The organism is Kocuria sp. CPCC 205297, assembly GCF_040981035.1.
GTDB classification, from domain to species: domain Bacteria; phylum Actinomycetota; class Actinomycetes; order Actinomycetales; family Micrococcaceae; genus Kocuria; species Kocuria marina.
Window position 1 is genome coordinate 1 of record NZ_JAVKPY010000001.1, and the last position, 114,283, is coordinate 114,283.

Consider the following 114,283-nt stretch of genomic DNA (forward strand, 5'->3'; position numbering starts at 1 on the left):
CACGGTGGCCGCGCTCTCGTCGGCAACGACGAGCAAGACCACCGCGCTACACCACTATCGGGGGCTCAACTTCGGGGCATTGCTCATCAGCTTGCGCATCTCTTCGATGCCGCTATCAAGCGCGGCTGGGGCAAGGTTGCGAAGGAGTTTGTTGCGCGAGAAGGTCGGCGCATCCTTTTCGACAGGCGCGATGACCTTGCCCAGCACGGTGAAGGTTCCGTCGAGGAGCCGGTCGGGATCATCCACGATGAAGTGCGCCAAGTCGCAAATGGTTATCAGGGTCAGCGCCGGGGTGGCAGTGACGCGTCCGTAGTACTCGCGCGTGGTTTCCTGGCGTGTGTCGGCTTTAACGGCGTTTGCGATCGCTCGGGCAAGCTCACCTTTCATGTCCGCCGCGATGCCCATTCGCTGCGCGTGCTCTTCCCGCGCCTCATGCCCTCCCTCCGCGGGGAAGCGTTCAAGGTAGTCCTGCTTCACAGTGAAGCGCGTAACGGCCTCAACGAGTTCTGGCGAGATAACATCGAGGGCGAGCGTGAGCTCGACCGGGTCGAAGGCGGTGGTGTACTCCACGAACGCCCCCGGCCGCACTGCCTCAGCGTGCTTTACAGATGCCACGCGCGTCAGAAGATTCTCCTGGTCGAGGAACTGCCGCACGAGGTGCAGGTTGTACGCCTGGGAGTAGACGAACTGCTGACGTGACGCTGTTCCGGTGCTCTCGGTCCAGCTCGACGACAGGCTTGCTCGAGCTTCCAATCCGACCTCGCCACCCCCAGCGAACGGCACCGCAATCTTTCCAGTGCCCTTGCCGGAGACAGCCCCGTCCGCCCCGCTCTTGTTGTCCCCTCCTGAGGTGAACTCGCGCGATTCCTCTGTCAAGAGCGGGTGACGCGCGATCTGCTGGAGTACTCCAGCGATCTGATCGGAGTTCTGGTAGATCGTCGCAATTGGCGCGGTGCGAGCATCGTCTCGCGGTGCGGTATCGGTCATGCCTTTATCCTCTCGCAGTCACCCTGAGAGCTGAGCTCCCTCGAAGTGTCCTAAGCGCGCATCTTCTTTCGCCGGGAAACGTAGAGTTCACCCTCTCGCAGAAATGACCGTTTATGCACTTGCCATCTGCCTGCTTCATACCAGAGAGCTGTAAGTGCGGCCACACCAGGCGGCTATGGTCGGGGGCACACCGGTAGTCACGAAGTCTTGAACAAGGAGCACCCCCGTGGTCGATTGGACCGTCCTCCCTGCCTTCCTCGGAGTCATCTTGGTGTTCCTCATCCCTCCCGGCCCGGACATGGCATACATGCTCGCTGTCGGTCTCCAAGGAGGTAGACGAGCAGCGGTGAAAGCCATCCTTGGCATCGCCACCGGGATGAGCGTCTACGCTGCGGCCGTCGTCATCGGCCTCGGTAAGATCGCCGACACCCACCCCCGCCTCTTGACCGCATCGTGGCTTCTTGGTGCGGCCTACCTCGTGTGGCTGGCCATCACGACGGTGCGCCACGCGCGGGAGACATCCGCTGTAGCCAGCGTGAGGTCAGGTCGTTGGTACCTTCGCGGCCTGCTGGTCAGTCTCACGAACCCCAAACTCATCTTGTTCTTCCTCGCCGTACTACCCCGTTTCACGGGCAACGCTTCAAACATCACGATGCAGATGGCGCTCTTGGGGGCAGTTAACGTGACCACCGAACTCATGCTCTACGGAACCATCGGCGTACTCGCCGGGGCCTTCCACGCGCGCTTCACCAACAGTCGGCGGGCAGGTGTCATCTTGAACTACGTCGCTGCCACGGTCTACGCGTTCCTTGCCAGTTTCATCGTCGTGGAAGCGATTCTGTAAGCGCTGCACCCACGAGGGATCGCCGGAAGATGGTCATCCGACACGGTATTAGTGTGGCCGTTTAGTGTGCTACACTTTAGGCATGGGCATGGAATTCATGGACAGCGCAGACCGGCACGGCATCCCCCGCCAAGACACCATGTACGTGATCCTCCACCCGGTCGCCACCCAGGAAATCGCCGGGCACCCCGGAGCGACCACGATGGTCTATGTCGGTCACCCCCACGCCCAGACGGAACGCTACGTGGAGGTCATCGCCGCGATCCGCCCGCCGCGTGATCTGGTGATCTTCCACGCGATGCCCTTGACTGACCTGTACCGCCACCTGCTCCACGAAAGGAAGTAGCGAGATGGACCACGATTACGACGCCCTGGCCGACGCGGCCGAGCGGGGGGAGCTGACCCCGATCCCCGGAACCGAGCTGCACGGGGAAGCAGCCGCGGCCGAGGTCCGCCGGATGCTGCTGGAGACCACCGGCACCACCGACCTGGACGAGCTGACCCGTATGGCGATGGGCCGCCCCGCTGTGGGCACCTCCTCTGGTGCCTCGCCCGTGGTGCGTGCACGCGTGCCCCAAGCGCTGAAGGACCGCGTGAATGCTCTCGCCCGGCGCGAGCACCGCAAGGAATCCGACATCGTGCGCGAGGCCCTGGCCGCCTACGTGCAGCTCCAGGAGGCCTGACCCGCCGGAGGGTATGAGCAAGCCCCGGACGCGCAAAATGCCCGGGGCTTGCTCCCGGGGTCACAGCGCCCCAGGTGGTGGCGTCGATCCCCGCCACCGCACCACCCACCCTAGCCAGTACGGAGCCCCTATGAAGATCGGCTATGCCCGCGTGAGCACCCGCGAACAGGCCGCGTCGCTGGCTACCCAGCGCGAGGCCCTGACGGCCGCCGGGTGCGAGCGAGTCTTCGCGGACACGATCAGCGGCGCGCGCTCCACCCGCCCCGGCCTGGACGCCGCCCGCAGCTACCTGCGTACCGGGGATGCCCTGGTAGTCACCCGCCTGGGCCGGCTGGGCCGCTCCATGCGAGACACCGTGACGACCGCCGCCGAGCTCACAGACAACGGTGTGCGTCTGGTGCTGCTGGACATAGGCCTAGACACCAGCACCAGCGAAGGCCGGCTGATGGTCGGCATCCTCTCCGCCCTGGCGCAGCAAGAGCTCGAGACCATCCAGGAGCGCACCCGCGTGGGACTGGAGCACGCCCGGGCACAAGGCCGGGTAGGTGGCCGGCCTCCGAAGTTGAGCCCCGCCCAGCGTGCGGCCGCGCTGGCCGCGCTGCGTGGCGGGCTGTCCGTGGCCGAGATCGCCACCCTGCACGGGGTGAGCCGCTGGACCATCACACGGTTGCGCGATGCAACTTCCCGGGAGGAATGACACCTGCACCCCGGCCCCGATCTGGTTGACGTGGGCACATCCCCAGACTGCTCGTCATTTGGCGTGCGTTGAGCGCACCGCCTGTGTAGGACGCGGGCGGGTGCTACCGGGTCATGCGTACATAGGAGTCGAAGAGCAGTTCCTGTCGTTCCAGGCGGTGCGGCATCGGCGGGGCGCGCCGATGATCTTGTCCATGATGGTGTCGAGCTGGTCATGGGCGCGCACCAGCTCCGGTGCCATACCCAGCGCGGCGTAGTTTCATCCAATGGCCGGTCAGGATGTTGCGCCCGAGCATCGAGAATCTTGGCCCCAGCGGAGGCCAACGCCGTGCGTTGTCCGTCGGTCAGCGCAGGCATGGGGAAGTTGTTCCAGGTGATCGTGCTGGAAAACGACGGATCAGACTTCATCCGACCGCCCACCATCTTCATCCAGGCCCAGAACATGGATGACGAGGCTACGGCGAAGATGATGCCGTGCGGGTCCACGGCCCCGTAGACCTTGTTCGAGATGATGACTTCGGGTTCGAAATGGGACACGGGCAAGTAGTGGCGGTTCTCGCTGCTGACCTCGGGGATGCCCACGAAGGGGACGTCGGAAACCAACCCGAGCTGGCGGAACAGGTGCGGGAACCGAGCCCAGTTCTGTGTGGTGGGTGCCTTAGAAGCTTGACGTGAAGCCGCATCCGCTTCGAGGCGGCGTTTGAGCTCCGGAGAGCGGGCGGGGTCACCGGGGTTCATCTCGCGCAGCCACAGGCACCAGCGTTTTTGGCTGCTCAGCAGCTCTTTGGACCCGACGTAGGGCCGCACGTACGGGGCCATCACGGGGTCGGCCATCACGGCGTCATATTCCATCGGGGTGATGACGAAGTTGCCATCGTCGGTAGCCATGGAACGGGACTGCTGCACGGATAGGTGACACCGAACCTGGCTGGCCGACGCGGGTCGGCCTGGAAGGATGATCACCGTGCCCAAGCCCTACCCTCAAGAGTTCCGTGACGACGTCGTGCGTGTCGCGCGCGCCCGTGAAGACTCCACGGAGCTGCGCGAGCTCCGCCGCCGGAACCGACTGTTGGAGCAGGAGAACGAGGTCCTGCGCCGCGCGGCCGCCTACCTGTCTCAGGCGAACCTGCCGGGAAAAGGTTCTTCCCCCGCAAGCGGGAGGTGCCCCCACCGCTCGTGAGCGAGCTCGCCGCTGACGGCATTCCCGTCGCGGTGTCCCTGCGGGTCCTCAAAGCTCTCCCGCCAGCCCTACTACCGCTGGCTCAAACACCAGCTCACCCAGGCCGAGCTGATCGAGGCCTATCGCGCCAACGCGCTACTGGATGCCCACCGCGATGACCCCGAGTTCGGCTACCGGTTCCTCGTCGGCGAAGCCGGCGAGGCCGGTGAAGAGATTGGCGAGCGGACCGCGTGGAGGATCTGCCGGGACAACCAGTGGTTCTCCGTGTTCGGGAAGAAGCGCGGCAAGAACGGGAAACGCCCGGGGCCGCCGATCCATGACGACCTCCTCAAGCGGGACTTCACCGCCGATGACGTCAACGAGCTGTGGCTGACCGACATCACGGAGCACAGGACCACTTGAGTTCCAGCCATCGTCGCAACACTGGTTCAACTCGCATTCAGTAAAGCATGGAGTCGTTCGGCTGGAGTGTCCCAGTCGAGCGTCTTGCGTGGACGTTCGTTGAGGTCCTCTGCGACGCGTCGCAATTCTGCGGGCGTGTGGCGGGAGAGATCGGTGCCCTTCGGGAAGTACTGGCGTAGGAGACCGTTCGTGTTCTCGTTGCTGCCGCGCTGCCAGGGGCTGCCCGGATCACAGAAGTACACCGCCATATCGGTGGCGGTCTGGAACCCCACATGCCCCGACATCTCGGTGCCCTGGTCCCAGGTCAGCGAGCGGCGTAGCGCTGCTGGCAAATCAGCGACGGTGGTGATGAGGCCATCGCGCACGGTCTCGGCCGTGTGGTCATGTTCAAGGTGCACGAGGGTAACGAAGCGGCTTGATCGCTCGACGAGTGTTCCGATTGCTGATCGTCCCATCGTGCCGACGATGAGGTCCCCTTCCCAATGCCCAGGGATTGCACGATCCTCAGCTTCCGCGGGTCGCTCAGCGATGGAGACCATAGGGTCCACGAAGCGACTGGTTCTCTTCGCTGGATCGCGCCGTGGTTTTCGTGTTGTCCGCCCGCGTCTCATCGACGCGGCGATCTCGCGTTTCAGAGCGCCGCGTCCTTGGACGTAAATCGCCTGGTAGATCGTTTCGGTGCTCACCCGCATCCCTTGATCGTCCGGGAAGTCTTTCACGAGCCGGTGACTGATCTGCTCTGGTGACCATCGTTTACGCAACTTCGCTGCCACATAGGCGCGCAAATCGCCAGCAGATTCGAGTTTGCATGCACGTCGCCTCGGCCGGCGCGCCGCCGCGATCCGGTGCGCCGCGTAAGGAAGATAGCCGACTGTCGTGGCCGTGTTGCGGGCGATCTCCCGGCTGATCGTCGACGCGCTCCGCCCCAGCGCCCGCCCGATCGACCTTATCGAGTCCCCGCGGCTGCGTAGATCGTGAATACGCTCTCGTTCGATCAAACTCAGGTAGCGAGAATCGATAACAGTCTCAAGACGCGCCAGATCAACCGGGGCGCCTCTCGTATAGGCATCACGCGGGCTCTTCACATTCGCCAGTATCGCCGCCTGACGGTAGCGAACTACACGACCGTCGGGGTGAACGCGTCCGCCCGTTATCTGCTTGATGCCCTTGTCCCAATCTTGCGCAGAGCGCTTGTCCACGCCGACCCGTCTCGCAGCATCCGCCCGACTGACACCGTCGGCACGCAACCGCTCAAACCGTGCTCGTTGAGCGCGGGTGTCCTTCCCCGTGAAGATCCCCGCCTGATGCACCCACTTGTAGCAAGTGACCCGCACGAACCCGAGCTCTTTCGCGACCTTCGACACGTTCCCCGTCGACGCCAGCAGGCGGAAGAACTCGGCCTTGTCCTCAGCCGTATAGACCCGGCTCTTCGCACGGGAAGTCGATACGCCAGCCTCATTTCGCCACCGGTAACACGACTCAACGCTCAGCCCCAGCTCAGCCGCGACAGCACGGATCGTGCCGCCACGATCAAGCCGACGGAAGAACTCGTCCCGCTCCTTCGCCTTGTACTGCACATTCTCTCTACCCCTCGGCCGAATAACCATCGCACGCACCTCTCGATCAGAGTGTTGCGACGATGGCTGGAACTCAAGCCACCGAGGGCAAGCTGTATCTCTGCGCGATCAAGGACGTGTTCTCCGGCCGGATCGTGGGCTACTCGATCAGCGACCGAATGAAGGCGCGTCTCGCAGTGAAAGCGCTGGACAGCGCAGTATCTCGACGCGGCGACGCGGCCGGCTGCATAGTGCATTCGGACAGAGGATCTCAGGGCGGATTCAACTGGTCGTCGCAATACCTCGTGAGAGGGGTGTGTGATGGGTCGTCGTCAGCAGGCCGCGGACCGGGCTGTTCGTTCGAAGTTGCGGTCGCCGGGGCATCCAAAGTTCCAGCGGCCGGTCGAGGCGGCCTTCTGGACAGCGATCGCGCAGGGACTGCTGCCCGAGGAGGCCTCAGCGGTTGCGGGCGTGGGGCAGGCGGTCGGAGCACGGTGGTTCCACAACGCTGGGGGCATGCCACCGTTCGACCTGGGCTTCACCCCGTCGAGCCGCTACCTCAGCTTCGCCGAGCGGGAGGAGATCGCGATCCTGAACGCCCAAGGCAACGGGGTTCGCGACATCGCCCGGGCGCTCGGCCGGGACCCGGGCACGATCAGCCGCAACGCCGCGCCTCGGGGCGGGACGCGGGAGTACCGGGCATCGGTGGCGCAATGGAAGGCCAACATGGCCGCCAAGCGTCCCACACAGGCGAAGCTCGTCACCAACCCGCGGCTGCGTGAGTATGTCAAGCAGCGCCTGTCGGGCAAGGCCTCTCGCCCGGACGGCACCGTGGTCGCTGGACCGCAGCCGCCGCGGTTCACGGGCCGCAACAAGCCCCATCGCAAGGACAGGGACTGGGTGCTGGGCTGGAGCCCGCAGCAGATCAGCAACCGGTTGAGGCTCGACTTCCCCGATGATGAATCCATGCGCATCAGTCACGAGGCGATCTACCAGTCACTGTTCATCGAAGCCAGAGGCGCTTTGAAAAAGGAACTCCTCTGGTGTCTGCGCACGGGCCGGGCGCTGCGGGTCCCTCGAGAACGATCCCGTCGCAAGACCCGGGCCCACCTCACCGAGGCAACGTTGATCAGCGACCGCCCCGCCGAAGCCGACGACCGCGCCGCCCCGGGACATTGGGAGGGCGAGCTGCTCATCGGGCTCGAGCGCTCTGCCATCGGGACCGTGGTGGAACGCACGACCCGGTTCACGATGCTGGTCCACCTGCCCCGCGAGGAGGGCTACCAGTTCAGGGCATCGATCAAGAACGGCCCGGCACTAGCAGGCCACGGCGCGATCACCATGAAGAACGCACCCGCGGACACGATGTCGACGCTGCCGAAACAGTTGGCACGCTCGGTGACCTGGGACCGCGGCAAGGAGATGTCGGCCCACGCCCTGTTCACGGTCGAGGCAGGGATCCCGGTCTACTTCGCCGATCCCGTCTCACCCTGGCAACGCGGCACGAACGAGAACACCAACGCACTACTGCGCCAGTACTTCCCCAAGGGCACCGACCTGTCCCGCTGGACGGCAGAAGACATCAACGCCGTCGCCCACGCCCTCAACAGCAGGCCCCGCAAGACCCTCGGCTGGAGAACCCCTGCTGAAGCCTTCAACGAGTACCTACAATCAACCCCACAAGCCGGTATTGCAACCACCGGTTGAACCCGGTGTCTACACCTCGAAGGCCTACGCCGCGCTGTGCCAGCAGTTCGGGGTCAGGCAGTCGATGGGCGCGATCGGCTCCAGTGCGGACAACGCCCTGGCCGAGTCGTTCAACGCCGCGCTCAAGCGCGAAGCGCTCGAAGGCCGGGCGGCGTTGCCTGACCAGGCCACGGCTTACCGGGTCGTGTTCCGGTGGGCGAACCGCTACAACAGGTGCCGACGGCATTGTGCGATCGGGAACATCACCCCGAACGTCTACGAAACCGCCGCCTGCGCTACGCTCACGGAAGCGGCATAACCGAAATGACACCGTGTCCACGATCCGGGGTCAAGGTCCGTGCTACGGGGTCGCGGTGGGCGGCTGATTGGCTGCAGCGTTGGTCACTGACGGATCGCTGTGCTCGGAGCTCCAACTGGCGAGGATGCGCGGCTTTTCCAGGTCGGTGTCGGTCCTGCCGGCGTAGACGAACAGGACTTGGTCGGGATCTCCGGGCAGAGTGAGGGCTTCGTAGGTGATGTCCAGGCGCCCGGCAAGGGGGTGATCGAACCGGGTCAGCAACCCGTCCAGCAAGGCATTGGAGGCCAACACCTCATCGCGGCGGCCCAACACGAAGGAGGGCTGGTCGTGCGGTCCCTCAAGCGGGCGCAACAACTCAGGACGTACCTGCTGACGGGGAGTGGGCGTGACGGAGCGTCGTCGCTGCGGGCGCAGCAGGTCGCGCAGATACTGGGTCTCCGCCGGGCTCAGCTGCAGTGCTTCAGCGATGGAGAGGATGACGCCCTCGGAAGCGCTGGTGAGCCGACCCTGCTCTAGGTACCTGCCCGCACCCCGCCGTGCACGCGGCGCGCACCCCAGGCCGTGAGGCCGATGCAGAACAGCGCGCCCATCCCGAGTGCCGCGGCGCGGACCCGCTGGCCGGTGACCATCGAGTCCGTCACCCCGCTGTCCCCGTAGGAGCCGGGCTCGCCCGTCTCCACGACCGTCAGGTGACCGTTCTGCTCCGCGAGCAGGGCGTCCACCTCCCGCGGGAAGTCGGAGTCCTGGACACCCGTCTGGGTGCCGCGGAACGTGATCTGGTTCCCCTCGGTCTTCTTGACGGGATCGTCGAGCCGGTTGTCGAACGGGTAGCGTTCGGTCAGCTCGTTCTTGGGCATGATGCCCGCGTAGATCCCGTTGTAGTCCTGGGTCACGAGGTCCTTGGTGAGCGTCTGGTACGTCCCGGAGACGACCATCGACTCCCCCGCCCACTCCTCCAGCCGGGAGGCCTTGTCGAAGGACAACGCCGAGGCCAACCCCAGCGCCAGGGTCACGACTGCCCCCAGCAGCACGATGAGGACGATCCACCATCCTCGGGCACCACCGGGTCGTGTCTCCTGGTCGTGCTCGTCGAAATCGATGAGTTCCTGGGTGTCGTGGCTCACGGTATGACTTCTCCTGGCTGGTGGGGGGTGATCAGCTTCGGATCTCAGCGCCGTGCTCCCTGTGGGCCGCATCCACCGCGTTCTCACGGGCCTGGGAGGCCTCGTCCGCGGTGAGGGTACGGTCCGCGGCCCGGAACCGCAGGGCGATCGCCACGGACTTCTTGCCCTCGGGGATGCCCTTGCCCGCATACACGTCGAAGACCTCGGCGGCTTCGAGCAACTCGCCCGCTCCCCGACGCACCGTGGTCAGCAGGTCCGCCGCGGGGACGCTCGCGTCCACCACGAGTGCGACATCCTGGGTGGCCGCGGGGTAGCCCGAGATCACCTGGGCGGTGACCGCCGAGGCCTCACGATCGAGCAGCGCGGACAGGTCGAGTTCCACGGCGCACGTGCGCTCGGGCAACCCCTGGGCCGCGACGAGCTTGGGGTGCAGCTCTCCCGCCATACCGATCACGGCGCCGTCCTGAGTGTTCAGCTGCGCGGTGCGCCCGGGGTGGAACGCGTGATGCGAGCCCTGGGTGACCCTCAGCTCCACGCCCACGCTGCGTGCGGCGAGCACGGCGACGTCGAGCGCGTCCTGCCAGTCCAGGGTGCGCGGCGCAACCCACGGGCCTGCAGCGGCGTCGTGCCCCGTGAGCACCGCGGCGAGCCTGCGCGGCTGGTCGGGGACGGCGGCGTCGAGCCGTTCGAGCTCCGGAGCGGCCGGGCGCACGCCGAGCGGCGGGATGGGCTGGGTGTCCGGGGTGTAGCCGTCCGCGAGGAACACGTGGCCCATCTCGTAGAGGGCCAGGTCCCGCAGTCCGCGCGAGTGGTTGCGCTTGAGCACCCCGAGCAGCCCGGGCAGGATGCTCACCCGCAGCAGGGACTGGGCCTCGCTGATGGGGTTCGCGAGCTTGATCGACGCCACGTGCTCACCGTCCGCGCTGCCCCACAGGTCGTTGTCCGTCTGGGACACGAACGGGTAGCTGAGCACCTCGGTGAGCCCGGCGGCCGCGAGCGTGTTGGCCACGCGGCGTCGTGCGGCCTGCGAGCGCGTGAAGCCGCGCCCGGGAGGCGCCACGGGGAGGCGATCGGGGATCTTGTCGTAGCCGTCCAGACGCGCGACCTCCTCGACGAGGTCCTCCTTCTCGAGCAGATCCGGGCGCCACGACGGCGGGACCACGGTCCAGCCGTCCGCGGTCTCCGTGACCTCGGCGCCGATGGCCACGAGGCTGCGCTCGACGACCTCTGGAGAGTAGTCCACTCCAACGCGCGCCGCAGGGTAGCCCGCGGGCAGCTCGATCGCGGCGGGGCGGTCCGTGTGGTCCACGTCCGTGACCCGCCCGGAGTCCGTGCCGCCGGCCAGCTCCACGAGGAGTTCGACGACGCGCTGCGCAGCAACCGGCGCGAGCTGCGGGTCCACGCCGCGCTCGTATCGCTTGGACGCCTCCGAGGGAAGCTTGTGTCGGCGGGCGGTGCGGGCGATCGAGACCTCGTCGAAGCGAGCGGCCTCCACGAGCACGCGCGTGGTGTTCTCCCCGACCTCGGTCGCGGCACCGCCCATGACGCCGGCGAGGCCCACGGGACCGGACTCGTCCGCGATCACGAGGTCCTCGGTGTTCAACTCACGGGACTTGTCGTCCAGCGTGGTCAGCTTCTCGCCGGCCAGCGCACGGCGCACGGTAATCCCGCCCTGCAGGGTGTCCGCGTCGTAGTTATGGATCGGCTGGCCGTACTCGAGCATCACGTAGTTGGAGATGTCCACGGGCAGGCTCAGGGAGCGGATCCCGGCCAGGCGCAACCGCGACACGAGCCACTGCGGGGACGGGATGGATGGATCCACGTTCTCCACGATGCGCACCGCGAAGCGGTTGCACCCGGCGCGGCCGTGGATCGGGGCGTCGTCGGACACGGTCACGGGGAACCCGTCCTCGGTGGACGCGGGCACCCGCGGCGCGAGCTCCGCCACGGGATCCGTGAACGGTGCGCGCACCGCGTGGCAGTACTCGCGGGCGATCCCGCGGATCGAGAACGCGTACCCGCGGTCCGGGGTCACGTTGACCTCCGCCGCCGAGTCGTAGAGACCCAGCAGCTCCAGGGCGTCGGAGCCGATCGCGGGGTCCAGCCCGATCCGAGACAGCACCAGGATGCCGTCGTGGTCGTCGCCAATGCCGAGCTCGCGCACGGAGGCGATCATGCCTGCCGAGATGTGGCCGTAGGTCTTGCGCGCGGAGATCCGGAAGTCACCCGGCAGCACCGCACCCGGAAGGGCGACGACCACCTTGTCACCCACCGAGAAGTTGTGGGCACCGCAAATGATTCCCTGGACGCCCGAGGGGTCGATGCCCTTGCCCGTCAGCGTCTGCTCATGGCCCTCCGGCACCACGCGCACGGAGCACCAGTTCACGGTCTTGCCGTTGGAGTGGGTCTCGGGCTCCATGGAGAGCACCTGGCCCACCACGATCGGACCGGAGAGGGAGTCGGAGGGGCGGTGGACGTCCTCCTCCTCAAGACCCACCTTCACGAGGGTGGCCAGGACGTCCTCCGCAGTGGCGTCCTCGGGAACGGGCGCGTACTCGCGCAGCCATGACAAAGGAACTCGCATTGCTCTAGATCTCCATCCCGAAGTGTTCGCTGAAACGGACGTCGCCCTCGACCATGTCGTGCATGTCCGGGACGTTGTTGCGGAACATCAGGGTCCGCTCGATGCCCATGCCGAACGCGAACCCCGAGTAGCGCTCGGGGTCGATCCCCGCGGCCCGCAGCACGTTGGGGTGCATCATGCCGCAGCCACCCCACTCAATCCACCGCGGTCCGCCCTTGGCGGTGGGGTGCCACACGTCCAGCTCCGCGGAGGGTTCGGTAAAGGGGAAGTAGTTGGGCCGCAACCGGATAGCGGCCTCCGGGCCGAACATGGTGCGCGCGAAGTGGGTGAGGGTGCCCTTGAGGTCCGCCATGGACAGCCCTTCGTCCACGGCGATGCCCTCCACCTGGTGGAACACGGGGGTGTGGGTCGCGTCCAGTTCATCCGTGCGGTAGGTCTTGCCCGGGCACACCACATACACCGGCAGCTCGCGCTCCAGCAGCGAGCGCATCTGCACCGGCGAGGTGTGGGTGCGCAGCACCAGGTGTGACGACGGCGGGTCCACGAAGAACGTGTCCTGCATCTGCCGCGCCGGATGGTCCGGCTTGAAATTCAGCGAGTCGAAGTTGAACCACTCGTGCTCGAGCTCCGGTCCCTCCGCGACCTCCCAGCCCATGCCCACGAAGATGTCCCCGATGTGGTCCATCAGGTTGGTCAGGGGGTGCCGTCCGCCCAGCCGACGACGCCGCGTGGCCGCCGTGACGTCCACCGCTTCCTCCACGAGGATGCGGGCATCCCTCTCCTCCTCGAGCACGGTGGCGCGTGCCGCGAGCGCCTTGTTCACGCGTCCGCGGGCCTGCCCCACCAGCTTGCCCGCGGTGGCCTTGGCGGCCTTGTCCAGCCCACCGATCGCACGGTTGGCCAGCGCCAGCGGGGATTTCTCCCCCGTGTGGGCCAGGCGAACGGTCTTCAGCTCGGAGAGGTCGGCGGCGGCCTCGATCTCACGCAGTGCGTGCTCGAGGGCGGCCGTCACCCCGGCCTCGTCGGTGGGGTCCACCGCGGCGGACGGTGTGGTCTCGGACATGGTTTCTCGCGTTCCTACTGGCGGACGGTGTTCTCACGAGCTCGCTCCCCCGGTGGGTGAGCCGCTTTTCGTGCAAATGCCCGCAGCGTGGCCGGTGCGGGCAGGGTCAGTCTAGTGGAGGACCCATGGCGTCCGCTGACCCGGCGGGGTCATGGGGCGAGCTGTCCCAGCAATGCCCGCACGATCGGAAGGTCCGCCGGGATCCACGGCAAGGCCAGTACGGCGTCGGGGTCGCTCGACGGAACCCACCGCACGGCCAGGTGATCGGTGCCCACCACGGGTGTATCCACAGTGGTTCCGGTCCACACGCGCATCGCGGCCATCTCGGACAGTGGCCATCCCTGAGCATGAGGGCCTGAGATTTCAGCCAGAAGCTCCACCCGCACCGACAGCTCCTCCGCGCATTCGCGCACGAGTGCGTCCTCGGCGCTCTCCCCCGGTTCCTGCTTGCCGCCCGGGAACTCCCACAGCCCGCGCAACGTCTCAGGGTAGGCGCGCTGGGCGGCCAGGAACGCGGTGGGGTGATGTGCGTCGTCGAGCAGGGCCACCCCGACCACCTGGGTCCGGAAGCGCGCGGGGAGATCGGAAGTCATGGTGTTCAGTGTGTCATCGACAATTCGGACAGCGCGGAGAGAGAAGCGTCAGCGATCGAAAATCCGGCGCTGGGCTTGCGCCGATGCATACAGACACACGGTCGCAGCGGTGGCCACGTTGAGCGATTCGGCGGCCCCGTACAGCGGCACCGCCACAGACAGATCCGCGGCCGCGACCTCCGCTTCCGACAGTCCCTGCGCCTCATTACCGAACAGCCACGCGGTGGGCTGCTCGAGGGAATACGCCACGTCCCCCGAAGAAATGCCCGCGGCGCGCAGCACCGCGGCGTCGGCCAGCTCGGAGACCGTCATGGAGGCATAACCATCCGCGGCGAGCACGCCCATGCCGTGCTCACGAGCCGCCGCGACGACCTCGGCGAGTTCCATGCCCGTGAACACCGGGACGTGGAACAGCGACCCCGCAGAGGAACGCACGGATTTCGGGTTGAACGGGTCCACGGTGCCGGGAGTGCACAGCACGGCATCTGCGCCGGCGGCGTCCGCGGTACGGATCACGGTGCCGGCGTTACCCGGGTCCTGCACCCGGACCAGCATGCCCACCAGGCGTGCGGCACCGAGGGCGCGAGCGGCGTCGTCAGAGGAGCCCGACGCCTCAGACGCGTCCAAAGCAGAGGAAGGGAAGCGGCACACCGCCAGCATCCCCTGCGGCGTGACCGCATCGGTCATGGCCGCGAGTACCTCCGGGGTAACCGCCCGGACGAACGCGTCACCGCGGTCGGCGACCGCCGTGAGGTCCGAGGCGATCCCCGGATGCCGGTCGAGCTCCTGCAGGGTCACGTACACGGCATCGAGCCGCGGCAGCCCGGGAGCGGGAGAATCCGCGAGCGCGAGACGGACCGCCTCGCGCACGTTCTGCGGGCCCTCGGCGCGGAACAATCCGTGCTTGGAACGCATCGAGCGCCTGGTCAACGCGGCCACGTCCTTGACCCGATCGGCTCGGGGGTTGGACAGCAACCGGTCCTCCAGGCGCTCGACGAACGTCACAGCGGCACTCAGGCGGCGGTGCGGGGCGCGGAGGTGTCCTCCGGCAGGGCGTCCTTGGCCACGCGGACCAGGGTCGCGAACGCGTTCTCGTCGCTCACGGCCAGCTCGGCCAGCATGCGACGGTCCACCTCGACCTCAGCGGCCTTCAGGCCCTGGATGAAGCGGTTGTAGGTCAGACCGTTCGCGCGGGCGGCGGCGTTGATGCGCTGGATCCACAGCCGACGGAAGTCGCCCTTCTTCTTGCGACGGTCGTTGTAGGAGTAGGTGTACGAGTGGAGCATCTGCTCCTTGGCCTTGCGGTACAACCGGGACCGCTGACCGCGGTAGCCCGAGGCCTTCTCCAGAACTTCACGACGCTTCTTGTGGGCATTGACCGCCCGCTTCACACGTGCCACGTGCGTACTCCTAACGATTCGGTTCCGACCCCTGCCGGAACATGACTACCCGCCGCGCAAACGCGGCGCTGACGAAATGGAAGAGGAAGGGCCTACTTGGCCAGCATCCGCTTGATGGCCTTGGCCTCACCCGGGGTGGAGACGATCTGGTCGCCCGCGAGACGGCGGGTCAGACGCGAGGACTTGTGTTCCAGGTAGTGGCGGCGGTTGGCCTGCTGGCGCTTGACCTTGCCCGAACCGGTGAGCTTGAAACGCTTCTTGGCACCGCTGTGGGTCTTCATCTTCGGCATGGTGGCCGTCTCCTTTTACATCGACCGGTGGGGCACACCGGTGGGTCGCGACACACGGCCGCGACCACGCTGGTGTCGGGCGATCACACGCCCAACGCTGTCAATTCCTGTGCCGCGGTTACTTCTTGGCGGGCCCGGGCTTGAACGCCCCGGGTTTCGGTGCCGCGGGCTTGGCCGCCGCGCTCGGCTTCGCGGGTGCGGGCTTCGCACCCGGCTTCGCGCTTGCAGCGGGCTTGGGGCTCGCTGCGGGCTTGGGAGACGACGCCGATGCGGTACCCGCCTGCGCCGCCGCCGGCTTGGCCGCTGCGACCTTGGCGTCCGCGGTGGCCTGCTGTGCAGAAGCCTCGGGCTGCGCCGGAGCCTGAGTGGCTTCGGTACCGGACGCCGGCGCCACGGTCTCCTGGACCTTGTCCTCCGCCGCGATGGGAGCGCTCTGCGAGCTCTCCGCCTGCACGGTGGCCGCCTGACGCAGTTCCGCCGGGAACGCATCCCCGATGGACTGGGTCACGGACTCGGCATTAGAGGTGTCCACCCGCTGCTTGCGCTGGTTCTCGGACTGCGACGTCTCCCGCTGCTTCTGCTTGCGGGCCTCAGCGCGAGCCTCCGCCTTGTTCTTGAGCGGACCGATGACCATGACCATGTTGCGACCGTCCACGCGGGGCGCGGTCTCCACGACACCGACCTCGGCGACGTCTTCCGCGAGCCGCTCGAGCAGGCGCACACCCATCGCGGGGCGCTGCTGCTCACGACCGCGGAACTGGATCATGGCCTTGACCTTGTCCCCCGCGGAGAGGAAACGCTTGGCGTGACCCACCTTGGTCTCGTAGTCGTGCGTGTCGATCTTCAACCGGAAACGCACTTCCTTGAGCACCGTGTTGGCCTGGTTCTTGCGCGCCTCACGAGCCTTGACCGCAGCTTCGTACTTGTACTTGCCGAAGTCCATGAGCTTGGCCACGGGGGGCTTGGCGTTGGGTGCGACCTCGACCAGATCGAGATCCGATTCTCGGGCCAGCCGCAGCGCGTCCTGCACGCGAACGATGCCGACCTGCTCGCCGCCAGGTCCGACCAAGCGGACTTCCGGGACACGGATTCTGTCATTGATACGTGGATCGCTAATGCCAAGCTCCTGAGTTCGTGGGTTTCCCCGTGGTTGGGTCCTGGACCACAACGAAAAACCTCCGCTGCGGCACGCGCGAGCGGAGGTGAGAACCACACAGAGACCAAGACGACACGACCGTCATGAAAACGGCGTGGTCGTTCGGTCACGAACCCGGGCACCTGGTGCCGAGTGATCGCGTCACTCGGCGGGCGGCGGCGGGTGGGAGTCATCTCCGCTTGCACACTGTCCACCAATATAACGCATGCGGGGGCGTCGGGGCCAGTCGAGGGACGGCCCCACGCCGGGCGAGGTCGCTGTTCTACAGTGGTCCCATGTCCGAGCAGCCGCGCTCCGAGCGCTTCGAATTCACCGACACCGCATCGTCCCAGGGTCCCGCTCACGCTCACGACGCCGCCCACGACCACGGCGCCTCCGATCCCGGTGCACTGCCCGACGAGACCCTCGCCGAGGTGAACAACCAGATGCGTGACATCGCCGAGGTCCCCGCGGTCGAGGTCATCACGACCGCCGCGGTCCATCTCATGAGCGCCGCCGCCGTGAAGTGCGGCCTGGCCGCGGAGGAGAACGCCGAGGAACTCAAGGACCTGGACGAGGCGCGCAAGCTCATCATCGCTCTCGCGGGTCTGATCACCGCTGCCGCCCCCGAAATCGGCTCCCAGCACGCCGGCCCGTTGCGCGACGGCCTCAAGTCCCTCCAGCTCGCGTTCCGCGAGGCCTCCCCGTTCCCCGACGCCCCCGGCGCGGGACCCGGCGAGAAGTTCACGGGCCCGGTCTACGGCTGAGCGTCAGTCCCGTTGAAGCCCTTTTAAGGAACGCGACGCGCAACCGGTGGTCGTGCGCCGCGTTCCTCTTGGTGACGTCAGACGGCGACGTCACGCTGTGATCTCATGCAGTGACCTCACGCAGTGAGCCGGACCTCGATCGAATCCACCGCCTCCGCCATGACGGGCTGGGCCGCGAGCTGCTGTTGGTAATGCCCCACTACTGCCTGTACCTCGTCGGCGGACAGCCCCACCCGCAGCTGCAGGGTGACCGTGAGCTCCGGGCCCTCGCCCCCACCGCGTAACGCGGCGCCGTCGGACCGCGCGGCATTCACACCGCGACCCGGGCCGGCGAGCGCCGCCACGATCTCCGAGCGCCCGAGTGCCGCGCGCGTGACGGCGTCGTCCACCGCGACGTCCCGGTACGACGGCGTCCACTCATGTCCCTGCGCCACGGCCCACAGGGCGGGGCGCCGGACCACGAAGGCCGGATCCGCCCCCGGATCCACGACAAGCAGCGCGGAGCCGTCTTGCACCGCGGACAGCGCGGCGCGGCGGATGTCCGCGGCGACCGGTCGGGCCCGGGCGTTCCATGCGGTCAGTGCACTGGTGGACGTGAACACCGGCAGGGCCTTGCGGCCGTCGGCGGCCTGCAAGCTCACGAGGGCCATGTCCGCTTCCTTGTCGGAGACCAGGCCGTCCTCGGTGATGTGAGACTGGGACACCTGCGCCACGATGGGCACGAACACCCGGATCCCGGCGAGCGCGGCCACGACCTCCTCCTCGCCCACTGTCCCCGCGCGCCATGCGTCAAGTGCGCAGGCGACATTCGGATCCGCGGTGCCGGGGTCGTCGGGAAACTGGTGGGTGTGGCTCGTACCCTCCCCCAAATTGCGACCCTCCCACGACTGACCGCCGGTGTCTGTGGGGCCACCGGCCGAGCGCAGCTGGGCGGCGATGTGCGCGGGAAGGGCGCGAGCGCCGTCGGCCCCGGAAACGCGTGCGCTGGGTCCGGAAACGTCGTGGTCACCGCGCCCGGAGGGCGGGTGCGCTTCGCGTCCGGGCCCGCGATCCGCGCGGTGCTCAGGCACTCGGGCGACCGGCGACGTCCAGGGCCTGCGCAAGCGTGAACTTGCCGGCGTAGAGCGCCTTGCCCACGATCGCGCCCTCGATGCCGGCGGGGACGAGCTCGCGCAGCGCGGCGAGGTCCTCGAGAGACGAAATTCCGCCCGAGGCCACCACGGGCTTGTCCGTGCGGCGGGCGACCTCGGCCAGCAGCTCGGTGTTGGGCCCGCGCAGCGTGCCGTCCTTGGTCACGTCGGTGACCACGTACCGCGCGCAGCCGTCGGCCTCGAGGCGCTCCAGCACCTCCCACAGGTCGCCGCCGTCCTTGGTCCAGCCGCGCGCGGCGAGCGTGGTGCCGCGCACGTCCAGACCCACGGCGATCCTGTCCCCGTGCTCGGCGATCACGCGATGCGTCCACTCGGGGTTCTCGAGCGCCGCTGTGCCCAGGTTAATGCGCGCGGGGTCCAGGGTCAGGACGCGCTCGAGGGATTCGTCGTCCCGGATCCCGCCGGACATCTCGATCCTGAGGTCGAGGTTCGCGGCCACGCGGCGCAGGACCTCGATGTTGTCACCGCGACCGAAAGCGGCGTCGAGGTCCACGAGGTGCAACCATTCGGCGCCCGCTTCCTGCCACGCGAGGGCGGCCTCGAGCGGATCGCCGTAGCCGGTCTCGGAGCCGGCCTCCCCCTGGACCAGGCGCACGGCCTGTCCGCCTTGCACGTCCACCGCGGGCAGCAGTTCCAAACGGCGTTCGGTGGTCTCGGTCATGTCTCTCCTCACGTGGCGCCTGCGGGCGCCGTGGTGGTCCGGTGGTTGATTGGATTGTCGCGGTGTGGCGCGCGCCCCGTACCCGTTGACGACGGCACTACGCCCGGTTCACACGCTCGTGAACCACGAGTAGCCCCCGTAGCCGATCAACACGAGGGCCACAAACGCGAGCAACACCACGCTCCACAGCGGCTTGCGCTGCTGATGGAAGGAGATCGCCCCGCCCACGAAGAACGCCCCCGCCACGAGCAGCAGCACCGATGCGGTCATGCCGGGACCCCCGAACCCGGTGCGGGGATGCGCCCGGCCATGCGTCCGGTGCGCGGCAGCGTGGACAGCCAGTTGCGCAGCAGGGCGATCCCCGCCGCGGAGGACTTCTCGGGGTGGAACTGCGTGGCGCTCAACGGACCGTTCTCCACGGCGGCAACGAAGGGCGCCCCGTGCTCGGACCAGGTGACGCCCGGGGGCACCATGTGCTCGATGCTCTGGTCGAATTCCCACTCCCGCACCCCGTAGGAGTGCACAAAGTAGAACCGCTCGTCCTCAATGCCGCGGAACAGTACCGAGCCCTCCGGCGGGCGCACTTCATTCCAGCCCATGTGCGGGACCACCGGAGCGTCGAGGCGTTCCACGGTCCCGGGCCACTGTGCCAGTCCCTCGGACTCGTGACCGTGTTCCACGCCGCGGTCGAACATGACCTGTAGGCCCACGCAGATCCCCAGCACCGGACGGCCACCGCTCAACCGGCGATCGATGAGCCGCGGGGCGTCCACCGCGCGCAATCCCTCCATGACGGCCGCGAAGGCTCCCACGCCCGGGACCACGAGACCGTCCGCGTCCATGACGTCGCGCGGATCGGCGCTCAGCACCACCCGCGCGCCGGCCTCCTCGAGGGCGCGCACGGCAGATCGCACATTGCCCGCGCCGTAGTCCAGGACGACAACGCTCGGCGCCTCCGTCATGTTCTGCTCCGCCCCGCTCACAGGGCGCCCTTGGTGGACGGGACCACGCCGGCCATGCGGGCGTCGGGCTCCACGGCTTCGCGCAACGCCCGCGCAAGCGCCTTGAACTGGGCCTCGGCAATGTGGTGCGGATCGCGGCCGCGGATCACCTCCACGTGCAGGCACAACTGGGCGTGGTAGGCCAGGGACTCGAAGACGTGGCGGGTCATCGACCCGGTGAAGTGACCACCGATCAAGTGGTATTGCTGGCCCTCCGGTTCACCCGTGTGCACCACGTAGGGCCGCCCGGACACGTCCACCACGGCGGACGCGAGTGCCTCGTCGAGCGGCACGGTGGCCTGCCCGAAACGGCGGATCCCCCGCTTGTCCCCGAGTCCTTGGCGCAGCGCATCACCCAGGACGATCGCTGTGTCCTCGACCGTGTGGTGGACGTCGATGTCCGTGTCCCCGTGGGCCTGGATGTCCAGGTCGATCAGGGAGTGCTTGGACAGTGCCGTGAGCATGTGGTTGTAGAACGGCACCGTGGTCTCGATCGAGGACGTACCCGTCCCGTCCAGGTCCAGGCTCACGCGCACGGTGGATTCACTGGTCACGCGTTCCACCGTGGCGGTGCGGTGGTTCTCGACTGCGCTCATGAAAGACGACATCTCCTCGGGGACGGCGCCCGGCGACGGCTCGGCGGGCGGGTCCAGTCTAGATGGCTGGGGTGGGACCATGGGGCCGCGGCTAGACCGGTCCCACGGTTCGAGACGAGCCGGGCCGGCTCAGAATCTTGGCCCGGACGGTCCGGCTCAGGACCGGGCGAGGTAGGACTCCACGGCCTCGAGGAACGCGGTGGTCTCCGCTTCCGTCCCGGCGGTGACCCGTAGGTGGCCGGGGATCCCCACGTCCCGCACGAGGACGCCCTGGTCGAGCAGACCCTGCCACATGGCGTGGGCGTCCCCGCCGCACTCGAAGAACACGAAGTTGGAATCGGATTCGGCGGGGGTCAGGCCCAGTCGCTTGAGCTCGTCCACGATCCGGTCGCGCTGCAGTTTGATGTCCTCGACCGTGCCGAGCAGTGTCTCGTGGTGTTCGAGTGCGGCCAGTGCGGTCGCCTGGGTCACCGAGGACAGGTGGTACGGCAAGCGCACGAGGCGGATAGCGTCCGCGACGGAGCGGTCCGCGGCGAAGTACCCGAGCCGTGCACCCGCTAACGCGAACGCCTTGCTCATGGTGCGCGTGACGATGAGCCGGGGACGGCCGGGAAGCAGGGTTAGCGCCGAGGGGGTTCCGAAGCGCGCGAACTCGGCGTAGGCCTCGTCCACGACGACGATGGTGTTGCGGTCCTCCCCCGCCTCGTACACGGCCTCGACGACATCCAGTTCGAGCGCGGTCCCGGTGGGGTTGTTGGGCGAGCACAGGAACACGATGTTCGGGGCGTGCTCGCCCACCTGGCGTGCCGCCGACTCCGCGGACAGGGAGAAGTCCGCAGCGCGCTCCCCCGCGATGAACCGCGTTCCGGTCCCGAGGGCGAGCAACGGGTACATCGAGTACGTGGGGACGAAGCTCAACACGGAGCGCTCCGGCCCACCGAAGGCCTGCAGGATCTGCTGCAGGATCTCGTTGGACCCGTTGGCGGCCCACAGATTGTCCTCGGTCAGCTCGTGACCCAGATAGGACGCTAGGGCGGTCCGCAGATTGGTGAAGTCCCGGTCCGGGTAGCGGTTCAGGGACGCCGCGGCATCGGTGGCGCGCCGCGTGATGGCCCGAACCACGGGCTCGGGAACCGGATGGGTGTTCTCGTTGGTGTTCAGTGCGACACGGACTTCCAGCTGGGGAGCACCGTAGGGAGACAAGCCCCGCAGGTCGTCGCGCAGCGGAAGGGCTTCGAGGGAATCATCACGAGAATTCACCAGACCAGTCTATGGACTCGGCGCATATCCGGTCACACGACGTCTCACGGTGTGTCGATTCCCGGACCAGTCGTGACACCGCCCGGAGCTTGTCGGCGCACCAGGAGTCGCTCACTTGGCACCGACGGATCACGTCACCGACGGGTCACCGTCAGCGGGACGGGACCTCCAGGACCTGACCCGTGTGCAGGGTGGAGGACGTCAGACCGTTGAGCTCGGCGATGTCGTTCATGACCTCGCGGGTGTCCCGCTGCGGGTCCGCCACGGCGGCGATCTCCCACAGGGTCTGGTCCGCCTGCACCGTGACTCCGTGGGTCACGGGCGCCCCCGCCGGTTCCGTGGATGCCTTGACCGTGGGCGGCAGCAGGAAGACGGCGGCGACCACCAACAGGGCCGCCGCTCCCGTGACGAAGGGCAGTCCGATCAGGAAGAACCGGCCGCGGCGGGTGAGCTGCAGCGGCGAGCGAGCGGCGCGCGGGGCGGCCTGGACGGACGCGGCGCGGGCCGACGTACGAGCGCGCACGGCGGCGGAGGACGCAGCCGTGGCGGAACGAACGGATCGCGACAAGGTGAGAGCGGTCATGGCTACCTCCTGGTGATCTGACCGGATCCACCCGAAGGTGGCGGTGTTCGAACGCGGAGCGTATTTAGAACACATTTTCGAATCTCTACCAACAGTTCTAGCACGGGTGTACGAATGCTGTCGAGGACCTTTTCGAACACATATTTGAACCCGGGGACGCGCGCGGGTTAAGCTCGAGGTCACACAGGAGTTAGTTGACCCCGCGTCTCCGACACGCATAAGCGGCCTCCGCGGCCCACCGCAGGGTGTGCACAGCGTGGACGGTGAAAGGACCCCGCACGTGAGCACTTCTTCCCCGAATCAGCAGGCGTCCGACCGACGCTCGCGCACGCTCACCCCTCGACAAGCACGGATCCTCGGTGCCGTGCAGCGCTGCATCACCACGCGCGGCTACCCGCCGTCCATGCGTGAGATCGGTGACACCGTGGGTCTGGCGTCCCTGTCCAGCGTGACCCATCAGCTCGGCCAGCTCGAGAAGTGGGGCTACCTGCGCCGGGATCCGCGCCGACCCCGCGCCATGGAGGTCCTGCGCCCGTTGAGCGCGGAGGAACTCGACCGCCACCTGGGGCCGGCCGACGAGCCCGCGGGTTCCGTGGAGTCCTTGGCGACCCGCGCATCGGGCGCCGGGTCCCCCGCGGTGCACACCATGGGCGACCTGCCCGCCGCGGACGACGACGACGCCATGGTCCCCGTACCGCTCGTGGGGCGCATCGCCGCCGGTGGCCCCATCACCGCCGAACAATCGGTCGAGGAGGTCTACTCCCTGCCACGGCAGTTCGTGGGTCACGGCCAGTTGTTCATGCTCAAGGTCTCCGGGGACTCCATGATCGACGCTGCCATCTGCGACGGCGACTGGGTCGTGGTGCGCCAACAGAACTCCGCGCAGAACGGGGACGTCGTGGCTGCCCTGCTGGACGACGAAGCGACCGTCAAGACCTTCCGCCAGCGCGACGGCCACACGTGGCTGCTGCCCCAGAACACCCGCTACGAACCCATCCTGGGTGATCACGCGACCGTGATGGGAAAGGTCGTCTCGGTCTTCCGCTCCCTGTAGCTCGCCCTCCGAACGGTTCCGGGAACCGCGCGTCGCGTCACGCGGGACGGCACCACGGACGTGAGCACAGCGAGGTCGAACGCTCAGGAGCGCGCCAATCGCTCTAACGCCCCGAGAACGGTCGAGCGGTCCGTGGTGGGCCACAGCGGCGGGAGGGACTGGGCCAGGAAGGGCCCGTAGCGCGCCGTGGCGAGCCGCGAGTCCAGCACGGCGACGACGCCCTTGTCCCCGCTCGCACGGATCAGTCGGCCGGCGCCCTGCGCCAGGCGCACCGCGGCGTGGGTGGCCGAGACCGACATGAACCCGTTGCCGCCTGCCCGTTCGGCCGCGCGTGTGCGCGCGGTGCCCAGGGGATCGTCCGGGCGCGGGAACGGGATCCGGTCGATCACGACCAGTCGGCACGATTGCCCCGGCACGTCCACTCCCTGCCACAGGCTCATGGTTCCGAACAGGCTCGCTGAGGGATCGTCGGTGAACTCTTTGACCAGGGACGGCAGGGAGGCGTCCCCCTGGCACAGGATGGGCAGCTCTGTACGATCGCGCAGCGCCTCCGCCGCGTCCTCCGCGGCCCGGCGGGACGAGAACAGACCGAGCGCGCCGCCGCCCGAGGCCTCGAGCAGCCCGAGCAGTTCCTCGAGTTGCTCCTCCGAGACGCCACGGCCGGGTTTCGCGAGGTGCTTGGCCACGTAGAGGATGCCCTGGCGGCGGTAGTCGAAGGGGCTGCCCACGTCCACGCCCCGCCACGCGGGGGACCCCGGGCCCTGCAGGCCGAGAGCCCCGGCCGTGGACGAGAACGATGACCCCACGGCCAGGGTCGCCGAGGTCAGCACGACCGTGCGCCCGTCGAACAACCCCTCCCGCAGGGGCCCCGCGACGCTGAGCGGCGCGATGTTCAGGGTCGCCGGTTCGCCTTCGGACGCTCCCACGTATCCCTCGGTGGGCGACCAGCGACCCACGCGGGAGATCCACAGGACGTCATGGGCGGTGTCCGCCGACAGCATGCGCTCGGCGGTGTCCAGCAGCTCGGACAATCGTGAGCGGGCCGCGTGACGTGCCGCGTCCTCGCCCTTGGAATCGCCCTTGGTGTCACTGAGCCCCGTGCGCGCGGCGTCCTGAACGCCACCGACCGCGTAGACCTGCTCCTCGGTGAAGCCTCGTGGCAACAGTCCGGACGGGTCGGGGTCGAAGGCGAGATCGAAGGCCTGCGCGGCCTTCTCGAGTGCATCGCTCGACGCCGCGGTGTGCTTGCGCACGGCCGTGGCCGCCGCTCGTACCGCGGCGGCGGACAGCGACGCGGTCACGGCACCCGTGACCCGGTCCCGCAGCTCATGGGCCTCGTCAACGATCACGACGTCGTGCTCGGGCAGGACCGCAAGCCCCTCGAACGCGTTGATCGCGAGCAGCGCGTGGTTGGTGATCACCACGTCCGCCTCGCCGGCCTCGGCCCGGGCGCGCTCGGCGAAGCACTCCTCCACGAGGGGGCACTTGCGCCCCAGGCACTCCTTGGCGGTCACGGAGACCTGCCGCCACGCGGCGTCCGTGACACCCGGCTGGACGTCGTCCCGGGCCCCGGTCTCGGTGGTCTCGACCCATTCCCGCAACCGCAGCACCTGCTGGGCCAAGCCACCGAGGGGGCGATCCGCGCCCCCTGCGGCGGGTCCCGAACCGGGGACGTCGAACAGGGCGCCGTCGTCGTCCGGGTAGCCGCCCTCGACCTTGTGCAGGCACGCGTAGTTGGAGCGGCCCTTGAGCAGCGCGACGACGGGGCGGTCGTCCAGTTCGTCCTCGAGCGCGTCGAGCAAGCGGGGGACGTCCCGGCCCGTGATCTGGGACTGCAGGGCCAGCGTGGCCGTGGCCACGACCACGGGCTTGTCCGCGGTGCGGGCGTGGCGCAGGGCCGGGACGAGGTACGCGAGTGACTTACCCGTTCCTGTCCCGGCCTGAACCAACAGATGCCGGCCGGTCTCGAGGGCCTCGGCGACCTTGGCCGCCATGAACCGCTGTCCCTCCCGGCGCTGCCCGCCCAACGCGGTCACGGCGGAGTCGAGGAGCTCGAGCGTGTCCACCGCGCCGGGCAGCGTTTCGGGGCGGACGTCCGAAAGGTCGTGCCCCGCTTCGTCGACGAACGATGCGCTCATGCTCCGGCGGGATCCCCCGCGGTGGGCGCGGCAGCCGGGCTCCCAGGCTCCGCCACGCGGTAGGGCTCGAGTTCACCCACGAGTTCCTCGCGAACGCGCACACGCAACCGCGTACCCTCGGGAGTGTGTTCCGTGCGCAGGATCTCGGCGTCCTGGGCGTGCAGCCGGGAGACCACCTCGCCGTGAATGTAGGGCACGAGCAGTTCCATGTCGTGGTCTGGGCGCGGAATGGCGGAGGAGATCAACCGCTGCAATTCCTCGATGCCCTCTCCGGTGCGCGCCGACACGGCCACCGACGGGTGCTCGTGATTGCGCAAACGACCCAGCACCACGGGATCCGCGATGTCGGCCTTGTTCAGGGCCACGATCTCCGGGATGTCATTGGCGCCCACGTCCGTGAGGACGTCCCGCACGGCCTTGAGCTGACCCTCCGGATCCGGGTGGGAGGCATCCACCACGTGCACGATGACGTCTGCGTCCGCGACCTCTTCCAGGGTGGAGCGGAACGCCTCGACCAACTGGGTGGGCAGCGAGCGCACGAAGCCCACGGTGTCCGCGAGCGTGTAGCCGATCCCGTCCGGGGTCTCGGCCTTGCGCACCGTGGGATCCAGCGTGGCGAACAGCGCGTTCTCCACGAGGACCCCGGCATCCGTCAACCGGTTGAGCAGGGACGACTTACCCGCGTTGGTGTACCCCGCGATCGCTACCGAGGGCACGGAATGACGCTTGCGGTTGAGTCGCTTGGTCTCACGCGCCGGCTTCATGGCCGCGATCTCCCGACGCAACTTGGCCATGCGCTGGCGGATCCGGCGCCGGTCCAGTTCGATCTTGGTCTCACCGGGACCACGGCTACCGATACCCTCACCGGAGGCCGCACGGCCACCGGCCTGCCGGGACAGCGACTCACCCCAACCACGCAGACGCGGGAGCATGTACTCGAGCTGCGCCAGCTCCACCTGCGCCTTGCCCTCCTTGGACTTGGCGTGCTGGGCGAAGATGTCCAGGATGAGGCCCGTGCGGTCGATGACCTTGACCTTCACGACGTCCTCGAGAGCACGACGCTGCGACGGCGCGAGCTCGGCATCCACGATGACGGTGTCCGCACCGGTCGCGGCCACCACGTCCTTGAGTTCCAGGGCCTTGCCCGAGCCGAGGTACGTGCCGGGGTCCGGGGTCGCGCGCCGCTGCAGCAGACCGTCCATGACCTCGGAACCGGCGGTCTCAGCGAGCGCCGCGAGCTCACGCAGCGAGTTCTCCGCATCGGCCAGGGTCCCGCTCGAGAACAGACCCGCCAGGACGACGCGCTCGAGCCGCAGCTGCCGGTACTCGACCTCGGTGACGTCCTCGAGCTCGGTGGACAGTCCGGCGACACGGCGCAGCGCGTGACGTTCGGCGAGGTCCTGCTGATCGCCGTCGGATTCGACGTGGACGTGGTCCTCGTCCGCGAGCTCACGGGCGCGGCCCAGGTGATCGTGTCCGCCGCCCGCTGCGTACGAGGCGGCGTGGTCGCGGGCGCCGTGGACGCCCCGTTCATCGTCGAAGACGTCCTGACCGGCGTCGTGTACGTGGGTGGGTTCGGAGCGTGCGCGCGCACGGGCCAGGACACGCGAGACGACGTCCTCCAGTTCCGGTCCGGTCAGTTCCGCGGAGTGTCCGGGCTGCTTCGGAGCGGGATTCTGGTGCTGGTGAGATTGCGTCATATTTCCTTGATCTATGGCTGGAGACGGTTGACCAAGTCTAGCGCCGGGCACTGACATGACGGGCGGGGGCACTAGCATGTGGAGCCATGGCCCCCGAGAATCCCGCGCAGCATTACTTCGTGTCCGACCCGTCCGTCGCGGAGAAACCGCGGCGGATCACCGTGGAGCTGCGGGGCCGCACCGTGGACGTGGGGACGGCCGCGGGGGTCTTCTCCCCCTCGGACCTGGACAAGGGAACCGCCGCGCTGCTGCGCAACGTGCCCGATCCGCACGGGCGGAACCTGCTCGACATCGGGTGCGGGTGGGGGCCGATCACCCTGGCCCTCGCGCTCGCTGCACCGAGTGCCACGGTCACCGCGGTGGACGTCAACGAACGCAGCCTGCGGCTGACTGCGGCGAACGCGCGGGAGCTGGGTCTCACGGGCGTGGAGACCCATCTACCCGAGGACGTACCCTCGGATCGTACGTTCGACACCATGTGGTCCAACCCGCCGATCCGCGTGGGGAAGCAGGAACTGCACGACATCCTCATGATGTGGCTCCCCCGCCTCGCGCCCGGTGGTACGGCGTGGCTCGTGGTACAGAAGAACCTGGGTGGGGACTCACTGCAGCGCTGGCTCGCGGCCACCCTGGGTGAGGGGTATTGCGTGGACCGGGCCGCAACCGACAAGGGCTTCCGCGTCATCACCGTCCAGCGCGCCTGAGGCGCGCGGAGGCACGCATGCCGGGGCGGGAACCGGGGTCGCGTGTACGGCGTTGGAACCTATACCCCCGGGCGTTGGGTCGGAAACAGGAGCCAGGGGTGCCGCTCCGGGAGCCGGCGCGCAGCGTCGTCGTCGGACGATGCATGCAACAGGGCCGCGCGGCGAGGCCCTCCCGACTCAGCCCACCGCGGCACGAACGCGACCGACTCAGACGAGCTCGGCGGTGGCCACCACGCGCACCGGACCCGCGAGGACGACATGCTCGGTGCCGTCCGGGGCGGGCACGAACGTCACGGACAGCACGCCCCCGGGGACACGCACGAACCAGCGGTCCGGGGAGTCGGGACCGCCCCAGAAACGGGTGGCCGCCGCGGCCGCGCACGCGCCCGTGCCGCACGAGTACGTCTCGCCGACACCCCGTTCATGCACGCGCATCTCGAGGCGACCGAACTCGGAATCGCCATCGTCCGAGGGCACCACGAACTCCACGTTGGTCCCCTCGGGAGGGGTGGGTTCCACGACGGGCGCGGTGTGTAGGTCCAGCCCGTCCAACTTCTCGCCCTCGGACAGGGCCACGACCGTGTGGGGATTGCCCATGCTGATGGACACCCCCGGGCGCGGGACCGTGAGGCCCTCCGCATTCACGAGGCAATCCGAACCGCGCTCGCGCGCGGCGTCCCCATCCTCGAAGCTCCACGGACCCATGTCCACGGCGTAGCCGTCGGACGTACGCGCCACGGTGCGCATCCCCGCGCGCGTGCCGATGCGCAGTTGGGAACCGCGCGGAAGGCTCACGAGCCCCTCGCGCACGAGGTGGTCCACGAACACCCGCACCCCGTTACCGCACATCTGCGCCACGGAACCGTCCCCGTTGCGGTAGTCCATGAACCACTCGACGTCCGGGTGCGCTTCGGCGAGCTCGCCGGCATCGGCCACGTGCTCGGTGCGCACGGCGCGGATCAGGCCGTCACCGCCCAGCCCGAGGTGTCGGTCGCACACCGCCGCGACCGTGTCCGGTGAGACGTCCAGGGTGCCGTCCCGGTCCGTGAAGACCACGAAGTCGTTTCCCGTGCCGTGCGCCTTGGTCACGCGCACGCCCGCCAGTTCCTGCCAGTTCACGCTGCCTACCGTCCCCTCGGTCGTGTCAGTCATCGCCGCCATCATACTGAGCCCGGACGACGTCCATTGCCCGTTCCGGCAGCGCGGACGGTCCCGCGGGATCGTCCGCCCGCAACCAGTGCACGCGAGGATCCGCCCGGAACCACGTGCGCTGGCGCTTCACGAACCTGCGGGTGGCGGTCACGGTCTCGTCCCGGGCGCGCTCGAGCGTACTCGTGCCGTCGAGCACCGCGAGCAACTGGGGGTACCCCAGGGCCTTCCCGGCGGTGGGGCTCTCGCGCAGCCCCCGGGCCGCGAGCGCTCGTACTTCGTCCAGCCACCCCCGCTCGAGCATGGTGTCCACGCGGCGGGCCACCCGCTCGTTGAGCACGTCCCGCTCCATGGCGAGACCGATCTGCACCGTGGGCCGCACGTACCGGCGCTCGGGCATGAACGATGTGAAGGGCCGTCCGGTCAGCCGATGCACCTCGATCGCCCGGACCAGTCTGCGGTCGTCCTTGACCGTGGCCGCCGATTCGGGATCCACGTCCGCGAGCCGCTGCAGCATGTGGGGATGCCCGTGCTCGTGCAGCTCGGCTTCGACCCGCGCTCGCAGCTGCGGATCGGTTCCGGGGAATTCGATGTGGTCGAGCACCGCGCGCACGTACAGTCCCGAGCCGCCCACGAGGACGGGCACGTTGCCGCGTTCCTCGATCTCGGCGATGACGGTGCGAGCGCGAGTCTGGAACGCGGCGACCGACGCTTCCTCGTGCAGGTCCAAGATGTCGAGCAGGTGGTGCGGCACTCCCCCGCGTTCCTCCGGGGGCAGCTTGGCGGTCCCGATGTCCATGCCCCGGTAGAACTGCAGGGCGTCCGCGTTGACGATCTCCCCGCCCACGCGCTGGGCGATCGCGATCCCGAGGTCCGACTTCCCGGTCCCCGTGGGCCCCACGACCGCCACGACCGGGCGTTGCGTCCCCCGGGTCATACCGCGCTCAGGGCTTCCGCAGCGACGGCATGCCCAGCCCCACGGCGGCGGGTTTGCCCGAGGACGACGGCGCACCACACGATTCCGCCTGAGCGGCCTCCCACGCGTCCCCGCCGCGGGAGCGCCGCACGCTGTACTCGTTCGCGTCCCGCGGGTCCGCGAGCAGGTGGTACGTGGCGGCCCCGGTCACCGGAACCGTGACGAAATCACCCGGGCGCGGTTGTGCGGCTCCGTCCGGGACACTGAAGTGCACGAGCCGCTGATCCGGGCCCCGCCCGCTCAGTCGGTGCGTGGCTTCGGACTTCCGCCCCGATTGGGCGCTCACGAGCACCTCCGTGCGCGTGCCCACGAGCTCGCGGTTCAACTCCGCGCTGATCCGGTCCTGCAGGGCGGTCAACCGTTCGAAGCGTTCCTGCACCACGGGGGCGGGGACCTGGTTCGCCATCTCCCCGGCGGGAGTGCCCGGGCGCACCGAATACTGGAAGGTGAACGCGGAGGAGAACCGGGAGGCCTCCACGACGTCCAGGGTGTCCTGGAAGTCCTGCTCGGTCTCCCCTGGGAAGCCCACGATGATGTCGGTGGTGATCGCGGCGTGCGGGATCCGCTCACGCACCCGGTCCAGGATGCCCAGGAACTTCTTGGAACGGTACGAGCGCCGCATGTCCTTGAGGATCCGGTCCGAACCGGACTGCAGCGGCATGTGCAACTGAGGCATCACGTTGGGGGTTTCCGCCATGGCATCGATCACGTCGTCCGTGAAGGCCGCGGGGTGCGGACTCGTGAAGCGCACCCGCTCCAACCCCTGGATGTCCCCGCAGGCGCGCAGCAGTTTGGCGAACGCACCGCGGTCACCGAACTCCACGCCGTACGAGTTCACGTTCTGCCCCAGCAGGGTCACTTCCACCGCACCGGAGTCCACGAGCGCCTGGACCTCGGCGAGGATGTCCCCGGGACGGCGGTCCTTCTCCTTGCCGCGCAGCTGGGGGACGATGCAGAACGTGCACGTGTTGTTGCACCCCACCGAGATGGACACCCACCCCGCATATGCCTGTTCCCGCTTGGTCGGCAGTGCCGACGGGAACGTCTCGAGGGCTTCCAGGATTTCCACCTGGGCCTGCTCGTTGTGCCGGGCGCGTTCCAGCAGGACCGGCAGGGACCCGATGTTGTGGGTCCCGAAGACCACGTCCACCCACGGGGCCTTATCGACGATGGTGGCGCGGTCCTTCTGGGCGAGGCAGCCGCCCACCGCGATCTGCAACCGTTCGTTGCGCCGCTTGACGGGGGCCAGCTGACCCAGCTGGCCGTACAGCTTGTTGTCCGCGTTCTCCCGGACGGCACACGTGTTGAACACGACCAGGTCCGGATCACGGTTCACCGCGGGAACGTATCCGGCGCTCTCGAGCAGTCCCGTGATGCGCTCGGAGTCGTGGGCGTTCATCTGGCATCCGAGAGTGCGCACCTCGTAGGCGGGTGCATCGGTGGCGATCACGGGTTCCTGCACGGCATGGGGCATCTGAGTCACCTCACCATTTTAGGGACGGGGTCAAATCGCCGGATCTCGGCCGTCCACGGCCAAAGGGGCACCGATCAGGGCGTGTCCCACACGTGGGCGCCGTCCGGATCCGGCCGATCGCGCCCGCCCATTGTGGACCCGCCCGCGGCGTACTCATCTCCCGAGAACCCGTCTCCCGGGAACCCGTCTGCGGAGAACTCGTCACCGGCGAACTCGTCACCCGCGGACTCCTCCGATTCGAACTCCTCCGCCGAGGCCTCCAGCGCGCCCAGCTCCTCCTTGACCACGGCGAACGCGAGTCCCGGCGGGTACCCCTTGCGTCCGAGCATGCTCACGAGCCTGCGGGTCAGCCGGTCGCGTTCCTTGCGGTCCGACGGGTCCACGGAGGCGGGCAACTTCTTGCGCACGAGGACGTGGGCGTCCCGCAGTTCGTCGTGGTCGGAGCGCTGTTCGAGGGCCTCGTCCGCGATCTCACCCGTGATCCCGCGCTGCGCGAGTTCTCGGCGCAGAGCCGAGCGGGACAACCGGCGGGTCTCGGCGCGCGACCTGACGAACATCCCCGCGTAGGCCCGGTCGTCCACGAGGTTCACTTCCTCGAACCGGTCGAGCACCTCCCGAGCGACGTCCTCGGGGACGTTGCGGTCCGCGAGTTTGTCCTCGAGCTGGTGCCGCGACTTGGCCGATGCGCTCAGCTGTCGCAGGACGATGGCGCGGGCGACGTCGCGGGGATCGGCTTCCGCTTCACCCGATGACTCCGCGGACGCGGGCGGCGCCGCCGGGCTCCAATGGGAATCGGAGGCCCGGCGGCGCCGGGAACCATAGCGCTTAGATTCAGTCATGAAGGGACGGCGTCAGCTCAGAATGCCGGAAGTTCGGTCTCGTCCTTGGCCGGTGCGAACGGGGCATCCGGGTCCAGGTCCTGGGGATCGTCGCCGAACCCCTCCGTGTCCTGGGAGGCCTGGTCCGGGTCCTCGCTGATCCCGAGCTTGACCAGGATCTTGCGTTCGATCTCCTGGGCGAGTTCCGGGTTGTCCTTGAGGAAGCGGCGCGAGTTCTCCTTGCCCTGGCCGAGCTGGTCCCCCTCGTAGGTGAACCACGCACCGGACTTCTTCACGATGCCGTGTTCCACGCCCATGTCGATCAGGCCGCCCTCGATGGAGATGCCCTGACCGTAGAGGATGTCGAACTCGGCCTGCTTGAAGGGCGGGGCCATCTTGTTCTTGACGATCTTGGCGCGGGTGCGGTTACCCACGGGGTTCGCACCGTCCTTGAGGGTCTCGATCCGGCGGACGTCCACGCGGACGGAGGCGTAGAACTTCAGCGCCTTACCACCCGTGGTGGTCTCCGGGGAGCCGAAGAACACGCCGATCTTCTCGCGCAGCTGGTTGATGAAGATCGCGGTGGTGTTGGTGTGGGACAACCGACCCGTGATCTTACGCAGGGCCTGGGACATCAACCGGGCTTGCAGACCCACGTGGCTGTCGCCCATTTCGCCCTCGATCTCCGCCTTGGGCACGAGGGCCGCCACGGAGTCGATCACGATGATGTCGATGGAGCCCGAACCCACGAGCATGTCCATGATCTCGAGCGCCTGCTCACCGGTGTCCGGCTGGGACACCAGCAAGTTATCCGTGTCCACACCGAGCTTCTCGGCGTAGACCGGGTCCAGCGCGTGCTCGGCGTCGATGAAGGCGGCGATCCCGCCGGCCTTCTGGACGCTGGCCACGGCGTGCAGGGCCACGGTGGTCTTACCCGAAGATTCCGGGCCGTAGATCTCCACGACACGGCCGCGGGGGAACCCGCCGATACCCAGTGCGACGTCCAGCGCGATGGAACCGGTGGGGATGGTCTCGATCTTGTTGGCGGGGCGATCCCCCAGCCGCATGACCGATCCCTTGCCGTAGTTCTTGTCGATCTGGGACAGGACGGTGTCCAGCGCCTTCTGACGATCGGATCCGGCCACCTGAGAGGGTGCCGGTGCGCCCTTGGACTTGGCTGCCATGTTTCACCTCGGTTCTCGGGGGCCGGGGCGGCCCTGTCGATGTCTTCGCGTTCCACGGTACAAAGGGGGTCCGACAGCCATAAGAGACCGGACGGGTTGTGGAGCGCGCGTGAGCTGATTCGAATATACCTTCGAAGACGGCGTGGCGCACGCCGTCCACGGCGAACTCAGCGCCGGGGCGGTTGATCCGGACCCCACCACCGGGACTCGGGGATATCCTGGGCGCGGCACACCGCGAACCACACCGTCTTGGGGTCCGTCCCGGACTCGAGGGCCTCCGCGGCCGTGCGCTCACCCAACTCGGTCAAAACCAGATCCCGAGCGAGAACCCGGCTGTACACCGCCCCGAATTCGTGGGACATCAGGTCCCAGAACGCACTGACTCGCATGAACGACTTCTCCTCGGTATCGACGCTGCATAGATCCGCTAATTCTCCACGCTGTGCGGACCCCACGGTGATGCGATGAGCAACGGACCCGCCCACAGGGCGGGTCCGTTCGTTGGTCTGGTGCACCGCGGCCGGTTCGGCCGCAGCGAGCGGGGTCTGACTCAGTGCGCGCCGGCGGCGGTGCCACCGCGCAGCTGACGCATCTCCCGCGTGAACTCCTCCGTGAGCTCGGACGGCACGGTGTCAGGGATGAACGTGCCCTCGGCGTAGGCGAGACGGTCCGCGACCTCGCGCAGCATCTGGGACATCGGGATGTCCAGTGCCGCACAGATGGACGCGAGCAATTCGGAGGAGGCTTCCTTCTGTCCTCGCTCCACCTCGCTCAGGTACCCCAGCGAGACGCGGGCACTGTGCGAGACCTCGCGCAGGGTCCGGCCCTGACGCTGGCGGACGTTGCGCAGCACCTCGCCTATCTCCTGACGCAGGACACCGACCTTGACATCATTGGTTTTCCCGTGAGCTTCATCGGACACACCCACGTCCTTCCAACGGACAACACCATTGACAGACACGGGTTGCTTCGTCATGTGAATTGCTTCTCCTCGTACGAATTGACGGGGCCTTCTGCATCGCTGACGACGCAGTGGTCGAGGCCTCTTGAGCCCATCGGGCTCAACCTCTGATATCCATAACGGGCTTACGTGTTCGATTGTTCCCGCTCGGCGGCCTAAAAACACTAGGCGTTGGCTGAGAATGAGATTTGAGTCGTCAATGCGTCAAGCGCGCGGCCCACGGTGGCTTGCCGGATTTCGGCCCGGTCACCGCTGAGATCCAAACGCTCCACCCGCTCCACACCCGGACCCGCGATCCCCACGAAGACGGTTCCCACGGGGTGTCCGTCGTGCGGTTCCGGCCCGGCGACCCCGGTGGTGGACACGGCCCAGTCCACGCCCAGGCGCTCGCGCGCGCCGCGGGCCATGGCCACCGCGACCTGCGGGTTCACCGCCCCGCGTTCCTCGAGCAGCTCCTGGGACACACCCAGCACGCGTTCCTTGACGGCGTGCGAGTAGCTCACGACCGCTCCCTCGAAACACGCCGAGGCACCCGCCACGGTCACGATCGCGGATGCGAGCGCGCCCCCGGTGAGGGATTCGGCCGTGCCCACCGTGACCCCGCGGGCGATGGCGCGGCGCACGAGCTCCGCGGCGTCGTACCCCGGCCGGTTCTCTGTCACGCCGCATCCCCGCGCACGGCCCGGTTGCGCAACTGCACGGCCTTGATCACGTAGTCGATGCCCGTGATCACGGTGGCGAGCAACGCGAGCGCGGTGAGCACCCACGCGAACCACAGCCACCACTGCCCCACGAAGGGGGTGAGCGGCAACAGCAGAGCGATCAGCGCCGCGGTCTGCAGGACGGTCTTGGTCTTGCCGCCCTTCGACGCGGCCATCACGCCGTAGCGGATCACCACGAATCGCATGAGCGTGATGCCCCACTCGCGCACCAGGATCACGATCGTGACCCACCACCACAGTTCCCCGAGCATGGACAGCACCACGAACGCGGCACCCGTGAGCAGTTTGTCCGCGATGGGATCGGCGATCTTGCCGAAACTCGTGATGAGGTTGCGCGCCCGGGCGATGTCCCCGTCGAGCTTGTCCGTGAGCATCGCGAGCCCGAACGTGACCACGGCGGCCCAGCGCATGCCCATGGAGTCCTGGCCGTGGGTCCCCCCGGCCCACAGGAACCAGACGAAGAACGGGACCATGACGATCCGCAGGGCCGTCAGGGCGTTGGGCAGGTTCCAGTTGGAGCTGTTGGGTGCCGGCTCCGCAGGCGGGGTGTTCTCGTGTGCGCTCATCGTCCTGTCAGCTCCCATGCGTCCTCGGCTGTCTCGGATCCGTCGTGGTAGTCGTGGGCGACGTCGGCCAGCGACGCCTCCACCGGGTCCTCGCCGTAGTCCACGGACCCCGTGGCGGGTGCGGCGGGAGCCGGGGGCTCCTCGCCGCGGATCAGGGCGAGGGTCGCGGCGAGGTCGTCCGGCTTGACGAGGACGTCACGTGCCTTGGACCCCTCGGACGCCCCGACTACGCCGCGTGACTCGAGCAGGTCCATGAGCCGCCCAGCCTTCGCGAAACCCACGCGCAGCTTGCGCTGGAGCATGGACGTGGACCCGAACTGCGTGGTGATGATCAGCTCGGCGGCCTGCAGCAGGACGTCGAGGTCGTCCCCGATGTCCTCGTCGATCGTCTTCTTGGGCGCTTCCTGCACGACGTCGTCGCGGTAGTGCGTGCTCATCTGCGACTTCACGTGCTCCACGACCTTGTGGATCTCCGACTCGGAGACCCACGCGCCCTGCACACGCATGGGCTTGGACGCGCCCATGGGCAGGAACAGGGCGTCACCCTGGCCGATCAGCTTCTCCGCACCGGGCTGGTCCAGCACCACGCGGGAGTCGGTGACCGAGGACGTCGCGAACGCCATCCGGGACGGGACGTTGGCCTTGATCAGACCGGTCACGACGTCCACCGAGGGCCGCTGCGTGGCGAGCACGAGGTGGATGCCTGCGGCACGCGCGAGCTGGGTGATCCGCACGATCGCGTCCTCGACGTCCCGCGGGGCCACCATCATGAGGTCCGCGAGCTCGTCCACGATCACGAGCAGGTACGGGTAGGGGCGGATGGTGCGCTTGGACCCGGGTTCGGGTTGCACCTTCCCGTTGCGCACGGCCTTGTTGAAGTCGTCGATGTGCTTGTACCCGAAGTGGGAGAGGTCGTCGTAGCGCGCGTCCATCTCCCGCACGACCCACTGCAGGGCCTCGGCGGCCTTCTTGGGGTTGGTGATGATCGGGGTGATCAGGTGCGGCACGCCCTCGTACGCGGTGAGTTCCACACGCTTGGGGTCCACCATGACCAGGCGCACCTCGTCCGGGGTGGAGCGCATGAGGATCGAGACGATCATGGAGTTCACGAACGAGGACTTACCCGCACCGGTAGCACCGGCCACGAGCATGTGCGGCATCTTGGCGAGGTTCGCGAGCACGAAGCCGCCCTCCACGTCCTTGCCCACGCCCATGATCATGGGGTGTTCGGACGCCCGGGCCTTCTGCGAGCGCAGCACGTCCCCCAGCGCCACGGTCTCACGATCCGTGTTGGGGATCTCGATGCCGATCGCGGACTTGCCCGGGATGGGCGAGAGGATCCGCACGTCCGCGGACGCCACCGCGTACGCGATGTTCTTGGACAGCGCCGTGACGCGCTCCACCTTGGTCCCGGAGCCCAGTTCGATCTCGTAGCGCGTGACCGTGGGCCCGCGCGAGAAGCCGGTGACCTCGGCGTCCACCTTGAACTGTTCGAGTACGCTCGTGAGCGCCCGGACCACCTGGTCGTTGGCCTCGGAGCGTTCCTTGGCGGGCGGGCCCTGCACGAGGTCCGCCACGGGCGGGAGGCTGTAGGCTACGTCGCCCTGCAGCTTGAGCTGCTCGGAGCGGGCCGGGATGGGGGTCGCGGGCGTGTGGGTGCGGGGCTGGGCGTCATCGTCCACCTTGAGGGCGGGCGCGTCCGACGCCGCCGCGGTGTCCGCCGCGGGCGCGATCCCCTGCTCCTCGCGTAATTTCTGGGCGGCGCGCTGGGACTTGGTGGGGCGCTTCTCGCCGGGGCGCAAGGCGGCCCCCGGGTTCGGGATCGCGTCGGTGTCCTGGACCTCGGACGCCGCGGTGGCGCCCGCCGCCTGCGCGGCGTCGCGCACGGAGGAGGACCCACCGGCAGAACCCCCGCGCGCGGAGCGCTCCGCGTGCGAGCCGACGTCGAACACGCTCGTCGATCCCGCATCCCGTGCCTCGCGGCGGTTGGCCTCGCCCACGACAGCGCGCTCGAACGCCTCGTCACCGTCGTAGCGTTCCAGCTCGTGGCGCTGCTTGCGTCGCTCGGAGCGCCGTGAGCGCTTCTCGCGTGTGGGCCGGGTGGGATCGAGGTAGGAGCGGTCGTGCGCGGGATCGGTGACGTCGATCGCGCGGGGCTCGTACTGGCCCGTGAGACGGCGGTAGAGCTCGCGCAAGCGCGGCCCGATCTCCCCCACGGGCGTGGCGGTCATGACGAGCACGGCCAACGCCGCGAGCAGCACGAACACCGCGAGCGCGCCCCACCGGGTGATCAGGGACGCCAACGGGTCCGCGGCCAGGAAGCCCACGAAACCACCCGCGCGCCACACGGCGTCGAACCCGTCACCCAGACCGGGCGCGCCGCCCAGCAGGTGCGCGGTGCCCGCGCCGGCGACGGACAGCGCGAGCAGACCGATCGCGATGCGGTTGTTGGCCTGCGTGGCCTCGGGGTGACGGAAGACGCGGATCGCGAAGAAGAAGCAGAAGATGGGCAGCACGAGGGCCATGAACCCGAAGGTCCCGCCCACGACCGCGTGCACCCAGGACGCGGGGATCGCCACGAGCGCGAGGTCCACGCCGCGCAGGTTCCACCACTCGACCGCGGCGATCACGACGGCGAGCACGAGCCACACGAGCGCACCGCCGTCGCGGCGCTGTTCGGGAGCCATGTCCGTGCGCACGGTCCCCACGCGGCGCACCGCGGCCCCCACCACGTGTCCGGCGCCGGACCACGCGTTGACCACCCCGTGCAAGGCGGTGGAACCGGCCGAGGGCCCCGTGGATCCGGAGCGTGCGGACGTGGACCGTGCGGGGGCCTTCTTGCCGTTCTTAGGGGAACGCGCGGAACTCGAGGACCTGCCGGAGGCCTTCGAGGAGCGCGCGGGGGAAGTTCGAGACGCCATGCCCCCAGGGTACCCGCACTGCGCAGCGGCCCGCCCGGAGTCGGATCCGGGCGGGCCGCTGCGCAGTGCGGTGGTTCGGGGCGTCAGGCCTCGACGACCACGGGCACGATCATGGGCTTGCGCCGCAGCTTGCGGGAGACCCACGAGCCCACGGTGCGCCGCACGATCTGCTGCAACTGGTGGGTCGTGTGGTTCTTGCCGCTCTCGCCGAGCGCGTCCTCGAGGGCCGCGGAGATCCGGGGGCGGATCTCGTTGAACACGGTGTCCTCCTCGGCCACGCCGCGCGCGTGGATGTCCGGGCCGGAGACGATCTTGCCGGTGTCCCGGTTGACCACGGTGACTACGGAGATGAAGCCCTCCTCGCCGAGGGTCATGCGGTCCTTGAGGTCCGCGTCCGTGATCTCACCCACGGAGGAGCCGTCCACGTAGATGAACCCGCACTCCACCTGCCCGGTGATCTTGGCCGCGCCGGAATGCATGTCCACCACGGTGCCGTTCTCCGCGAGCAGCACGTGGTCCGCGGGGACGCCGGTTTCCTGGGCCAGGTTGCCGTTGGCGATCAGGTGCCGGATCTCGCCGTGGACCGGCATGACGTACTCGGGTTCCACGATGTTGTAGCAGTACAGCAACTCGCCCGCCCCGGCGTGACCCGAGACGTGGACCTTGGCGTTGCCCTTGTGCACCACGTCCGCGCCCAGGCGCATGAGCCCGTTGATCACGCGGAACACGGAGTTCTCGTTGCCCGGGATCAGGGAGGACGCCAGGATCACGGTGTCCCCTGCGTTGACCTGGACCTTGTGGTCCCCGTTGGCCATGCGGGACAGCGCGGCCATGGGCTCACCCTGGGAACCGGTGCACATGATGACGATCTGGTCGTCCCGGTAGTCGCCCACCTTCTTCTGGTCCACGAGCACGTTGGGCGGCACGTCCAGGTAGCCGAGCTTCTCGGCGATCGCCATGTTGCGGATCATGGATCGGCCCATCAGGGCGACCTTGCGACCACTGGCCACAGCGGCGTCGAGCACCTGCTGCACGCGGTGGACGTGGGAGGAGAACGACGCCACGATCACGCGCTGCTTGGCGCGGGCGACCACGTCTGCGAGCACGGGGCCGATGGCCTTCTCGGACGCGATGAACCCGGGAACCTCGGCGTTGGTGGAGTCCGTGAGGAACAGGTCCACACCCTCCTCGCCCAGGCGGGCGAAGTGACGCAGGTCCGTGATCCGCCCGTCCAGGGGCAGCTGGTCCATCTTGAAGTCACCGGTGTGCAGCACGGTCCCGGCCTTGGTGCGCAGGAACACTGCCAGGGCGTCCGGGATGGAGTGGTTCACGGCCACGAATTCGCACTCGAACTCACCGAGGCGCTCCACCTGGCCCTCGCGCACGGCCATGGTGAAGGGCTTGATCCGGTGCTCCTGCAGCTTGGCCTCGATCAATGCGAGCGTGAGCTGCGAGCCCAGGATGGGGATGTCCGGGCGGCGCTTGAGCAGGTACGGGACCGCGCCGATGTGGTCCTCGTGCCCGTGGGTGAGCACGATCGCGACGATGTCGTCGAGGCGCTCACGGATGTGGTTGATGTCCGGCAGGATCAGGTCCACGCCGGGCTGGGTTTCCTCGGGGAACAGGACACCGCAGTCGACCACGAGCAGCTGCCCGTTGATCTCGAACACGGTCATGTTCCGACCGACCTCGCCCAGACCGCCCAGGGGGATGACTCGCAGGGTGTCCTTCGCGAGTGCCGACGGTTCGGAGAGGTCGGTGGTGTTCCAATGGGTCATGAGACCCCTTTCATCTCAGGTGGTCAGCGTGTCGGCGATGACCGACGTGCTCAGGTCCGAGCGGATCTGCTCCAGCTCGGCCTGTGTGGGTGTCACGTGCGGCAAGCGCACCGTGTTGTTCGGCAGGCGGCCCTGCCAATGAAGAATGGTCTTCGCGGCCACGGCCCCGGGGATCCGGGTCATGGTGGCACGCACGAGCGGCAACAACTCCTCGTTGAGCCGCTGCGCGGTCTCGAGGTCCCCCGCCAGGGAGGCGTCCACGAGTTGGCGGTAGCGCGGGGTGTCGATGTGGGTGGTCACACCCACGAGACCGGACGCGCCGAGCGCGATCCACGGGAGGGTGAGACCGTCGTCGCCGGAGTAGAAGAGCAGGTCCGTCTCGGCCATGACCCGGGCGGCGGCCATGAAGTCCGCCTTGGCGTCCTTGACGGCCACGATGTTCGGGTGGGAGGCCAGGGAGATCATGCTCTCGGGCTCGATCGGGATCCCCGAGCGCCCGGGGATGTCGTACACCATGACGGGCGTGTCCACGGAGTCCGCGAGCGAACGGAAGTGCGCCTCGACCCCCGCCTGGGTGGGTTTGTTGTAGTACGGGGTGACGATCAGCAGGCCGTCCATCCCGATCTTCTGCGCCTCGAGGCACAGGAAGCGAGAGTGCTCGGTGTCGTTCGAACCGGTCCCCGCGAGCAGCGGCACGCGCCCGCCCACGGCGTCCTTGACGGCGCGGAAGACCGAAAGGTTCTCCTGGTCGGTCATGGTGGAGTACTCACCGGTGGTGCCGCACACCACCAGACCGTCACAACCGTCGTCCACGAGTTGCTCGGCGAGGTGACCCGTGGCCTCGAGGTCCACCGAGCCGTCGTCGTGGAAGACCGTGACCATGGCAGTGAGCAGGGACCCGAACATGGGCGCGGACCGCTGCGTCCGCGCAGGTGCGCTGTCGTGTGTCATATCCACAGGTTACCGCCCAGAGCGGGCGAGCACCGTTTCCGGATCCGTCCCCCGATGTAGGGCTATGGCGGTGCGCATGGACCTGCGTGCCCGCCGGCCGTCGCCGCTCGCGGAGTACGCGAGGCTCAGTCGGTACCACCCGCCCCAGTCTGCGGGGAACGCCTCGACCTCGCGGCGCACGACGTCGAAGTGCTCGTCCGCGGCAGCCCGCACGTACCGTCCGGACGGGGTCCTCGGCAGATCGTCCGCGGGAAGCTCACCGCGCGCGGCGAGTTCCCGGCCGAGGCGTTCGGTGCGGGCGCCGAAGACGATCTCGCGCACCATGGCCCACGTGCCCACCGCGGGGATCACGAGCATGGCCACGCCCAGCAAGGTGGGCAGCCAGCCCCCCGTGCCGAGCAACAGGACCGCCCGGTGGAAGGCCAAGGCGAGGTACAGGGCCAGCAGCCCGATCATGAGCTCGGCCAGGATACGACCCTTCGCACCCACCTCGAGCACGGTGAACACCGCGGCGAACGCGAGCATGGCGACGAGCCAGATCTTGGAGCCCACGGAGATCGGCAGGATAAGCACCGTGATCACGAGCAGCACGATCACGGCCGTGGCCCACCAGCGCAGACCGGAGAAGGAACGGGCGCGGCTCACAGCCCCAGGTCCATGTAGCCGTCCAAGCCGTGGGTCAGCCCCGGGTGCTTCGCGACCGAGCGCACGCCCAACAGCACACCCGTCATGAAGGACACGCGGTCGAAGGAATCGTGGCGCACGGTCAGCTGCTCCCCCGTGTTGCCCAGCAGGGTCTCCTGGTGGGCCACGAGCCCGCGCAACCGCACCGAGTGCACGTGCACACCGTCCAGGTCCGCACCGCGTGCGCCGTGCGGATCGGATTCCGTGGCATCCGGCGACGGCGCCACACCGGCCCGTTCGCGCGCGGCGGCCACGAGCGCAGCGGTTCGCGCCGCGGTACCGGACGGGGCGTCGAGCTTCTGGGGGTGGTGCAGCTCCACGATCTCCACGGACTCGAAGAACGCCGCGGCCATCTCGGAGAACTTCATGGCGAGCACCGCACCCACCGCGAAATTGGGGGCGATCAGCACACCCGTGTCCGGGGAATCGGCGAGCCACGACTCGAGCTCGGCCAGAGTGGCGTCGTCCCAGCCCGTGGTCCCCACGACCGCGTGGATACCGTGTTCCACGGCGAAGCGCACGTTCTCCCGCGTGGCGCTCGGGACCGTTAGGTCCACGACCACCTGGGCGCCGGAGCTCACGATCTCCTGCAGGTCGTCACCGCGACCGAGGGCCGCGACGAGTTCCATGTCCGAGGCGTCCGTGATGGCCTTCACTGCCTCGGAGCCCATGCGTCCGTTGCGGCCCAGTACGGCCACCTTGATCTGCTCGTTCATGTGATCCCGCCTCATTCCTGGTTCTGCTCGACGTGCGGCCCCACCACGGTGCGCACCGTGGCATCCGCGGACAATTGCGCGGCCAGTGTCTGCACGTCCTCGGACGTCACGGCGCGGATGCGCCGCAGGGACTCGTCCACGTCCATGAAGATGCCCGTCTTCAGTTCCGCGGACCCCAGCCGGGACATCCGTGACCCTGTGTCCTCGAGGGCGAGGACCGTGGCACCGCTGAGTTGGCCCTCGACCTTCGCGAGTTCTGCCGCATCCATCCCGTCCTGGGCGAGCCGGTCCAGCTCGGCGCGCATGAGCTCGCTGACCTGGTCCACGCGCTCGCCCGTGCACCCCGCGTACATCCCGAAGAACCCGGCGTCCGAGTAGGAGCCCGAGAAGGAGAACGTGGAGTACGCGAGCCCCTTCTGCTCCCGGATGGTGTGGAACAACCGCGAGGACATCCCGCCACCCAGGGCGGCGTTGAGCACGGTCATGGCGAAGCGACGCTCGTCCCCCGACTGCAGTCCGGCGCCGCCCAGCACCACGTGGGCCTGCTCGACCGGGCGCTCGAACGTGTGGGTCCCCACCAGGGGCGTCAGCTGCGCCGGCGAGGAGTCCCGCCGGGCACCGGCGTGACCGGTCGCGTCCGGGTCCCAGCCCGCGCGGGCCAAGGACTCGCGCACGAGTTCGACGACGCGGTCGTGGTCGAGACCCCCGGCCACCGTGACCACGAGGTTCTCGGGGCGGTAGGAGCCGCGGTAGTGCTGCCACACCGCGTCACGGGTCACGGAGCGGATCTCCTCGGGGGTGCCCGCGATGGGCCGCGCGAGCGCGGATCCGTGGAGCACCTCGGCGTTGAACTGTTCGAACGCGAAGTCCGTGGGATCGTCCCGGTCCATGGCGATCTCCTCGAGGATCACGCCGCGTTCGCGGTCGAACTCCTCGGGGTCCAGGACGGCACCGGTGAACATGTCCGCGAGCACGTCCACCGCCATGGGCAACTGCTCGGAGAGCACCCGTGCGTGGTAGCACGTGTGTTCGTGGGCCGTGAACGCGTTGGACTCCCCGCCCACGCGGTCGAAGGCCTCCGCGATCTCGAGCGAACTGCGCCGGGACGTGCCCTTGAACAGCAGGTGCTCCAGGAAGTGCGTGGAACCGAGCATGCCCGGGGCCTCGTCACGCGAGCCCAGGCTCACCCAGAACCCCACGGACACCGAACGCTGCCCGGGCATCTTCTCGGTGAGCACCCTGGTCCCGCACGGCAGGACGGTGCGCATGATCACGGCGCCCTCGGCGTCGTCGTGCACCACGTGGGTGAAGCCCGGCGCATGCGCCGTGGCCGAATAGGCCCGAAGGCGGGCGGCCCCGCCGGAGACGTGCTCCGCGGGATCGCCCGCCCTCAGGGGAAGGTGAACAACTGTCATCTAGTAACGAACACCCTCTGCTCAGTTCTCGTCGTCGGAGGACTCGGCCGGGGCCTCGGACTCGGCCACGACGGGCGCGAGGGACAGCTTGCCGCGGTCGTCCACCTTGGTGATCTCCACCTGGACCTTCTGGCCCACGGACACGACGTCGTCGACCTCGTTGACGCGCTTGTTGTCGTTGAGCTTGCGCATCTCGGAGATGTGGAGCAGACCATCCTTGCCCGGGGTCAGGGACACGAACGCACCGAACGTGGTGGTCTTGACCACGGTGCCCAGGTAGCGCTCGCCCACCTCGGGGACCTGCGGGTTGGCGATCGCGTTGATCGCCGAGCGCGCGGCCTCCGCGGAGGGGCCGTCCGTGGCGCCGATGTACACGGTGCCGTCGTCCTCGATGGAGATGTCGGTGCCGGTGTCCTCCTGGATCTGGTTGATCATCTTGCCCTTGGGGCCGATCACCTCACCAATCTTGGACACGGGCACGTTCACCGAGATCACGCGCGGCGCGAACTCGCTCATCTCGTCCGGGGCGTCGATCGCGGAGGTCAGCACGTCCAGGATGTAGAGCCGGGCCTCGCGGGCCTGGGTCAGGGCCGAGGCCAGGACCGAGGCGGGGATACCGTCCAGCTTGGTGTCCAGCTGGATCGCGGTCACGAACTCGGACGTGCCGGCGACCTTGAAGTCCATATCACCCAGCGCGTCCTCCGCACCGAGGATGTCGGTCAGGGCCGCGTACTGGACCTCGCCGTTGACGGTGTCGGAGACCAGGCCCATGGCGATACCGGCCACGGGAGCGCGCAGCGGCACACCGGCGTTGTACAGCGACAGCGTGGACGCGCACACGGAACCCATGGACGTGGAGCCGTTGGAGCCCAGCGCCTCGGAGACCTGACGGATCGCGTACGGAAACTCCTCCCGGGAGGGCAGCACGGGCGTGATCGCACGCTCGGCGAGCGCGCCGTGACCGATCTCGCGGCGCTTGGGCGAACCCACGCGGCCGGTCTCACCCGTGGAGTACGGAGGGAAGTTGTAGTGGTGGATGTAACGCTTGTGCTTGACCGGGGACAGCGAGTCGATCTGCTGCTCCAGCTTGAGCATGTTCAGCGTGGTGACACCCATGATCTGGGTCTCGCCGCGCTCGAACAGCGCGGAACCGTGCACGCGCGGGAGCACGTCCACCTCGGCGCTGAGCTGACGAATGTCCGTGAGACCGCGGCCGTCGATGCGCACCTTGTCCTTGAGGATGCGCTGGCGCACGGTCTGCTTGGTCAGGGCCTGGTAGGCACCGTTGACCTCGTCCGCGCGGCCCTCGAAGGCCTTGCCCTCGCCCGTGAGCTCGGCCAGCGTGGACTGGTGCAGTTCGTCGGTCGCGGCCTCGCGCTCCTGCTTGCCGGCGATCGAGTAGACCTCCGCCATGCGCTCGCCCACGAAGTCCTTGACGGCCTCGGCGGCGTCGTCCTCGTACCCGCCGAAGCGAGGCAGGTCCAGCTCGGGCTTGGCGGTGCGGGAGGCGAGATCCGCCTGGGCGTCGCACAGGGCCTTGATGAACGGCTTGGAGGCCTCGAGGCCCTCGGCCACGAGCTCCTCGGTCGGTGCGACCGCGCCCTGGCCCTTGATGAGCTCCCAGGCGTTGTCGGTGGCCTCGGCCTCGACCATCATGATCGCGACGTCCGAGCCGCCGTCCTTGGTGCTCACCACGCGGCCGGCCACGGCCATGTCGAACACGGCGTTCTCCAGCTGCGAGTGCTTGGGGAACGCGATCCACTGATGGGAACCGTTCTCCTGGGCCATGAGCGCCATGCGCACGCCGCCCACGGGGCCCTGGAAGGGCAGCCCGGACAGGGTCGTGGACATGGACGCGGCGTTGATCGCCACGGTGTTGTAGATCTCGTCCGGGGCGATGGACGTGACGGTCACGACCACCTGCACCTCGTTGCGCAGGCCCTTGCCGAACGCGGGGCGCAGCGGGCGGTCGATCAGACGGCACGTGAGGATCGCGTCCGTGGACGGGCGACCCTCACGGCGGAAGAACGAACCGGGGATGCGACCCGCGGCGTACATCCGCTCCTCGACGTCCACCGTGAGCGGGAAGAAGTCGAAGCCCTCCCGCGGGTGCTTGCCCACGGCCGTGGCCGAGAGCATGGAGGTCTCTTCGTCGATGTAGACCATGGCCGAACCCGCGGCCTGGCGGGCGAGTCGGCCGGTTTCGAAGCGCACGACGCGCTTGCCGTACGAACCGTTGTCGATAACGGCTTCTGCACTCTGGATTTCGGGACCCTCCAAGGGTCACCTCCGTTTCTTCGTGGTGCGCGATCCGCGCGACACACCGGTCTTCGATCGAGGCGCTCGCAGCGCGTGAGCGTTGCGAAGGCCACTGTCGAGGACCGCGACATGCAGCGCGGTCACGCTATGACGTGATTTCTCGTTGGATTGTCCGGACACGCGGTCCGGGTGGCGGTGTTCGTCACGAACAGCGCCGGTTGCGGCGGTTCCCCGCGCTCCGACAGGGGCACGGGGAACCGGTCACATCACTTGCGCAGGCCGAGGCGCTCGATGAGCGCACGGTAGCGGGCGATGTCGGTGCGACGCAGGTAGTCCAGCATGCGACGACGCCGTCCCACCAGGGCCATGAGGCCACGGCGGGTGTGGTGGTCGTGCTTGTGCATCTTCAGGTGCTCGGTCAGATCGGAGATCCGACGGGACAGCACCGCGATCTGCACCTCGGGCGAACCGGTATCACCCTCGTGCGTCGCGTACTCGGTGATGATCTGGTTCTTGATCGTGGCATCCAGGGCCATGTGTAACTCCTCGAGTCAGTACCGTGACCGCCCGGTGCGTGAGATTCTCGCCCGGGGTCCGGGAGCGAGCTCCCGGGGTCGAACCGCCACGGACCGCAGTCAGACCAGCGTCCATCCTAACCGATCCTCCGCCGGGGCACCGTAAGGACCGTCACCACTCGGCGGACGACGGCGCGGCGCACCGCTGCAGGGCCCCGCACCCACACGGTGCGGCAGCGCCGTCGCAATCCCGCGGGAGGGCCAGCGCCGTCCAACGGGAGCGACGTCGCCGCCCCGCGGGAGCGCCCCGGACGTGCGAAGCGGGACCGACCTGGAACAATGGGGGCATGCAGAAGATGAACGTCGAATCATTCAACCTGGACCACCGCAGCGTGGCCGCCCCCTACGTGCGGATCGCGGATCGGAAGGAACTGCCGGGTGGTGACACCCTCGTGAAGTACGACGTCCGCTTCACCCAGCCCAACCAGGCGCACCTGGAGATGCCGGCGGTACACTCGATCGAGCACCTCACCGCGGAGCACATGCGCAATCACACGGACGCCCTGATCGACTTCTCCCCCATGGGCTGCCAGACCGGTTTCTACGCGCTCATGCTGGGAGTGGAGACCGAGGAGTTCGAGCGCCTGCTCGAGCGCACCTTCCGGGACATCCTCGAGGCGGACGAAGTCCCGGCCGCGAACGAGGTGCAGTGCGGCTGGGGCGCCAACCACAGTCTCGAGGCCGCCCAGGACGCGGTGCGCGGATTCCTGGCCGAGCGCGAGCACTGGGACGAGGTCACGCGGTGACGGACGACGCCGCACGGTTCGCCGCGTGCGTGGGCGCACCGGCCGTCGTGGTCGCCATGGCGGAGGAGGCCGAACCGTTCCTCGCGGACGCCGACTCCCGCTGCGAGAACCCCCACGTGATCGGCGGTGCCGAGCTGTACGCCGTCGAGGCCGCGGGGCGCCCCGTGCTCGTGGTGCGTACCGGGATCGGATTGGTCAATGCCGCGTCGACCCTGAGCGCGATGCTGGAGCGGTTCGAACCGAGCGCCGTGATCTCCGCCGGTTCCGCCGGGGGCCTGCGCGCGGACGTCAACGTGGGTGACCTGGTGATCGGCACCGAGTTCCGCTACGCGGACGCGGACGCGACCGCCTTCGGGTACGAACCGGGACAGGTGCCCGGGATGCCCCCGGCCTTCGCGGCGTCGTCGGAGCTCGTGACGGCCGCGAGCAGCCTCGCGGCCGCAGAGGGCTACGCCGCGTGGCGCGGAACGATGCTCTCGGGCGGCGCGTTCGTCACGGCGCGCAACGTGGGGGCGACCCGCGAGGTGTTCCCCGAGGCCCTGAGCACGGACATGGAGACCACGGCGCTCGCGCACGTGTGCCACGACCGTGGCGTGCCCTTCCTGGCCGTGCGCGCGATCTCGGACCTGTGCGGTCCCGCCGCGGACCAGCAGTTCCACATGGAACTGGACATCGTGGCCCGGATCAGTGCCCAGGCCGTGACCGAACTGCTCGGCGGGCTCCCGCCCGTCCAGCCACCCACACGTCGAGGAGAACGAGGAACGCATGAGTGACGACAAGACCAAGGACCTGAAGGACGCCGCCCCGGACGTCGCCAAGCACGTGCTGCGCGACGGTCACGAGATCCCCCAGCTGGGGTTCGGCACGTACCCCATGGACGACGCCGAGGCCGAGGCCCTGATCCCCGAGGCCGTGTGGCGCGGCTACCGGCTCATCGACACCGCGGTGAACTACGGCAACGAACGCGGCGTGGGCCTCGGTGTGCGCTATTGCGACATCCCCCGCTCGGACCTGTTCCTCACGTCCAAGCTCCCGGGCCGGGATCACGGTACGGACAGCGTGCGGCGGTCGCTCGAGGGCACGCTCGAACGGCTCGGCACGGACTACCTGGACCTCTACCTGATCCATTGGCCCAACCCCAGCGTGGACCGGTACGTGGACACGTGGCGCGCCATGATGGCCGCGCGCGACGAGGGCCTCATCCGCTCGATCGGTGTCTCCAACTTCCTGCCCGAACACCTCCTGCGCCTGGAGCGGGAGACCGGGGAGATGCCCGTGGTCAACCAAGTGGAGCTGCACCCGCAGTACCAGCAAGAGACCCTGCGGGCGTTCCACGAGGAGCACAAGATCCTCACCGAGGCGTGGTCCCCGCTGGGGCGCAAGACGGACCTCCTGCGGGACCCGTGGCTCCTGGAGATCGCACGCAAGGTGGGACGCACCCCGGCCCAGGTGGCGCTGCGCTGGCACGTGCAGTCGAGCATCGTGGCGATCCCCAAGTCCTCGAACACCGAGCGCATGGCGGAGAACATCGACGTGTTCGAGTGGGAACTCACAGACGAGCAGATGGAACGGGTGCGCATGCTGCACACCGGCATCAGCGGTTCGGGGTTCGACCCCTCCGTGCACGAGGAGATGTGATCAGCCCCACCGGGTGAGCTCAGTCGGTCCCGCGCGCCTGTTCCCGCAGGATGTCGCGGGACCGATTCACGTCGTCGCGCATCTGGGACACGAGCGCGTCGATCCCCCGGTAGGCCACCATCCCGCGCAGGCGTTCCACGAATTCGACCACCACGGTCTGCCCGTAGAGGTCGAAGTCCTCCACGGCCTCGTCCGGGCGGTCGATCACGTGGGCCTCGACCTGGCGGTTCACACCGTCGAACGTGGGATTCGACCCCACGGAGATCGCCGTGGGCCAGCGGGTGCCGTCCTGGTCCACGAGCCAGCCCGCGTAGACCCCGTCCGCCGGGATGAACCCCGTGGCCTCGGGTGCCAGGTTGGCCGTGGGGAAGCCCAGTTCACGCCCGCGTGCGGCCCCATGCACCACTTCCCCGCGCATGCGGTGGTGCCGGCCGAGCAGTTTGGCAGCACCGCGGATGTCCCCCGCCTCGAGGCACGAGCGCACCCACGTGGACGAGCAGCGACGGTCGTCGCTCCAGCCCACCAGACCGTTGAGTGCATCCGTGTCCTCGGGGACCAGACCCGCGACGTCGTCCACGACCTCGACCTCGAAGCCGTGTTCACGGCCGAGCTCCCTGATCACCGGCAGGTCCCCCGTGTTGTCACGCCCGAGCCGGACGTCCGACCCGATCACGAGACACACCGCGCCCAGCGGTTTCACGAGGTAGTCGACCACGAACTCCTCGGGGCTCAGCTCGGAGAACTCGAGGCTGTACGGCAGCACGAGGACGGCGTCCACGCCTGTGGCCTCAAGGGCGTCGAGCTTGTCCTCGAGACCCATGATGAGTCCGGGGTGAGATTCGGGCCGGTGCACGAGAGCCGGGTGCGGATCGAAGGTCACGACCACGGAGCGGGCCTCGAGACGCCGGGAGGTCTCGAGCAGCCGCGCGAACACGTGTTGATGACCGCGGTGGACACCGTCGAAGTTGCCGATGCTCACCACGGAGGGACCGAATCCCGGGGTGACCTCGTCCAGGCTTCTCCAGCGAATCACTGTTCTCCTCGATGTCTTCTGCGTGGTCAGGGTGTGTGCGGGCGACGTCTAGAGCCTACCGCTCCGCCGGGAGGGCCGTGTCAGCCACAACCACACGAGCCCCACGATCGGGAGCACGAGCGGCACGTAGCCGTAGCCGGCACCGAAGTGGGACCACACGCTCGCCTTGGGGAACAACTGCGGTTCCAGGACACTGAGCAGGCCCACGCCCAGCACACCCGCGAGCTCCACGACCACGGCCACCGTGGCGACCCTGTGCCAGCTCGGACCGGACTTGGCCAAGGCGATCGTCGCCAGGACGTAGATCGCGGCGGAGATCGTGGACAGGATGATCGCGAGCGGGGCCGCGGAGAACTCGGTGGCGAGCTGGTAGAGCGAGCGCACCCCCGCGGAGAGCGAGAAGACGGCGTACACCACGATCAGCAGCCGCCCGAACCCCGAGTTCTTCCGGTCGGATCCCGCGCGGGGCCCTGACCGCCCGAAACGGTTCTGCAGCGTGGTGCGTGAGGGCTCAGCCATGCTCGTCCTTCCCCCGGCGGCCCGTCCCGGCCGCTGCGGCGTCACTGGTAGTAGTAGATGAAGTTCATGCGGTAGACCATCACGGCCACCACGGGACCGGCGGCGGCCAGGATAAGGGTGGACCACCGCGAGCGTTCCACGAGGGACCACACGAACGTCCCCGCGGGGATCAGCAGCGCCGTGAGCAAGTAGCCCCAGTACTCGAGCAGGCTCCCGGAGGGATCCGGACCCAGCACGGGCAGGAACACCGAGCCCACCGCGTAGACCAGCAGGAACGCCTCGAGCACGAGCACGGAACCCTGGGAGAAGTCGTCCGGCGCACGGCCGCGCGCGGCCTGCACGAGGCAGATCACGCACGAGAGCACACCCAGGACCACCGATGCCCAGAACCACCCGTCATAACCCCACAGCATCAGTCGTGCGTCCGTTCCGTTCGCTTGGTTCCGTCCTGTCCCGCTCCGGGGTCACCCGCCCCGGGTTTTTCCACGCCTGTATCATCCGGCGCCGCGGCAGCCGTGAACGTCACCCCCGCCGCGATCCCGAGCACCGACGTCGTGTATCGGCGGTAGGCGGGGCCGCGGTCCTCGGCGAGGGCCACGAGTGTCCCGTCCGGTGCGAAGCATGCGACGGGCAGCCCCGCCCGGAATCCCCCGGCCGGCTCGGATCCCGACGCCGCGGCGTCGCCGGCGGATGCATTGTCGCCGGCGCCTGCCCCGGAACGAGACGCGGCGCCGTCGACCTGCGACGCGCCGCCAGGATGAACCTGCTTCGCGGCGATCCTGCGCCCGTGCGACAGGTCCGTGGCCTCCCGGGCGGTGAGCTCGCGCACGGGAAACAGTCCGCGGGCGGCGTCGTCGATCGGCAGCGTCGAGACCGTGCCGCCGGCGTGCACCTGCTCCGTGAGCTCGTCGAGCGTGTGCGACTGCTCGAGCGTGAACGACCCCACGCGCGTGCGCCGCAGCGCCGTGAGGTGCCCGCCCACGCCCAGGGCCTCCCCGAGGTCGCGCGCGAGGGCGCGGATGTACGTCCCGGAGGAGCACGTCACGGTCGCATCGACATCCACCGCGGCGGGCTCAGCGTCGGTCGGCTCGCGGGAGATCCCGTGCACCGTGAACTCGTGGACGGTGACCGGTCGCGCGGGCAGCTCCACGTCCTCGCCCTTGCGCACGCGGGCGTACGAGCGCCGCCCGTCCACCTTGATCGCGCTGACCGCGGACGGGACCTGCTGGATCTCACCGGTCAGCTCGGCGACCGCGGCCAGGACGGCGTCGTCGGTGAGCGCGGCGAGCCGCTCGGGCGCGGCCGTGCTCGTGACGTCCCCCTCGGCGTCGTCGGTCACGGTCGCGGCACCCAGGCGGATGCTCGCCCGGTACGTCTTGTCCGTGCCCGTGACGTAGGTCAGCAGCTTGGTGGCCTTCTCGACCCCCACGACCAGCACGCCCGACGCCGCGGGGTCCAGCGTGCCCGCGTGACCCACCTTGCGGGTCCCCGCGAGGCGGCGCATGCGTGAGACGACGTCGTGCGAGGTCCAGCCGAGCGGTTTGTCCACGACGACGAGCCCGGCCACCCTCGGGAGCGAGGGTGCCGGGCTCGGGATCTGCTGGCGATCGGTCACCGGGTCAGTCCCGCGACCGGCTCTCGGGGGCTTCGTCATCCGCGTCGGACGTGCGGTAGGCGTCCTCCCCCGCGGCGTACTGAGCGCTCTGGGCCTGTTCAGCCACCTGGGCGTCCTTCTCACGCGCGGTGCGCAGCAGCGACTCGAGACGTGCGGCGTCCGCGGGGATCTCGTCCGCGACGAAGGTGAGCGTGGGGGTCAGGCGCGCGGTGATGTTCCTACCCACCTCGGAGCGCAGGATGCCCTTGGCGGACTCCAGGGCCCGCGCGGTCTCCTGACGCTGCGTCTCGTCCCCGTAGACGGTGTAGTACACGGTCGCATGCTGCAGGTCGTTGGTGACCCGCGCGTCCGTGACGGTCACGAAACCCACCCGGGGGTCCTTGATCCTGCGTTCGAGCGCCTGGGCCACGATCACCTTGATGCGATCGGCCAGTCGAGCGGCGCGGGCGGCGTCGGCCATGGTGGTACTCCTCGTGTCCGGGCAACGCCGGGGCGTTGCACTGTGCGGGGGTGGTGCGCCGTGGCGCGCCACCCGGTGCGATCCGCCCATCACGGAACGGATCGCGGTGCGGGCGGAGTGCCCGCGTGATCTCGTGGGAATCACACGGACACCCGGACCCGCTGTCACGTGGTCGCGGCCGGTGCGCTCGCGTGAGTGCACCGGCCGCGGGGACCCGTCAGTCGCGCGGCTTCTCGCGCATCTCCCAGGTCTCGATGAGGTCACCCTCGCGGATGTCGTTGAAGGAACCGAGTCCGATACCGCACTCGTAACCCTCGCGCACCTCGGTGGCGTCGTCCTTGAACCGGCGCAGCGAATCGATGGTGAGGTTGTCCTGTACCACGTTGCCGTCGCGCACCAGGCGGGCCTTGCCGTTGCGGCGCACCACACCCTTGGTGATGTACGCACCGGCGATGTTGCCCCACTTGGACGAGCGGAAGACCTCGCGGATCTCGGCGGTACCGAGCTCCACCTCCTCGTACTCCGGCTTGAGCATGCCCTTGAGCGCGCTCTCGACGTCGTCGATCGCGTTGTAGATCACGGAGTAGAACTTCATCTCCACGCCCTCGCGCTCGGCCAGGTCCGTCACGCGCTCGGCGGGACGAACGTTGAAGCCGATGATCACGGCGTTGTCCACCGTGGCCAGGTTGACGTCGTTCTGGGTGATCGCGCCCACGCCGCGGTGGATGACCCGCAGCTGGACCTCTTCGCCCACGTCGATCTTGAGCAGCGAGTCCTCGAGCGCCTCCACGGCACCGGACACGTCACCCTTGATGATGAGGTTGAGGGTATCGATCTTGCCCTCGGCCACGGCCTCGTCGAAGGACTCGAGCGTGATCCGCTTGCGGCGCTTGGCGAGTTGGGCATTGCGGTCCGCGGCCTCACGCTTCTCAGCGATCTGACGCGCGGTGCGCTCCTCCTGGGTGGCCAGGAACGTGTCACCCGCGCGCGGCACGGAGGACAGACCCAGCACCTGCACAGGGCGGGACGGCAGCGCCGCCTCCACGGTGCGGCCCATCTCGTCGAACATGGCACGCACGCGACCGTACGCGGCACCGGCCACGATCGAATCGCCCACGGTGAGGGTGCCGGACTGGACCAGCACGGTGCACACCGCGCCGCGGCCCTTGTCCAGGTTGGCTTCGATGGCGACGCCGCGGGCGTTCTTGTCCGGGTTCGCCTGCAGTTCCAGAGCGCCGTCCGCCGTGAGCACGATGGCGTCCAGCAAGTCGTCGATGTGCAGGTTCTCGCGGGCGGAGACGTCCACGAACATGGTGTCGCCGCCGTACTCCTCGGGCACCAGGCCGTACTCGGTGAGCTGACCGCGGATCTTCTCCGGGTTGGCGTCCGGCTTGTCGACCTTGTTCACGGCCACCACGATCGGCACGTTCGCCGCCTGGGCGTGGTTGAGTGCCTCGACGGTCTGCGGCATCACGCCGTCGTCCGCGGCGACCACGAGCACGGCGATGTCCGTGACCTGCGCACCACGGGCACGCATCGCGGTGAACGCCTCGTGACCCGGGGTGTCGATGAACGTGATGGGCCGTTCCTGACCGTCCACCTCGGTGGAGATCTGGTACGCACCGATGTGCTGGGTGATGCCGCCGGCCTCACCCTCGATCACCTTGGTGTTACGGATCGCGTCCAGCAGGCGGGTCTTACCGTGGTCCACGTGACCCATGACAGTGACCACCGGCGGGCGCGGTGCCAGGACGTCCTCGCCCTCAGCCTCCAGTTCCGCCTCGAGGTCGATGTCGAAGGACTCGAGCAGCTCGCGCTCCTCGTCCTCCGGGGAGACCACCTGGATCTGGTAGCCGAGCTCGGCACCCAGCAGCTGGAAGGTGTCCTCGTCCAGGGACTGGGTCTGCGTGGCCATCTCACCCAGGTGGATGAGCACGGTCACGAGCGACGCCGGGTTCGCGTTGATCTTCTCCGCGAAGTCCATGAGCGAGGCACCGCGGCGCAGCCGCACCACAGTGCTGCCGTCGCCGTGGGGAACCGACACGCCGCCGACGGCGGGTGCGCTCATCTGCTCGAGCTCCTGGCGCTTCGCCCGCTTCGACTTGCGGTGCTTGCCGCGGGCACCACCGCGACCGAAGGCACCTTGCGTGCCACCGCGGCCACCGCGGCCGCGGAAACCGCCGCCGCCACCGGTACCACCACCGCCGGCGCCACCACCGCGGCGGGGTCCCCCGCCGGGTGCCGGGCGGCTACCGATCGGGGCCACACCCGTGGTGTGACCGGGCATCATGTTCGGCGAGGGGCGGGGCCCACCGGGACGGGGGCCGCCCTGACCCGTTCGCGGTGCACCCGTACGGGGCGCACCGGGACGCGGGCCACCCTGGCCCGCCTGAGCGGGACGAGGGCCACCCGGACGGGGACCGCCGGGACGGGGTCCGCCCTGACCGGCATTGCTCGAACGCATCCCCTGCTGGGACGCGAACGGGTTGTTCCCCGGACGCGGTGCTCCGGGCTTGGCCGAGCGCTGCTGGCCGGGGCGCGGCGCACGCTGACCACCGTCGGAACCGCGGCCCATGCCCTGCTGGGACGCGAACGGGTTGTTCCCCGGACGCGGTGCGGACTGACCCGGCTTGACACTACCGGGCTTGGGGGCGTTGGCACGGGGGCCCGGGGTCGCCGCACTGCGCGGCGTGGCCGAGTCGGAGGCGGCGGGCTTGAAGGCAGCGGGCTTCGCGACCGGGGTCTCGGAGGCTTGGTGCTCGGACACCGGCTTCGCGGGGGCCTTGGGGGCACCCGGGGTCGGCGCGGCGGATCCGGCAGCGGGCTTGGCCGCGGCGTCGGAACCGGCGGGCTTGGACTGGACCCTGCCCCCGGGCTTGGGCACGGAGGACTTCTCCGCGGGCTTCCTGGCGCCCTGCTGCGCGGGCTTGCCGGAGTTGCCCCCGGCGGAATTCTTGGACTGGGCGGCGGAATCGCCGCCGGCGGGGTACGCCGAACGCAGTTTCTTGGCCACGGGCGGTTCCACCGTGGAGGACGCTCCGCGAACGAATTCGCCGAGTTCCTGAAGTTTGGAAATAGCTTCCTTGGACGTGATTCCGAGCTCTTTGGCGAGCTCGTGGACACGGGGCTTGGCCACTGTTCTCCTGTCTCGGTCCGCACCGAAACAGGTACGAACCGCTTATTTTCCGTTGACGTGGCCACCGGACGCACACGTGCGTCCCACGTGGCCGCGGGTTGAGTACTCGAAGGCACTCATCGGCCGGCACTCATTGGTTTTCCATGGGCTTCTGACTCGCTTTCCTGGTGTTCGTCCTCCTGCACCGGCAGGAGGACGCGCAGCTGTTGCTCGAGATCGTCCGTGGTCACGACGATACGGAACGAGCGATGGAACGCCCGTTTGCGCACCGCGGTGGCAACGCACTGCCGGGTGGCGTGCACCCAAGCTCCTCGGCCTCCCGCTCGGCGGTGAAGATCCGCCACGACCCGGGGGCCCTGTGGCGTGTCCTCCATCGTCACGCGGACGAGTTGATCAGGGGGGCTCACCTCTCGGCACCCCACACAGGTACGAAGACTGTTGACGCTCATCCCCGCTCCTCATGACCCGTCGTCCGGTTTTCAGGCGGCACGGAACCGCGCGGAAGGACGATGGTCGACCTGATCAGAGCAAAGTCTAGCGCGCCGCGCGGGATTCCCCCGAATCCTGGGGTTGTTCAGCGATCCGTCGCGCGGGATTCGGGGACGATGTCGATGCGCCACCCCGTAAGCCGCGCGGCCAGGCGGGCGTTCTGCCCCTCCTTGCCGATCGCGAGGGACAGCTGGGCGTCCGGGACGACGGCGCGCGCGGAGCGGGCACCCTCGTCCAGCACGTTCACCCGGGACACCCGCGCCGGGGACAGGGCGTTGCCAATGAACCGGGCGGGATCGTCCGAGTAGTCGATGATGTCGATCTTCTCGTCACCGAGCTCGTTCATCACCGCGCGCACGCGCGAACCCATGTCACCGATGCACGCGCCCTTGGCGTTGGCCCCGGGGCGCTTGGCGGCCACGGCCATCTTGGTGCGGTGCCCGGCCTCGCGCGCCAGGGTCACGATCTCCACGGAACCGTCCGCGATCTCGGGGACCTCCATCTCGAACAGTCGGCGCACCAGATCCGGGTGGGAGCGGGACAGCGTGATGGACGGGCCCTTGAACCCGCGCTTGGCCTCCACGACGAACGCGCGGATCCGCTGACCGTGCTCGTAGCGCTCCCCGGGGACCTGCTCGTGCGGCGGCAGCAGTCCCTCCACGGTGCCCAGGTTCACCTGGACCATCTTGGGGTTGTTGCCCTGCTGGATCTGACCGGAGACGAGTTCCCCCTCGCGGCCCTTGAAGTGACCCAGGACGTTGTCGTCCTCGACGTCGCGCAGCTTCTGCAGGATGACCTGGCGCGCGGTCGCGGCGGCGATACGACCGAAACCGGACGGGGTGTCGTCGAACTCGCCCACCCGCTCGTCGTTCTCGTCCAGCTCGGGAGCCCAGATGGTCACGTGTCCACTGCGACGATCGACCTCGGCCCGGGCGCCGTTGATGGCCCCGGGCGAGCGCATGTACGCGAGCAGCAGGGCCTGTTCGATCGTGGGGATCAGCACGTCCACGGGGATGTCGCGCTCGCGTTCCAGCAAGCGCAGGGTGCTCATGTCGATGTCCATGTGTCCGGCCTTCCTTCGCACCACGCGGGGGTTCCGCACCGTATTCGGGGCCGGGAACCAAACAGCGCGCCGCACGCGGGGTGCGGAGCGCTGCTGCATGGGTCTGTCTCGTGTTCTTGCGGCTATCGTACATCCCCGCGGGGACGTCAGATCTCCACCTCCACCTTGGCACCGCGCACGTCCGCGTAGGCCACGCGCTCGGGGTCCAGGTACTTCACCGGCATTCCCTTCTTGGGTTGGTGCCAGCGCTGGACCACGGCGTGGTCCTCGTGCGCCTCGAGCAGCCGCGCCGAGTAGCGCTCCCCCTCCGCGGGCCGGATCCGCACGAGGTGGCCCACGCTGCGCCGCCAGTGCCGCGGCGTCTCCAGGTCGCGCGTGGCCCCCGGCGAGGAGACCTCGAGTTCGTAGGGCGGGCCGGGCACGGGGTCGTCACGGTCCAGGGCGTCGGAGACCTGCCGCGCCACCTCCGCCACGCGGTCCAGGCTCAGAGAGTCTGTACCGTCCGGCAGGTCCACGAGCACGCGTAGCGTCCGGTTCCCGCCCTGGCCCGTGAACTCGCACTGTTCCAGGAAGAGCCCGGCGGCCTCGACCACCGGTTCCACGCTCGCGCGGATGCGCGCCTCGTCCACTGTCGTCATGTCCGTCCTCCTCGTGCGGCTCGCGGCGTCACCGCGCCGCGTTCGTCCTGCGTGCTGCTCCCTATCATGGAACAGACCCGTCCCCCGGAGGAATTCGTGAGTTCTCGCCCGCCCGCACCCCCCACCAGCGCCTGGCGCGTCCTGGCCGTGGCGCTCACCCTGGTCCTGGTGCTCGTGCTCGCCGCGGGTTTGTGGGCTCGTTGGCGTTCGTTGTCCGACGACGACGACGCACGCCTCGGCGCGCGCGCGACCGTCGCCTCCGTGCGCACAGACCTGCACCCCGATCCCTCGGTCCTTCCCGACGCCGTCCTGGCGGATCAGGAGGCCGCGTTCGGTCCGGCGGCAACTCCCTCCCAGGCCCGCCACCTCGAGGCACGCGGTACCGGGGTCCCGCCGAGTTCACTGGCCGACGCCGCAGCCCGGCTCGAGGACGTCGCCAGGACCTCGCCGAACGGGGAGCTGGCGGCCACCGCCGCGAGCGTCGCCGCGTCGTGGTGGGCGGCGGAGCCACTGCCGGCTGGCGCGGACCCCACCGCACGCCGAACAGAAGAGAGCGAGGCGGGTTCGGGGCCGGGTTCCCCCGCAACGTCGGACGGATCCGCAGGGGAACGGGACGGTGACGGCCCTGTCAGCGGAGCGGCATCGAAAGTACCCACCGAGGAAGGGGACGGCGGGGACACCGACGACGACGCGGCGTCGTCGTGCGAACCTGCGCAGCTCGCCGCGGTCACGGCCCTGGACCGTGCGCGGTTCACCGCCGAGGCGGCCGCTGCGCGGATCCCGGCCGACGCCGCACAGAGGGGCACCATGGACGCGGTCACGGACACGCTCGATGCCACGCTGCGTGAGCCGGCGGTGACTCCGATGTTGTCGTGCGATCCCGCACCCGTCGCGGGCGGTCACGTCCTGCCCGCCGGCTTCGCGGAGGACCCCACCCGAGCGGTGGGCGGGACACTGCGCGAGGCGAGCGCCGCGCTCGTGTCCGCCGTGGGGGCGTCGTCGCCCGAGGACCGGGAGTGGCTGCTCACGGGGCTGCTGGAGACGGCCGTCGCAGCGCAGCACCTGGACCCCGAACACCCGGTGCCCGCCCTGCCGGGGAGGGACTGACGCGCGGCGCACGCGCCGGTCAGCGACCTGTGAGGACGTCCCACCCGAGCTTGGCGATCAACACCGTGACCACCGTGAAGAAGACCACGCGGATGAACGCGCTGCCCCGGGCCACCGCGGTGCGCGCGCCGATGTAAGCCCCGGCCACGTTGCTGAGCCCGAGCACGAGACCCAGCCCCCACAGGACGGAACCGTGCGCGGCGAAGACCGCGATGGCGCCGATGTTCGTGGCCAGGTTGACGATCTTGGCCTTCGCGCTCGCCGCGAGGAAGCTGTAGCCCAGTAACGATACGAGCCCGATGATCAGGAACGACCCCGTTCCCGGGCCCATGACGCCGTCGTAGAAACCGATCAGGGCGCCCAGCGCGACAGCCAGTCCGTAGTGCCGCGCGCCGGTGTGTCGCAGCGCGGTCAGCTGACCCATGGACGGCTTGGCCACCGTGATCACGAGCACGGCGATCAGCGCGAGCACGATGATCGGCTTGAACACCGCGGCCGGGAGTGCGGCGGCCACGGCCGCACCCGCCCCCGACGCGACGAGGGCCACGACGGCCATGGGCAGCGCGGTGCGCAGGTCCGGGTGGACGCGACGGTAGAACGTCACCGCGGACGTGGTCGTGCCGAAGACCGAGCCCATCTTGTTCGTCGCGAGCGCCTGGACCGGGGTGATGCCCGGGATCAGCAGCATCACGGGCAGTTGGAGCAACCCTCCACCGCCCACCACGGCGTCGATGAACCCCGCGGCGAAACCGGTGAGCACCAGCAGCATGACGAAGCCGGAGGCGGCGGAGTCCAGACCGGAGCCCGCGAGGGAGGACAGGTCCATGACGGAACACCCGGGCCAGGACTACAGGGTGTCGTCCGCGGGGGTGTCCGATCCGCGCAGTTCGGCGGTGAGTTCGGCAACCACGTCCTCGCGCGCGATGTCCCGGGACTGCCCGCTGCGGCGGTCCTTGAGCTCGAGCATCCCGTCCTTGAGCCCGCGGCCCACCACGAGCACGGTGGGTACGCCCAGCAGCTCGGCGTCGCCGAACTTCACACCCGGGGAGACCTTGGGACGGTCGTCGAACAGGACGCTGATCCCGGCGTCCTCGAGGTGCGCGACGATCTCCTCCGCGGCCTCGAGCACTTCCGTGCCCTTGCCCGTGGCGACCACGTGGACGTCCGCGGGGCTGAGGTCGCGCGGCCACAACAGGCCCTTGTCGTCGTGGTAGAACTCCGCCACGGCCGCGAGCGCGCGGGTCACGCCCACACCGTAGGAGCCCATGGTCACGGTCACGAGCTTGCCGTTGCTGTCCAGCACCCTGAGCCCGAGGGCATCGGCGTACTTGCGCCCGAGCTGGAAGACGTGGCCCATCTCCATGCCACGCGCGATCTCGAGGGGCCCGGAACCGTCCGGTGCGGGGTCCCCGTCACGCACCGTGCAGGCCTCGATGGTGCCGTCCCACGAGAAGTCGCGCTCGGCGACCAGGTGGTAGACGTGGGTCTCGGCCACGTTCGCGCCGGTGATCCACGAGGTGCCCGGCACCACGCGGGGGTCCACGAAGTACGGGATGCCCGTGCGGGACTCGGAACCGAGCAGGGCGTCGTCGCGGCTCAGACCCGGACCGATGTAGCCCTTGACGAGTTCGGGCACGGCACGCAGCTCGTCCTCGGTCGCGGCGGCGACCTCGAGTTCACCGCCCTGTCCGAGGGCCTCACCGATCCCGGCTTCCACGCGCTTGAGGTCCACGTCGCGGTCCCCGGGAACGCCCACGGCCACGAGCTGACGCTTACCACCGGGCAACGAGACGGACAGCACGACGTTCTTGAGCGTGTCCGCGGCGGTCCACGGCTCGCCTTCGCGGGGGTGCAACTCGTTGGAGCGCTCCACAAGCGTCTCGATCGTGGGGCTCGCGGGGGTACGGTGCACTTGGGCCGCGGGAGCGTCCGCGTAGTCGATTGGCTCCGGGACCACCGTCGTCACGGCCTCCACGTTCGCGGCGTAGCCTCCAGCCGAGCGCACGAAGGTGTCCTCACCCACGGACGAGGGGTGCATGAACTCCTCGGACCGGGATCCGCCCATGGCCCCCGAGGTCGCGGACACGGCTACGACCGGCAGGCCGAGGCGTTCGAAGATCCGCACGTACGCCGCGCGGTGCTTGGCGTAGGACTCGTCCAACCCCGCGTCGTCGATGTCGAACGAGTAGGAGTCCTTCATGATGAACTCCCGCCCGCGCAGCAGACCCGCGCGGGGGCGGGCTTCGTCCCGGTACTTGGTCTGGATCTGGTACAGCGAGACCGGGAGGTCCTTGTAGGACGAGTAGAGATCCTTCACGAGCAGCGTGAACATCTCCTCGTGCGTGGGCGCGAGCAGGTAGTCCGCGCCCTTGCGGTCCTGCAGCCGGAAGAGGTTCTCACCGTACTCGGTCCAGCGGTTGGTGGCCTCGTAGGGTTCGCGCGGCAACAGCGCCGGGAAGTGCACCTCCTGGGCGCCGATCGCGTTCATCTCCTCGCGCACGATCCGCTCGACCTTCCCCAGGACGTTCAGCCCCAGGGGCAACCACGTGTAGATCCCGGGCGCCGCGCGGCGGATGTACCCGGCGCGCACCAGGAGCTTGTGGCTGTCCACGTCTGCGTCCACGGGGTCTTCGCGCAGCGTGCGCAGGAACAAGGAACTCAGGCGAAGGGGCATGAAGGGATCCTATCCACCCGTGAAGGGATCGATCGAAGCGGCGGGTATCCCCGCGAGTCTATCGCTGCGCGGCACCGGCGCACGCCGGGCCCGGGGGCTCACAGGAGGACCGTGGCGAAATCCCCGTGCCGCCGGAAACCCACTCGGCGGTATGTGGCCAGGGCGGGTGCGTTGAACGAGTTCACGTAGAGGCTCACGGTCGGGACATACTGCCGGGCGAGCGCCACGGTCGCGGCCATACACGGCACGGCCAGTCCCCTCCCCCGGTGCTCGGGGTCCACCCACACACCCTGGATCTGACACACGGACCCGTGCAGCGACCCGATGTCCGCCTTGAAGATCACGGTGCCGTGCTCGTCGGTGAGCACCGCGGTCCTGCGATCGCGCACGAGGGAGCGCACTCGCTGGCGGTAACCCTCCGCCCCGGTGGTGAAGGGGGAGTACCCCACTTCCTCGGTGAACATGGCCGCGGCCGCGGGCAGCACGCGAGGGAAGTCCTCGTCCTGCGCCCATCGCACATCGCGGGCGGGCCCCGTGAACAACCCGGGTGCGGGATCACGGTCCATCACGAGCAGCGGTTGCACGGGACGGACGTCGAAGGGTTCGGGCCACGTGTCCCGCAATCTTTCCCACAGTCCGAGCACGGGATCGGCGGGACCGAAGAACGAGGCGAAGCGGGGGCCGCCGCGGGCCAGGACGTCCGCGACGAGGTCCGTCCCGGTCTCGTCGAGCACCACGGGTACCACGTTGGTTCCCGCCCAGCACGCGCCCACGAGCTCGCCGGAGGAGTCCACCACACCGATCACGGGCGGCTGCCGCCGACCGCGGGCGGCCCGGATCCGGGCCACGTGCGCCGCGACGAACACCCCGGACACCGCGTGCCGCGCCAGCAGGCGGTCCAGTGCCGACTGGTTCACGGCGGCGGGTGAGAGCACCCGCGGGGCGCGGCGCAGGATCACCCGGCGGTCACAACCGGCGCACCCTCGACCGGCTGGCCGTTCTCGTCCAATTCCATGCTCTCGGCCATCTCATTGGCCTGGGCGAGCAGGGTCTCCACGATCTGGTCCTCGGGAACGGTCTTGATGACCTCACCGCGCACGAAGATCTGGCCCTTACCGTTGCCCGAGGCCACGCCCAGGTCCGCTTCGCGGGCTTCCCCCGGGCCGTTGACGACGCAGCCCATCACGGCCACGCGCAGCGGCACGGTCAGGTGGGCCAGGCCCTCGTTGACCTCCTCGGCGAGCTTGTAGACGTCCACCTGCGCGCGCCCGCACGAGGGGCACGAGACGATCTCGAGCTTGCGCGGGCGCAGCCCAAGCGACTGCAGGATCTGATTGCCCACCTTGACCTCTTCGACCGGAGGCGCGGACAGGGACACGCGGATGGTGTCCCCGATGCCCTGACCGAGCAGGATGCCGAAGGCGGTCGCGGACTTGACGGTGCCCTGCAGTGCCGGGCCGGCCTCCGTGACACCCAGGTGCAGCGGCCAGTCCCCGCGCTCGGCGAGCAACTGGTAGGCGCGCACCATGGTCACGGGGTCGTTGTGCTTGACGGAGATCTTGAAGTCGTGGAAGTCGTGCTCCTCGAACAGCGAGGCTTCCCACACGGCGGACTCCACGAGCGCCTCCGGGGTGGCCTTGCCGTACTTCTGCAGCAGGCGCTTGTCCAGGGAGCCCGCGTTCACGCCGATCCGGATGGACACGCCCGCGGCCTCCGCCGCACGGGAGATGCCCTCGATCTGGTCGTCGAACTTGCGGATGTTGCCCGGGTTCACGCGCACACCGGCGCACCCGGCGTCGATCGCGGCGTAGACGTACTTGGGCTGGAAGTGGATGTCCGCGATCACCGGGATCGGGGACTTCATGGCGATGATGGGCAGGGCGTCGGCGTCGTCCTGGGACGGGCACGCCACGCGCACGATGTCGCAACCGGCGGCGTTGAGCTCGGCGATCTGCTGCAGCGTGGCGTTGATGTCCGTGGTGGGGGTCGTGGTCATCGACTGGACGCTGATCGGGTGCTCCGACCCCACACCCACCGAACCCACCTGGATCTGGCGGGTCTTGCGCCGGGGCGAGAGCACCGGCTGGGGCGCGGCGGGCATACCGAGATTGACCGAGGTCACGAATTGCCTCCCAAGGAAGTGGCGTCCGGGGCCCGTGACGCGCGCCCCGCGATGTTGCACTGTCCATTGTGCCCCACTCCTCCCACGTGCTACAGCCGCACGTGATGCGCCGAACACGACGCCGCCCCCGGAATGTTCCGGGGGCGGCGTCGCCATGGTATGGGGCGCGTGAGCGTCAGCGGCGCATGATCCTGCGCGCGAGCCAGTTGCCGAAGAACTGCACGAGCTGGACCAGGATGATGATCACGATCACTGCGGCCCACGTGACCTGGTCGTTGAAGCGTTGGTAGCCCAGGCGCAACGCGAAGTCACCCAGACCGCCGGCACCGATCGCACCGGCCATCGCGGACATGTCCGTGATGCCGATGACCAGGAACGTGTACCCCAGCACGAGCGGGCCGAGCGCCTCCGGCAGGATCACCGTGGTGATGATCTTCCAGCGCGAGACCCCCATGGACCGCGCGGCCTCGATCACCCCGGGATCCACCGTCATGAGGTTCTGCTCCACGATGCGGGCCACCGCGAACGTAGCGCCGATGGTCATGGTGAAGATCGCGGCGTTGGGGCCCAGGCGCGTGCCCACGACCGATTCCGTGACCTGACCCAGGGCGGCCAGCAGGATGATGAACGGGATGGGACGCACGAAGTTCACCAGGAGGTTCAGCGCGGTGAACAGTGGACCGTTCTCCAGGATGCTGCCCCGCCGGGTCACGTAGAGCCCCATGCCCACGGCCAGGCCGATGAGCCCGGCCAGCACGAGGGTCACGGAGACCATATACAGCGTCTGCCCGGTTGCGTCCAGCAACTGCGGGCCCAGAGCAGACCACTCCATCACTCACTCACCTCCCGCACCGTGGTGACGGCGCGCAGACTCTCGACGGCGCGGTCCACGGACTCGTCCGAACCGGTCAGGGACAGCGTGAGCGTTCCGAAGGACTGTGACTGCAGGATGGAGATCCCCCCGAAGGCGATGTTGAAGCTGACACCGTCACGGGCGGCGTCCGAGAGCACGTCCCCGATCTGGTTCTGGTCGGTGACGTCCACCAGCACGAGCCGCCCGGGGTGTTCCCGGCGCAGCTTCTCGATCTCGTCCGCGCGCGGCACGGTGCGCGTGACCGAGGAGACGAACTTGCGCGTGGTCTGCGCCCGCGGGTGGGCGAAGACCTCCGCGGTGGTCCCGGTCTCCACCACACGACCGCTGTCCATCACGGCCACGCGGTCCGCGGTGGCCCGCACCACGTCCATCTCGTGGGTGATCAACACGATGGTGATCCCCAGCTCACGGTTGACGCGCTTGAGCAGACCCAGTACCTCCTGGGTGGTCTCCGGGTCCAACGCCGAGGTGGACTCGTCCGCGAGCAGCAGTTCGGGATTGCTCGCGAGCGCGCGGGCGATCCCCACGCGCTGCTTCTGACCACCCGAGAGCTGCTCGGGGTAGTTCCCGGCGCGCTCGGTCAAGCCCACGAACTCCAACAGTTCCGCGACCCGCGCCTTGCGTTCCTCGGGCTTCCACCCGGCACGCTTGAGCGGGTACTCGATGTTGCCCGCCACGGTGCGTGACGTGAACAGGTTGAACTGCTGGAAGATCATCCCGATCTTGCGGCGGATGGGCGCCAGCTGGGACTCGCTGCGCCCGTCCACACGGCTACCGGCGACCTCGAGCGTCCCGGACGAGATCGGTTCCAGGCCGTTGATCAGCCGCACGAGGGTGGACTTGCCCGCCCCCGAGTAGCCGATCACCGCGAAGATCTCACCGCGGCGGATGTCCAGGTCCACGGAGTCCACCGCGGTCACGGTGTGCGGGCGGCGTTTGGACCCCGTGACGAAGACCTTGCTCACGTCCCGGAAACTGACCAGGGTGTCCGCCGTGGCGGACGGGCTCACTTGGTCTGCTCCTTGAGGTCCTGCGAGTAGCGGGCCAGCAAGTCCTTGAGCTCCTGCTGATCCACCTTGGTGGGCACTGCGGTGCCCTTGGTCTCGGTCTTCTCCGCGTCCTGGACCTTGTCGTCGTAGTAGAAGCTCGCGACCTTCTTCAGGGTCTCGTTGTCCGCGTTCGCCTCGGTCGCGGCGAAGAGGTTGTCGTACACCTTGGCACTGTCCGCGGTGGGATCGTCCTGAGCCAGCGCGGACTTGGGATCGATGTTCGCGCGGTCCAGGAAGTCGTTGTTGACCACGGAGGCGGCCACGGAGTCCATGGACAGCACGGTCTGCTCGGCGGAGACCGGGCGGACCGTGACCTTGGACTTGGCGGTGTCGATGTCCTGCTCGGTGGGGGCGATCGTGTCCTTGGTGAACTCCACGAGACCCTGCTGGTGCAAGAGGTTCAAGGCGCGGGACAGGTTGATCGAGTCGTTCGGCACGGCGATCTCGTCACCCTGCTTGAAGTCGCCCACGGATTTCACGCTCTTGGAGTACAGCCCCAGCGGGAAGATGGACGTGGAGCCCACGGGAGTGATGGTGTCCCCGGAGTTGTTGTTGTAATCGGCGAGGTACGCGATGTGCTGGAACCAGTTCATGTCGATGTCACCGCTCTTCAGAGCGGGGTTCGGCTGGCTGTAGTCACTGAAGTCCACGTACTCGACCGTGATGTCGTTGTCCGCGGCGACCTGCTTCAACGCGTCTTGCACGGGGGTCGAGCCCACGATCCCGACGGTGATCTTGCCGTCCGCGGCCGGGTCCGAGTTGTCGGAGCCGCCGCCGCACGCGGTGAGGGTGAGGCCCAGGGTGGTGGCCAACACGACGGGAATCAAACGCTTGGTTCGCATGATCATGCCTTTCCAGGGTTCTGTGACGGGGACTCGCGGGGCGAACAGTCCCCCCTGGATGAGGGCTCACGGGACGGGCACGTGCTGATTTCCGGGGAACCGCACTTGCCGTGATCTGTTGCAACCGCGACCGGATGGTCATCTGGGGCACCCCGCTACGGGAGAGGGTTGCCGTCCGGCCAGCCAGAGCTACGCGCCGGATCTCGTCATCCACCCGGAATTCTAGCACGGCCCTGCCATGGGCCGACGACCGCAGGAAGGGCCCTATGCCATCCCGGCGATACGTTCGTCCGCGCGGGCCCGGGCCCACTCCTCCGCCCCCAGGACGTCCTCGAGGGTGGGCCGCGTGACGCCGTCGTGATCCTCCAGCACACGCTCGACCATGTCCACGATCTGCGTGAAGCCGAGCGCCCCGCGGTGGAACGCGTGCACGGCCTGCTCGTTGGCGGCGTTGAACACCGCGGGCCACGTCCCGCCGCGCGAACCCGCGTGCTTCATGAGCTCCACGGCGGGGAACGCCTGCGAATCGAGCGGTTCGAACGTCCACTGTGCGGCCCGGGTCCAGTCGCACCCCGCGGCGGCGCCGGTCACGCGGTGGGGCCAGCCGATTCCGAGCGCGATGGGCAGGCGCATGTCCGGCGGGGACGCCTGCGCCAGGGTGGATCCGTCCACGAACTCCACCATGGAGTGCACGACCGATTGCGGATGCACGGTGACGTCGATCCGGTCCAGGGGGACGTCGAACAGTAGGCTCGCCTCGAGCACCTCCAGTGCCTTGTTGACCATGGTCGCGGAGTTCGTGGTGACCATGACCCCCATGTCCCACGTGGGGTGCTGCAGGGCCTGTTCGGGTGTCACCCGCGTGAGCTGCTCGCGCGTCATGCCGCGGAACGGTCCGCCGGACGCCGTGAGCACGAGCCGGCGCACCTCGGAGGCCGTCCCGGAGCGCAGGGCCTGGGCGATCGCCGAGTGTTCGGAGTCCACGGGGATCAGCGCGTCCTGGAGGCCCGTGTCCACCGCGGCGCGCAACACGAGCGGACCGCCCGCGATCAGGGACTCCTTGTTCGCGAGCGCCACCCGCCGACCCGCTCCCAGCGCCGCCAGGGTGGGTGCGAGCCCGATGCTCCCGGTGATCCCGTTCAGCACGAGGTCCGAATCCTCCCACTGCGCGATCCGGGTTGCAGCGTCCGGCCCATACAGGACCTCGGGTGCCGCCGATGACGCCGCGCGTGACCGGTCCGCGATCAGCTCACGCAACCGGGCGGCGTCGTCCGCCGTACCGCTCGTGCCCACCGCACGGACACCGAACGTCACGGCCTGCTGAGCGAGCAGCTCGAGGTGACCCGCGCCCGCGGCGAGCGCCACGACCTCGAAGGGCTCGTGGGTGGCATCCCAGACGGGCCGGCGCAGCCCCGCGGCCTCGGACACGACGTCGAGCGCCTGCGTCCCGATGGATCCCGTGGACCCCAGGATCACGAGGCGCCGGGGGGCCTGCCGGGTGGCGGAGTCGAGATCGGGGGTCATGCCGGTGGAGGAAGTCATGACCCCAGTATCGCGTGAGCGCCGCACCCCGCACGCACGACACCGAGCACACGACTCCGGACGCACGACACGGGAGATACGACAAGGGCGCCACCCGGAGGTGACGCCCTTGTGTGGAAGGCCCGTTCAGGACCCGCAGATGATTCAGCGACGGCGGCCGACGACGGCGCCGTAGATGAGCAGCACGATGATCGCGCCGATCACGGACGTGATGATCGTGCCGATGCTGAAGCTGTTGATCCCGTCGCTCAGGCCGGGGATGAAGCTACCCAGCCAGCCGCCCAGGAAGGCCCCCACGATGCCGAGGATGATGGTGACGATGATCCCGCCACCCTGCTTGCCCGGAAGGATCAGCTTGGCGAGCGCGCCGGCGATCAGACCGAGGATGATCCAGCTAATGATGCCCATTTCTCCACCTCTGGTTCTCGTTGTGCGCGTTTGCGGTGTTCCGCAACCGCATGTGGTCAGCGAACTGGTTCACAGTGTAGTACCAGACACCAACGCTACACGGGCCGCCGCGTCCGGATGAAACCGGACACGGCGGCCGTGTCAAGGGGCGGTGAACCAGGTCAGTGCGAGACGGCCTTCTCCGCTCCCACTCCCGTGAGGGAACGCACTTCCATCTCGGACTGCTTGCGCGGGTCCTCCGGCCGGCGCTCGCTGAGCGAGCCCAGGAAACCGAGCAGGAAGGACGCCGGGATCGAGATGATGCCGGGGTTGGACAGCGGGTAGAACGCGAAGTCCGCGCCGGGGATCATGGAGGTCTCCGATCCGGACATCACCGGGGAGAAGATAATGAGCACCACGGAGATGATCAGCCCGCCGTACATGGACAATACCGCGCCGCGCGTGGTGAAGCGCTTCCAGTAGAGTGAGTAGAGGATGGTGGGCAGATTGGCGGAGGCCGCCACCGCGAAGGCGAGGGCCACGAGGAACGCCACGTTTTGACCCTGCGCGCCAATGCCGCCGGCGACCGAGATCAGGCCGATGACCACCACGGTGGTCTTGGCCACCCGCAGTTCCTGACGCGGGTCCGAGGTGCCCTTCTTGATCACGGACGTGTAGATGTCGTGTGCGAAGGACGCGGAGGCCGTAATGGCCAGACCGGCGACCACGGCGAGGATCGTGGCGAACGCGACCGCCGCAATCAGACCCATGAGGATGGACCCGCCGAGTTCGTACGCGAGCAACGGAGCCGCCGAGTTCACACCACCAGGCGCGCCCTTGATCCGGTCCGCACCGATCAGCGCGGCCGCACCGAACCCGAGCACCAGGGTGAAGAGGTAGAACAAGCCGATCAGAGTGATCGCCCAAACCACGGACTTGCGGGCCTCCTTGGCGGTGGGCACCGTATAGAAGCGCATGAGCACGTGCGGCAGGCCGGCGGCGCCCAGGACGAGGGCCAGACCCAGCGAGATGAAGTCCAGCTTGGAGATCTCGCTCACGCCGTACTTCAGTCCGGGATCAAGCATCGCGGGGTTGTTGTTCGTCTCCACGGCCGCGCCGAGCATGGTCGAGAAATTGAACCCGAACAAGACCAGGATCCACACGGTCATCACGGCGACGCCGGATACGAGCAGGCACGCCTTGATGATTTGCACCCATGTGGTGCCCTTCATGCCGCCCACGAGCACGTAGACGATCATGATGACGCCCACGATCACGATCACCAGGGACTGCCCGGCCCGGGAGCCGATCCCCAGCAGCAGGGACACCAGGGCCCCCGCCCCGGCCATTTGCGCCAGGAGGTAGAAGAACGTCACGGCCAGGGTGGAGATGGACGCCGCGACCCGCACGGGCCTCTGCCGCAATCGGAACGAGAGCACGTCCGCCATGGTGAACTTGCCGGTGTTGCGCAGCGGCTCGGCGATCAGTAGCAGGGCCACGAGCCACGCGACGAAGAAGCCGATCGAGTACAGGAACCCGTCGTAGCCCTGCAGGGCGATCGCGCCCACGATGCCCAGGAACGACGCCGCGGAGAGGTAGTCACCCGCGATGGCCAGACCGTTCTGGGTCCCGGAGAACGAGCGCCCACCCGCGTAGTAGTCCGCGGCCGTGGCGGTGGACTTGGACGCCCGGATCACGACCACGAGCGTCACGAGCACGAACGCCAGGAAGATCGAGATATTGATCGCGGGGTTGCCCACGGTGGACGTGGCGGTCTCCGCCAGGTGCACCGCGGGTGTCGAGAGGGCGGGGACGGCGATCATGGCCGGGCCTCCTGGTGGTCGTCGGCCCGGTGGCCGGAAGTGGATTCGAGGTCCTCACGCAACGCGGTGGCCTGCGGATCGAGCTTGCGGTTGGCGAAACTCACGTACGCGGCGGTGATCCCGAATGTGGTGACGAACTGCAGCAGACCCAGGATCAGACCCAGGTTGACGTTGCCCACGACCCGCGTGGACATGAAGCCCGGCGCATAGATGGCGAGGACCACGTAGAGCAGGTACCAGACCAGGAACGCGATGGCCAGGGGGAAGACGAAGGATCGGTGGGTCGAGCGCAGCCGTTGGAACTCGTGCGAACGTTGGACCGCGGGGAAGTCGATGCCCTGGGTTGCCGTGGAACCGTTGGGGTCGACAGGGGGCGTGGACGCCATGTGTGCCTCCTTGTGTGATGCTCACCACAGTACGCACTGTGTATCCAATGACACAAGACATATCCGTCACAACGTCGAAAAACCCCTGAAATCCGCGGTTTGGTTAGCCCACTTTACAATTTTGATCGATCTGTGTATACATTCAGCGTCATGGCGCGCCGCTACGGCCGCATGGCCAGAACGAACTCCACGGCCCGGTCCAGGAACGCGTCCACCTGTTGTTCCTCGTAGCTGCGCTGACCCTGGGCGGATCGAAAGACCGCCGTCCTCACGAGCCGCGGGTCCACCTCGGGTTCACCGCGCAACGCGTCCATGAGCCGGTCGCACAGCACGTCCACGTCCGCCGCCGCGTAGCCCAGCGTGCGGTGCGAACTCGGCCGGCGGAAGCGTTCACCGTGCGGGCGGTTGAGCCGCCCCAGCAACAGCCCGGCCAACAGCTCCAGGTGCTCCTCCCAGTGCCGGGCGCCGTGCTCGGCCACGAACGCGGCCTTCTCGCGCGCGAACAGCTCGTCCTCCACGGCGTCCAGGTGGGCGTCCACCGCTCCGGGGTCGTAACCGCCCTCGACGCGGTCGAACACGCGCTCGCGCACCTGCCGGCTGCCCAGCCGACGACGCCGCTGCGCCGCCTCCACGCTCTCGGGTTCACGGTCCGCGTCGGTCGCCCCGGCGGTGTCCGCGGATGCAGCAGAGTCCTCGGCGGTGACGGGGTCCGTGACATCGGCCGGGTCAACGACCGGCTCAGCGACCGTCCCGGGGCCCGCGACCGGGTCCGCGTGGCCACCGGGGGCGGGCGGCGTCGTCGTATGCATGACCGCGGCGAGGCGGTCCAGGAAGTCGTCCACCTGGGCGGGGTCGTAACCCCAGGCCCGCTCGCCGAGGCGATCGAAACGTTGCTGAGTACTCATACCCGCCCTTCCACGGCCGGGACGCGACCCGCGAGGGGCGGCGTCCGTGCGTCCCGGGCGCGCGGGCGGTCGGCCCGCGACCGCGTCACCCCAGGACGGTGAACAGTTCGAAGATCACGTAGCCGGTGATCACGGCGAAGACGATGGAGTCGATGCGATCCATCACTCCGCCGTGACCAGGCAGCAGCGTCCCCATGTCCTTGATCCCGATCTCCCGCTTGATCATGGACTCGGAGAAGTCGCCCACGGTGGCCACGACGACGATCGCGACCGCCAGGACCGCGCCCTGCCACCACGGCATCTTCACGAGGAAGAGCGCGCATAGCACGCCCACGACCACGGCACCGCCCACGGATCCGGCGAAACCCTCCCACGACTTCTTGGGAGAGATCTTGGGGGCCATGGGGTGTTTGCCCCATACGACCCCCACCGCGTAGCCAAAGGTATCGGAGCTGACGGCCAGCAGGATGATCGTGAGGACCTTGTGGGGTCCGTCCGGGGAATGGTAGAGCAGCACCGCCGTACTCAGCAGGAACGAGGCCCACACGAGCGCGAACACCGAGCCCATGATGGACAGCATCATCCCCTGCTTGGGCCCGAAGGCCCGCCACACCACCACGAGCGTCACGGCGAGCACGAGCGCCATGGACAGCGCCTCCGCCCCCCCGAAGAACGCCGCGAGCGGCATGAGCACCGCCGCGATCACCGCGGGGACCTGCGGGATCTGCACGCCCTTGTAGGTCAGTGACCGCGCGATCTCCCACACCCCGATACCCGCCGCGGTCCCGGCCAGCAGGGCCAGTACGAGCGGGACGAAGAACAGTCCCGTGACGAGCGCGCCGATGAGCACGACGGCCACGGCCACGGCGGCCGGGAGGTTACGGCCCGCCCGCGAGGGGGCCTTGTGCTCGGTGCTGCGCTGTAAGGGGCGGGTGAGGACCTGCCGCAGCGAGCCCGTGGTGACCAGGGGGTCGTGCGCCCGCCCCTGCTCCCCCGCCGGGGCGGGAGACGGCGGGCGGGTGTCGCGGTGCGGGGAGCCGGGGGAATCAGCCGATGCCATCAGGCGCCGAGCAGTTCGGCTTCCTTGTTCTTCAGCAGATCGTCGATCTGGTCGATGTGCTTCTTGGTCGCAGCGTCCAGGTCCTTCTCGCCGCGCTTGCCGTCGTCCTCGCCGACCTCGCCGTCCTTGACGAGCTTCTCGATGGCCTCCTTAGCGTGGCGGCGCACGTTGCGCACGGACACCCGGCCCTCTTCCGCCTTGTTCGAGACGATCTTCACGTACTCCTTGCGGCGCTCCTCGGTGAGCTCGGGCATGACCACGCGAATCACGTTGCCGTCGTTGGCGGGGTTCGCGCCGATGTCCGAGTCCCGCAGGGCCTTCTCGATGTCGTTGAGAGCGCTGCGGTCGTAGGGGGTGATCAGCAGGGTGCGGGCCTCGGGGGTCTGGAACGACGCGAGCTGCTGCAGCGGGGTGGGCGTGCCGTAGTATTCCACGAGCAGGCTCGAGAACAGCGCCGGGTTGGCCCGGCCGGTACGAACCGTGGAGAAGTCCGTCTTGGCGGCGTCCACCGCCTTACCCATCTTGGTCGTGGCATCCGAGAGGACATCTGAAATCACGGGTGTTTCTCCTTATGAGCTGGCCGGCCGGCGGTACTGACGCCGGTGGCGACGGTTCGTTCTCCCCACTCTAACGGGCAGGGGGCGGCTGGTCGCGCGATGCGACGGCCCGCGAGACCTTACGGGGTGACCAGGGTCCCGATCTCCTCGCCCAGCACCGCGCGGGTCACGTTGCCCGCTCCCTCCATGCCGAACACGCGCATGGTCACGTTGTTGTCGCGGCACAGCGCGAACGCGGTCTGGTCCATCACGCGGATGTCGCGCGCGATTGCCTGGTCGTATGTGAGGCTCGCGAGACGCTGCGCGTCCGGGTCCTTACGCGGGTCCGCGGTGTAGACCCCGTCCACACCGTTCTTGGCCATGAGGACCTCGCTCGCGTGCACCTCCAGGGCGCGCTGCGCGGCCACGGTGTCCGTGGAAAAGTAGGGCAGGCCCGCACCCGCACCGAAGATCACCACGCGGTCCTTCTCCATGTGGCGGATCGCGCGGCGGGGGATGTAGGTCTCCGCGACCTGCTCCATCTTAATGGCGGACTGCACGCGCGTGTCCACGCCGCACTGCTCCAGGAAGTCCTGCAGCGCCAGGCAATTCATCACCGTGCCCAGCATGCCCATGTAATCGGCGCGCGAACGGTCCATCCCGGCCTGGGAGAGCTCCGCGCCGCGGAAGAAGTTGCCGCCGCCGACCACCACGGAGGTCTCCACGCGGCCCACGGTCGCGGCGATCTGCTCGGCGATCTCACGCACCACCGAGGTGTCCACGCCCACGCTGCCGCCACCGAAGACCTCGCCCGAGAGCTTGAGCAGAACCCTGCGACGCGCCGGTTCGGTGCGCCGCAGCTGCCGGTCCCCGCCGAGGGCCTCGTCCTGGGGTTCCGATTCGATGATGCTGGGCATGGATCCTCCCGGGGGCCGATTCGTGGTCATGAGGCGGCCCGCCCGTGGCAGACCGCCCTCCAGCATACAGAAGCGGCGGGGCACCCCCGGTCCCCCAGTGGTGCCCCGCCGCTTCAGTGCGGGACGCGCGACGGTCTCCCGTCGAGACGTCGCTGTGGGCCTCACGTGCTCGGCGCACGCGGGACCCCGCGAACGGGTGCTCAGGCCCCCACGCGGAACCGCGCGAACGCGGTGGCGGTGGCGCCGGCCTCGGACAGCACCTGGCCCACGGACTTCTTGGCGTCCTTGGCGAAGTCCTGGTCCACGAGCACGACGTCCTTGTAGTAGCCCTTCAGGCGACCCTGGACGATGTTCGGGATGATCTTCTCTGGCTTGCCCTCGTTGCGAGCAGTTTCCTCCGCGACGCGCTTCTCGTTCTCCACGGTCTCCGCGGGGACGTCCTCCTCGGAGAGGAAGGACGGGGACATCGCGGCGATGTGCACGGCAACGTCGTGCGCGGCGGTCTCGGCGTCAGCACCGGACACGGCCAGCAGGACACCCACCTGGGCGGGCAGGTCCTTGGAGGTCTTGTGCAGGTACACGGCCAAGTGGTCACCGGCGACACGGGCCACACGACGCACGACGACCTTCTCGCCCAACAGCGCACCGGTCTCGGTCACGAGATCGGAGATGGTCTTGCCGTCCACCTGGGCGGCCAGCAGGGACTCGAGGTCCGCGGCGTCGGAGGCCACGGCGGCGTCGAGCACCCTGTTGCCGAACTCCACGAACGGGGCGGACTTGGCCACGAAGTCGGTCTCGGAGTTGACCTCGACCATGTAGCCCACGTTGTTCTCGGTGCGGGCCACAATGATGCCCTCGGCGGTCGAGCGACCCTCGCGCTTGGTCACACCCTTGAGGCCCTTGACGCGGATGATCTCCTGGGCCTTCTGGGCGTCACCGTCGGCCTCGTCCAGGGCCTTCTTGACGTCCAGCATCCCGGCACCCGTGCGCTCGCGCAGGGCCTTGATGTCGGCAGCGGTGTAGTTCGCCATGTGAACTCCTCTGTTGTCGGTTCGTCCGTGCCGGACGCCTCAGGACGCCCGGCACGGTTCCGGTCACCACGATGGGTCACCGGGAAGAATGGAAGGTGAACTCGCTCACCGGCCTTACTCGGCGGCGGGAGCGTCCTTCTGCTCGGTCTCGGCGGGCTGCTCGGCGGCGGGCGCGGCCTGCTCGGCCGGGGCCGCCTGCTCGGCGGTCTGCTCCTTGTGCTGTTCCAGCAGCTCGCGCTCCCACTCGGCCATGGGCTCCTCGGCGGCGTTGGACTTGCCGTTGTTGCGCTCCATGAGGCCCTCGGCCACGGCGTCGGCGATCACGCGGGTGAGCAGTGAGACGGAGCGGATGGAGTCGTCGTTACCCGGGATCGGGAACGCGACCTCGTCCGGATCGCAGTTGGTGTCGAGGATCGCGACGATCGGCACGCCGAGCTTCTGCGCCTCGTCCACCGCGAGGTGTTCCTTCTTGGTGTCCACGATCCAGACCAGGGACGGGGTCTTGGTGAGGTTGCGGATGCCGCCGAGCGTGCGCTCCAGCTTCTCCTTCTCGCGGCGCAGCAGCAGCAATTCCTTCTTGGTGTACTGCGAGCCGGCGACGTCGTCGAAGTCGACCTCTTCCAGTTCCTTCATGCGGTCGATCCGCTTGGAGACCGTCTGGAAGTTGGTAAGCATGCCACCGAGCCAACGGTGGTTCACGTAGGGCATGCCCACGCGGGTCGCCTGCTCGGCGATCGCTTCCTGCGCCTGCTTCTTGGTGCCGACGAAGAGGATGGTGCCGCCGTGGGCCACGGTCGACTTGACGGCCTCGTAGGCCTTGTCGATGAAGCCCAGCGACTGCTGCAGGTCGATGATGTAGATGCCGTTGCGCTCGGTGAAGATGAAGCGCTTCATCTTCGGGTTCCAGCGACGGGTCTGGTGGCCGAAGTGGACGCCGTTGTCGAGCATCTGGCGCATGGTAACGACAGGCATGTCGTCTCCTCATGAATAATGGACGGCCCGCGGGCCGTCTCGGTGTTTACGGTTGTCGACCGGCCGTGCCGGTCCCTGGCGCGATTCGTGAGTCCTACTCGTGGAGCAGGCTCCCGTGGTTCCATACCGCGACCACCCGGTAACCGGGGCCTCGGACCGAGGACCACGCACCCGGGCGGACCATGTCCGCCGTGGGTTCCCTCGCGCGCGAAGTCAGCCATCCCGCATCGGCGCGCACCCGCGAGCGGGCACGGTGGACCAATGGCAGAGTGACTGCACCCTGTAGGATACAGCATCGCGCGGCGTCCTCGCTCCACATCGGAGCGCCTCCCCGCCCCTTCGGACCGGGCTGCCGCACGCTGTCGTCATGTGTTCCTCCGGTCACGACGACGCCGCCCCGCCCATTCCTCCTCGCCCACCCGTTCCAACGGTCCCACCCATTCCCGCGCACCCGCCGATTCCCGCACGCCCACCCGGACGGTCCCCGCACCACGCCGTGTACTGCGCTGTGATGGCCGCGGTCCTCGCGCTTAGCTCGCTGCTGGCCCACCCCGCGGCGTGGGCCTCTCCCGACTGGGCCTGGCCCGTGTCCCCGCGCCCGTCGGTGAGCCGACATTTCGAGGCTCCCGCACAGAAGTGGCTGCCCGGCCACCGGGGTGTGGATCTACACGCTCCCCCGGGCACACCCATACGTGCACCGCAGGACGGGGTCGTGAGTTTCGTGGGTGTCGTCGTGGACCGGGAGGTCCTCACGGTGGACCATGGCGAGGGGCACAAGTCCTCATTCGAGCCGGTGTCCTCGTCCGTGCGAGTGGGTGACCGGGTGACCCGGGGGCGGGTGATCGCCAACGTGGCCACTCCCGGCCACGGACCGGGCGGGGATGCGGTGCACTGGGGTGTGCGGGAGAACGGGGAGTACGTGAACCCGTTGCAATTCGTGGCGGACCTGCGGCCGTCGGTGTTGTTGCCGGTCCCCGGTGAGTGAGACCACAGTGAGCCGGCGTGGCATGTCTTGTAGGGCGGGTGGGGCTTGAACCCACGACCAAAGGATTATGAGTCCTCTGCTCTGACCAGCTGAGCTACCGCCCCCTGTGCGACCGCGAACGGATGTCGAGGTCGCCGCCCTACGCTACCGCATGCGCGGCGTCTCAGGGCCCGTCACGACTCCGCGCCGGTGTAGAGCCGCTCGAACGTATCCAGTGTCTTGGCGAAGGAGTGGCGGGACACCATGTCCCGGCTGCGCTCGCCCATGGCCCGCCGCTGTTCGGGCGGGGCATCGAGGACCAGTTGCAGCTTGGTCGCGAGGTCCCCGGAATTGCCCGGGGAGAAGAGGTACCCGTTGCGCCCCTCGTCCGCGAGGTGGGGCAGCGCGCGGGCGTTGGCGAGCACCACGGGGGTCGAGGCGCTCATGGCCTCCAGCGTCACGAGGGACTGCAGTTCCGCTGTCCCGGGCTGGCAGAACACGTCCGCGCGGAGGTAGGCCGTGCGTAGCTGCTCGTCCGTGAGGAACCCCAGGAAGTGGACCCGGTCCGCGACACCGTGTTCGTGTGCGAGTTTCACGAGCCGGTCCAGCTGTTCCCCCTCCCCCACGATCTCGGCGTGAACGTTCTTCTCCCGCGGGATCAGGGCCACGGCCTCGATGAGTTCGTCCACGTTCTTCTCCACGGCCAGGCGTCCGCAGAACAGTACGATCGGGTGGTCCGGGTGCTCGATCTGCTCCCCCGCGGCGGCTTCGTAGTCACCGGCCTGGATCCCGTTGGACACCGCGATCGCCCGATCGGGGACACCGTTGTCGACCATGGTGCGCACCGCGAGCGGCGTGGGTGCGGTGATGACGTCGCAGCGGCCGTACACGCGGGCGATGTCCCACCACGAGACCTTGCGGTAGCCGCGCACGAACCACTGCGGGAACGGCAGGAACGGCTCGATGTTCTCGGGGACGAAGTGATTGGTCCCCACGACCCGGACACCACGGCGCACGGCCTCACGGACCACGAGCCGGCCCAGGATGTAGTGGCACTGGACGTGGACCACGTCCGGGCGGACGTCGTCGAACAACCGCGCGACCTCCCGCACGATCTCCCACGGGAAGCACAACCGGAAGTAGGGGTGGGTGAACGCGTGGTGGGAGCGGAACCGGTGCTCGGTCACCCCGGCGTCGTCCATGATCCGGGACGGGCCGCTCGTGGGCATGGGTGCTGCGACGTGGACCTCGTGACCCCGTTCCAGCATGCCGCGCGCGAGGCGGCGGGCGAACTGCGCGGAACCGTTGATGTCGGGCGGATAGGTCTCAGCGGTGATCAGTATTCTCAAGGCCTTGTGTTCCGTAGGGAGATCAGCGATCGGTGGCGCGTTCGGTTCGTCGGGGTGTCGCCGTGTCCGCAACCGCCCCGCTGGTCACCGCGTCCTGCTGGGCGCGTGCGGCCGCCCGGCGTTGCAGGACCTCGGGGTGGTGTCGCGAGAGCACGACCACGCCGACTATAGCAACGAGACCCGCGAGCCCCATGGCCGTGCCGAGTGCCCCGGTGAAGAAGTCACCGGCCTCTCCCAGGACCACGAGACCCAGAGCCACACCCACCATGGGGTCCACCACGGTGAGCCCGGCGATCACGAGATCCGGTGGTCCGCACGAGTACGCGCACTGCACCATCCACCCGCCCAGCGCAGCGGCGACCACGATCATGAGCACGCTGGTCCACCGGATGTCCGCGAACCCGCTGGACGTGATGGTGGTGGCGGTCAACCGGACGAGCACGGCCACGAAGCCGTAGAGGAGCCCCGCTCCCAAGACGTAGAACATGCTGATCCGGTGCCGACGCACGAATAGCTCGCACACACCGATGAGCACCACGAGGCCCACAAGCAGGGCGACCACCGTGTTCTCGGCACGCGTTCCGGGTACGTGGGTGGGATCCGTCCCGATCACGGCGCACACCACGAACGTGGCTCCACCCACGCTGCACAGGGCTACGGCGAGCCACGTGCCACGGTTGATGATCAGGTGGCGGTGCCGGGCGTGCAACAGCGTGGTGATGACGAGTGCGATCACCCCGATGGGCTGCACCACGGTCACGGTCGCAAGCGAGAGCGCCGCGACGTTCAGCACCGTTCCGAGGCCCAGCAGCGCGAGCCCGCTGAGCCAGCGTAGATTGCGCACGAGGGGCCACAGCCCCCGCGGAGTCAACGGTCCCTCGGTGTGCCCGGTGACCGCCACGGATTGCGTCTGCGTACCGAGCGCGAGGCACACCGCCGAGCTCAGTGCCAGAGCCACCGCGATCCACTGCATCACCGATTCATCACGTCCTCCGTCACGGTCTCATCGTAGAGCTCGGGGGCGCGGCGGGCCTGGGAGTTCACCGCATGTTCGCACCGGGGCACGAGGGATCCCATACCGCCGGATGAGACGCACCGGAGCCGGAGGAGTCGCGCACCCGAGTACGCCCCGGGACACGGTGGAGGCCGGGTCGCGACGATGACGACCCGGCCTCCGGCACGGCTGGCGACTCACGCGAGCCGCGCACCCGATTACTTCTTGAGCAGCTTGCGCAGGAACACCAGGAACGCGGACCCGGCGGCCACGGCGACCGCGAGGGGCTGCCAGCGCTCGCTCAGGACGTCCTGGGCGGACGTGGAACCGGCGGGACGAACCCCCTGGGAGCCCCCCTTGGACGCAAAGGTCTGCTTGACCGACTCCTGGGTCTGGGTGAACGTGCGCTGGGTGCGGTCCACGAAGCCCTGCGTGGCGGCCTGGACGGAATCGGCGCGGTTCTGGGCGTCGTCGCGCAGGCTCTTGAGGTGTTCGCGGCGCAGCTTGAGGCGGTGGCGCAACTGCTCCTCGGTGGGCTTGACGGGCTTGACCTGGTTGGGGTCGTTGGCCGCCTCTTCCTTCTCCCGCTGCTTCTTCTGCTCGGTCTCGTTCATCTCACGCTGGACACGGCCCTCATTGTACGCGGAGCCCTCCTTGACCACACCGAGGTCGTAGCGCAGCCCGAAGATGGCCTTCTTGGGCATGAGCGGCAACGCACTCTTGATCTTAGCGATCCCGATCAGCGCGAGCACGGCCAGGATGATGAGGAACAGCAGGGCGAGCAGCAGCGCGGCCAACCACGCCGGCATCACGTGGGACAGGCCCGCGATGGCGGCACCGATCAAGGCGATGACGGCGAGGCCCAGGAACACGAGACCGACCACCGCGAGCGCGGCGCCCACGCCCACCTTGATGCCCTTCTCCTTGAGCTCCAGGAACGCGAGCTGGGCCTCATCTTTGAGCTGCTTGGGGAGCAATCGGGTGAAGACCTTGACGACGTCCGTGATGGACGCGGCACCCGGCTTCGTGGTGGTGCGAGTTCTTGCCCCGGACGTGTGTCCTGTGTGGCCGGATGAATGCCCGGTGCTGCCGGACGAGTGACCGCTGTTGGGGTCCACTGCATGGCTCATGCCGCCTCCGATGAGTACGTGGTGGTGCTGAACGGTTGATCTGATTTCAAAATACCATTCGGCCGCGCGCCCAGCGGGCAGGGACGGGCGCGACACCTCGGGCGTGACGAGGCTCAGACCTTGTCAACCACCGGGGGCTGTGGAAAACTGAAGACGTTCAGTGAAAGCAGATTCCTCCACATAAGTCAACATTGTATTCTATTCAGAATCACGCATGATTCACAAAAGATCTTATTGTTGGGTGATTTCTTCGAGAGGGTTCACGGCCCCCGCAGATCGAGGCCCCCGCGTCCGACGTCATCGACTGGCGCCGCCGCATCCACGCCCACCCGGAGCTGTCCTACAAGGAGCACGCGACATCCGACTTCGTGGTGGAGACACTCCCGAGCTTTGGCCTCTCCCCCGAGCGCCCCACCGAGACCTCGGTGACGGTACTGATCCAGGGCCAGGGTTCCCACGCTTCCATGCCGCAGAACTGTGCGGACCCGGTGCTGGTCGCCGCGCAGATCACGGTCGCGCTGAACACGATCGTCTCCCGCAGCGTGGCCCCCGACCACATGAACATGGTCAACGTGGGCATGATCCGGGCGGGCGGGGCCCCCGACGTCATCCCGGACACCGCCCGGATCGGCGTGTCCGTTGGTACGGTCGCGGGCGAGGACTGGGAGGTCCTCGGGTCCCGCGCGACCGACATCGTGGAGGACACGTGCGCCGCCTACGGTGCCACGGCCACGTTCGAATGGGCGGACGGCTACCCCGTGATCGTCAACGACGACGACGTCGCGCAGATCGGCTACGACGCCGCGGTGTAGGCCCTGGGCGAGGACAAAGTCTCCTGGGGCCCGGGCACGTCCGCCTCCGACGACTTCGCGTACTTCGCGCGGGAGGTCCCCGCGTGCTTCGTGTTCCTGGGGGGTGGCACGGCCGAGGACCGGCTGCCCTACATGAACCACCACCCCAAGTTCGGCATCAGGGAAGAGGCCCTCGAGGCCGGCGTGCGCACGGAGGTGCAGATGGCCCTGAATGATCCACGTTCCACTCCCGCGTACGACGGACACCCGACCATGAATCTCACGAGCACCCAGAAAGGCATCTTCGTCACGCTCGTGCCGGCGGCGCCGGAGCTGCCGGGCGACGGCGCGGCGTCGTCCTCTGCCGCTGCAAGCACCGAGGAGGGTGCCAACTCGAGTGCGAAGAAGGACGTCTCGATCCTCGACGCCTGGAAGAATCGCAACTCCCTGGTGCTGGGGCTGTGCCTGCTGCTCAACAACCTGGTGGGCGTGGGGCTGCTGACCTGGCTCGCCACGGTGTACTCGCAACAGTTCTGGATCACCCCTACCGGGTGGCAGTACATGGTCGTGATGCTCGGTTACGGGCTCTCGTTGTGGATCGCCACCTCCACCGGGCCCGGCGTAGTCAAGAAGTGGTTCGAGAACAACGAGAAGGTGTTCATGCTGATCATGTCCGTGATCGGCGCCGTCGTGGACGCGGGGGGGGTACACGACCGCGTTCGTGGTACCGGGTGCACTGCTCCTGCTTGGTGGTCTCGCTCCGTTCCTGCTCCGGGAACCCCGCACCCCGCTCGATCCGCAGGGTCCGCGCGCGGCGGGGCCCGATGCAGACGCCACGACACCCCCGGGCGAACCCCACGCGGGCGTGGACGCGGCCGCGGGCACCACGGGCCGGCCCGACTCCCGGCGGTGAGCCCCGCCGGGAGAGGACCCGTCAGGCCACGGTGGCAGCGGCGCGACCGCTCGCCGTCGTGGCCTGTTCCGTGTCCAGGTGACCGTCCTGCATGCTCACGCATGCGTCCGCGAGGGGGACGAACTCGGTGTCGTGCGTGACCACGAGGGACGCCAGGCCGAAGGTGTGGGTCAGATCCGCGAGCAGTTCCATGACGCTGCGGGACCGCGCGTGGTCCAGCGCCGCGGTGGGCTCGTCCACGAGCAGCAGGTGCGGCCTGTTCATGAGCGCCCGGGCGATGTTGACGCGCTGGCGCTGCCCACCCGAGAGCTGATGGGGGCGGCGGTCCGCGCAGTTCTCGAGCCCCACCTGTGCGAGCAGTTCGTCCGCCCGAGCGCGGGCCCGCGCAAGCTCCTTGCCCCTGGCCCCGGCCACGTGCGCGGCGAGTACGAGTTGTTCGCGGGCGGTCAGCGAGGCCAGGAGATTGGGCTGCTGGAACACAATGCCCGTGTGCTCCCGGCGGGCCCCGGCGAGTTCGCGTTCGGGGAGCTCCTCGAGCCGACGGCCCGCCACGGACACCGAGCCGGAACTCGGGCGGACCAACCCGGCGGCCACGGCGAGCAGCGAGGACTTGCCGGACCCGGACGGGCCCACGAGCGCCGTCATGGTGCCCGCGGCCAGCTCGAGGGACACACGGTCCAGAGCTCGCACCGTGCGGGGTTCGCCCTGCTCGTCCGTGCCGTCCGGGTACTCCAGGCAGAGGTCGGTCACCCGTAGGGCGGGATCGTCGGTCGAGTACTCATGCGGCCCGTCCAGGCGTGCCGCTGCGGTGTGGTTGTCCATGGGGTCTCCTGCGCGGTGACGGGGGTGACAATCGGAATGCATGCTCAGTTACCTCCCAGGGCGATCATCGGATCCACGGTGGACACGCGGCGCACGGCGAGCACGGACCCGATCAGTCCCAGCGCCAGGACACCGGCCACGGGCAGCGCCATGGTCGCAGCGCTCAGCACGAACGGGACCGCGGACCCGGCGAGCGCACCGCCGGCGATTCCCAGGCCGCCGCCCACGAGCACGCCGATCGTAAGCACCACGACGGCCTGGAGCAGCGAATCCCGCACCACGTAACCACGGCTCGCGCCGAGAGCGCGCAGCACCGCAATGTCCCGGGTGCGCTGGATGGTCCACACGGTCAGGAAGGAGATCACCACCAGGGCGCTGATGCCGTAGAGGAAGCCCTGCATCATGCGCAGCGAGCCCTGCTCCGACTCGTAGGCGGGCAGCGCCGCGAAGGCGTCCCCGGTGTCCATGGCCACGGTTGCGGTGCGCTCCGTGACCCCCTCGGGCACGGTGTCCGTGGTGAGGGCCAGGGCGGTGGCCTGCTCGGGGTCGTCGGTGTGGGCCACGGCGGGAAAGTCCTCCATGCTGAGCCACACGACCGGCACGTGGCTGTAGTACTCGTCCGCCACGACCCCGGTGACCTTCAGGGACGTGCCGGCCAGGGTCACCGCGTCCCCCACGCCCACGTTCATCTCGCGAGCCAGCGTCTCACTGAGCACGGCGGTGCCGTCCTGTGGGTGGGTGACCCCGTTGACGGCGCTCAGCCCGGGCGCGAGCCGCGAGCCCGGTTCGAGCGCGACACCGGCCACGGAGGTGGCCGACGCAGCGTCTGCGGAGGAGTTCGCCCCGTCCCCGGCCCGCGCGGTGGTCTGCACGAGGCCGAGCCGCTCCACGTGGTGCGCCCCCACGGTGTCACGCCACGCGCGCGTTTCGTCCGCGGTGATCCGGGACGTCGTGAAGGACGGGTCGGACGCGTCCCCCGCCGGGGCGCTGAGCACGAACCGCTGCGCCTGCAACCGTTCCAGGGCCGAGGTGTTCTGGTGGCCTAGCCCGTTGGTCAACCCGGTGAGCAGTACGAGCAACAGCGTGATCAGGGCCACGACGGTCGCGAGCAACGCGAACCGCCCCTTGGCGAACGTGATGTCCCGTAGGGACAGGTACATGGTGATCTCCGATGGGTCGAGAAACTGTTCCCCTCAAGCCTCGCGGGACGCGGCCGCCGGTGGATCGCCCCGCGGGTGGAGACCGTCCAGCCCCTCGGGGGATGCCGCGCTCAACCAATCGGTTGATCCGCCACTCGCGTCACATGCGTAGCATGGCGGGAGACCCGGCCGTGCCGTGCGCGCTGCTCGCCGATGGCGGCATCCGCCCGATCGCCGCGCGGCGATCGGGACGCCGCGTCTTGGTCGGGGCACCGCACTCGTGCGACCGCGCCCGGGACCCGGGCAGGACGACGACGCCGTCCCCGGCACACCGCTCCGACCAACCAGTCCACCGCACGACCTGGAAAGGAGCCCCCGAGTGCGCGAGGACCTCTCCACCCCCGCAGTGCTGAGCGCCCTGCGGGTCACGTTGCACGTGAGCTTCGCGGCGCTGTTGGTGCTCGCCGCCGTGCGCGCGGTGCTGCACCTGAGCCGGGCCCCTGGCGGCGGGGCGATGATCGCCGTCGTCCTGGGACTGAGCGTGCTGCTCGCGGCGGTCTACCTCGCGGGGACCCTGGTGGAGAACCGTGTGGCGAGGGGTCGTGCGAGCCGGGAATCCCTGCGGTGGGGTCCCGGGTGGCTCGGTCTCATCGCGGCGCTGTGGGCCGCGCTGGCCCTGCTGAGCCCGGACTTCTCGTGGGTCGCGTTCCCCCTGTTCTTCCTGTGCCCCGTGGTACTGCCCACCGCGGCGGCGCTGGTCGCGATCGTGGTGCTCACCGGCGTCGTGGTGCTCTCCCAGTACCTACATGCCGCCCCGGGAGCGTTCGCGGCGGGAATGGCGCTCGGACCCGCGATCGGTGCGATTGTCGCGCTGCTCGTGAGCTTCGGGTACCGCGCACTGTACGAGGACACCCGCCGCCACGTGCGCGCGATCCGCGATCTCGAATCCACGCGAGCTGAGCTGGCGCGCCAGGAACGGGACGCGGGGACCATGGCCGAGCGCGACCGGTTGTCCCGCGAAATCCACGACACCCTGGCCCAGGGCCTGACCTCGATCGTGCTAGTCTCACGGGCCGCACAGCGCTCGCTGGAGCGCGCGGAGCTCGACGCGGCCCGCGCGCAACTGGCCACGATCGAGGACACGGCCGCGGCCGACCTCGCGGAGGCGCGTCGGTTCGTACGGGACCTCGCCGCACCGGCACCGGGTGACTCCCTGCCCGCCGTCCTCGCGGAGGTGTGTCACCGCACCCGGGAGGCGGCCCGCGCCGTGGGCGCGCCGCTCACGTGCGAGTTCACGGTGGAAGGTGCCGTCCCCGAACTGCCCGCCCCGCAGCGCACCCTGTTCGTGAGGGCAGCGCAGTCCACCCTCGCGAACGTGACCTCGCACGCGCGGGCGTCACGCGCCGTCGTGACCCTCGCGGGCTGGGACGACGCCGTGACGCTGGACGTCGTGGACGACGGCGCGGGCTTCAGACCGCGTTCCGCCGCCGACGACGCACGCAACGACAGCTTCGGACTGGCCCACCTGCGACGCCGCGCGCACGAGCTCGGGGCCGTCCTGACCGTGGAGTCCGAACCCGGCGCCGGAACGGCTGTGAACCTGCGGTTGCCCCTGCCCGCGCCCGAAGCCACCCGCCCCCTGCCGAATGGAGATTCGTCATGACCACCCGCGTATTGCTCGTGGACGATCATCCCGTGGTGCGGGCCGGGCTGCGCGCGGTGCTCGAATCGGTGGGTGACATCGTGGTCGGCGCCGAGGCGCCGGACGGACGCGTGGCGCTCGAGATGCTGTCCCGCGCGGGCGGCTCCGTGGACGTGGTGGTCATGGACCTGCAGATGGGTTCCGGGATGGGCGGGCTGGACGCGACCCGGCGCATTGTCGCGGCGGGCGGGCCCCCGGTGCTGATCCTCACGACCTACGACACCCAGGCGGACATTGTCGCCGCGCTCGAGGCCGGCGCGACCGGTTACCTCCTCAAGGACTCGCAGCCCGAGACCATCGGTGCCGCCGTGCACGACGCCGCCGCGGGCCGCCCCGTGTTGTCCCCCTCCGTCACGGCGCGGCTCATGCAGCGGGTGCGTTCCCCCGGCACGTCGCTGAGCGCGCGGGAGATCGAGATCCTGCGCGGGCTCGCCACGGGCGCGTCCAACAGGGCCCTGGCCAAGGAATTGTTCATCTCGGAAGCTACCGTGAAGACGCACCTTGTACACATCTACGACAAGCTCGGGGTGGACAACCGGACGGCGGCGGTCAACCGTGCGCGGGAAGAACACCTGATCTGACGGATGCGATCACCGCGGCGATCCGCTCGGGGTGATCCACCATGACGAAGTGACCGCTGCGTCGCAACACGATCGTGTGCACGGGCGCTTCCCGGGACAGGTAGGTGGCCCGGGCGAGCACATGGCGCACCCACCGGGTGGTCCCGATCCGCGGCAGCCGTCCGTTCGCGGCCACCACCAGGACGTCCAGCTCCGGGTCCAGGGGCGTATGGGCGGCCAGTTCCTGCAACCGGTTCATGCACGCCACGTAGCCCGCGAGTTCCCGCAGGGACCCCATGAGGAAGTTCGGGGATGTCAGATCTACGCGCAGCTGCGGCCACGAACGCATGAGGCGTCCGCGTCCGGGCACGAGTCGCCCGGCCACGACGGGGCCCACCACACGCCACACGGCACCCGCCACGCGGGACCGCGCCAGAGGCAGCGTGAACCGGCGGAACCGGCGGGCTGTCGCGGCCTCGTCGTGGGCGGGGTCCGCGCCCTCGGCCGAGGGCACGGACGCGTCCAGCAGCACGAGGTGACGGATCCGCCCCGGATGCACCCGGGCCACCACTTCGACCACCGCGCCACCGAAGGAATGTCCCACGGCCGTGACGGGTTCCCGAACGCCGCACACGGTGAGCACGGCGGCGAACCGATGCGCCTCCTCATCGAGATCGGGGAGTTGTTTGGACACCCGGTCTCCCTGGGCGTATCCGGGGCGGTCGTACACGATTACACGGTGGTCCCGGCGTAGCCGTTCGACCACGGGAAGCCAGTCCCACAGGGTCGACGCCACGCCGGAGCAGCACACGATGACCGGCCCGGAGCCCGCATCGAGGATCCGTACGGGGCCGCCCATAACTTCGCGGGTGCTGACATGATCCCCGATGCCCGACGGCGCGGAACCGTTGTCCTTTTCGTTGCGAGTTCCCGTGAGCGCAACCGCTGGGCGACGGGCACACCGGCCGCGGCGATGAGCCACACCGCGATTGCGAGAGGACATCACTTCGCGGGCCCGTCCGTCCCTCGCGTACCGTTCGGGAGAGCGCGCCACAGGGTCCGCAGCCGCGCAGAGGAGAACGCCGTCACCCCGGCGAGCACCACCCCGACCTCTGCGTCCACGGTTCGCAGTACGGTGGCCCCGGGGGGGTCCGCGACGACGTACTCGGACACGAAGGACGTCCACGGGTGCAGTTCCCTGTTCACGAGCGGATAGAGGACCCACACCGAGTACAACAGCGCCGCTGCGGCGCACAATCGGCGAGAAGCCAGAGTCACGGAACCGGGTCACCCGCCTGAGTCGTGGGCCGCACATACGGAACAGCCGCCGAGTCTACTAGGCCGCGGCGGTTCCCGGAGGCGGGTGCCGCCCTGGATACGACGGAGGCCCCCTTCCGTACTGGAAGAGGGCCTCCGTGGTGGCTCCCCCGACTGGACTCGAACCAGTAACCCTTCGATTAACAGTCGAATGCTCTGCCAATTGAGCTACGGGGGAATGTACGCACTGCTGCGCAACGAGACGATACTTTACCGCCCCGTCGCGGCTTCCTCAAATCGAATCCCCGCCACCACCCGCAAGCGCCACACCCCTCTGAGTCGGGGTCACGCCCCGGTGAGGCTGCGCCGCTGCAGTTCGAGGTCCAGCAGTTCGCGGTTGAGCTGTTGGTACAGCTCGGGTTCCCGTTGCGCGTTCAACCGGTTGAGGTGGGCCAGCTTGTCCGACTTCGCCCGGTTGATGTGCATCTCCACGAGCGAGGTGAGCACGCCCACCGCGTAGTTGCGCATTTGTTGCTCGGTGGCCGCGGGTAGCGGCGTGACGGACAGTTGTGCGAGGTAGCCGTGCAGCGGTTCGGGCAGGTGGGCGCGCACGTGTTCGAGCCACGCGCGACCGCCCTCACCGTGATAGTCCTCGTCCGCGCGGGCGGCCACCACGGCATCGTGCAAGACCTGGTGCACCCGGTACGTCATGCCGGCGGAATCGAAATGCTCCCAGTAGCCGTCCGGCACGAGGTCCGGGAGCTGGAGCACCACTTCGAGCGCCTCCCGTTCCATCCGGGACACGGGTTCGCGCGGATCCGGCAGCTCGGGCGCCTCGGGCTGGTGGTTCTCACCGGGGGCCGAGCCAGGCCCGGAGACAGGCCCCGAGCCATGCCTCGATCCGGCCGAGTCACCGCGGTGGCCACGAGCATCCGGACGGTCCGGGGTCGACCCCTGACCGCGCCCCCGCCCCGGTTCTCCCCGGCCGTTCTCACTGCGGGAGGCGGCGTCGACGGCGCGCAGCACCTCGTCCGTCTCGATCCCCAGCCACCCGGACAGCTCCCGCGCGTACGCGGGGCGCAGGGCGGGGTCACGGATCCCGGCCACGATCGGGGCGCACGCCCGCATGGCGCGGAGCCGACCCTCGAGGCTGTTGACGTCGTACTCGCGGATCGTGGCTTTCAAGGCGAACTCGAACAGCGGGGTGCGGGACTCCACGAGATCACGCACGGCCACGTCCCCGCGGGTCAGGCGCAGGTCACACGGATCCATCCCGTGGGGCTCGACCGCCACGTAGGTCTGGGCCACGAACCGCTGGTCCTCCTGAAAGGCGCGCAGCGCGGCCTTCTGTCCGGCGGCGTCGCCGTCGAACGTGAACACGACCTCTCCCCCGGCGGAGTCGTCCGAGAGGAACCGGCGCACGATCTTGATGTGGTCCGCGCCGAACGCGGTGCCGCACGTGGCCACCGCCGTGGTGATCCCGGCCAGGTGGCACGCCATGACATCCGTGTACCCCTCCACGACCACGACCTGTTTGGTCTTGGCGATCGGCCGTTTGGCCAGGTCAATGCCGTAGAGCACCTGGGACTTCTTGTAGAGCTGGGTCTCGGGGGTGTTGAGGTACTTGGGGCCGGGATCGTCGTCGTAGAGCTTGCGTGCCCCGAACCCGATGACCTCCCCCGCGACCGCGCGGATGGGCCAGATCAGCCGCCCCCGGAACCGGTCGTAGAGTCCGCGGTTGCCCTCCGAGACCATGCCGGTGAGCTTGAGTTCCTGGTCCGTGAACCCGTGATTGCGCAGGTGCTGCAACAGGTGGGACCACCCCTGCGGTGCGTAGCCGATCCCGTAGGTGCGAGCGGCGTCGTGATCGAAACCGCGCTCCCCCAGGAACCGCTGGGCCGCGGCGGCCTGCCGGGTGTAGAGGTTGCGTTGGAAGAACTCCGCGGCCACCTTGTGTGCGTCGAGCAACCGCTGTCGACGCCCTACTTCCTCCCGGTTGGGTGCGGAACCCTGCTCGTAGTGCAGCTCGTACCCAATCCGGGCGGCCAACCGTTCCACGGTCTCCGAGAACGGCGTGTGGTCCATTTCCATGAGGAAGGAGATGACGTCCCCGGACTCGTCGCACCCGAAGCAGTGGTACGTGCCCAGTTGGGGGCGCACGTGGAAGGACGGCGTGCGTTCGTCGTGGAAGGGGCAGAGTCCCTTGTACGAACCGATGCCCGCGGGCTTGAGGGTCACGTACTGTTCCACGACCTCGCGGAGGTCCGTGCGCGCACGGACCTCGTCGATGTCTTCACGCTTGATCAGTCCGGCCACTCGGCCAGTTTAGGCACCCCGTCAAACCGGATGGCGCACGCGTCACGGATGTGCAGCGGACCGGAACGACCGGTTAACGGGCCCGCGAGGACACGCGATGACTCCGGCAACGGCGTCACCGAACGGTCCCGCGACGAACAGGGCTCGGGGGTCAGCGAGCCACCGGGGCGTCGTCGTTCCTGCCGACCACCATGCGGCGGTCCGGGGCACCCACGGTCTTGGACCCGACCATGGCCACGCTGCCCAGGGCACCGACCGCGGCGAACGCGAAGAAGCCCCACGGGTACGCGAGCCCGGCACCCAGCAGCGTGCCGCCCACGATGGGACCGCTGATCGCGCCGAGACGCCCCACCCCGGCGGACATGCCCAGGGCGGTCGCGCGCACGCGCGGCGGGTGGTTGGTCGCGGTGAACGCGTACACGAGCACCTGGGAAGAGAACACGAAGCACCCGGTCAGGAACACCATGACGTAGATCCCGGCCACGGGCAGCCGGATCGCGAGGGCCGCGAGCAGCACGGCCGAGGCCGCGAACCACATGATGCTCGCGATGCGGGGGGGTAATCCGGTCCGCCACGCGGCCACCGATCCACAGCCCCACCACGGCGCCCACGTTGAGGATGAGCAGGAAGCCCAGCGCGTTGCCGAGGTCGTAGTCCGCGGCGCGCATGATCTGCGGCAACCACGTGTTGAGCCCGTACACGAGCAGCAGACCCATGAAGGACGCGATCCAGATCACCACGGAGTTGCGCGCGTACGTGCCGCTCAGCAACAGGGCCGCGCCCTTCTTCTCGGCCACCACCTGGGGCGACGGCGCTGCGGCACCGCGCGCGCCCGAGGCCGCGGGGGCGGCGTCGCCGATCTCCAAGGGCACGTTGTAGTGCGTGGCCACCCGGCGGGCATCCTCGAGGCGGCCCTTGGACGCGAGGTAGGACGGGGACTCGGGCAGGAACACGAGCATGAGCGGTACGAGGATCAGGGCGGGCAGCGCGCCCGCGATGAACATGGTGTGCCACGTGAAGTGGGACAGCACCCAGATCGCGAGCGCCGCGGTGAGCACGGCACCCACGTGGTAGCCGGTCATCATGACCGTGGTGGCGTTGGAGCCGCGGCCGGGGCGGGAGAACTCGGTGACCATGGAGATGCCGGTGGGCAGGCAACCGCCCAGGCCCAGGCCCGCGAGGAAGCGCAGGATCCCGAACCACAGGACGGTCGGGGCGAACGCGGCGGCGAACGTGAGCACCGAGAACACGATCACGGCGCCGATGAGCATCTTGCGCCGACCCCAGCGGTCCGTGAGGTAGCCCATGCCCAGGGCGCCGACCATCATGCCGAACAGGCCGGTGGTCGCGACCGCGGTGGCCTCGCCGGTGGTCATCCCCCACGCCTGGTCCGCGAGCAGGGCGGGCATCACGGCGCCGAGCACCACGGCGTCGAAACCGTCCAGGGACGAGATGTGGGGCGCAGAACCGATGCCGCCGGACCTCACCAGAGCGGCTTGTCCCCCGTGCGCCAGTTGGTGCCCCGGATCCGGTCGTGCAGCGCGACCGCGGAGCGGTCCGTGAGGCACGCGATCTGATCGACCACGAGCCGCAACCGGGCGGCTTCACTGCCGGGACCGTCCCCCAGGGCACGCCAGTCCGCGGCGAACTCGGGGGCCAGGAACCGCCCGTCCGTCTGCATCAGGGCGTCCACGAGGATCGTGAGGATCTCGTGCTGGTTGTCGTAGAGGGGCAGGGCGTCCCGCACGGTCATCACGAACGCGGTCGCGATGCCCTTGAGCACCCCGATCTCCAGCTCCGTCTCGCGCGGGACCACGAGGGACGCCCGGTACCGGGTGAGCCGGTCGTCCCCGGCCACGTCCCGGGTGGCCGCGACCGCGGACATCGCGAACCGGCCGATCAGCTGGCTCGTCATGTTCTTCAGTCGCGCCAGGTCCGCGCGCGTCCCGTGCAGACGGGGAATCCACACGGGTGAGGACTCGAGCCGGGACAGCGCGGCGTCGAGCTCGTCCTCCGTGGCCGCGGGCAGGTACCAGCCGCGGGTGCACTCGATGACCCGGTGGCGGTGCGCGGGTTGCGTTAGGTTCTCGAGCTGCAGTGCGTGGGCCGCGACCGCGTCCTCGACGTCGTGGACGCTGTAGGAGATGTCGTCCGCGAGATCCATGACCTGGGCCTCGATGCACTTGCGTCCGGGCACCGCGCCCGCGCGGAACCACTCGAACACAGGCAGGTCGTCCTCGTAGGCTCCGAACTTGCGGTTGGGGCGCCCGTCCGGCCGGGGCGGGGCGTCCGCCGCGCTCCACGGGTACTTGCACGTGGCGTCGAGTGTCGCGCGGGTGAGGTTCAACCCCGCGGGCTCCCCCGACGGCGCGATGATCTTGGGCTCGAGCCGCACGAGCAGACGCAGGGTCTGGGCATTACCCTCGAAGCCCCCGATCCCGCGGGTCAGCTGCGCGAGCGCCGTCTCACCGTTGTGCCCGAACGGCGGGTGACCGAGGTCGTGGGACAGGCACGCGGCGTCCACGACGTCCGGATCGCACCCGAGCGCCTTGCCCAGCTCGCGCCCGATCTGGGCGACCTCGAGCGAATGGGTGAGCCGGTTGCGCACGAAGTCGTCCGACTGCGGCGAGACCACCTGGGTCTTGGCCGCGAGCCTTCGCAGCGCGGAACTGTGCAGCACGCGCGCGCGGTCCCGCTCGAAGTGACTGCGATGGCGGTTGTGGTGGTTCTCGGCGACGAACCGCTCGGTGTCGGTGGGCTCGTAGCCCGGGGGCAGGATGGCCAGACGGTCGGGGGTGTGCAGTGGGATCAGCCTCCCGAGACGTCGAGCTCGGCGGCCGCGAGACCCAGCCGTTCGGCGTCGCCCAGGATGCGGGAGTCGAGCCAGCCGTCCGGCAGGTGGGGCTTCTTAGGCGAGCCCGCCCGGCCCCGAGGCCCTTCGACGTCCGCGCCCGGGTAGGGGGCATCCAGGTCGAGTTCGTCGAGCAGTTCGCGCAGCGCGGCGAGTGTGGGCACCTGCGCCATGCGGGCGCGTAACTGCCCGCCCACCGGGTACCCCTTGAAGTACCAGGACACGTGCTTGCGGATCTCGCGGCAGCCCTTGAGTTCGTCCCCGAACTCCTGGGTGAGCAGCTCGGCGTGGCGGTACACGGTCTCCGCGACCTTGCGCACACCCGGCCGGTAGCGGCGCGGGCTGCCCTCGAAGGCTGCCTGCAGGTCCCCGAACAGCCACGGCCGGCCCTGACAGCCCCGACCCACGACGACGCCGTCCACCCCCGTGTGCTCGACCATGCGCACCGCGTCCTCCGCGGAGAAGATGTCCCCGTTGCCCAGCACGGGGATGTCCGGGAGGGCCTCGCGCAGCCGCGCGATCGCATCCCAGTCGGCGTGGCCCGAATAGTGTTGTTCGAGGGTGCGCCCGTGCAGGGCCACCGCGGCGATCCCCTCATCGCGGGCCATGCGCCCGGCATCCAGGAAGGTCTGGTGTTCGCCGTCGATGCCGATGCGCATCTTGACGGTCACGGGGATCTCCCCGGCCTCGCGCACCGCCGTGCGGATGATCGCGCGGAACAGGTCGGTCTTCCACGGCAGGGCGGAACCACCCCCGCGCTTGGTGACCTTGGGCACGGGGCACCCAAAGTTGAGGTCGATGTGGTCCGCGCGATCCTCCTGCGCGACCATCCGCACGGCCTTGCCCACGTTCACGGCGTCCACACCGTAGATCTGGATGGATCTCGGGGTCTCGTGGGGGTCGTGGTCGATGATCCGCAGGGACTCGGGGCGGCGTTCCACGAGTGCTCGCGCCGTGACCATCTCGGTCACGTATAGTCCCCCGCCGTATTCCCGACACAGGGTGCGGAAGGACTTGTTCGTGACCCCGGCCATCGGCGCCAGGACCACGGGTACGTCCACGGTCAGCGGGCCCAGCTGTAGGGGTTTCAAGTTCAACACGGCCGGTTCACGGTCCGCGGTCTCAGTCGTCTCGGTGCTCATCGTGGGCCATTGTCTCATTCGTCCGCTGCCCGGCGTCGCGGTCGGTGCGCGCGGATGCGTCCACCTGCTCGAGTCGCATCGCGAGCTTGAACGCGCGCACCTGCTTGTCCCTGCGACCCAGGGTCTTGTACACCGCGCCCAGGTCCCGCAGGCACTGCACCCACTCGCGGGTGTGGGCCTCCGGCTCGGGCAGCGCGGGGTAGAGGTTGCTTGCGGTGTGGAGGGCGTGGGCAACGTCGTTCCAGGCCATCATCCCCTCGGCGAGCGCCGCGAGCCCTTTCCAGCACATGATCTGCCCGGCCACGTCCCCGCGCGCTTCGCAGCCCGCGAGCACGGTCTCGTAGTGCTCGGCCGCGAGTTTGCGCCGCCCGGCCGCTTGCGCGGCGGTGGCCAGGTGGGACACCCAGCGCAGGTCCTCCCGCGTGACGAAGCCGGCACCGTCCCCGGCGGGTCGCGCCGGATCCACCCCCGCCGCCGCGGCCCCCTCCTGGAACTCGCGGTATGCGTCCCACGGGCGCCCGGCCAGCAGCAACACATCCCCGAGGTTCTCGAGGCACTGCACCCGCGCTCCCAGGGATCGCGCCGACCGTGGCGCGCGCTTGTACTGCGTCGCGGCCAGTCGGTAGTGGTGTTCCGCGTCCGCCCAGTCGCCGGCGTCCCGCGCGAGATTCCCCAACCACGACGCCGCCTGGCCCGCTTCCAGCCACGCCTCCCCGAGTCGCGCCGCGCGCAGGGCCGCCTCGAAGTGATCGCGTGCCGTGGCGGTGTCCCCGGACGACGACGCCGCCCGGCCCCGTTGCAGCCTGCGCGCCACCCTGGCCCGTGCGAACATGCGCCCTCCTCCTGTGCTCCTACCGCGTGATTCTTCCAGCCCCGATCATTGCCCCGTGCAACCGATGCCGCAGGGGCGCGGGGTCAGAGGACCCTGCGGGCGGCGTCGGACGGGGTGAGCGTGAGGAACAGCGGATCGAGGAACCCGTTCTCCGCGAACCGGTGCTGCACCGCGCTCGCGAGTCGCTCCACGTGGGTCTCGGGAACCAAGGCGATCACCGAGCCCCCGAAACCGCCGCCCACGACCTTGGCACCCAAGGCCCCGGCGGCCAGGCAGCCCTCGACCGCCGTATCCAGTTCCGGGACCGTGACCTGGCAGTCGTCCCGCATGGACTCGTGGCCCGCCACGAGCAGCTGACCCACGGCCGCCCAGTCCGGGTCCGCCTCGCGCAGGAGTCGGGCGATCTTCTCCGAGCGCACCATCTCGGTCACGGAATGACGCAGGCGCAACCGGGTCCCTCGGGGGTCCTCGGTCAACGGGGCGCCCGCCCCGAGCAGGTGGTCGAAGCGCTCGAGGACCGCCGCGGCGTCGTCGAACCCCGGATCCTCGGGCAGCGCGTCGCGCAAGCGGGAGACCCCGAGCACCGCGGCAGCGGCCTCGCACTCGGCGCGGCGGGAACTGTACTGACCGTCGGCCAGTTTGTGCGGGGCGGACGTGTCCACGGCGAGCCACGTGAGACCCGCGAGCGCGGGATCGGCGGGCAGACGGGCGACGTCGAAATCGCGGCAGTCCAGCGCGAGCAACTGCCCGGCGTGCGAGCGCAGGGACGCCGTCTGGTCCAGGCCGCCGGTGTTGGCGCCCACGATGTAGTTCTCCGCGTCCATGCAGGCTCGGGCCAGGGCGCGGCGCAGGGTGTCGTCCGGGTGGTCGTCGCCCGTGCGCAGCGAGAACAGGGCGAGCGCGACCGAGCACTCGAGCGCCGCGGAGGAGGCGAGCCCCGCGCCGATGGGCACGGTCGAGTCCACGAGCAGGTCCGCGCCGAAGTCCGCACCGAGCGCGAGTCCGGGCACGGCCTCGTGCTCGGAGTGCCCCGCGGCCACGCGGTTCATCCCCCACGCCACGCCCGCGGCGTAGCCGAACCAGCCATGGATGGCTCCGGGTTGGACGTCACTCACCCGGGCCGCGCGCAGTTCACGGTCCGCGACGGAGGCGTCCGTGTCCTGGAGGGACTGCGCGTGCAGCAGCCCGTCCGTGCGGGGTGCTGCGGCGGTCAACGTCACGTACTGGTGGGCGAAGGGCAGGCACATCCCGCCCGAGTAGTCGATGTACTCGCCCATGAGATTCGCGCGGCCGGGCGCGGCCCACACCCCTGCGGGCGGGCGGGCGTAGACCTCCTCGAACTTCGTGCTCAACCGCTGCGCCCGCTCACGCACGTCCGGTTGCGCGACCCAGCGCGGGCGCGCGAAGTCTTCCGGGGCGGTGGTTTCGCTGAGCTCACAGGACACGGACGGTTCCTCACATGGTGTGGACGGGGCGTCGTAGGACGACTGACGAACCATTGTCCCCTACCCGGCGCGGAAGTAGCGCTCCAGCTCCTCGAGGGACTTGTCCTTGGTCTCCGGGGCCACGCAGTACACCCACACGATCGCTACGAGCTGGAGCACCACGAAGATCATGATCGTGTACCCCACGCCCAGCGCGTCCGTGAGCACGGGGAACGTGAGCCCCACCAGGAACGTCATCATCCACAGGATCCATGCGCACGCACCCATGCCCACGCCGCGCACGTTGAGCGGGAAGATCTCGGACATGTACAACCACGTCACGGTGCCGATGCAGCACTGCATGAACCCCACGAACACCACGATGCACGCGAGGATCACCCACGCGCGCGCCGGACTGCCCTCGGGGATCGTCAGGTAGGACACCGCGAAGCCCGTCAACGACGTTGCCGTCCCCACCAACCCGGTCAGCAACAGTGTCCGGCGGCCCACGTGCTTGAGCAGGTACATGGCCAGGGCCACAGCCACGACCCCCATGATCCCGGGGATGATGTTGGCGTAGAACGCCCCGTTGCCCCCGAAGCCCACGTCCTGCAGCACCGTGACGCCGTAGTACTGGATCGCGTTGATCCCCGAGATCTGATTGATCACGGCCATGGACGCGCCCAGCACGAAGATTCGCCTGATCCACGGGACGCGGACCAGATCCGTGATCCGGGCCGCGGGGCGGTGCTCGTCCTCGTGGGCGAGTTCCAGGACGGTCTCACCCTCGCGCCGGTCGTAGGAGTCCTCGCGGATGCGGCGCAACACCTGGAACATCTTCTCCACCGCTCCATGGCGGGCCAGCCAGCGGGGGGACTCCGGCACCACGAGCATCCCGATCCACAGCACGAGCGCGGGGGCGGTCGCGAGCACGAGCATGACGCGCCACACGTGCGGGAGGTGCCCGAACGCCGTCGCCAACCCCGCGTTGAACACGAAGGCGAGCGCCTGGCCGCCCACGATCATCAGCTCGTTCTGAGCGACCACGCGACCGCGCAGGTGCGAGGGGGCGAGTTCGGCGAGGAACACGGGCACGATCACGGAACACGCGCCCACGGCCAGCCCCAGCAGACAGCGGAACGTCACGAGCACCGCGACGGTGGGTGCGATCGAACACCCGATCGTGGCGACCACGAAGACCACAGCCAGTATCATCAGCACCCGGCGGCGGCCGTAGCGGTCGGCGAGCTTGCCGCCGAACGCCGCGCCCCACGCGCCGCCGAACGGCAGGATCGAGGCCACGAGACCCTCCAGGAACGGCGTCAACCGCAGATCCGCCACGATGGACGGCAGCGCTCCGTTGATCACCCCGGTGTCGTAACCGAACAGCAATCCGCCGAACGTGGCCACCGTGGCGATCAGCCGCAACCGGCCGTTCATCTCCTGGCGTCGCGGTGGCTCCGTGCGCGACGGACTCGCCTGGGTCTCGAACATGGGACTCCTTTCCTCCGTGAACGTCTTACCACGAACGACGCATTGCGGGGCCCGCGAGGCTGCTCGGCGCCGACCCGCTCGACGTCCTGTCTTCAGGTCAGTCCTCGGTGCCCGCGATCCTGGCCGCGGGCTCCACCGCCGTGGCGCTCGCGAGCGTGGCCGCGTGGTTCGTGACGGCCGTGCTGTCCCGGCACGAGCAGCACGCGGAGGCCTCGTAGACCGAGACCGGACGGCGGCGGTCAGTTCGCACCGCGGCCCGAACGGATCCCGTGATCGTGGAGCTCGTCCCGCAACGCGCGCCACATCCTGTCATACGTGAACCGCTCGGTGACCACGGCCCTACCCGCCTCCGCGAGCGCCTCCCGCTCGGCCAGGTGGCGAAGACGTCGACGGCCCGCTGCGTCCCGTCGTCGGTGAACAGTTCCGGTGCGCAGCCGAACGGGATAGCGGCCACCTGATCGGCCCGGAACCCTGCATCCACGAGGATGTCGATCTGGTTCCGGCTCAGCGTGAGGATCAGATCCACCGCCGAGAACCGGCGGACGAGCGCGCGTCTGCGATCGGGATCCGCTCGTCGGATCCATTCCACGAGCCAGCACGAGATCGTCACCAGGGGTGTGCCCGCGTACGGCGGCACGTCCCGCCGCTTGAGCTGCGCGGCGAGTGCCGTGACGGGTTCGAGCAACCCCAGGACCAGTTCGGCGTTCCGCACCCCGGGCACGGCCCTGAGGGGCACGTTTGTTGTGGACCAGCCCAAGACCATCGGCGCCCTGGTCATCGCCGTGGCGCAGGACCTCGGGATCGATGTTGCCTACCTGCCCGGGCTGACGATGCGCCGGGTGGCGGATTCGCACGAGGGCCAGGCCACGTGCAAGCGTTGCTGACGAAGCACGCACCCCGGTTGGCCGAGCGGCTCACCGAGGAGATCTTCACCGCCCTGGGCGAGCAGACCGTGACCGTTACAGGCACCACTGCGGCGGAGAAGATCATCAGGCGCCTGGCCGAGCAGCTAGCCCAGCTCGGTACCCAACGGGCGGAGATCGAGGCCGAGATCCTCACGGTGGTCGATGCTCACCCTCTCACTCGGGTCCTGACCTCCATGCCCGGGGCAGGGGTCAGGACAGCAGCACGGATCCTCACCGGTCTCGTGGGTAAGAGCTTCAAAGACGCCGCCCACCTGGCCTCCTACGCCGGCATCGCCCTGGCCACACACCCCACCGACGGTGGCCCTGGCCGCTTGACCAAAACCAGAGAAGCACCCCCCCCCCCGCACCGGCCTGTACCGGTGGCCTTACACTCGGTCGTCCACCAGCGTGACCGTTTCCGTGACCACGTGCGCGACCCCGGCCTCCAGCAGGTTGTCCACCACGGCCACGAGCGGGGTCATGGAGTCGTCCACCTCGAGCTCCACGGGGTAGTCCCGGACCAGCAGGGCCAGCAGCGTCTCCACGGCCGCACCCGCCTCACGCGCGGAACCGTCATCGGAAGAGGCGCCCGGCACGTAGCCCAGCAACACGTCCGCGGCCTCGAACCGGGTGGCCCGGTCCTCGGGATCCTGCGGATCGAACGGGCGGTAGCTCACGGCGAACGCGGTGATCGGTGCGGGACCGTCACTCCCCGGAGCGCCCGCGCGCAGCACCAGGGCTCCGAACGCTCCGGCGGTGTCCGAGAGCAACTGCCGGTTCACCGCACCGATCCCGATCTCCGCGACCGGGTCCCAGTCGTGGACCGAGCGGTAGAACTCCCACACGGCGCGTGTTAGTTCCACGGAACCGGTCGCGAGATCTTCCACGGAGCGCACCCACGAGCCGTCCGCGGTCTGTCCGAGCGCGGGTTCGGGCAGGGCACCCGCGGCCACGCGCACCACGCGCGAGCGCATGGCCGGGGTCAGGCCCTCCGCCTTCGCGAAGCTCTCCCCCGCGGAGCCGGGGGTCACGCGGGAGCGCAGCGCCGTGACGCTCGACGGCGCGTCCGCGGCCACTTTCCGCAAGCGTGCCAGGAGCTCCCGGCCGATGCCTTCGTGCTGCCGGTCCGGAGCCACCTCCACGTACGCCCACAACCGGCGCGGGTGCCACGGGGACTCGTAGACCACCCCGGCCGCGACGGGCACACCGGCGTCGGTGGCCACGAGCGTGCGGGAGAACGCGGCGTCGTCGTCGGCACCCAGTCGCGCACGGAAGGCCTGCGCGGGGGCCGACGGCGCGTCCGGCCAGACCTCGAGCAGACGCAGGTCGTCGTCCTCGCGCCACGGACGGTACTCGATGCTCATGCGGTGCCTACTTCTCGAGGTGGTCGGCGAGGTACTGCTGGACGCGGTCCAGACCCACGCGCTCCTGGGTCATCTCGTCGCGTGAGCGCACGGTCACGGCCTGGTCCTCGAGGGTGTCGAAGTCCACGGTGATGCAGAACGGCGTGCCGATCTCGTCCTGGCGGCGGTAGCGGCGGCCGATGGCCCCGGCGTCGTCGTAGTCGATGTTCCAGCGCTTGCGCAGCTCGGCGTCCAGGTTCTGCGCGGCGGGGCGCAGGTCCTCCTTCTTGGACAGCGGCAGCACGGCGGCCTTGACCGGAGCGAGGCGCGGGTCCAGGCGCAGCACGGTGCGCTTGTCCACGCCGCCCTTGGTGTTGGGGGCCTCATCCTCCACGTACGCGTCCACGAGGAACGCCATCATGGAACGGGTCAGCCCGAATGACGGCTCGATCACGTACGGGGTATAACGCTCTCCCGAGGCCTGGTCGAAGTACTGCATCTTGGTGCCTGAGTGTTCGGTGTGGTTGCTCAGGTCGAAGTCCGTGCGGTTGGCCACGCCCATCAGCTCGCCCCACTCGGAGCCCTGGAAACCGAAACGGTACTCGATGTCGATCGTGCCGTCCGAGTAGTGCGCGCGGTCGCCCTCGGGGACGTCGTAGCGGCGCATGTTGTCGGGGTTCACACCCAGGTCCACGAACCAGTTCCAGCACGCCTCGACCCACTCGTCGAAGTACTGCTTGGCCTCGTCCGGGTGGATGAAATACTCGATCTCCATCTGCTCGAACTCCCGCGTACGGAAGATGAAGTTGCCCGGGGTGATCTCGTTGCGGAACGCCTTGCCGATCTGCCCGATCCCGAACGGGGGCTTCTTGCGCGCCGCGGTGACCACGTTGAGGAAGTTCACGAAGATGCCCTGAGCGGTCTCCGGGCGCAGGTAGTGCTTGCCCTCCTCGTTGTCCACGGGACCCAAGAAGGTCTTCATGAGCCCCGAGAACTGCTGGGGGTCGGTCCACTTGCCGTCCTGGCCCGTCTCGGGGTCCTTGACGTCCGCGAGCCCGTTGACCGGCGGGTGCCCGTGCTTGGCCTCGTACGCTTCGAGCAGGTGGTCCGCGCGGTAGCGCTTGTGGGTGTGCAGCGACTCCACGAGCGGGTCCGTGAAGGTCTCCACGTGCCCGGAGGCTTGCCACACCGCAGACGGCAGGATGATCGAGGAGTCCAGGCCCACCATGTCCGCGCGGCCGCGCACGAAGGTCTGCCACCACTCGCGCTTGATGTTCTCCTTCAGTTCCGCACCCAGGGGCCCGTAGTCCCACGCGGAGCGCGAACCGCCGTAGATCTCACCCGCCTGGAACACGAAGCCCCGGCGCTTGGCCAGGGAGATGACATTGTCCAGGGTGGATTTGGCAGTCATGCGGTCTCACGTCCGTTTCTCGCCCGACCGCTGGCTGCGGCCGTGCGTGGAGTACTGGGTGGGTCGTTCACGGCGCCGACGACGAGGCCGCGGGGCCGCCCACGCGGGACCGGCACCGAAGGGTGCGGGTGCGGTGGGGACGAGAACGCCCGACGGCGCGCGAAGGCGCTGTCACCAGGGTAACGAGGATGCCGAATCCCCGCCTAACCGCGCGGCCCTCGCTCATGAGGGACCGCGCCCGGTCGGTCACGACCCCGGGCGCGGTCCTGCGGGCACGGCTTCCCACTTCTGGTCGTCAGCTCCCGGCCACTCAGACGAACGCGGAAACCCCCGTGAGCGCCCGGGAGACGATGAGCGAGTTGATGTGGTAGCTGCCCTCGTACGTGTAGATGGCCTCGAGGTCCCCCAGGACCTTGGCGATCTCGTAGTCGCTCAGCAGGCCGTTGCCGCCCAGGGCGTCACGCGCCAGTGAGGCCGAGCGCCGGCCGAGCCGGGTCGCGGTGGACTTGGCGAGGGCCGCGTGCATCATGTCCATCTCGTCGCACGTTTGCAGGCGGGTGACTTGCACCATGAGCGCGGAGCTCGCCGCGAGGTTGCCCGCGATCTCCGCCATGGCCTGCTGGACCATCTGGAAGCTCGCGAGAGGCTTGCCGAACTGTTCCCGCCGCAGGGTGTACTCGCGCAGGACGTCCAGGATGGCCTGTTGGGCGCCCACCGCTTGCCACCCGACCCACGCGCGCGAGTCCTTGAGCAGCATGTTGGCGGCGTCGAAACTCACGGCCCCGGGGAGCAGGGCGTCCGCGGGGACACGCAGGTCCGTGAACGTCACGTCCGCGTTCTGCATGATGCGCAGACCCATCTTGTTGCCGATCTTGGTCGCGGCGTACCCGGGTGTCCTGGTGGGCACGGCGAAACACTTGACCTGACCGTCGGCCGTGTCCCGCGCCCACACGAGGGCCAGTTGGGCCACGGTTCCGGCGCCGATCCAACGTTTTCGACCGTTGATGGCCCACTCGTCACCCTCGCGGGTGACCGTAGTGGCCAGGCCGCCGGCGATGTCCGAGCCGTGCTCGGGTTCAGTGAGGCAGAACGCCCCGATCGTGGAGAGGTCCGAGAGTCCGGGGAGCCACGTGTCCTGTTGCTGCTGCGACCCCAGTTCCACGAGGGTCCCCACGATCAACTCGTTGTGGATCCCGATCAGCGCGGACAGTGACACGTCCGCCCGGGCGAGCTGCGCATGCACGAGTCCCTGGAACAACCGGGACGAGCCGTCCCGGAACAGGTTGCCCAGGCCGAGCTCGGCGAGCGGGGGCAGCATCTCCAGGGGCAGGTGCTCCCGGTTCCACGGGTCGATCGACTGACGGCGGACGTTGTCCTGCAGGTGCTTCTCGATCCCCGCCAAACGGGTGCGTTCGTCATCGCAGAGCAGCTGCTGGATCTTCAGCAGGTCCACTCCGGGGAGCTCGGACGAGGCACGGGGACGAGAGGAGGTGATGGTGGTGGTCATCCTGGCCCTCGGGTGCTCAGTAATCCAATGGTGATCTTTTCAACTATAGACCGTCCAAGTAAATATCTGTGTCACAGATCACATGAATTCGAGGGGGGCCGGTCATGACCGTCACGGACGAGTTTCGCGCCGCACGCTACCACCTGGTGTCACTCCAGCAGGAGTGGGAACGGGCCCGGGAGGAGTTCGTGTGGCCGCGCGTCGATCACTTCAACTTCGGCCTGGACTGGTTCGACCAACTCGCCGCATCTCCCGAGCGCCGGGACCAGGACGCGTTGATCATCCTGGAGGAGGACGGCTTCGGCCAGACGGAAACCACGCTGCAGGTCGCAAACACACCCGGGCCCCGGATCCGGATCGGTTCCATGGGCGTACCACTGCCCGGGTTCGAGGTCGCCGTCGTGGACCCCGTGACCGGCGAGGAGTCAAGCGAGGGCGAACTGTGCCTACGCCTGGACCCGCGGCCCGGGGGACTCATGCGCGGTTACTACGGGGAGCCTGGCCTACTGCCGCACCAAGGTGGCACCCTACAAGCGGATCCGTCAAATCGAGTTCCTCGAACTGCCTAAGTCCATCTCGGGCAAGATCCGTCGCGTGGAACTGCGCTCGGTGGAGACGCGTCGCTCCGAATCCGGCCGAGCGCCGGAGGGGCACGGGACGGAGTACCGCGAGGAGGATCTGTCCCTGGACCAGTAATGGCCGCCCGGTGACGGCCCTCCCGTGACGGTCGCCCGAGGACGGTCGCCCGGTACCGGCCGCCCGGTGACGGACGTTCGATGACAGGCCCTTGGTACCCTGACCGGGCCGCGGGAGGGCACCGACGGCATCCGATGAGGAAGGCGGGTTCCCTGTGTCGACCACTCCCGGGCTCCCCAGGGACCCCATTGCCGAGGCCCAACGCAACTGGATGCGGCACGGGTGGGAGGACACCGCTGCGCCCATGGCCGCGGTCACGGCCATCATGCGCGTGCAACAGATCCTGCTGTCCCGGGCCGAGGCCGTCCTCAAACCGTTCGGGCTCACATTCGCGCGCTACGAGCTGATCGCGCTGCTGAGTTTCTCGCGCGAGCACCAGATGCTCATGAAGAAGGCCAGTGCCCTGTTGCAGGTCCACCCGACCTCCGTGACCAACGCGGTGGACCGCCTCGAGGACGCGGGCCTGGTGCGCCGCGAACCGCTGCCCAGTGACCGGCGGGCCATCACCATCGTGCTCACGGATCGGGGGACGGCCGTAGCCGCCGAAGCTACCGAGGCGCTCAACCGTGACCTGTTCCGCGACACGGGGTTCGCGCCGGACGAGGTGGACTCGCTCATCACGATCCTGCGGCGCTTCCGCGCACACGCCGGGGACTTCGCGATCGAGGGCTGACGCCCCTGCGACGCCAGGCCCCGCCATTTAAGCCCCGCCGCGCACGCTCCCCGCTCAATCCTTGCTGGTCAGGCCATGCCACTCAGGCCCCGCGCTCGCTCTCGGCACGGATGGTCTCGATGATCCCCGAGAAGTCCCGGTGGGCGCCGTCGCCGGCCGCGAACTCGCGGTACAGCTGCGCGGCGAGCGGGCCCATGTGGGCCGCGACCCCGGTATCGGTCAGTGCGGAGACGGCCAGGTTCAGGTCCTTGGCCATCAGGGCTCCGGCGAAGCCCGGCCGGAAATCGCGGTTGGCGGGACTCGCGGGAACGGGCCCGGGCACCGGGCAGTTCGTGGTCAGGGACCAGCACTGTCCCGAGGCCTGCGAGACGACGTCGTACATCGCGTCGTGCGTGAGCCCCAGTTTCTCGGCGAGCACGAACGCCTCGCTCACCGCGATCATGGACACGCCCAGGATCATGTTGTTGCAGATCTTCGCGGCCTGCCCCATGCCGTTGCCCCCGCAGTGCACGATCCGCCCGCCCATGATCTCGAGCAGCGGGAGCACCTCCCGGTATACGTCCTTCGGGGCGCCCACCATGAACGCGAGCGTTCCCGCCTCCGCCCCGACGACGCCGCCCGAGACCGGTGCGTCCGCCGCCCGGTGGCCCGCCGCCACGGCGAGTTCGGCGGCGTCCTGCGCGTCGGAGATGTCGATCGTGGAGCAGTCGAGGAACGTGGTCCCGGCGGGTGCCGCCGCGAGCAGACCGGGCGCGGCGTCGTCGCCCGTGTAGGCCTGCCGGACGTGCCGACCCGAGGGGAACATGGTGATGACGACCTGCGCCTCACGGACCGCGGCCGCGGGCGAGTCCACCACCGTGACCCCGGCCGCGCGGGCGGCGTCCATCGCGGCGGGGACCACGTCGAACCCCAGGACCGGGACGCCCCCGGCCACCAAGTTGGCGGCCATGGGCCCGCCCATATGGCCCAGGCCCAGGAAGGCCACCCGGAGATCTGTTGTGCCGGAGGTGTTCATGGTGCTTCCTGACGGTACGGAACCCGGGGGTTCGGGACGTTCGGTTCGGGCGTTCGGCTCGGGTCGCGAAGTGCGGGTCGCGAGGCGCGGGACCTATGGGGCGGGGACCACGGGCCGGGCCCCGTGGAAGGGAACCCGCGGGCGCCCGCGGGCCCGCTCAGCTGCCGGCGGGCATCACGAAGCTCGAGCCCTCCTTGGCCCCGGAGGGCCAGCGCGTGGTCACGGTCTTGGTCTTCGTGTAGAACTTCAACCCGTCCGTGCCGTGCTGGTTGAGGTCGCCGAAACCGGAGGCCTTCCACCCGCCGAAGGTGTAGTATGCGATGGGCACGGGGATCGGGACGTTCACGCCCACCATCCCCACGTCCACCCGGGACGTGAAGTCGCGCGCGGTGTCCCCGTCGCGCGTGAAGATGGCCACGCCGTTGCCATACTCGTGCTCGGAGGGCAGACGCAGGGCCTCCTCGTAGTCCTCGGCACGCACAACACACAGCACGGGGCCGAAGATCTCGTCCTTGTAGATCTGCATGTCCGGTGTGACGTGGTCGAACAGGGTGGCCCCGACCCAGAAGCCGTCGGGGTGACCCGCGACCTCCGCGCCGCGCCCGTCTACGAGCAGCGTGGCGCCCTCCTGCTCACCGATGCCGATGTAGCGCTCGATGCGTTCCTTGGCGTCCGGGCCCACGACCGGGCCGACGTCCGAAGCCGGGTCGAGGGACGGGCCCAGGGTGAGTTGGTCAATGCGCTCGCGCAGCAGGTCGACCAACCGGTCTGCGGTGGCCTCCCCCACGGGCACCGCCACAGACACCGCCATACAGCGCTCCCCCGCGGAGCCGTAGGCGGCGCCCATGAGGGCGTCCGCGGCCTGCTCGAGGTCCGCGTCCGGCATGATGACCATGTGGTTCTTGGCGCCCCCAAAGCACTGGGCGCGCTTGTTGTGCTGTGCGGCAGCCACGTAGATGGACTGGGCGATCGGACTCGAACCCACGAATCCCACAGCCTGGACGCGCGGGTCCTCGATCAGCGCGTCCACGGCGGTCTTGTCCCCGTGGACCACGTTCAGCACGCCCTCGGGCATCCCGGCCTCGACGGCGAGTTCCGCGAGCCGCACGGGCACGGACGGGTCGCGTTCCGAGGGCTTGAGCACGAACGTGTTGCCCGCTGCGAGCGCGATGCCGGTCTTCCACAGCGGGATCATGGCCGGGAAGTTGAACGGTGTGATCCCCGCGACCACGCCGAGGGGCTGGCGGACCGAGTGGACGTCGATCCCCGTGCCGGCGTTCGCGGAGAACTCCCCCTTGAGCAAGTGGGGTGCCCCGGCGGCGAATTCCACGACCTCGACGCCGCGCTGAATGTCCCCGCGCGCGTCCTCCAGCGTCTTGCCGTGTTCGTTGGACAGCAGCTCGGCCAACTCGTCCGCGTTCTCGTTAATCCGGTCCACCCATTTGAGCAACAGCCGCCCCCGGCGTTGGGGGTTGAGCGCGGACCATACGGGGAACGCCTCCTGGGCCGAGGTGACGGCGCGCTCGACCTCGTCCGCGGTGGCCAGGGGCACCTGCGCCGCGACCGCGCCCTGCACGGGGTTGTAGACGTCCCCGAATCGCCCGGACTCCCCCGGGACGCGTGTGCCTGCGATGAAATGTGGGATCTGGGTCACGGTCGTCTCCTCGCGGCGCTCCACTGTGACGTGCGTCGCACGAAAAATCTAACGACAAACCATTACACGTGCAATCAATCGTGGGGCGACGGATTCCCGACCACACCATGCAGAATCGCGCCTCAGGAACGGCGGCGTGAACCCCACGGGAGTGTGACGACCACGAGGCCTACGAGGGTGGCCAGCGCACCCGCGACCGTGACGGGGGTGACCACGGTGGCCGCGGTGGGCACGGCGACGTCGAGCACGAGGGCCCCCAGCAGCATGCCCGTCACGAGCCCCAGGCTGGTCTGCAGCACACCCACGTGCCGGGACAGCACCGCCCCGGCGGCCACGAACACGATGCCCAGGATCCCGCCCGTATAGAGCCACCACTCGTGGGGCCACTGCACGGGGCCGGGGTGCGTGAGCCAGCGGGCCACACCGGCCACGACCACGAGTGCCACGGTCCCGGCCGCGAAGTTCGTGAGCGTGGATGTGAGGGGCGTCCCGGTGGCCGCGGCAATGTGAGCGTTCCACGCCGTCTGCACCGTGTTGAGCACACCCGCCAGAACCGGCAACGCCACCGCGCCCACGAACGCCGGGGTGGACATGTGCAGGGAACCCGCCGAGAACCGCGGCGCCATGGCCACGGCCACGGCGGCCAGGATCAGGACGGTGCCGAGCACCCTGTAGCGGCTCAGCGGTTGCATCCCGCCGGGGCCGATCCCCCACCGGTCCACGAGCATCCCGCCCAGGGACTGACCCACCACGAGACCCAGGATGAACACGGACACGCCCAGCAGCGCCGTCGTGAGCGTCTGCGCGATCACGAGGTACGCGCCGAAGACCCCGGCCAGGAAGTACCACCAGCGGATCCGCCGCGTACGCAGCACGCCCGGCAACCGCGCCGCACCGCGCCGGCCTGCAGGCAGTAGGACGGAGCCCACGAGCAATACCGCGCACCCGATTCCGAAGCTCACGAGCGCGGCGAGGTACGGGTCCCCCATGGCGTGGCCCAGCGCGCCGTTGAACCGCGACTGGACGGCCAGGCACGAGCCCGCCAGGATACTCAGCACGACCCCCGTGAGCAGGACGAGTGGGCTCCGGGCGTGCGCGTGTGGAGTGGGGGCGGGACGGCGGACGGGGGTGGGAGAAGTCACCGATGTAGACTACTCCCGAGCCTGCGAGGATGGACCCATGCATCACGACGACTACGAAGAACTCCCGATCCGTGACGAGATGATCCGATTGGGCCAAGCGCTCAAGCTCGCGAACCTCGCGGAGGACGGCCAACACGCCAAGCACTTGGTGTCCGAGGGGCAGGTCACGGTCAACGGCGCGGTGGAACTGCGCCGCGGCGCGCAACTGCACGCCGGAGACGTGATCGCGGTGGTCGGGGCGGAGCTGCCGCCCGTGCGCATCGTGACGGGCTGACGCCCTACGAGGTCGCGTCCACGGCGGCCTGGAGATACTCCTTAATGTGCGCGAGTTCCTCCGGGCAGACCCCGTGACCGATGCCCCGGTACTGGATCTTGGTCAGCTCGGTGTGATCGTTGGCCCACTCGGCGGTGCCGTCTACGAGCACCGAGGTGATCACGGGGTCCTCCGGGTCCCGGCCCCAGAACATGCGCAGCGGCTCGGCGCGCAGCCGGTCGTCCCGGAAGAAATCAGCTTGGGCGTCGTCGGGCGCCACGGGGATCACGAACCCGGACATCCCCACGACGGCGTCCACGAGCTCGGGGACGTGACGCGCCACGGTCGTGGCCATGGCCATGCCCTGGGAGAACCCCAGTAGGAAGACGTGCGTGTGCTGCTGGGACTCTTCGCGCAACCACTCGATCACGGCCTCGGCTGCGGCGACCACGGCGTCCGTGGTGAACGCGAGATCTGCGGCCAGCGGGAACCACTGGAACCCCATGCCCGCACGCTGCGGTGCGCGCACGGACGCGTACGTGTAGCCCTGCGGTAGCGCGAAGCTCAGGGCCATGAGGTCTTCCTCGTACGAACCGTAGCCGTGGAACATGACCACCAAGGGTGTTCCGGCGCGGTCCTGCGGTTCGTTGTTCCAGATCACATGGGGAGCTTGCTGCATGGTTCCATCCTGACATGCCCACCCGGCACTGCCCGCGGGCCTGAGTCGTTCAGGCGGGTGTGTTAGAAACCGGGTATGGATAAGAGCACTCACTCCCGAGCCCCCTCCGACCCGAAGCACCCTTGGCACCGCATGGTCTCGATCGGCGATTCTTTCACGGAGGGCGTCGGCGATCCCGACGACGCCGTCCCCGGCGGTGTGCGCGGTTGGGCCGATCGCGTGGCCGAGGAGCTCGCGCGCCACACCGACGACTTCGCGTACGCCAACCTCGCGATCCGCGGTCGGCTCTTCCAGGGCATCGTGGACGAACAGCTGGAACCGGCCATCGAACTGCGCCCAGACCTCGTGACTATCAGCGCGGGCGGCAACGACATGCTGCGACCCGGTGCGGATCCGGACGACATCGCGGTGCGGCTCGACGCCGTGATCGAGAAACTCGCCGCCACGGGTGCCACGGTCACGATGTTCGACGGCCCGGACATCGGCAACACCCCCGTGCTGCGCAGCATCCGCGGGCGCGTGGCGATCTTCAACGAGAACCTGCGCGTGGTGGCCGCCCGGCACGACGCCGTGATGGTGGACCTCTGGGGACTGCAGCAACTGGGGGAACCTGCCATGTGGGCACCGGACCGGTTGCACTTCTCGCCCCTGGGCCACCAGCTCATCGCGTGCGAGGTCCTGGACTCCCTGGGGGTCGAGCACGACCTGGTTCCCGGCGAGCTCGGGGACCGTCCCGTGCGCACGTGGCGCGAGGCGCGTCGCGAGGACCTCGTGTGGGCCGGGAAGTACCTGGTCCCGTGGGTCGGCCGCCGGATCCGGCGTCGCAGCTCCGGGGACAACATCACCGCCAAGCGCCCTTCGTTCGGGCGCACCACGATCCCCGGTGCGGGCGAGGGCATTCCCGGCGAGGACCGGGAGGGCTGAGCCGGCCCGGGCCCACTGCGTCTCCCCGGCCAGGCCGGCCCATCAGGGCTCCCTGCTCAGTCTCGCAGCACGGTCTCCCGCAACAACATGCCCACCTGCGGGGTCTCGATGAGGAACCCGTCGTGCCCGCTCGGGGACGTGATCGTGTGCAGCTCCTGCTCCCCCGGCAGCGCGGCCACGAGTTCGGCGGATTCCGCGGGGAAGAACAACCGGTCGGAGTCCACCGCGGCCACGAGCCACTCGCACCGCGTGCGGGCGAGGACGTCCCGTAGCTCGCCGCGGCCACGAGCGACGTCGTGCGACATCAAGGTCTCGTTGACACTCAGGTACGAGTTCGCGTCGAAGCGGCCCGCAAGTTTGGACGCCTGGTGGTCCAGGTAGCTCTCCACCTGGTACCGACCGCGGTCCGCGACGTGGGTCGCATGCGGGTCCTCGCGGGGCTGGGGTTCGCGCCCGAAGCGCGTCTCGAGCTCGTGCGCACTGCGGTACGTGATGTGCGCGATCCGCCGCGCGAGCCCCAGACCGGCCTCCGGGTACTCGCCCGCGTAGTAGTCCCCGCCCCGGAAGTTCGGGTCCTGGCGGATCGCGAGCGCCTGGGCCTGGCCCCACGCGAGCTGCTCGGCACCCACCCGGGCGTTAGCCGCGATCACGGCGCACGCGGCCACCCGGTACGGGTGGGTCACGGCCCACTCGAGGGCCCGCGCCCCGCCCATGGACCCGCCGATCACGAGCCGCCACCGGGAGATCCCGAGCGCCCGCGCGAGCAGCGCCTCCGCGGCCACCGAGTCCCGCACCGTCACGCGCGGGAAGCGCGAGCCCCACGGGGTGCCGTCCGGTGCGGGACTCGAGGGCCCCGTGCTGCCGTAGCACCCGCCCAGGATGTTGGCGCACACCACGAAATAGCGGTCCGTGTCGATCGCGGCACCCGGGCCCACGAGCCCGTCCCACCAACCGTCCGCAACGGCGGCCGCGCCCTCGGGAGCGCTCGCGGCGTCCACGTGTCCCGCGCCACCGCGCGCCGCGTGCGTGTCACCCGTGAGCGCGTGCTCGATCAGCACCGCGTTGGAACCGTCCGCCGCGAGCTCGCCCCACGTCTCGTACGCGAGGTGCACGTGCGGCAGCCGGAACCCGGACTCGAGCACGAGCTCACCGAGCTCGGCCCTCCGTACGACGCCGTCGCAGCGCGTGCGCGGCCCGTTGCCCACGACCGTCATGGTCAGTTCCCCGTGTCCTCCGGCGACGACGCCGCGTCGCCGGCAGCACCGCCGCCCGCGGCCACCGCGGCGAATCCGGCCTCGAGGTCCGCGAGGATGTCGTCGATGCCCTCGAGTCCCACGGACAGTCGCACGAAGCCCGGCTCGACGCCCGCGGCGAGCTGCTCCTCGTCCTTGAGCTGGGCGTGCGTCGTGGAGGCGGGGTGGATCACGAGCGAGCGCACGTCACCGATGTTCGCCACGTTGGAGTGCAGGCTCAGGGCGTCCACGAACGCGACACCGGCGTCCCGACCGCCGTCGAGCACGAAGCCGAGCACCGACCCGGCGCCGTTGGGCGCGTACTTCAGGGCGCGGTCGTGCCAGCGCGAGGACTCGAGACCTGCGTAGGACACCGAGCGCACCTCGGGGCGGGCCTCGAGCCACTCGGCGACCTTCTGCGCGTTGGCCACGTGACGTTCCATGCGCAACGACAGCGTCTCGATGCCCTGCTCGATCAAGAACGCGTTGAACGGAGAGATCGAGGTCCCCAGATCGCGCAGCAACTGCACGCGCGCCTTGAGGACGTACGAGAGGTTGACGCCGAAGGCACCGTCCGCACCGAGATCGCGGGCGTAGACGAGTCCGTTGTACGTCTCGTCCGGTTGGTTGAAACCGGGGAAGCGCTCGGGGTCCCACGAGTAGTCGAACGCTCCGGTGTCCACGATGAACCCGCCGATCGCCGTGCCGTGGCCGCCCAGGAACTTGGTGGCCGAGTGCAGCACGATGTCCGCGCCCCACTCGATGGGCCGCACCAGGTAGGGCGTGGCGATCGTGTTGTCCACGATGAGCGGGACACCCGCCTCGTGGGCGATCCCGGCGATCGTCTCGATGTCGAACACGTCGTTGCGGGGGTTCGGGATGGATTCACCGAAGAACGCCACGGTGTTCTCGCGCACCGCGTCCCGCCACTGCGCGGGATTGTCCGGGTCCGAGACGAACGTGGTCTCCACGCCCATGCGCGGCAGCGTGTGCTTGAGCAGGTTGTACGACCCGCCGTACAGGGACGGGCTGGCCACCACGTGGGTCCCGGCGCCGCCCAGGTTGAGGATCGCGAGCGTGGCCGCGGCCTGCCCGGAGGAGACCATCAGGGCCCCCACGCCGCCCTCGAGGGACGCGACCCGGTTCTCCACGACCTCCGTGGTGGGGTTGGTCAGGCGCGAGTAGATGGGCCCCATCTCCTCGAGCGCGAACCGGGCCGCCGCCGTGCGGGCGTCCGGGAACACGAAGGACGTGGTCTGGTGGATCGGCAGGGCGCGCGACCCGGTCACAGGGTCGGGGTTCTGGCCCGCGTGGATCTGTCGGGTTTCGAACGACCAGCCCTGGGGATTGTCGGGGGTGGGAGCGGTGCTCATGGCCGTACTCCTTCTCGGAAGGATCAGGGGTCCGGTGGCGATCCGCACGGTGCCCGTGCTGTGACCGGGCACCATTGACCCGCGCTTGCCGCATGACGTCGGTCGACGCCACGGCCAGGTCCTCACCCAGGGCACCCCACCGCGGAAGGGAGGGTTGCCGGTCAGCTAGCTGGGGCTTCGCGCTGACTCTCGTGACCTATTACCTCATTGTCCGAACCCGGCGGGGCGGGAGTCAAGCCGGGGACGCTGCGAGCGGGCTCGGGGTCAGTGGCCGCTCGTTCCTGCTGTTCCATCTCCCGGGTGTGCAGTTCCCGGTCCTTCGTCTCACGTGGATGGAAGTAGAACAGACCCGTGAGCACCGCGATCACGAACACCGGGTCTTGGCCTCCGGGTCCACCACGCGCATGAGGATCAGCCCGGTGGCGGTCACACCCATGGACGGGTGGAGGTCACCGATACCGCGCCCGAACCAATAGCGACCGATGATGTGGGGTGCCAACCACTGGAAAATGGCCACGTTGAACGCGATGCCGACCACCGCCAGGATGGTGAACGCCGCCAACCACGGCCGCGATGGACATGTGCCGGGAGAACGGTTCCACGGAGGACGGGCGGCTGGTCATGGTGCCGGCGGGGTAGTACTCGTCGCTGCGGAACAGGCTCTGGACCCAACCCACCTTGACGCGCACGAACTTCCCCAGGAACAGGGCGACTCGGAGGATCAGGAGCGTGAAACCGACGGCATTTGCGGACACGGGAACCACCTCGTAGTGATCGGGATCGATATCGGTCTCAGGTCATATAGCGAGGGTTCGGTCGGAGACTCCCCGGCTGATGCTGCGAACTCCAGCCTCTGAGACGCGCGTCTCGTTGACCTGGACCAACACAGTCCCCGCCCGAATCAGCCGTCCCGATGCCAGGTCTCG

The 114,283-nt window shown here is 69.0% G+C and carries 110 protein-coding genes, 2 tRNA genes, 5 pseudogenes and 2 riboswitches; of the genes and pseudogenes, 26 read left to right on the plus strand and 91 right to left on the minus strand.

Annotation, left to right across the window (positions count from 1 at the left end):
* Positions 1-54: 54 nt before the first annotated feature.
* The gene (locus RF650_RS00005; RefSeq protein WP_368813794.1) at positions 55-987 is read right to left on the minus strand and encodes a hypothetical protein; all 933 of its coding nucleotides are present in this window, start codon (positions 985-987) and stop codon (positions 55-57) included.
* 226 nt (positions 988-1,213) lie between these two features.
* On the opposite strand from RF650_RS00005, the gene RF650_RS00010 reads away from it, so the two are divergent.
* The 4 genes from RF650_RS00010 (at position 1,214) to RF650_RS00025 (ending at position 3,211) form a co-directional block, all read left to right on the plus strand.
* A complete protein-coding gene (locus RF650_RS00010) occupies positions 1,214-1,831 on the plus strand; it encodes a LysE family translocator (RefSeq protein ID WP_131333176.1) in 618 nt (205 codons plus the stop codon).
* A gap of 82 nt (positions 1,832-1,913) precedes the next feature.
* Positions 1,914-2,177, plus strand: a complete 264-nt coding sequence (locus RF650_RS00015) for a hypothetical protein (RefSeq protein ID WP_131333177.1) — start codon at positions 1,914-1,916, stop codon at positions 2,175-2,177.
* A gap of 4 nt (positions 2,178-2,181) precedes the next feature.
* Entirely contained in the window at positions 2,182-2,514 is a 333-nt protein-coding gene (locus RF650_RS00020; RefSeq protein WP_131333178.1) for a ribbon-helix-helix protein, CopG family, read from the plus strand.
* 130 nt (positions 2,515-2,644) lie between these two features.
* Positions 2,645-3,211, plus strand: coding sequence for a recombinase family protein (locus RF650_RS00025; protein ID WP_131333179.1), 567 nt, complete (start codon positions 2,645-2,647; stop codon positions 3,209-3,211).
* Positions 3,212-3,615: 404 nt separating this feature from the next.
* Here RF650_RS00025 and RF650_RS00030 read toward each other — a convergent pair.
* Positions 3,616-4,098 (minus strand): annotated as a pseudogene (locus RF650_RS00030) (type IIL restriction-modification enzyme MmeI); the annotation flags it as partial.
* 76 nt (positions 4,099-4,174) lie between these two features.
* On the opposite strand from RF650_RS00030, the gene RF650_RS00035 reads away from it, so the two are divergent.
* Both RF650_RS00035 and RF650_RS00040 read left to right on the plus strand, forming a co-directional pair.
* Complete coding sequence (locus tag RF650_RS00035; protein WP_368813795.1) at positions 4,175-4,390, plus strand: hypothetical protein; 216 nt, start codon at positions 4,175-4,177, stop codon at positions 4,388-4,390.
* A 264-nt stretch (positions 4,391-4,654) separates the two neighbouring features.
* Positions 4,655-4,792 carry a hypothetical protein gene (locus RF650_RS00040; protein WP_207387837.1) on the plus strand — a complete coding sequence of 46 codons (138 nt, stop codon included), beginning with the start codon at positions 4,655-4,657 and terminating at the stop codon, positions 4,790-4,792.
* Positions 4,793-4,818: 26 nt separating this feature from the next.
* Here RF650_RS00040 and RF650_RS00045 read toward each other — a convergent pair whose 3' ends face one another.
* Positions 4,819-5,991 carry an IS30 family transposase gene (locus RF650_RS00045; protein WP_231726676.1) on the minus strand — a complete coding sequence of 391 codons (1,173 nt, stop codon included), beginning with the start codon at positions 5,989-5,991 and terminating at the stop codon, positions 4,819-4,821.
* A 461-nt stretch (positions 5,992-6,452) separates the two neighbouring features.
* Between RF650_RS00045 and RF650_RS00050 the strand changes: the two are divergent.
* The 3 genes and pseudogenes from RF650_RS00050 to RF650_RS00060 form a co-directional block, all read left to right on the plus strand.
* Positions 6,453-6,623, plus strand: a pseudogene (locus RF650_RS00050) (DDE-type integrase/transposase/recombinase); the annotation flags it as partial.
* Between the two features lie 46 nt (positions 6,624-6,669).
* Complete coding sequence (locus RF650_RS00055) at positions 6,670-8,055, plus strand: IS30 family transposase (protein ID WP_131333181.1); 1,386 nt, start codon at positions 6,670-6,672, stop codon at positions 8,053-8,055.
* A gap of 7 nt (positions 8,056-8,062) precedes the next feature.
* Positions 8,063-8,353: pseudogene (locus tag RF650_RS00060) on the plus strand (integrase core domain-containing protein); the annotation flags it as partial.
* Between the two features lie 42 nt (positions 8,354-8,395).
* Here RF650_RS00060 and RF650_RS00065 read toward each other — a convergent pair.
* The 9 genes from RF650_RS00065 to infC form a co-directional block, all read right to left on the minus strand.
* Entirely contained in the window at positions 8,396-8,641 is a 246-nt protein-coding gene (locus tag RF650_RS00065; protein WP_131333183.1) for a hypothetical protein, read from the minus strand.
* A 224-nt stretch (positions 8,642-8,865) separates the two neighbouring features.
* Complete coding sequence (locus RF650_RS00070) at positions 8,866-9,477, minus strand: hypothetical protein (RefSeq protein ID WP_131333184.1); 612 nt, start codon at positions 9,475-9,477, stop codon at positions 8,866-8,868.
* 31 nt (positions 9,478-9,508) lie between these two features.
* Positions 9,509-12,061 (minus strand): phenylalanine--tRNA ligase subunit beta, encoded by a 2,553-nt coding sequence (gene pheT, locus RF650_RS00075; protein ID WP_131333185.1) that lies wholly within the window; start codon positions 12,059-12,061, stop codon positions 9,509-9,511.
* Between the two features lie 4 nt (positions 12,062-12,065).
* On the minus strand, positions 12,066-13,124 hold the full coding sequence (gene pheS / locus RF650_RS00080) for a phenylalanine--tRNA ligase subunit alpha (protein WP_064845938.1): 1,059 nt from the start codon (positions 13,122-13,124) through the stop codon (positions 12,066-12,068).
* A gap of 149 nt (positions 13,125-13,273) precedes the next feature.
* The gene (locus RF650_RS00085; protein WP_131333186.1) at positions 13,274-13,717 is read right to left on the minus strand and encodes a (deoxy)nucleoside triphosphate pyrophosphohydrolase; all 444 of its coding nucleotides are present in this window, start codon (positions 13,715-13,717) and stop codon (positions 13,274-13,276) included.
* A 48-nt stretch (positions 13,718-13,765) separates the two neighbouring features.
* A complete protein-coding gene (locus tag RF650_RS00090; RefSeq protein ID WP_242670441.1) occupies positions 13,766-14,722 on the minus strand; it encodes an RNA methyltransferase in 957 nt (318 codons plus the stop codon).
* A gap of 8 nt (positions 14,723-14,730) precedes the next feature.
* Complete coding sequence (rplT, locus tag RF650_RS00095; RefSeq protein WP_035963276.1) at positions 14,731-15,117, minus strand: 50S ribosomal protein L20; 387 nt, start codon at positions 15,115-15,117, stop codon at positions 14,731-14,733.
* Positions 15,118-15,209: 92 nt separating this feature from the next.
* A complete protein-coding gene (gene rpmI, locus RF650_RS00100; RefSeq protein WP_035963278.1) occupies positions 15,210-15,407 on the minus strand; it encodes a 50S ribosomal protein L35 in 198 nt (65 codons plus the stop codon).
* 118 nt (positions 15,408-15,525) lie between these two features.
* The gene (gene infC, locus RF650_RS00105) at positions 15,526-16,476 is read right to left on the minus strand and encodes a translation initiation factor IF-3 (RefSeq protein ID WP_368813796.1); all 951 of its coding nucleotides are present in this window, start codon (positions 16,474-16,476) and stop codon (positions 15,526-15,528) included.
* A gap of 362 nt (positions 16,477-16,838) precedes the next feature.
* On the opposite strand from infC, the gene RF650_RS00110 reads away from it, so the two are divergent.
* On the plus strand, positions 16,839-17,309 hold the full coding sequence (locus RF650_RS00110) for a DUF1844 domain-containing protein (RefSeq protein WP_131333187.1): 471 nt from the start codon (positions 16,839-16,841) through the stop codon (positions 17,307-17,309).
* Positions 17,310-17,425: 116 nt separating this feature from the next.
* Here the strand turns inward: RF650_RS00110 and RF650_RS00115 are convergent, their stop codons facing one another.
* The 7 genes from RF650_RS00115 to RF650_RS00145 all read right to left on the minus strand — a co-directional run bounded on the left by RF650_RS00115 (position 17,426) and on the right by RF650_RS00145 (position 22,561).
* Positions 17,426-18,247 carry an SseB family protein gene (locus tag RF650_RS00115; protein ID WP_131333962.1) on the minus strand — a complete coding sequence of 274 codons (822 nt, stop codon included), beginning with the start codon at positions 18,245-18,247 and terminating at the stop codon, positions 17,426-17,428.
* A gap of 124 nt (positions 18,248-18,371) precedes the next feature.
* The gene (gene priA / locus RF650_RS00120; protein ID WP_131333188.1) at positions 18,372-19,121 is read right to left on the minus strand and encodes a bifunctional 1-(5-phosphoribosyl)-5-((5-phosphoribosylamino)methylideneamino)imidazole-4-carboxamide isomerase/phosphoribosylanthranilate isomerase PriA; all 750 of its coding nucleotides are present in this window, start codon (positions 19,119-19,121) and stop codon (positions 18,372-18,374) included.
* A 108-nt stretch (positions 19,122-19,229) separates the two neighbouring features.
* On the minus strand, positions 19,230-19,391 hold the full coding sequence (locus tag RF650_RS00125) for a hypothetical protein (protein ID WP_165489804.1): 162 nt from the start codon (positions 19,389-19,391) through the stop codon (positions 19,230-19,232).
* Positions 19,388-20,083, minus strand: a complete 696-nt coding sequence (gene hisH, locus RF650_RS00130) for an imidazole glycerol phosphate synthase subunit HisH (RefSeq protein WP_085106727.1) — start codon at positions 20,081-20,083, stop codon at positions 19,388-19,390. Before hisH ends, RF650_RS00125 begins: the two co-directional genes overlap by 4 nt.
* A gap of 17 nt (positions 20,084-20,100) precedes the next feature.
* On the minus strand, positions 20,101-20,718 hold the full coding sequence (gene hisB / locus RF650_RS00135) for an imidazoleglycerol-phosphate dehydratase HisB (protein WP_144932642.1): 618 nt from the start codon (positions 20,716-20,718) through the stop codon (positions 20,101-20,103).
* Between the two features lie 156 nt (positions 20,719-20,874).
* On the minus strand, positions 20,875-21,978 hold the full coding sequence (locus RF650_RS00140) for a histidinol-phosphate transaminase (protein ID WP_131333190.1): 1,104 nt from the start codon (positions 21,976-21,978) through the stop codon (positions 20,875-20,877).
* A 151-nt stretch (positions 21,979-22,129) separates the two neighbouring features.
* The gene (locus tag RF650_RS00145) at positions 22,130-22,561 is read right to left on the minus strand and encodes a LysM peptidoglycan-binding domain-containing protein (protein ID WP_131333191.1); all 432 of its coding nucleotides are present in this window, start codon (positions 22,559-22,561) and stop codon (positions 22,130-22,132) included.
* 280 nt (positions 22,562-22,841) lie between these two features.
* Here RF650_RS00145 and lexA point away from each other — a divergent pair, with 280 nt between their 5' ends.
* A complete protein-coding gene (gene lexA / locus RF650_RS00150; protein WP_131333192.1) occupies positions 22,842-23,615 on the plus strand; it encodes a transcriptional repressor LexA in 774 nt (257 codons plus the stop codon).
* A gap of 83 nt (positions 23,616-23,698) precedes the next feature.
* Here lexA and RF650_RS00155 read toward each other — a convergent pair whose 3' ends face one another.
* Together RF650_RS00155 and hflX are read right to left on the minus strand one after the other, a co-directional pair.
* Positions 23,699-25,753: an ATP-dependent DNA helicase gene (locus RF650_RS00155; RefSeq protein ID WP_165489805.1), complete on the minus strand. Its 2,055-nt coding sequence runs from the start codon at positions 25,751-25,753 to the stop codon at positions 23,699-23,701.
* Positions 25,750-27,453: a GTPase HflX gene (gene hflX / locus RF650_RS00160; RefSeq protein ID WP_131333193.1), complete on the minus strand. Its 1,704-nt coding sequence runs from the start codon at positions 27,451-27,453 to the stop codon at positions 25,750-25,752. Before hflX ends, RF650_RS00155 begins: the two co-directional genes overlap by 4 nt.
* Positions 27,454-27,539: 86 nt before the next feature.
* Here hflX and RF650_RS00165 point away from each other — a divergent pair, with 86 nt between their 5' ends.
* Positions 27,540-28,157, plus strand: a complete 618-nt coding sequence (locus RF650_RS00165; RefSeq protein WP_131333194.1) for a class I SAM-dependent methyltransferase — start codon at positions 27,540-27,542, stop codon at positions 28,155-28,157.
* Positions 28,158-28,364: 207 nt separating this feature from the next.
* Here RF650_RS00165 and dapF read toward each other — a convergent pair whose 3' ends face one another.
* The 17 genes from dapF to rpsO all read right to left on the minus strand — a co-directional run bounded on the left by dapF (position 28,365) and on the right by rpsO (position 47,267).
* On the minus strand, positions 28,365-29,309 hold the full coding sequence (gene dapF / locus RF650_RS00170) for a diaminopimelate epimerase (protein ID WP_242670443.1): 945 nt from the start codon (positions 29,307-29,309) through the stop codon (positions 28,365-28,367).
* Positions 29,302-30,243: a tRNA (adenosine(37)-N6)-dimethylallyltransferase MiaA gene (gene miaA, locus RF650_RS00175; RefSeq protein ID WP_131333196.1), complete on the minus strand. Its 942-nt coding sequence runs from the start codon at positions 30,241-30,243 to the stop codon at positions 29,302-29,304. The genes dapF and miaA overlap by 8 nt, the downstream gene beginning before the upstream one ends.
* Positions 30,244-30,250: 7 nt before the next feature.
* Positions 30,251-31,756, minus strand: coding sequence for a tRNA (N6-isopentenyl adenosine(37)-C2)-methylthiotransferase MiaB (miaB, locus tag RF650_RS00180; protein WP_131333964.1), 1,506 nt, complete (start codon positions 31,754-31,756; stop codon positions 30,251-30,253).
* A gap of 74 nt (positions 31,757-31,830) precedes the next feature.
* Positions 31,831-32,595, minus strand: coding sequence for a regulatory protein RecX (locus tag RF650_RS00185; protein ID WP_131333197.1), 765 nt, complete (start codon positions 32,593-32,595; stop codon positions 31,831-31,833).
* A 17-nt stretch (positions 32,596-32,612) separates the two neighbouring features.
* Complete coding sequence (gene recA / locus RF650_RS00190; protein ID WP_085106687.1) at positions 32,613-33,758, minus strand: recombinase RecA; 1,146 nt, start codon at positions 33,756-33,758, stop codon at positions 32,613-32,615.
* Between the two features lie 167 nt (positions 33,759-33,925).
* Positions 33,926-34,147: a DUF3046 domain-containing protein gene (locus tag RF650_RS00195; protein ID WP_131333198.1), complete on the minus strand. Its 222-nt coding sequence runs from the start codon at positions 34,145-34,147 to the stop codon at positions 33,926-33,928.
* Positions 34,148-34,308: 161 nt separating this feature from the next.
* On the minus strand, positions 34,309-34,734 hold the full coding sequence (locus RF650_RS00200) for a helix-turn-helix domain-containing protein (protein ID WP_064845953.1): 426 nt from the start codon (positions 34,732-34,734) through the stop codon (positions 34,309-34,311).
* Positions 34,735-34,883: 149 nt separating this feature from the next.
* On the minus strand, positions 34,884-35,381 hold the full coding sequence (locus tag RF650_RS00205; RefSeq protein ID WP_131333199.1) for a CinA family protein: 498 nt from the start codon (positions 35,379-35,381) through the stop codon (positions 34,884-34,886).
* Positions 35,378-36,007 carry a CDP-diacylglycerol--glycerol-3-phosphate 3-phosphatidyltransferase gene (pgsA, locus tag RF650_RS00210; protein ID WP_131333965.1) on the minus strand — a complete coding sequence of 210 codons (630 nt, stop codon included), beginning with the start codon at positions 36,005-36,007 and terminating at the stop codon, positions 35,378-35,380. The genes RF650_RS00205 and pgsA overlap by 4 nt, the downstream gene beginning before the upstream one ends.
* Complete coding sequence (locus RF650_RS00215) at positions 36,004-38,928, minus strand: DNA translocase FtsK (RefSeq protein WP_131333200.1); 2,925 nt, start codon at positions 38,926-38,928, stop codon at positions 36,004-36,006. Before RF650_RS00215 ends, pgsA begins: the two co-directional genes overlap by 4 nt.
* A gap of 83 nt (positions 38,929-39,011) precedes the next feature.
* Positions 39,012-40,706 carry a ribonuclease J gene (locus RF650_RS00220; protein WP_131333201.1) on the minus strand — a complete coding sequence of 565 codons (1,695 nt, stop codon included), beginning with the start codon at positions 40,704-40,706 and terminating at the stop codon, positions 39,012-39,014.
* A 15-nt stretch (positions 40,707-40,721) separates the two neighbouring features.
* Positions 40,722-41,657, minus strand: coding sequence for a 4-hydroxy-tetrahydrodipicolinate synthase (dapA, locus tag RF650_RS00225; protein ID WP_368813797.1), 936 nt, complete (start codon positions 41,655-41,657; stop codon positions 40,722-40,724).
* 9 nt (positions 41,658-41,666) lie between these two features.
* Positions 41,667-42,302: a hypothetical protein gene (locus tag RF650_RS00230; RefSeq protein ID WP_131333203.1), complete on the minus strand. Its 636-nt coding sequence runs from the start codon at positions 42,300-42,302 to the stop codon at positions 41,667-41,669.
* Positions 42,299-43,057 carry a 4-hydroxy-tetrahydrodipicolinate reductase gene (gene dapB / locus RF650_RS00235; RefSeq protein WP_064845960.1) on the minus strand — a complete coding sequence of 253 codons (759 nt, stop codon included), beginning with the start codon at positions 43,055-43,057 and terminating at the stop codon, positions 42,299-42,301. The genes RF650_RS00230 and dapB overlap by 4 nt, the downstream gene beginning before the upstream one ends.
* Before the next feature lie 11 nt (positions 43,058-43,068).
* Complete coding sequence (locus RF650_RS00240) at positions 43,069-44,472, minus strand: pitrilysin family protein (RefSeq protein ID WP_131333204.1); 1,404 nt, start codon at positions 44,470-44,472, stop codon at positions 43,069-43,071.
* A 21-nt stretch (positions 44,473-44,493) separates the two neighbouring features.
* Positions 44,494-46,752, minus strand: a complete 2,259-nt coding sequence (locus tag RF650_RS00245; protein ID WP_131333205.1) for a polyribonucleotide nucleotidyltransferase — start codon at positions 46,750-46,752, stop codon at positions 44,494-44,496.
* A 245-nt stretch (positions 46,753-46,997) separates the two neighbouring features.
* The gene (gene rpsO / locus RF650_RS00250; protein ID WP_035963435.1) at positions 46,998-47,267 is read right to left on the minus strand and encodes a 30S ribosomal protein S15; all 270 of its coding nucleotides are present in this window, start codon (positions 47,265-47,267) and stop codon (positions 46,998-47,000) included.
* Positions 47,268-47,593: 326 nt separating this feature from the next.
* On the opposite strand from rpsO, the gene RF650_RS00255 reads away from it, so the two are divergent.
* Genes RF650_RS00255 through RF650_RS00265 form a run of 3 tightly spaced genes read left to right on the plus strand, consistent with a single transcriptional unit; the run spans position 47,594 to position 49,690 of the window.
* Positions 47,594-48,052: an S-ribosylhomocysteine lyase gene (locus tag RF650_RS00255; protein WP_035963447.1), complete on the plus strand. Its 459-nt coding sequence runs from the start codon at positions 47,594-47,596 to the stop codon at positions 48,050-48,052.
* Positions 48,049-48,825 (plus strand): 5'-methylthioadenosine/adenosylhomocysteine nucleosidase, encoded by a 777-nt coding sequence (locus RF650_RS00260; RefSeq protein WP_242670444.1) that lies wholly within the window; start codon positions 48,049-48,051, stop codon positions 48,823-48,825. Before RF650_RS00255 ends, RF650_RS00260 begins: the two co-directional genes overlap by 4 nt.
* Positions 48,818-49,690, plus strand: a complete 873-nt coding sequence (locus tag RF650_RS00265; protein ID WP_131333206.1) for an aldo/keto reductase — start codon at positions 48,818-48,820, stop codon at positions 49,688-49,690. Before RF650_RS00260 ends, RF650_RS00265 begins: the two co-directional genes overlap by 8 nt.
* 19 nt (positions 49,691-49,709) lie before the next feature.
* Here the strand turns inward: RF650_RS00265 and RF650_RS00270 are convergent, their stop codons facing one another.
* The 9 genes from RF650_RS00270 to rimP all read right to left on the minus strand — a co-directional run bounded on the left by RF650_RS00270 (position 49,710) and on the right by rimP (position 58,643).
* On the minus strand, positions 49,710-50,723 hold the full coding sequence (locus RF650_RS00270; RefSeq protein WP_131333207.1) for a bifunctional riboflavin kinase/FAD synthetase: 1,014 nt from the start codon (positions 50,721-50,723) through the stop codon (positions 49,710-49,712).
* A 48-nt stretch (positions 50,724-50,771) separates the two neighbouring features.
* Positions 50,772-51,242 (minus strand): hypothetical protein, encoded by a 471-nt coding sequence (locus RF650_RS00275; protein ID WP_207387838.1) that lies wholly within the window; start codon positions 51,240-51,242, stop codon positions 50,772-50,774.
* A 41-nt stretch (positions 51,243-51,283) separates the two neighbouring features.
* Entirely contained in the window at positions 51,284-51,655 is a 372-nt protein-coding gene (locus tag RF650_RS00280; RefSeq protein WP_131333208.1) for a hypothetical protein, read from the minus strand.
* Positions 51,655-52,857, minus strand: coding sequence for a tRNA pseudouridine(55) synthase TruB (gene truB, locus RF650_RS00285; RefSeq protein WP_368813798.1), 1,203 nt, complete (start codon positions 52,855-52,857; stop codon positions 51,655-51,657). The genes RF650_RS00280 and truB overlap by 1 nt, the downstream gene beginning before the upstream one ends.
* Before the next feature lie 4 nt (positions 52,858-52,861).
* Entirely contained in the window at positions 52,862-53,317 is a 456-nt protein-coding gene (gene rbfA / locus RF650_RS00290; protein ID WP_368813799.1) for a 30S ribosome-binding factor RbfA, read from the minus strand.
* Between the two features lie 217 nt (positions 53,318-53,534).
* Positions 53,535-56,453: a translation initiation factor IF-2 gene (gene infB, locus RF650_RS00295; RefSeq protein WP_368813800.1), complete on the minus strand. Its 2,919-nt coding sequence runs from the start codon at positions 56,451-56,453 to the stop codon at positions 53,535-53,537.
* Positions 56,454-56,569: 116 nt separating this feature from the next.
* A complete protein-coding gene (locus RF650_RS00300) occupies positions 56,570-56,902 on the minus strand; it encodes a YlxR family protein (RefSeq protein ID WP_368813801.1) in 333 nt (110 codons plus the stop codon).
* A gap of 125 nt (positions 56,903-57,027) precedes the next feature.
* Positions 57,028-58,005: a transcription termination factor NusA gene (nusA, locus tag RF650_RS00305; RefSeq protein WP_064845967.1), complete on the minus strand. Its 978-nt coding sequence runs from the start codon at positions 58,003-58,005 to the stop codon at positions 57,028-57,030.
* A 146-nt stretch (positions 58,006-58,151) separates the two neighbouring features.
* On the minus strand, positions 58,152-58,643 hold the full coding sequence (gene rimP / locus RF650_RS00310; protein ID WP_131333213.1) for a ribosome maturation factor RimP: 492 nt from the start codon (positions 58,641-58,643) through the stop codon (positions 58,152-58,154).
* A gap of 96 nt (positions 58,644-58,739) precedes the next feature.
* On the opposite strand from rimP, the gene RF650_RS00315 reads away from it, so the two are divergent.
* On the plus strand, positions 58,740-59,750 hold the full coding sequence (locus tag RF650_RS00315) for a hypothetical protein (RefSeq protein ID WP_368813802.1): 1,011 nt from the start codon (positions 58,740-58,742) through the stop codon (positions 59,748-59,750).
* A 19-nt stretch (positions 59,751-59,769) separates the two neighbouring features.
* On the opposite strand, the gene RF650_RS00320 is transcribed toward RF650_RS00315, so the two are convergent.
* From RF650_RS00320 to rpsB, 17 genes are all read right to left on the minus strand, one after another.
* Positions 59,770-60,576 carry a TSUP family transporter gene (locus RF650_RS00320; protein WP_368813803.1) on the minus strand — a complete coding sequence of 269 codons (807 nt, stop codon included), beginning with the start codon at positions 60,574-60,576 and terminating at the stop codon, positions 59,770-59,772.
* A gap of 21 nt (positions 60,577-60,597) precedes the next feature.
* Positions 60,598-62,424, minus strand: coding sequence for a proline--tRNA ligase (locus RF650_RS00325; protein ID WP_368813804.1), 1,827 nt, complete (start codon positions 62,422-62,424; stop codon positions 60,598-60,600).
* 98 nt (positions 62,425-62,522) lie between these two features.
* The gene (locus RF650_RS00330) at positions 62,523-63,383 is read right to left on the minus strand and encodes a DUF4081 domain-containing GNAT family N-acetyltransferase (RefSeq protein WP_131333217.1); all 861 of its coding nucleotides are present in this window, start codon (positions 63,381-63,383) and stop codon (positions 62,523-62,525) included.
* Positions 63,380-64,546: a flavodoxin-dependent (E)-4-hydroxy-3-methylbut-2-enyl-diphosphate synthase gene (ispG, locus tag RF650_RS00335; protein WP_035963522.1), complete on the minus strand. Its 1,167-nt coding sequence runs from the start codon at positions 64,544-64,546 to the stop codon at positions 63,380-63,382. Before ispG ends, RF650_RS00330 begins: the two co-directional genes overlap by 4 nt.
* Before the next feature lie 175 nt (positions 64,547-64,721).
* On the minus strand, positions 64,722-65,378 hold the full coding sequence (locus tag RF650_RS00340; protein ID WP_035963525.1) for a methionine ABC transporter permease: 657 nt from the start codon (positions 65,376-65,378) through the stop codon (positions 64,722-64,724).
* On the minus strand, positions 65,378-66,430 hold the full coding sequence (locus tag RF650_RS00345; RefSeq protein WP_311253927.1) for a methionine ABC transporter ATP-binding protein: 1,053 nt from the start codon (positions 66,428-66,430) through the stop codon (positions 65,378-65,380). Before RF650_RS00345 ends, RF650_RS00340 begins: the two co-directional genes overlap by 1 nt.
* Positions 66,427-67,311 (minus strand): MetQ/NlpA family ABC transporter substrate-binding protein, encoded by an 885-nt coding sequence (locus RF650_RS00350; protein WP_064845993.1) that lies wholly within the window; start codon positions 67,309-67,311, stop codon positions 66,427-66,429. The genes RF650_RS00345 and RF650_RS00350 overlap by 4 nt, the downstream gene beginning before the upstream one ends.
* Positions 67,312-67,407: 96 nt before the next feature.
* Positions 67,408-67,522: riboswitch (SAM riboswitch) on the minus strand.
* Positions 67,523-67,575: 53 nt separating this feature from the next.
* The gene (dxr, locus tag RF650_RS00355) at positions 67,576-68,835 is read right to left on the minus strand and encodes a 1-deoxy-D-xylulose-5-phosphate reductoisomerase (RefSeq protein WP_165489853.1); all 1,260 of its coding nucleotides are present in this window, start codon (positions 68,833-68,835) and stop codon (positions 67,576-67,578) included.
* 162 nt (positions 68,836-68,997) lie between these two features.
* Positions 68,998-69,261, minus strand: coding sequence for a GlsB/YeaQ/YmgE family stress response membrane protein (locus RF650_RS00360; RefSeq protein ID WP_035963529.1), 264 nt, complete (start codon positions 69,259-69,261; stop codon positions 68,998-69,000).
* 161 nt (positions 69,262-69,422) lie between these two features.
* Positions 69,423-71,063, minus strand: a complete 1,641-nt coding sequence (locus tag RF650_RS00365) for a cation acetate symporter (protein ID WP_064845976.1) — start codon at positions 71,061-71,063, stop codon at positions 69,423-69,425.
* A complete protein-coding gene (locus RF650_RS00370; protein ID WP_085106661.1) occupies positions 71,060-71,449 on the minus strand; it encodes a DUF485 domain-containing protein in 390 nt (129 codons plus the stop codon). The genes RF650_RS00365 and RF650_RS00370 overlap by 4 nt, the downstream gene beginning before the upstream one ends.
* A gap of 161 nt (positions 71,450-71,610) precedes the next feature.
* Entirely contained in the window at positions 71,611-72,354 is a 744-nt protein-coding gene (locus RF650_RS00375; RefSeq protein ID WP_131333219.1) for a DivIVA domain-containing protein, read from the minus strand.
* 85 nt (positions 72,355-72,439) lie between these two features.
* On the minus strand, positions 72,440-73,414 hold the full coding sequence (locus RF650_RS00380) for a phosphatidate cytidylyltransferase (protein ID WP_098053311.1): 975 nt from the start codon (positions 73,412-73,414) through the stop codon (positions 72,440-72,442).
* The gene (frr, locus tag RF650_RS00385) at positions 73,414-73,971 is read right to left on the minus strand and encodes a ribosome recycling factor (protein ID WP_035963538.1); all 558 of its coding nucleotides are present in this window, start codon (positions 73,969-73,971) and stop codon (positions 73,414-73,416) included. The genes RF650_RS00380 and frr overlap by 1 nt, the downstream gene beginning before the upstream one ends.
* A gap of 119 nt (positions 73,972-74,090) precedes the next feature.
* Positions 74,091-74,867, minus strand: a complete 777-nt coding sequence (pyrH, locus tag RF650_RS00390; RefSeq protein ID WP_064845980.1) for a UMP kinase — start codon at positions 74,865-74,867, stop codon at positions 74,091-74,093.
* A 200-nt stretch (positions 74,868-75,067) separates the two neighbouring features.
* Positions 75,068-75,898, minus strand: coding sequence for a translation elongation factor Ts (tsf, locus tag RF650_RS00395; protein ID WP_368813805.1), 831 nt, complete (start codon positions 75,896-75,898; stop codon positions 75,068-75,070).
* A 114-nt stretch (positions 75,899-76,012) separates the two neighbouring features.
* The gene (gene rpsB, locus RF650_RS00400; protein ID WP_085106657.1) at positions 76,013-76,870 is read right to left on the minus strand and encodes a 30S ribosomal protein S2; all 858 of its coding nucleotides are present in this window, start codon (positions 76,868-76,870) and stop codon (positions 76,013-76,015) included.
* Between the two features lie 511 nt (positions 76,871-77,381).
* Between rpsB and RF650_RS00405 the strand changes: the two genes are divergently transcribed.
* Positions 77,382-77,855, plus strand: coding sequence for a M23 family metallopeptidase (locus RF650_RS00405; protein WP_368813806.1), 474 nt, complete (start codon positions 77,382-77,384; stop codon positions 77,853-77,855).
* 30 nt (positions 77,856-77,885) lie between these two features.
* On the opposite strand, the gene RF650_RS00410 is transcribed toward RF650_RS00405, so the two are convergent.
* The 4 genes from RF650_RS00410 to RF650_RS00425 form a co-directional block, all read right to left on the minus strand.
* Positions 77,886-77,959: transfer RNA gene (locus RF650_RS00410), tRNA-Ile, on the minus strand.
* A 69-nt stretch (positions 77,960-78,028) separates the two neighbouring features.
* The gene (locus tag RF650_RS00415) at positions 78,029-79,183 is read right to left on the minus strand and encodes a glycosyltransferase (protein WP_085106655.1); all 1,155 of its coding nucleotides are present in this window, start codon (positions 79,181-79,183) and stop codon (positions 78,029-78,031) included.
* Between the two features lie 22 nt (positions 79,184-79,205).
* Positions 79,206-80,156, minus strand: a complete 951-nt coding sequence (locus RF650_RS00420; protein ID WP_368813807.1) for a DMT family transporter — start codon at positions 80,154-80,156, stop codon at positions 79,206-79,208.
* A 239-nt stretch (positions 80,157-80,395) separates the two neighbouring features.
* The gene (locus RF650_RS00425; protein ID WP_085106653.1) at positions 80,396-81,307 is read right to left on the minus strand and encodes a phage holin family protein; all 912 of its coding nucleotides are present in this window, start codon (positions 81,305-81,307) and stop codon (positions 80,396-80,398) included.
* A gap of 368 nt (positions 81,308-81,675) precedes the next feature.
* Between RF650_RS00425 and RF650_RS00430 the strand changes: the two genes are divergently transcribed.
* Entirely contained in the window at positions 81,676-82,119 is a 444-nt protein-coding gene (locus RF650_RS00430; protein ID WP_368813808.1) for a peptidase dimerization domain-containing protein, read from the plus strand.
* A gap of 90 nt (positions 82,120-82,209) precedes the next feature.
* A complete protein-coding gene (locus RF650_RS00435) occupies positions 82,210-83,151 on the plus strand; it encodes a hypothetical protein (RefSeq protein ID WP_368813809.1) in 942 nt (313 codons plus the stop codon).
* On the opposite strand, the gene RF650_RS00440 is transcribed toward RF650_RS00435, so the two are convergent.
* Both RF650_RS00440 and RF650_RS00445 read right to left on the minus strand, forming a co-directional pair.
* Positions 83,033-83,833, minus strand: coding sequence for an ABC transporter ATP-binding protein (locus RF650_RS00440; protein ID WP_368813810.1), 801 nt, complete (start codon positions 83,831-83,833; stop codon positions 83,033-83,035). The genes RF650_RS00435 and RF650_RS00440 overlap by 119 nt on opposite strands.
* A 44-nt stretch (positions 83,834-83,877) precedes the next feature.
* On the minus strand, positions 83,878-84,993 hold the full coding sequence (locus tag RF650_RS00445) for an ABC transporter permease (protein ID WP_368813811.1): 1,116 nt from the start codon (positions 84,991-84,993) through the stop codon (positions 83,878-83,880).
* Positions 84,994-85,351: 358 nt separating this feature from the next.
* On the opposite strand from RF650_RS00445, the gene RF650_RS00450 reads away from it, so the two are divergent.
* Together RF650_RS00450 and RF650_RS00455 are read left to right on the plus strand one after the other, a co-directional pair.
* On the plus strand, positions 85,352-86,635 hold the full coding sequence (locus RF650_RS00450) for a sensor histidine kinase (protein WP_064846735.1): 1,284 nt from the start codon (positions 85,352-85,354) through the stop codon (positions 86,633-86,635).
* Positions 86,632-87,255 carry a response regulator transcription factor gene (locus RF650_RS00455; RefSeq protein ID WP_085106647.1) on the plus strand — a complete coding sequence of 208 codons (624 nt, stop codon included), beginning with the start codon at positions 86,632-86,634 and terminating at the stop codon, positions 87,253-87,255. Before RF650_RS00450 ends, RF650_RS00455 begins: the two co-directional genes overlap by 4 nt.
* Here the strand turns inward: RF650_RS00455 and RF650_RS00460 are convergent.
* The 11 genes from RF650_RS00460 to RF650_RS00510 form a co-directional block, all read right to left on the minus strand.
* A complete protein-coding gene (locus tag RF650_RS00460; protein ID WP_312917597.1) occupies positions 87,224-88,093 on the minus strand; it encodes an alpha/beta hydrolase in 870 nt (289 codons plus the stop codon). The two genes, RF650_RS00455 and RF650_RS00460, sit on opposite strands and share 32 nt — an antisense overlap.
* Positions 88,094-88,236: 143 nt before the next feature.
* On the minus strand, positions 88,237-88,512 hold the full coding sequence (locus RF650_RS00465; RefSeq protein WP_368813812.1) for a hypothetical protein: 276 nt from the start codon (positions 88,510-88,512) through the stop codon (positions 88,237-88,239).
* A gap of 141 nt (positions 88,513-88,653) precedes the next feature.
* Positions 88,654-88,729 (minus strand) — tRNA-Asn (locus tag RF650_RS00470).
* A 107-nt stretch (positions 88,730-88,836) separates the two neighbouring features.
* Positions 88,837-90,807 (minus strand): DNA primase, encoded by a 1,971-nt coding sequence (dnaG, locus tag RF650_RS00475; RefSeq protein WP_368813813.1) that lies wholly within the window; start codon positions 90,805-90,807, stop codon positions 88,837-88,839.
* Complete coding sequence (locus tag RF650_RS00480; protein ID WP_368813814.1) at positions 90,795-92,294, minus strand: MFS transporter; 1,500 nt, start codon at positions 92,292-92,294, stop codon at positions 90,795-90,797. Before RF650_RS00480 ends, dnaG begins: the two co-directional genes overlap by 13 nt.
* Positions 92,291-93,610, minus strand: a complete 1,320-nt coding sequence (locus tag RF650_RS00485) for a deoxyguanosinetriphosphate triphosphohydrolase (protein WP_131333232.1) — start codon at positions 93,608-93,610, stop codon at positions 92,291-92,293. Before RF650_RS00485 ends, RF650_RS00480 begins: the two co-directional genes overlap by 4 nt.
* 5 nt (positions 93,611-93,615) lie before the next feature.
* Positions 93,616-94,800, minus strand: coding sequence for a tRNA dihydrouridine synthase DusB (gene dusB / locus RF650_RS00490; protein ID WP_312917592.1), 1,185 nt, complete (start codon positions 94,798-94,800; stop codon positions 93,616-93,618).
* A complete protein-coding gene (locus RF650_RS00495; RefSeq protein ID WP_242670446.1) occupies positions 94,781-95,632 on the minus strand; it encodes a hypothetical protein in 852 nt (283 codons plus the stop codon). The genes dusB and RF650_RS00495 overlap by 20 nt, the downstream gene beginning before the upstream one ends.
* 83 nt (positions 95,633-95,715) lie before the next feature.
* Positions 95,716-97,077 carry a galactokinase family protein gene (locus tag RF650_RS00500; protein WP_311253928.1) on the minus strand — a complete coding sequence of 454 codons (1,362 nt, stop codon included), beginning with the start codon at positions 97,075-97,077 and terminating at the stop codon, positions 95,716-95,718.
* 60 nt (positions 97,078-97,137) lie between these two features.
* Entirely contained in the window at positions 97,138-98,550 is a 1,413-nt protein-coding gene (locus RF650_RS00505; RefSeq protein WP_368813815.1) for a sugar porter family MFS transporter, read from the minus strand.
* 97 nt (positions 98,551-98,647) lie between these two features.
* Positions 98,648-99,286: a hypothetical protein gene (locus tag RF650_RS00510; RefSeq protein WP_368813816.1), complete on the minus strand. Its 639-nt coding sequence runs from the start codon at positions 99,284-99,286 to the stop codon at positions 98,648-98,650.
* 1 nt (position 99,287) lies between these two features.
* Here RF650_RS00510 and RF650_RS00515 point away from each other — a divergent pair.
* A pseudogene (locus RF650_RS00515) lies at positions 99,288-99,751 on the plus strand (transposase); the annotation flags it as partial.
* A 90-nt stretch (positions 99,752-99,841) separates the two neighbouring features.
* On the opposite strand, the gene RF650_RS00520 reads toward RF650_RS00515, so the two are convergent.
* From RF650_RS00520 to RF650_RS00530, 3 genes are all read right to left on the minus strand, one after another.
* A complete protein-coding gene (locus RF650_RS00520) occupies positions 99,842-100,819 on the minus strand; it encodes a GNAT family N-acetyltransferase (RefSeq protein WP_131333237.1) in 978 nt (325 codons plus the stop codon).
* A gap of 7 nt (positions 100,820-100,826) precedes the next feature.
* A complete protein-coding gene (locus tag RF650_RS00525; protein ID WP_368813817.1) occupies positions 100,827-102,209 on the minus strand; it encodes a glycine--tRNA ligase in 1,383 nt (460 codons plus the stop codon).
* Between the two features lie 310 nt (positions 102,210-102,519).
* A complete protein-coding gene (locus tag RF650_RS00530; protein WP_368813818.1) occupies positions 102,520-103,716 on the minus strand; it encodes an acyl-CoA dehydrogenase family protein in 1,197 nt (398 codons plus the stop codon).
* 293 nt (positions 103,717-104,009) lie between these two features.
* Between RF650_RS00530 and RF650_RS00535 the strand changes: the two are divergent.
* Positions 104,010-104,412: pseudogene (locus RF650_RS00535) on the plus strand (AMP-binding protein); the annotation flags it as partial.
* A gap of 211 nt (positions 104,413-104,623) precedes the next feature.
* Positions 104,624-105,085, plus strand: coding sequence for a MarR family winged helix-turn-helix transcriptional regulator (locus RF650_RS00540; RefSeq protein WP_368813892.1), 462 nt, complete (start codon positions 104,624-104,626; stop codon positions 105,083-105,085).
* Positions 105,086-105,167: 82 nt separating this feature from the next.
* Here the strand turns inward: RF650_RS00540 and mmsB are convergent, their stop codons facing one another.
* From mmsB to RF650_RS00555, 3 genes are all read right to left on the minus strand, one after another.
* Positions 105,168-106,100: a 3-hydroxyisobutyrate dehydrogenase gene (gene mmsB / locus RF650_RS00545; RefSeq protein WP_368813819.1), complete on the minus strand. Its 933-nt coding sequence runs from the start codon at positions 106,098-106,100 to the stop codon at positions 105,168-105,170.
* 157 nt (positions 106,101-106,257) lie between these two features.
* Positions 106,258-107,754 carry a CoA-acylating methylmalonate-semialdehyde dehydrogenase gene (locus RF650_RS00550; protein WP_207387839.1) on the minus strand — a complete coding sequence of 499 codons (1,497 nt, stop codon included), beginning with the start codon at positions 107,752-107,754 and terminating at the stop codon, positions 106,258-106,260.
* Between the two features lie 122 nt (positions 107,755-107,876).
* The gene (locus tag RF650_RS00555; RefSeq protein ID WP_368813820.1) at positions 107,877-108,896 is read right to left on the minus strand and encodes a DMT family transporter; all 1,020 of its coding nucleotides are present in this window, start codon (positions 108,894-108,896) and stop codon (positions 107,877-107,879) included.
* A 37-nt stretch (positions 108,897-108,933) separates the two neighbouring features.
* Between RF650_RS00555 and RF650_RS00560 the strand changes: the two genes are divergently transcribed.
* Complete coding sequence (locus tag RF650_RS00560) at positions 108,934-109,170, plus strand: RNA-binding S4 domain-containing protein (protein WP_064846925.1); 237 nt, start codon at positions 108,934-108,936, stop codon at positions 109,168-109,170.
* Between the two features lie 4 nt (positions 109,171-109,174).
* On the opposite strand, the gene RF650_RS00565 is transcribed toward RF650_RS00560, so the two are convergent.
* Positions 109,175-109,828 (minus strand): alpha/beta hydrolase, encoded by a 654-nt coding sequence (locus RF650_RS00565; protein WP_064846924.1) that lies wholly within the window; start codon positions 109,826-109,828, stop codon positions 109,175-109,177.
* 132 nt (positions 109,829-109,960) lie between these two features.
* Between RF650_RS00565 and RF650_RS00570 the strand changes: the two genes are divergently transcribed.
* Complete coding sequence (locus RF650_RS00570; protein ID WP_368813821.1) at positions 109,961-110,752, plus strand: SGNH/GDSL hydrolase family protein; 792 nt, start codon at positions 109,961-109,963, stop codon at positions 110,750-110,752.
* 56 nt (positions 110,753-110,808) lie between these two features.
* On the opposite strand, the gene RF650_RS00575 is transcribed toward RF650_RS00570, so the two are convergent.
* The 3 genes from RF650_RS00575 to RF650_RS00585 form a co-directional block, all read right to left on the minus strand.
* Positions 110,809-111,966 carry a homoserine O-acetyltransferase gene (locus RF650_RS00575; protein ID WP_131333244.1) on the minus strand — a complete coding sequence of 386 codons (1,158 nt, stop codon included), beginning with the start codon at positions 111,964-111,966 and terminating at the stop codon, positions 110,809-110,811.
* Between the two features lie 2 nt (positions 111,967-111,968).
* Positions 111,969-113,357 carry a bifunctional o-acetylhomoserine/o-acetylserine sulfhydrylase gene (locus RF650_RS00580; RefSeq protein WP_368813822.1) on the minus strand — a complete coding sequence of 463 codons (1,389 nt, stop codon included), beginning with the start codon at positions 113,355-113,357 and terminating at the stop codon, positions 111,969-111,971.
* Positions 113,358-113,433: 76 nt separating this feature from the next.
* Positions 113,434-113,554: riboswitch (SAM riboswitch) on the minus strand.
* A 167-nt stretch (positions 113,555-113,721) separates the two neighbouring features.
* Positions 113,722-113,895, minus strand: a complete 174-nt coding sequence (locus tag RF650_RS00585) for a hypothetical protein (RefSeq protein ID WP_368813823.1) — start codon at positions 113,893-113,895, stop codon at positions 113,722-113,724.
* Positions 113,896-114,283 lie beyond the last annotated feature (388 nt).

Bases quoted from the DNA above. Each gene is read 5' to 3' on its own strand.
- RF650_RS00005 (WP_368813794.1), bottom strand. From the start codon at position 987: ATGACCGATACCGCACCGCGAGACGATGCTCGCACCGCGCCAATTGCG.
- RF650_RS00015 (WP_131333177.1), top strand. From the start codon at position 1,914: ATGGGCATGGAATTCATGGACAGCGCAGACCGGCACGGCATCCCCCGC.
- RF650_RS00020 (WP_131333178.1), top strand. From the start codon at position 2,182: ATGGACCACGATTACGACGCCCTGGCCGACGCGGCCGAGCGGGGGGAG.
- RF650_RS00025 (WP_131333179.1), top strand. From the start codon at position 2,645: ATGAAGATCGGCTATGCCCGCGTGAGCACCCGCGAACAGGCCGCGTCG.
- RF650_RS00055 (WP_131333181.1), top strand. From the start codon at position 6,670: ATGGGTCGTCGTCAGCAGGCCGCGGACCGGGCTGTTCGTTCGAAGTTG.
- pheT (WP_131333185.1), bottom strand. From the start codon at position 12,061: ATGCGAGTTCCTTTGTCATGGCTGCGCGAGTACGCGCCCGTTCCCGAG.
- pheS (WP_064845938.1), bottom strand. From the start codon at position 13,124: ATGTCCGAGACCACACCGTCCGCCGCGGTGGACCCCACCGACGAGGCC.
- RF650_RS00085 (WP_131333186.1), bottom strand. From the start codon at position 13,717: ATGACTTCCGATCTCCCCGCGCGCTTCCGGACCCAGGTGGTCGGGGTG.
- rpmI (WP_035963278.1), bottom strand. From the start codon at position 15,407: ATGCCGAAGATGAAGACCCACAGCGGTGCCAAGAAGCGTTTCAAGCTC.
- RF650_RS00110 (WP_131333187.1), top strand. From the start codon at position 16,839: ATGTCCGAGCAGCCGCGCTCCGAGCGCTTCGAATTCACCGACACCGCA.
- priA (WP_131333188.1), bottom strand. From the start codon at position 19,121: ATGACCGAGACCACCGAACGCCGTTTGGAACTGCTGCCCGCGGTGGAC.
- RF650_RS00125 (WP_165489804.1), bottom strand. From the start codon at position 19,391: ATGACCGCATCGGTGCTGCTGCTCGTGGCGGGGGCGTTCTTCGTGGGC.
- hisH (WP_085106727.1), bottom strand. From the start codon at position 20,083: ATGACGGAGGCGCCGAGCGTTGTCGTCCTGGACTACGGCGCGGGCAAT.
- hisB (WP_144932642.1), bottom strand. From the start codon at position 20,718: ATGAGCGCAGTCGAGAACCACCGCACCGCCACGGTGGAACGCGTGACC.
- RF650_RS00145 (WP_131333191.1), bottom strand. From the start codon at position 22,561: ATGACCGCTCTCACCTTGTCGCGATCCGTTCGTTCCGCCACGGCTGCG.
- RF650_RS00155 (WP_165489805.1), bottom strand. From the start codon at position 25,753: ATGAGCGCATCGTTCGTCGACGAAGCGGGGCACGACCTTTCGGACGTC.
- hflX (WP_131333193.1), bottom strand. From the start codon at position 27,453: ATGACGCAATCTCACCAGCACCAGAATCCCGCTCCGAAGCAGCCCGGA.
- RF650_RS00165 (WP_131333194.1), top strand. From the start codon at position 27,540: ATGGCCCCCGAGAATCCCGCGCAGCATTACTTCGTGTCCGACCCGTCC.
- dapF (WP_242670443.1), bottom strand. From the start codon at position 29,309: ATGACTGACACGACCGAGGGGACGGTAGGCAGCGTGAACTGGCAGGAA.
- miaA (WP_131333196.1), bottom strand. From the start codon at position 30,243: ATGACCCGGGGGACGCAACGCCCGGTCGTGGCGGTCGTGGGGCCCACG.
- miaB (WP_131333964.1), bottom strand. From the start codon at position 31,756: ATGCCCCATGCCGTGCAGGAACCCGTGATCGCCACCGATGCACCCGCC.
- RF650_RS00185 (WP_131333197.1), bottom strand. From the start codon at position 32,595: ATGACTGAATCTAAGCGCTATGGTTCCCGGCGCCGCCGGGCCTCCGAT.
- recA (WP_085106687.1), bottom strand. From the start codon at position 33,758: ATGGCAGCCAAGTCCAAGGGCGCACCGGCACCCTCTCAGGTGGCCGGA.
- RF650_RS00195 (WP_131333198.1), bottom strand. From the start codon at position 34,147: ATGCGAGTCAGTGCGTTCTGGGACCTGATGTCCCACGAATTCGGGGCG.
- RF650_RS00200 (WP_064845953.1), bottom strand. From the start codon at position 34,734: ATGACGAAGCAACCCGTGTCTGTCAATGGTGTTGTCCGTTGGAAGGAC.
- pgsA (WP_131333965.1), bottom strand. From the start codon at position 36,007: ATGAGCGCACACGAGAACACCCCGCCTGCGGAGCCGGCACCCAACAGC.
- RF650_RS00215 (WP_131333200.1), bottom strand. From the start codon at position 38,928: ATGGCGTCTCGAACTTCCCCCGCGCGCTCCTCGAAGGCCTCCGGCAGG.
- RF650_RS00220 (WP_131333201.1), bottom strand. From the start codon at position 40,706: ATGACCCATTGGAACACCACCGACCTCTCCGAACCGTCGGCACTCGCG.
- dapA (WP_368813797.1), bottom strand. From the start codon at position 41,657: ATGACACACGACAGCGCACCTGCGCGGACGCAGCGGTCCGCGCCCATG.
- dapB (WP_064845960.1), bottom strand. From the start codon at position 43,057: ATGAACGAGCAGATCAAGGTGGCCGTACTGGGCCGCAACGGACGCATG.
- RF650_RS00240 (WP_131333204.1), bottom strand. From the start codon at position 44,472: ATGACAGTTGTTCACCTTCCCCTGAGGGCGGGCGATCCCGCGGAGCAC.
- rpsO (WP_035963435.1), bottom strand. From the start codon at position 47,267: ATGGCCCTGGATGCCACGATCAAGAACCAGATCATCACCGAGTACGCG.
- RF650_RS00255 (WP_035963447.1), top strand. From the start codon at position 47,594: ATGCAGAAGATGAACGTCGAATCATTCAACCTGGACCACCGCAGCGTG.
- RF650_RS00265 (WP_131333206.1), top strand. From the start codon at position 48,818: ATGAGTGACGACAAGACCAAGGACCTGAAGGACGCCGCCCCGGACGTC.
- RF650_RS00275 (WP_207387838.1), bottom strand. From the start codon at position 51,242: ATGGCTGAGCCCTCACGCACCACGCTGCAGAACCGTTTCGGGCGGTCA.
- RF650_RS00280 (WP_131333208.1), bottom strand. From the start codon at position 51,655: ATGCTGTGGGGTTATGACGGGTGGTTCTGGGCATCGGTGGTCCTGGGT.
- rbfA (WP_368813799.1), bottom strand. From the start codon at position 53,317: ATGGCCGACGCCGCCCGCGCCGCTCGACTGGCCGATCGCATCAAGGTG.
- RF650_RS00300 (WP_368813801.1), bottom strand. From the start codon at position 56,902: ATGAGCGTCAACAGTCTTCGTACCTGTGTGGGGTGCCGAGAGGTGAGC.
- nusA (WP_064845967.1), bottom strand. From the start codon at position 58,005: ATGGACATCGACATGAGCACCCTGCGCTTGCTGGAACGCGAGCGCGAC.
- rimP (WP_131333213.1), bottom strand. From the start codon at position 58,643: ATGACGACAGTGGACGAGGCGCGCATCCGCGCGAGCGTGGAACCGGTG.
- RF650_RS00320 (WP_368813803.1), bottom strand. From the start codon at position 60,576: ATGGACCTGTCCTCCCTCGCGGGCTCCGGTCTGGACTCCGCCGCCTCC.
- RF650_RS00325 (WP_368813804.1), bottom strand. From the start codon at position 62,424: ATGCCCCTTCGCCTGAGTTCCTTGTTCCTGCGCACGCTGCGCGAAGAC.
- RF650_RS00340 (WP_035963525.1), bottom strand. From the start codon at position 65,378: ATGGAGTGGTCTGCTCTGGGCCCGCAGTTGCTGGACGCAACCGGGCAG.
- RF650_RS00350 (WP_064845993.1), bottom strand. From the start codon at position 67,311: ATGCGAACCAAGCGTTTGATTCCCGTCGTGTTGGCCACCACCCTGGGC.
- dxr (WP_165489853.1), bottom strand. From the start codon at position 68,835: ATGACCCCCGATCTCGACTCCGCCACCCGGCAGGCCCCCCGGCGCCTC.
- RF650_RS00360 (WP_035963529.1), bottom strand. From the start codon at position 69,261: ATGGGCATCATTAGCTGGATCATCCTCGGTCTGATCGCCGGCGCGCTC.
- RF650_RS00365 (WP_064845976.1), bottom strand. From the start codon at position 71,063: ATGATCGCCGTCCCCGCCCTCTCGACACCCGCGGTGCACCTGGCGGAG.
- RF650_RS00370 (WP_085106661.1), bottom strand. From the start codon at position 71,449: ATGGCGTCCACGCCCCCTGTCGACCCCAACGGTTCCACGGCAACCCAG.
- RF650_RS00375 (WP_131333219.1), bottom strand. From the start codon at position 72,354: ATGAGTACTCAGCAACGTTTCGATCGCCTCGGCGAGCGGGCCTGGGGT.
- RF650_RS00380 (WP_098053311.1), bottom strand. From the start codon at position 73,414: ATGGCATCGGCTGATTCCCCCGGCTCCCCGCACCGCGACACCCGCCCG.
- pyrH (WP_064845980.1), bottom strand. From the start codon at position 74,867: ATGCCCAGCATCATCGAATCGGAACCCCAGGACGAGGCCCTCGGCGGG.
- tsf (WP_368813805.1), bottom strand. From the start codon at position 75,898: ATGGCGAACTACACCGCTGCCGACATCAAGGCCCTGCGCGAGCGCACG.
- rpsB (WP_085106657.1), bottom strand. From the start codon at position 76,870: ATGCCTGTCGTTACCATGCGCCAGATGCTCGACAACGGCGTCCACTTC.
- RF650_RS00405 (WP_368813806.1), top strand. From the start codon at position 77,382: ATGGCCGCGGTCCTCGCGCTTAGCTCGCTGCTGGCCCACCCCGCGGCG.
- RF650_RS00420 (WP_368813807.1), bottom strand. From the start codon at position 80,156: ATGCAGTGGATCGCGGTGGCTCTGGCACTGAGCTCGGCGGTGTGCCTC.
- RF650_RS00425 (WP_085106653.1), bottom strand. From the start codon at position 81,307: ATGAGCCATGCAGTGGACCCCAACAGCGGTCACTCGTCCGGCAGCACC.
- RF650_RS00440 (WP_368813810.1), bottom strand. From the start codon at position 83,833: ATGGACAACCACACCGCAGCGGCACGCCTGGACGGGCCGCATGAGTAC.
- RF650_RS00445 (WP_368813811.1), bottom strand. From the start codon at position 84,993: ATGTACCTGTCCCTACGGGACATCACGTTCGCCAAGGGGCGGTTCGCG.
- RF650_RS00455 (WP_085106647.1), top strand. From the start codon at position 86,632: ATGACCACCCGCGTATTGCTCGTGGACGATCATCCCGTGGTGCGGGCC.
- RF650_RS00460 (WP_312917597.1), bottom strand. From the start codon at position 88,093: ATGGGCGGCCCCGTACGGATCCTCGATGCGGGCTCCGGGCCGGTCATC.
- dusB (WP_312917592.1), bottom strand. From the start codon at position 94,800: ATGAGCACCGAGACGACTGAGACCGCGGACCGTGAACCGGCCGTGTTG.
- RF650_RS00495 (WP_242670446.1), bottom strand. From the start codon at position 95,632: ATGTTCGCACGGGCCAGGGTGGCGCGCAGGCTGCAACGGGGCCGGGCG.
- RF650_RS00505 (WP_368813815.1), bottom strand. From the start codon at position 98,550: ATGTTCGAGACCCAGGCGAGTCCGTCGCGCACGGAGCCACCGCGACGC.
- RF650_RS00520 (WP_131333237.1), bottom strand. From the start codon at position 100,819: ATGAGCATCGAGTACCGTCCGTGGCGCGAGGACGACGACCTGCGTCTG.
- RF650_RS00525 (WP_368813817.1), bottom strand. From the start codon at position 102,209: ATGACTGCCAAATCCACCCTGGACAATGTCATCTCCCTGGCCAAGCGC.
- RF650_RS00530 (WP_368813818.1), bottom strand. From the start codon at position 103,716: ATGACCACCACCATCACCTCCTCTCGTCCCCGTGCCTCGTCCGAGCTC.
- RF650_RS00540 (WP_368813892.1), top strand. From the start codon at position 104,624: ATGCGGCACGGGTGGGAGGACACCGCTGCGCCCATGGCCGCGGTCACG.
- mmsB (WP_368813819.1), bottom strand. From the start codon at position 106,100: ATGAACACCTCCGGCACAACAGATCTCCGGGTGGCCTTCCTGGGCCTG.
- RF650_RS00560 (WP_064846925.1), top strand. From the start codon at position 108,934: ATGCATCACGACGACTACGAAGAACTCCCGATCCGTGACGAGATGATC.
- RF650_RS00565 (WP_064846924.1), bottom strand. From the start codon at position 109,828: ATGCAGCAAGCTCCCCATGTGATCTGGAACAACGAACCGCAGGACCGC.
- RF650_RS00570 (WP_368813821.1), top strand. From the start codon at position 109,961: ATGGTCTCGATCGGCGATTCTTTCACGGAGGGCGTCGGCGATCCCGAC.
- RF650_RS00575 (WP_131333244.1), bottom strand. From the start codon at position 111,966: ATGACGGTCGTGGGCAACGGGCCGCGCACGCGCTGCGACGGCGTCGTA.
- RF650_RS00580 (WP_368813822.1), bottom strand. From the start codon at position 113,357: ATGAGCACCGCTCCCACCCCCGACAATCCCCAGGGCTGGTCGTTCGAA.